This is a genomic window from Anaeromyxobacter oryzisoli, assembly GCF_022690765.1.
Lineage (GTDB): Bacteria > Myxococcota > Myxococcia > Myxococcales > Anaeromyxobacteraceae > Anaeromyxobacter > Anaeromyxobacter oryzisoli.
In genome coordinates this window covers 57,342-143,046 of sequence record NZ_JALCZA010000006.1, presented here as the reverse complement: position 1 = coordinate 143,046, position 85,705 = coordinate 57,342, and the positions used below count along the sequence as shown (strand labels likewise).

Annotated in this window: 75 protein-coding genes and 2 tRNA genes; 45 read left to right on the top strand and 32 right to left on the bottom strand. The window is 72.3% G+C overall.

The annotated features are described in order from the left end of the window. The first annotated feature begins 46 nt into the window (after nt 1-46). Nucleotides 47-1,018, top strand: coding sequence for a 4-hydroxythreonine-4-phosphate dehydrogenase PdxA (gene pdxA, locus MNZ27_RS03790; protein ID WP_242392702.1), 972 nt, complete (start codon nt 47-49; stop codon nt 1,016-1,018). Between the two features lie 327 nt (nt 1,019-1,345). After that, entirely contained in the window at nt 1,346-2,824 is a 1,479-nt protein-coding gene (locus tag MNZ27_RS03785) for a M48 family metallopeptidase (protein WP_242392699.1), read from the top strand. Nucleotides 2,825-2,841: 17 nt separating this feature from the next. Here MNZ27_RS03785 and MNZ27_RS03780 read toward each other — a convergent pair whose 3' ends face one another. From MNZ27_RS03780 to MNZ27_RS03755, 6 genes are all read right to left on the bottom strand, one after another. Continuing rightward, on the bottom strand, nt 2,842-3,834 hold the full coding sequence (locus MNZ27_RS03780; protein ID WP_242392698.1) for an MBL fold metallo-hydrolase: 993 nt from the start codon (nt 3,832-3,834) through the stop codon (nt 2,842-2,844). Nucleotides 3,835-4,058: 224 nt separating this feature from the next. Further along, the gene (mltA, locus tag MNZ27_RS03775) at nt 4,059-5,348 is read right to left on the bottom strand and encodes a murein transglycosylase A (RefSeq protein WP_242392697.1); all 1,290 of its coding nucleotides are present in this window, start codon (nt 5,346-5,348) and stop codon (nt 4,059-4,061) included. Nucleotides 5,349-5,418: 70 nt separating this feature from the next. Continuing rightward, the gene (locus MNZ27_RS03770; RefSeq protein ID WP_242392696.1) at nt 5,419-6,195 is read right to left on the bottom strand and encodes a TerC family protein; all 777 of its coding nucleotides are present in this window, start codon (nt 6,193-6,195) and stop codon (nt 5,419-5,421) included. A gap of 43 nt (nt 6,196-6,238) precedes the next feature. Continuing rightward, a complete protein-coding gene (locus MNZ27_RS03765; RefSeq protein WP_242392695.1) occupies nt 6,239-7,240 on the bottom strand; it encodes an MBL fold metallo-hydrolase in 1,002 nt (333 codons plus the stop codon). Between the two features lie 35 nt (nt 7,241-7,275). Next, entirely contained in the window at nt 7,276-8,241 is a 966-nt protein-coding gene (locus MNZ27_RS03760) for an electron transfer flavoprotein subunit alpha/FixB family protein (RefSeq protein WP_242392694.1), read from the bottom strand. 41 nt (nt 8,242-8,282) lie between these two features. Continuing rightward, entirely contained in the window at nt 8,283-9,086 is an 804-nt protein-coding gene (locus tag MNZ27_RS03755) for an electron transfer flavoprotein subunit beta/FixA family protein (RefSeq protein WP_242392693.1), read from the bottom strand. A 243-nt stretch (nt 9,087-9,329) separates the two neighbouring features. Between MNZ27_RS03755 and MNZ27_RS03750 the strand changes: the two genes are divergently transcribed. From MNZ27_RS03750 to MNZ27_RS03715, 8 genes are all read left to right on the top strand, one after another. Next, nucleotides 9,330-9,833, top strand: coding sequence for a DUF3015 family protein (locus MNZ27_RS03750; RefSeq protein ID WP_242392692.1), 504 nt, complete (start codon nt 9,330-9,332; stop codon nt 9,831-9,833). A gap of 260 nt (nt 9,834-10,093) precedes the next feature. After that, nucleotides 10,094-12,115 carry an Lnb N-terminal periplasmic domain-containing protein gene (locus MNZ27_RS03745; RefSeq protein ID WP_242392691.1) on the top strand — a complete coding sequence of 674 codons (2,022 nt, stop codon included), beginning with the start codon at nt 10,094-10,096 and terminating at the stop codon, nt 12,113-12,115. A gap of 75 nt (nt 12,116-12,190) precedes the next feature. Then, nucleotides 12,191-12,781 (top strand): DedA family protein, encoded by a 591-nt coding sequence (locus MNZ27_RS03740; RefSeq protein WP_242392690.1) that lies wholly within the window; start codon nt 12,191-12,193, stop codon nt 12,779-12,781. Nucleotides 12,782-13,003: 222 nt separating this feature from the next. Further along, complete coding sequence (locus MNZ27_RS03735; RefSeq protein ID WP_242392689.1) at nt 13,004-14,620, top strand: thiamine pyrophosphate-dependent enzyme; 1,617 nt, start codon at nt 13,004-13,006, stop codon at nt 14,618-14,620. Next, complete coding sequence (locus MNZ27_RS03730) at nt 14,613-15,107, top strand: indolepyruvate oxidoreductase subunit beta (protein WP_242392688.1); 495 nt, start codon at nt 14,613-14,615, stop codon at nt 15,105-15,107. Before MNZ27_RS03735 ends, MNZ27_RS03730 begins: the two co-directional genes overlap by 8 nt. A gap of 27 nt (nt 15,108-15,134) precedes the next feature. Continuing rightward, nucleotides 15,135-16,475: a phenylacetate--CoA ligase family protein gene (locus tag MNZ27_RS03725; RefSeq protein ID WP_242392687.1), complete on the top strand. Its 1,341-nt coding sequence runs from the start codon at nt 15,135-15,137 to the stop codon at nt 16,473-16,475. Nucleotides 16,476-16,490: 15 nt separating this feature from the next. After that, a complete protein-coding gene (locus tag MNZ27_RS03720) occupies nt 16,491-16,931 on the top strand; it encodes an amino acid-binding protein (protein WP_242392686.1) in 441 nt (146 codons plus the stop codon). Between the two features lie 3 nt (nt 16,932-16,934). Continuing rightward, entirely contained in the window at nt 16,935-18,290 is a 1,356-nt protein-coding gene (locus MNZ27_RS03715; protein WP_242392685.1) for a phenylacetate--CoA ligase family protein, read from the top strand. Nucleotides 18,291-18,325: 35 nt separating this feature from the next. Here MNZ27_RS03715 and MNZ27_RS03710 read toward each other — a convergent pair whose 3' ends face one another. Continuing rightward, nucleotides 18,326-19,624 carry a hypothetical protein gene (locus MNZ27_RS03710; protein ID WP_242392684.1) on the bottom strand — a complete coding sequence of 433 codons (1,299 nt, stop codon included), beginning with the start codon at nt 19,622-19,624 and terminating at the stop codon, nt 18,326-18,328. A gap of 296 nt (nt 19,625-19,920) precedes the next feature. On the opposite strand from MNZ27_RS03710, the gene MNZ27_RS03705 reads away from it, so the two are divergent. Next, nucleotides 19,921-22,956, top strand: a complete 3,036-nt coding sequence (locus MNZ27_RS03705; protein WP_242392683.1) for an Ig-like domain-containing protein — start codon at nt 19,921-19,923, stop codon at nt 22,954-22,956. Nucleotides 22,957-22,968: 12 nt separating this feature from the next. After that, the gene (locus MNZ27_RS03700; RefSeq protein ID WP_242392682.1) at nt 22,969-24,240 is read left to right on the top strand and encodes an OmpP1/FadL family transporter; all 1,272 of its coding nucleotides are present in this window, start codon (nt 22,969-22,971) and stop codon (nt 24,238-24,240) included. 114 nt (nt 24,241-24,354) lie between these two features. Here the strand turns inward: MNZ27_RS03700 and MNZ27_RS03695 are convergent, their stop codons facing one another. From MNZ27_RS03695 to MNZ27_RS03685, 3 genes are all read right to left on the bottom strand, one after another. Beyond that, nucleotides 24,355-25,371: an SDR family NAD(P)-dependent oxidoreductase gene (locus MNZ27_RS03695; RefSeq protein ID WP_242392681.1), complete on the bottom strand. Its 1,017-nt coding sequence runs from the start codon at nt 25,369-25,371 to the stop codon at nt 24,355-24,357. 450 nt (nt 25,372-25,821) lie between these two features. Next, nucleotides 25,822-27,165: a TolC family protein gene (locus MNZ27_RS03690; RefSeq protein WP_242392680.1), complete on the bottom strand. Its 1,344-nt coding sequence runs from the start codon at nt 27,163-27,165 to the stop codon at nt 25,822-25,824. Between the two features lie 178 nt (nt 27,166-27,343). Further along, nucleotides 27,344-28,078 (bottom strand): BON domain-containing protein, encoded by a 735-nt coding sequence (locus tag MNZ27_RS03685; protein WP_242392679.1) that lies wholly within the window; start codon nt 28,076-28,078, stop codon nt 27,344-27,346. 316 nt (nt 28,079-28,394) lie between these two features. Between MNZ27_RS03685 and MNZ27_RS03680 the strand changes: the two genes are divergently transcribed. The 3 genes from MNZ27_RS03680 (at nt 28,395) to MNZ27_RS03670 (ending at nt 31,535) form a co-directional block, all read left to right on the top strand. Continuing rightward, complete coding sequence (locus tag MNZ27_RS03680) at nt 28,395-29,807, top strand: glycosyltransferase (protein WP_242392678.1); 1,413 nt, start codon at nt 28,395-28,397, stop codon at nt 29,805-29,807. Between the two features lie 259 nt (nt 29,808-30,066). After that, nucleotides 30,067-30,567, top strand: coding sequence for a cupin domain-containing protein (locus MNZ27_RS03675; protein WP_242392677.1), 501 nt, complete (start codon nt 30,067-30,069; stop codon nt 30,565-30,567). Between the two features lie 212 nt (nt 30,568-30,779). Next, entirely contained in the window at nt 30,780-31,535 is a 756-nt protein-coding gene (locus tag MNZ27_RS03670) for a hypothetical protein (protein ID WP_242392676.1), read from the top strand. 57 nt (nt 31,536-31,592) lie between these two features. On the opposite strand, the gene MNZ27_RS03665 is transcribed toward MNZ27_RS03670, so the two are convergent. The 3 genes from MNZ27_RS03665 to MNZ27_RS03655 form a co-directional block, all read right to left on the bottom strand. Next, nucleotides 31,593-32,372: a slipin family protein gene (locus tag MNZ27_RS03665; RefSeq protein WP_242392675.1), complete on the bottom strand. Its 780-nt coding sequence runs from the start codon at nt 32,370-32,372 to the stop codon at nt 31,593-31,595. Nucleotides 32,373-32,612: 240 nt separating this feature from the next. Next, nucleotides 32,613-33,644, bottom strand: coding sequence for an RNA 3'-terminal phosphate cyclase (rtcA, locus tag MNZ27_RS03660; protein ID WP_308197904.1), 1,032 nt, complete (start codon nt 33,642-33,644; stop codon nt 32,613-32,615). Nucleotides 33,645-33,647: 3 nt separating this feature from the next. Next, the gene (locus MNZ27_RS03655) at nt 33,648-34,886 is read right to left on the bottom strand and encodes an RtcB family protein (protein ID WP_242392674.1); all 1,239 of its coding nucleotides are present in this window, start codon (nt 34,884-34,886) and stop codon (nt 33,648-33,650) included. Nucleotides 34,887-35,024: 138 nt separating this feature from the next. Between MNZ27_RS03655 and rtcR the strand changes: the two genes are divergently transcribed. After that, the gene (rtcR, locus tag MNZ27_RS03650) at nt 35,025-36,629 is read left to right on the top strand and encodes an RNA repair transcriptional activator RtcR (protein ID WP_242392673.1); all 1,605 of its coding nucleotides are present in this window, start codon (nt 35,025-35,027) and stop codon (nt 36,627-36,629) included. Nucleotides 36,630-36,751: 122 nt separating this feature from the next. Here the strand turns inward: rtcR and MNZ27_RS03645 are convergent, their stop codons facing one another. Beyond that, the gene (locus MNZ27_RS03645) at nt 36,752-39,040 is read right to left on the bottom strand and encodes an SEC-C metal-binding domain-containing protein (RefSeq protein WP_242392672.1); all 2,289 of its coding nucleotides are present in this window, start codon (nt 39,038-39,040) and stop codon (nt 36,752-36,754) included. Nucleotides 39,041-39,183: 143 nt separating this feature from the next. On the opposite strand from MNZ27_RS03645, the gene MNZ27_RS23885 reads away from it, so the two are divergent. After that, nucleotides 39,184-39,606, top strand: a complete 423-nt coding sequence (locus MNZ27_RS23885) for an MbcA/ParS/Xre antitoxin family protein (RefSeq protein ID WP_308197903.1) — start codon at nt 39,184-39,186, stop codon at nt 39,604-39,606. Further along, nucleotides 39,566-40,327 (top strand): RES family NAD+ phosphorylase, encoded by a 762-nt coding sequence (locus MNZ27_RS03635; protein WP_242392670.1) that lies wholly within the window; start codon nt 39,566-39,568, stop codon nt 40,325-40,327. The genes MNZ27_RS23885 and MNZ27_RS03635 overlap by 41 nt, the downstream gene beginning before the upstream one ends. A 22-nt stretch (nt 40,328-40,349) precedes the next feature. On the opposite strand, the gene MNZ27_RS03630 is transcribed toward MNZ27_RS03635, so the two are convergent. Further along, on the bottom strand, nt 40,350-41,201 hold the full coding sequence (locus tag MNZ27_RS03630) for an SDR family oxidoreductase (protein WP_242392669.1): 852 nt from the start codon (nt 41,199-41,201) through the stop codon (nt 40,350-40,352). A 360-nt stretch (nt 41,202-41,561) separates the two neighbouring features. Between MNZ27_RS03630 and MNZ27_RS03625 the strand changes: the two genes are divergently transcribed. Further along, nucleotides 41,562-42,023, top strand: a complete 462-nt coding sequence (locus MNZ27_RS03625) for a TolB-like translocation protein (RefSeq protein ID WP_242392668.1) — start codon at nt 41,562-41,564, stop codon at nt 42,021-42,023. Nucleotides 42,024-42,097: 74 nt separating this feature from the next. Here MNZ27_RS03625 and MNZ27_RS03620 read toward each other — a convergent pair whose 3' ends face one another. The 8 genes from MNZ27_RS03620 to MNZ27_RS03585 form a co-directional block, all read right to left on the bottom strand. Further along, the gene (locus MNZ27_RS03620) at nt 42,098-42,259 is read right to left on the bottom strand and encodes a DUF5615 family PIN-like protein (RefSeq protein WP_242392667.1); all 162 of its coding nucleotides are present in this window, start codon (nt 42,257-42,259) and stop codon (nt 42,098-42,100) included. Beyond that, nucleotides 42,256-42,693: a DUF433 domain-containing protein gene (locus tag MNZ27_RS03615; RefSeq protein ID WP_242392666.1), complete on the bottom strand. Its 438-nt coding sequence runs from the start codon at nt 42,691-42,693 to the stop codon at nt 42,256-42,258. Before MNZ27_RS03615 ends, MNZ27_RS03620 begins: the two co-directional genes overlap by 4 nt. Nucleotides 42,694-43,349: 656 nt before the next feature. Further along, nucleotides 43,350-43,422 (bottom strand) — tRNA-Phe (locus MNZ27_RS03610). Nucleotides 43,423-43,564: 142 nt separating this feature from the next. After that, nucleotides 43,565-44,020 (bottom strand): hypothetical protein, encoded by a 456-nt coding sequence (locus MNZ27_RS03605; RefSeq protein ID WP_242392665.1) that lies wholly within the window; start codon nt 44,018-44,020, stop codon nt 43,565-43,567. Between the two features lie 486 nt (nt 44,021-44,506). Then, complete coding sequence (locus tag MNZ27_RS03600) at nt 44,507-45,271, bottom strand: MXAN_5187 C-terminal domain-containing protein (protein ID WP_242392664.1); 765 nt, start codon at nt 45,269-45,271, stop codon at nt 44,507-44,509. Between the two features lie 73 nt (nt 45,272-45,344). Then, nucleotides 45,345-46,424 (bottom strand): prolipoprotein diacylglyceryl transferase, encoded by a 1,080-nt coding sequence (gene lgt / locus MNZ27_RS03595; RefSeq protein ID WP_242392663.1) that lies wholly within the window; start codon nt 46,422-46,424, stop codon nt 45,345-45,347. A gap of 18 nt (nt 46,425-46,442) precedes the next feature. After that, nucleotides 46,443-47,060 (bottom strand): signal peptidase II, encoded by a 618-nt coding sequence (lspA, locus tag MNZ27_RS03590; protein ID WP_408629675.1) that lies wholly within the window; start codon nt 47,058-47,060, stop codon nt 46,443-46,445. After that, entirely contained in the window at nt 47,057-49,897 is a 2,841-nt protein-coding gene (locus MNZ27_RS03585) for an isoleucine--tRNA ligase (protein ID WP_242392661.1), read from the bottom strand. Before MNZ27_RS03585 ends, lspA begins: the two co-directional genes overlap by 4 nt. Before the next feature lie 121 nt (nt 49,898-50,018). Here MNZ27_RS03585 and MNZ27_RS03580 point away from each other — a divergent pair, with 121 nt between their 5' ends. The 4 genes from MNZ27_RS03580 (at nt 50,019) to MNZ27_RS03565 (ending at nt 55,934) form a co-directional block, all read left to right on the top strand. After that, entirely contained in the window at nt 50,019-51,011 is a 993-nt protein-coding gene (locus MNZ27_RS03580; RefSeq protein ID WP_242392660.1) for a RimK family alpha-L-glutamate ligase, read from the top strand. 121 nt (nt 51,012-51,132) lie between these two features. Next, nucleotides 51,133-51,798: a DsbA family oxidoreductase gene (locus MNZ27_RS03575; RefSeq protein WP_242392659.1), complete on the top strand. Its 666-nt coding sequence runs from the start codon at nt 51,133-51,135 to the stop codon at nt 51,796-51,798. A gap of 297 nt (nt 51,799-52,095) precedes the next feature. Further along, nucleotides 52,096-53,625: a hypothetical protein gene (locus tag MNZ27_RS03570; protein WP_242392703.1), complete on the top strand. Its 1,530-nt coding sequence runs from the start codon at nt 52,096-52,098 to the stop codon at nt 53,623-53,625. A 173-nt stretch (nt 53,626-53,798) separates the two neighbouring features. Beyond that, complete coding sequence (locus tag MNZ27_RS03565) at nt 53,799-55,934, top strand: (Fe-S)-binding protein (RefSeq protein ID WP_242392658.1); 2,136 nt, start codon at nt 53,799-53,801, stop codon at nt 55,932-55,934. Nucleotides 55,935-56,022: 88 nt separating this feature from the next. Here the strand turns inward: MNZ27_RS03565 and MNZ27_RS03560 are convergent, their stop codons facing one another. The 8 genes from MNZ27_RS03560 to dnaA form a co-directional block, all read right to left on the bottom strand. Further along, entirely contained in the window at nt 56,023-56,823 is an 801-nt protein-coding gene (locus MNZ27_RS03560; RefSeq protein ID WP_242392657.1) for a hypothetical protein, read from the bottom strand. A 60-nt stretch (nt 56,824-56,883) separates the two neighbouring features. Then, nucleotides 56,884-57,414: a peptidase M54 gene (locus tag MNZ27_RS03555; RefSeq protein WP_242392656.1), complete on the bottom strand. Its 531-nt coding sequence runs from the start codon at nt 57,412-57,414 to the stop codon at nt 56,884-56,886. A gap of 41 nt (nt 57,415-57,455) precedes the next feature. Continuing rightward, nucleotides 57,456-57,529: transfer RNA gene (locus tag MNZ27_RS03550), tRNA-Gln, on the bottom strand. A gap of 111 nt (nt 57,530-57,640) precedes the next feature. Then, on the bottom strand, nt 57,641-58,636 hold the full coding sequence (locus MNZ27_RS03545; RefSeq protein WP_242392655.1) for a 3-oxoacyl-ACP synthase III family protein: 996 nt from the start codon (nt 58,634-58,636) through the stop codon (nt 57,641-57,643). Nucleotides 58,637-58,685: 49 nt separating this feature from the next. Continuing rightward, nucleotides 58,686-61,127, bottom strand: coding sequence for a DNA topoisomerase (ATP-hydrolyzing) subunit B (gene gyrB, locus MNZ27_RS03540; protein WP_308197905.1), 2,442 nt, complete (start codon nt 61,125-61,127; stop codon nt 58,686-58,688). A 146-nt stretch (nt 61,128-61,273) separates the two neighbouring features. Beyond that, on the bottom strand, nt 61,274-62,389 hold the full coding sequence (gene recF / locus MNZ27_RS03535) for a DNA replication/repair protein RecF (RefSeq protein WP_242392653.1): 1,116 nt from the start codon (nt 62,387-62,389) through the stop codon (nt 61,274-61,276). 10 nt (nt 62,390-62,399) lie between these two features. Next, on the bottom strand, nt 62,400-63,527 hold the full coding sequence (gene dnaN / locus MNZ27_RS03530) for a DNA polymerase III subunit beta (RefSeq protein ID WP_242392652.1): 1,128 nt from the start codon (nt 63,525-63,527) through the stop codon (nt 62,400-62,402). 403 nt (nt 63,528-63,930) lie between these two features. Further along, the gene (dnaA, locus tag MNZ27_RS03525; protein WP_242392651.1) at nt 63,931-65,307 is read right to left on the bottom strand and encodes a chromosomal replication initiator protein DnaA; all 1,377 of its coding nucleotides are present in this window, start codon (nt 65,305-65,307) and stop codon (nt 63,931-63,933) included. Nucleotides 65,308-65,595: 288 nt separating this feature from the next. On the opposite strand from dnaA, the gene rpmH reads away from it, so the two are divergent. The 10 genes from rpmH to MNZ27_RS03475 all read left to right on the top strand — a co-directional run bounded on the left by rpmH (nt 65,596) and on the right by MNZ27_RS03475 (nt 72,631). Next, nucleotides 65,596-65,745 (top strand): 50S ribosomal protein L34, encoded by a 150-nt coding sequence (rpmH, locus tag MNZ27_RS03520; protein ID WP_242392650.1) that lies wholly within the window; start codon nt 65,596-65,598, stop codon nt 65,743-65,745. A 9-nt stretch (nt 65,746-65,754) separates the two neighbouring features. Further along, complete coding sequence (gene rnpA, locus MNZ27_RS03515) at nt 65,755-66,102, top strand: ribonuclease P protein component (RefSeq protein WP_242392649.1); 348 nt, start codon at nt 65,755-65,757, stop codon at nt 66,100-66,102. Continuing rightward, nucleotides 66,099-66,329: a membrane protein insertion efficiency factor YidD gene (gene yidD, locus MNZ27_RS03510; protein ID WP_242392648.1), complete on the top strand. Its 231-nt coding sequence runs from the start codon at nt 66,099-66,101 to the stop codon at nt 66,327-66,329. The genes rnpA and yidD overlap by 4 nt, the downstream gene beginning before the upstream one ends. A 3-nt stretch (nt 66,330-66,332) precedes the next feature. Further along, nucleotides 66,333-67,961, top strand: a complete 1,629-nt coding sequence (gene yidC / locus MNZ27_RS03505) for a membrane protein insertase YidC (RefSeq protein WP_242392647.1) — start codon at nt 66,333-66,335, stop codon at nt 67,959-67,961. Between the two features lie 10 nt (nt 67,962-67,971). Continuing rightward, the gene (locus MNZ27_RS03500; RefSeq protein WP_242392646.1) at nt 67,972-68,475 is read left to right on the top strand and encodes a Jag family protein; all 504 of its coding nucleotides are present in this window, start codon (nt 67,972-67,974) and stop codon (nt 68,473-68,475) included. Between the two features lie 4 nt (nt 68,476-68,479). Then, nucleotides 68,480-68,692: a hypothetical protein gene (locus MNZ27_RS03495; RefSeq protein WP_242392645.1), complete on the top strand. Its 213-nt coding sequence runs from the start codon at nt 68,480-68,482 to the stop codon at nt 68,690-68,692. A gap of 12 nt (nt 68,693-68,704) precedes the next feature. Next, entirely contained in the window at nt 68,705-69,352 is a 648-nt protein-coding gene (gene rsmG, locus MNZ27_RS03490) for a 16S rRNA (guanine(527)-N(7))-methyltransferase RsmG (RefSeq protein ID WP_242392644.1), read from the top strand. 993 nt (nt 69,353-70,345) lie between these two features. Further along, complete coding sequence (locus MNZ27_RS03485) at nt 70,346-71,125, top strand: ParA family protein (protein ID WP_242392643.1); 780 nt, start codon at nt 70,346-70,348, stop codon at nt 71,123-71,125. Continuing rightward, the gene (locus MNZ27_RS03480; RefSeq protein WP_242392642.1) at nt 71,122-72,018 is read left to right on the top strand and encodes a ParB/RepB/Spo0J family partition protein; all 897 of its coding nucleotides are present in this window, start codon (nt 71,122-71,124) and stop codon (nt 72,016-72,018) included. Before MNZ27_RS03485 ends, MNZ27_RS03480 begins: the two co-directional genes overlap by 4 nt. Nucleotides 72,019-72,199: 181 nt before the next feature. After that, nucleotides 72,200-72,631: a bactofilin family protein gene (locus tag MNZ27_RS03475; protein ID WP_242392641.1), complete on the top strand. Its 432-nt coding sequence runs from the start codon at nt 72,200-72,202 to the stop codon at nt 72,629-72,631. Between the two features lie 119 nt (nt 72,632-72,750). Here MNZ27_RS03475 and MNZ27_RS03470 read toward each other — a convergent pair whose 3' ends face one another. After that, complete coding sequence (locus MNZ27_RS03470; RefSeq protein WP_242392640.1) at nt 72,751-73,119, bottom strand: Hsp20/alpha crystallin family protein; 369 nt, start codon at nt 73,117-73,119, stop codon at nt 72,751-72,753. A gap of 212 nt (nt 73,120-73,331) precedes the next feature. Here MNZ27_RS03470 and atpH point away from each other — a divergent pair, with 212 nt between their 5' ends. The 12 genes from atpH (at nt 73,332) to atpE (ending at nt 85,684) form a co-directional block, all read left to right on the top strand. Continuing rightward, nucleotides 73,332-73,871 (top strand): ATP synthase F1 subunit delta, encoded by a 540-nt coding sequence (gene atpH / locus MNZ27_RS03465; RefSeq protein ID WP_242392639.1) that lies wholly within the window; start codon nt 73,332-73,334, stop codon nt 73,869-73,871. 46 nt (nt 73,872-73,917) lie between these two features. Next, nucleotides 73,918-75,450: a F0F1 ATP synthase subunit alpha gene (gene atpA / locus MNZ27_RS03460; protein WP_242392638.1), complete on the top strand. Its 1,533-nt coding sequence runs from the start codon at nt 73,918-73,920 to the stop codon at nt 75,448-75,450. 24 nt (nt 75,451-75,474) lie between these two features. After that, nucleotides 75,475-76,350: an ATP synthase F1 subunit gamma gene (gene atpG / locus MNZ27_RS03455; protein ID WP_242392637.1), complete on the top strand. Its 876-nt coding sequence runs from the start codon at nt 75,475-75,477 to the stop codon at nt 76,348-76,350. Nucleotides 76,351-76,370: 20 nt separating this feature from the next. Beyond that, on the top strand, nt 76,371-77,819 hold the full coding sequence (atpD, locus tag MNZ27_RS03450; RefSeq protein WP_242392636.1) for a F0F1 ATP synthase subunit beta: 1,449 nt from the start codon (nt 76,371-76,373) through the stop codon (nt 77,817-77,819). Between the two features lie 3 nt (nt 77,820-77,822). Further along, nucleotides 77,823-78,221, top strand: a complete 399-nt coding sequence (locus MNZ27_RS03445; protein WP_242392635.1) for a F0F1 ATP synthase subunit epsilon — start codon at nt 77,823-77,825, stop codon at nt 78,219-78,221. Between the two features lie 350 nt (nt 78,222-78,571). Continuing rightward, complete coding sequence (gene gyrA / locus MNZ27_RS03440; protein WP_277957526.1) at nt 78,572-81,286, top strand: DNA gyrase subunit A; 2,715 nt, start codon at nt 78,572-78,574, stop codon at nt 81,284-81,286. Continuing rightward, on the top strand, nt 81,283-82,131 hold the full coding sequence (locus MNZ27_RS03435) for a tetratricopeptide repeat protein (protein WP_242392634.1): 849 nt from the start codon (nt 81,283-81,285) through the stop codon (nt 82,129-82,131). The genes gyrA and MNZ27_RS03435 overlap by 4 nt, the downstream gene beginning before the upstream one ends. Nucleotides 82,132-82,151: 20 nt before the next feature. Continuing rightward, a complete protein-coding gene (gene hemL / locus MNZ27_RS03430) occupies nt 82,152-83,444 on the top strand; it encodes a glutamate-1-semialdehyde 2,1-aminomutase (protein WP_242392633.1) in 1,293 nt (430 codons plus the stop codon). Between the two features lie 187 nt (nt 83,445-83,631). Further along, on the top strand, nt 83,632-83,895 hold the full coding sequence (locus MNZ27_RS03425) for an AtpZ/AtpI family protein (RefSeq protein WP_242392632.1): 264 nt from the start codon (nt 83,632-83,634) through the stop codon (nt 83,893-83,895). Then, entirely contained in the window at nt 83,892-84,260 is a 369-nt protein-coding gene (locus MNZ27_RS03420) for a hypothetical protein (RefSeq protein ID WP_242392631.1), read from the top strand. Before MNZ27_RS03425 ends, MNZ27_RS03420 begins: the two co-directional genes overlap by 4 nt. After that, entirely contained in the window at nt 84,257-85,360 is a 1,104-nt protein-coding gene (locus tag MNZ27_RS03415; protein WP_242392630.1) for a F0F1 ATP synthase subunit A, read from the top strand. The genes MNZ27_RS03420 and MNZ27_RS03415 overlap by 4 nt, the downstream gene beginning before the upstream one ends. A gap of 90 nt (nt 85,361-85,450) precedes the next feature. Continuing rightward, nucleotides 85,451-85,684: an ATP synthase F0 subunit C gene (atpE, locus tag MNZ27_RS03410; protein WP_242392629.1), complete on the top strand. Its 234-nt coding sequence runs from the start codon at nt 85,451-85,453 to the stop codon at nt 85,682-85,684. Nucleotides 85,685-85,705 lie beyond the last annotated feature (21 nt).

Genomic DNA, 85,705 nt, shown 5'->3' with positions numbered 1-85,705 from the left:
GGGCCGGCGCCGCCGGGGCGCCGCCGGGGCGCCGCCGCGCGTCGCGATCTCGCTCGGCGATCCGTCCGGCATCGGCCCGGAGGTCACCGCGAAGGCGCTCGCGGCGCTCCGCGGGGAGCTCACGCCGCTCGTCTTCGGCGACGCGCGCGTGCTCGAGCGCGACCTCGGCGATCTCGGCCTCCCGCTCGTCGCGCCGGGCGACGCGCTCCCGCCGGGCGGCGCGCGGATCGCGGTGACGCGCCTCCCCCGCGGCGCGATCCGGCCGGGGCGGCCGGTGCCGGAGGCCGGCGCCGCCCAGCTCGCCTACTTCGAGGCCGCGTTCGAGTGCGTCCGCGCCGGCGCCGCCGGCGCCCTGTGCACCGCGCCGGTCTCGAAGGCGCAGGTCGCCCGGGCGCTCCCCGGGTTCGTCGGGCACACGGAGTGGCTCGAGGCGCACTGCGGCGTCCGGCGCTCGGTGATGATGCTCGCGGGCGAGCGGCTCAAGATCGCCCTGGTCACGAACCACGTGGCGTTCGCGCGCCTCCGCCGCATCCTCACCGTCGAGCGGATCGTCGAGACGCTCGCGATCACGCACCGCGCGCTGCGCGACGACCTCGGCCTCCGGCGCCCCCGCGTCGCCCTCGCAGCCCTGAACCCGCACGCCGGGGAGGAGGGCCGGTTCGGCGACGAGGAGGACCGGCTCCTCCGCCCCGCCCTGGCGCGGGCGGCCCGGGCGGGCGCCCCCGCCGCCGGCCCGTTCCCCGCCGACTCCGTGTTCTTCCGCGCCGCGCTCGGCGAGTTCGACGCGGTGGTCGCGCTCTACCACGACCAGGGGCTCATCCCGGTGAAGCTCCTCGACGCGGTGGGCGGCGATCCGGCGGTGAACGTGACCCTCGGGCTCCCCATCGTCCGCACGAGCCCCGATCACGGCGTCGCCTACGACATCGCCGGGAAGGGCGCCGCCAGCGCGGCGTCGATGATCGCGGCGCTGAAGCTCGCGACGCGGATCGCGGGCGTGCGCGCGGCGCACCGGCGATAGCGCGCGGCCCGGAGCACGCGCGCGCCCCGAGGAGCAGATCCCGGGGATCCCCCGGATGCGCGGATGTCCGGAATCCTGCTCCACCGTCTCGCCGCGCGATTGCGCTGGCGAGGCGCAGCCCGACCCCGCATGATACGGTCAGTCAACGCCGCGGCGCGACCGCCGGGGGGGAACACTGATGGCGACACCCACTCGCATCGAGCTGCTGCCGCGCACGCTGCCTGCCTGCGCGGGGCAGACTCCTCCCTGCGCTGCTCGCTCGTCGTGTGCCCCCGCTCGGCGACGGCATCGTGTGCCTCACGACGTTCGACGCAAGCGGGTGGCGCGATGAGACAGCTCCGGAACCTGCTCCTCATGGTGGTCGGGATCCCGCTCCTCGCCGGCGCGGTGGGCGACGGGCTCCTCTGGAAGTTCGAGCGGACCTGGCAGTCCGAGCTGGCGCGCGCCTATCCCGAGGTGGACGGCGCGCGGCGCGCGGCGTTCACCCTCTCGAAGGCGTGCCGGACCCCGGAGCTCGCCGGTCCGCTCCACGACCTGTGCGGCGCCTTTCGCGAGCAGCGGCTCATGATCGCCGGCGCGGTGGGCGCCGCCGCCCTGGGGCTCGCGATGCTGTTCGCGATCTGGGTGATCGGCCGCGTCGCCGCGCGGCGGCGGCGGCTGCTGCTGTACACCTTCGTGCCCGGCCTCCACGTCACCAACCTCGCCGTCATCGTGCTCATCGCGGTGAACGCGTGCCTCGCCGTGGCCGCGATCTACTTCGCGGAGACGGCCCTCTTCCAGGCGATCCACCCGATGCTCCTCGCCGGCGTCGGCCTCGGCGGGATCCTGGGCGTGGTCGCCGTCGCCAGGGCCTCGTTCGGCCTCGTGAAGCCGGTGGAGACGGCGGCGCGCGGCGCGCCGGTGTCGCGGGAGCGGTGCCCGACGCTCTGGGGCGAGGTGGAGGGGGCCTGCCGCGCGCTGGGGACCGCCGCGCCGGATCACGTCGTGGTGGGGCTCGAGCCGAACTTCTTCGTCACCGAGGTGCCGGTCCGGACCTTCGACGAGCGCGTGACGGGCCGGACGCTCTACGTCTCGCTCACCCTCGCGCGCATCCTCACCGTGGAGGAGCTCCGGTCGGTCCTCGGACACGAGCTCGGGCACTTCGTCGGCGAGGACACGCAGTTCAGCCGCAAGTTCTACCCGGTCTACCGGGGGACGACCCTCGCCCTCGACGGCCTCGGGCACGCGGGCAGCACCACGACGTCCGCCGCGGTCGCGGTCATCCCCGCGATCGCGGTCCTCGGCTTCTTCCACGAGGCGTTCGCGAGGGCCGAGAGCGCGGTCAGCCGTGACCGCGAGCTCGCCGCGGACCGGGTCGGCGCGCGGCTCTCGGGGCAGGCCGCGGCGGCGGCCGCGCTGGTCAAGGTGCACGCCTTCGCCGACGAGTGGGGGACGGTCTGCGACCGGGTGCTGGACGTCGTCCAGGAAGACCGGGCGTTCCGGAACCTCGCCGCGGAGTTCGGCGACCTCGTCCTCCGGAACGTCGCGCCGTCGCGGCTGGTGCAGCTCGACGACCGGCGCCTGCCGCACCCGACCGACTCGCACCCGCCGCTCGCGGCCCGGCTCGAGAACCTCGGCGAGAGCGTGGCCTCGGTGGAGCAGCGGGCGCTCGACGTCGCCCCCGGGGACCCGGCCGTCGGCCTCGTGGACGACCACCTGCGCCTCGAGGAGGAGCTCAGCGCCGCCGAGCAGGCGCTGATCGCGCGCGAGCACGGCCTCGAGCTCTCCGGCGACGCGCCCGAGCCGGAGCGGGCGACGGGGACGTAGGCCGGCGCGGGACGCCGTCAGATCAGCTCGAGCTGCATCTCCTCCCGGAGCGGCTGCGCCCGGATCCCCTCCTTGCGGAGCGCGGCGGCGAGCTCGTCCTCGTGGCCGTGGACGGTGAACACGCGCTTGGCGCCGGTCGCCTTCGCGTACCGGAGGAGCGAGGGGAAGTCGGCGTGATCCGAGAGCGGGAACGCGGCGTCCACCCCGCGGAAGGAGCGGCTCCCGTCGATCGCCCAGCCGGTGAGGATCGCGGTGCGGCGCCGCCGGACACCGCGCATCGCGGGGCTCCACGCGAGGTGCGGGGGGCAGACCACCACCTCGCCGGCGAGGGCCCCCTCCGGCCCGAGCGGCTTCACGTTGGGGAACGCGACGCCGTGGGCCTCGTAGACCTTGTTCACGGCGTGCACGACCGGGTGCACGCGGCACGGGTAGCCGGCGTCGGAGAGGTACTTCAGGATCTCCTGCGCCTTCCCGAGCGCGTAGCCGAGGAGCACCGGCGTGGTGCCGTCGGAGAGCGCGTCGTCCACGAACTTCCTCACCGCGAGGAGCGTCTCCTCCTTGGGCGGGAAGACGTAGCGCGGGTGGCCGAAGGTGGACTCGACCACGAGCACGTCGCAGCCCATCACCTCGGCCGGCTCGGCGGCGTGCGTCGGCTCGGTGCAGAAGTCGCCGGTGTAGCCGAGGGCGATCCCGCCGCGGGTGACCCGGAGCTGCGCCGAGCCGAGGACGTGGCCGGCGGGGAAGAGCTCGAGCGTCAGCTCGCCGAGGCCGAAGGGCGCGCGGAACGACGCCGGGAGGCGCTCCGTCGGGCGACGCTTCGGCTCGCCGAGGCGGTGCTGCATGAGGGCGAGGGTGGCGGCGGTGGCGATGGTGCGGTCGTGCCGCCCGATGTGGTCGCCGTGCGCGTGCGAGACGAACGCGCACTCGACCCGGCGCCTCGCGTCCAGGTGGAGGAGCGAGCCGGTGACCCTCAGCTCGCCATGGTGGAGCTCGATCGGTGGCCGCCTCATCGGACGGCCGTTCTACACCTCGCGACCGACAGCGCCCAAAGCGCGGGCCCCGCGTCGGGCCCGGCCGGCTCAGGACGGGGACTTCGTTCGAGGCGCAACCGTCCCGGGGCCGCGTGACCGCGCCGCCGCGCGGGCGGTCGGGCCACCGGCCCGGGTGACGCAAGGCGGCCGGGCGCGCCTGCCGGCCGGCCCCGGTGAACCGCCCGGCGACCTCGCCCGCGGCGCTATCTGTGGAGCGGCGAGGCCGACCGGGCCGGGGCCGCCGCGGGGACGACGCTCCGCCGCCCCGCGAGCGTCGGCGCGCCCGGCGCCGGCTCGCGGAGCAGCAGGTAATAGAGCCGACCCGGCTGCCGCATCCGCCCGGCGGCGTTCTCGGCGTAGGTGCCGCTGCCCAGGTACACGTCGATCCGGGCGCTCGTCCGGATCGCGCCCCCCGCGTCCTGGTCGAGGACGAACCGGGAGAAGGGGCGCATCACCGCGCTCGCCGCGTCCACCGGGCGCTCCGACTCGAGGAAGGCGAGCGCGGTCTTCGGGAACACCCGCGCGTCCGCGGCGACGGTCCGGTCCGGGGTGACCGGGACGCCGAGCGCGCCGGTCGCGGCGTCGGCGAAGCGGAAGAAGACGTAGGACGGGTTCGTGGCGAGGACCTCGTCGCGCGCGGCGGGGTTCGCGGCGAGCCAGGCGCGGATCGCCTGCATCGAGAGGTCCTCGCGGCGGAGCGCGCCGCGCCGGACGAGCTCCGCGCCGACCGCCTCGTAGCGGTGGCCGTTCTTCCCGGCGTAGGTGACGACGCGGGCGGTCCCATCGGGGAGGCGGACGACCCCGCTCCCCTGGATCTCCGCGAAGAAGGCGTCCACCTCCGAGTCCACGAAGCAGAGCTCGGCGCGCTTCCCGTCGAGGGCGCCCCGCGCGATCTCCGCCCGCGTCCGGTAGGGCACGAGCCGCCCCCCCTCGACGCGCCCCACGAGGTCCTCGGAGAGCTGCGGGAAGTCCTTCGCCCGGGCCAGGACGAGATCGTCCGGGGCGCGGTGGAGCGGGACCTGGTACGGACCCTCGCGGACGAGCGAGCCGCGGAGCTCCGGGAGGTAATAGCCGGTGAAGAGCACCGTCCCGGTCCCGTCGCCGGTGGAGCGGAAGACGCGGAACTCGCGGCGGAGCGCCGCGGTGAGCGCCGCGGGCGTGGGGCGGGCGAGGACGAGCTCGCGGAAGCGGACGAGGGTCGCCTGGACCTGCCGGAGGGGGACGCGCTCCCTGCCGAAGGCGAAGGTGCGCCCGGGATCGGCCTGGGCGAGCCGCGCGAGGGCGACGAGCGAGCGATCGAGCGCCTCGTCCAGGCCGGCGTAGTCGAGGTCGTCCGAGAAGGCGGGGAAGGCCTCCGGGGCGAGCTCCTCGAGCGCCTTCTCCGGGGTCCGCGCCGGCGCGGGCGCAGGGGACGGCGGGATCGCGCGGCACCCGGCGAAGAGGAACGCCGCGAGCGCGGCGGACGCGGCGAGGAGAGCGGAAGGGCGGCGCATGCCGGGGACGGTAGCGCGCCCCCGGCGCGCTGTCGAAGCGCCGGTGCGGGGGCTTTCGGATGCGGCGCGCTCAGGCCGCGGGCGTGCCCCTGCTCGCCTCGTCCTCCTCGAAGCGATGGTGGAGCGCGACCGGCTGCGCCGCCTTGCGCACCCGCATGTTGAGGAGCTCCACCGCGAGGGAGAAGGCCATCGCGAAGTAGACGTAGCCCTTCTCGACGTGCCGACCGAGCCCCTCGGCGACCAGCATCACGCCGATGAGGATGAGGAAGGAGAGGGCCAGCATCTTCACCGTGGGGTGACGCTCGACGAAGTTCCCCACCACGTCCGCGAACACGATCATGACCGCGACGGCGAGGATCATCGCCGCGACCATCACCGGGAGGTGCTGCGCCATCCCCACCGCGGTGATCACCGAGTCGAGCGAGAACACCACGTCGAGCACCGCGATCTGCGCGATCACCGCCCAGAACGCGCCCGGGCCCCGCCGCGGCGCCGCCTCCGCCGCGTGCTCCACCTCGAGCTTGTCGTGGATCTCGAACGTCGCCTTGCCGATGAGGAAGAGGCCCCCGACGAGGAGGATCAGGTCGCGCCCGGAGATTCCGCGCCCGAGCACGTCGAAGAGCTCGCGGGTGAGCCCCATCACCCAGCTGATCGCGAAGAGGAGGCCGAGCCGCGTCACGAGCGCGAAGGCGAGCCCGACCCGGCGCGCCCGCGGCTGCTCGGCGACCGGGAGTCGTCCGGCGAGGATCGTGAGGAAGACGACGTTGTCGATCCCGAGGACGATCTCCATCGCCGACAGGGTGGCGAGCGCGATCCAGGTCTCGGGCCGGGTGAAGAGGTCGAGCATGCCTCCTCATTAGCCGTGCGTGCGGGGGCTTGTCGAGCGGGGGCTAGCCGGCGAGCCGGTGGCGGAAGATCCCCGCGGCCTCCTCGCGCACCACGTCGCCCCGTGCCTCGAGCACCTCGAGGTTGCCGATGGTCTCGGAGACGACGAGGAACCCGTCGCCGGGCCGCGCCACCGGGAACAGGGCGCGGGAGACCTCGTACGCCGTGTGCGGGCCGTCCCGGAGGACGTCGCGGATGCGCGCCTGCCGCTTCTCGACGAACCCGAGCAGCGCGTCGATCACCGCGCGGTGACCGCCGAACGGCCGGCCGTGGCCGGGGAGCACGAGGTCGACGTCGAGCGCGCGCGTCCGCCGGAGGCTGTCGAGGTACGCGAGGAGCGGGCGGAAGTACCCGTCGCGCCCGTCCGGCCCGAGCTCGATGAGCGGGTTCGGGGAGATCCGCTCGAGGAGGTGATCGCCGGAGAAGAGGAGCCGCCGCGCGCGGTCGTACAGGCAGACGAGGCCCGGGGTGTGGCCGGGCATGTGGAGCACCTCGAGCCGGAGCGCCCGCGTCTCGACGACGGTCCCGGGCTCGAGGGGCCGGACCTCGGCGACCCGGCGGGCGAGCCCGAAGCCCCGCTCGCCCTCGCGCGTCTGCGCCGCGATCGCGTCCGCGGGGACGCCCAGCCGCGCGAGGTGCGCGACGAAGAGCGGCACCTGCTCGCGCCAGCGCCAGCCGGACTCGGCCACCTTCGCGACGTCGGCCGGGTGCGCGTACACCGGGGCCCCGCTGCCACGCTCCTGGACGAACCGCGCGGCGCCGTAGTGGTCGATGTGCCCGTGGGTGAGGAGGATCCGGCTCACCTCGTCGAGGCGGCGGCCGAGCCGCGCGAAGCCCGCCTCGAGCGCGGCGTGGGCCTCCGGCGTGTCGAGCCCCGCGTCCACGAGGAGGACGCGGCCGTCCCGCTCCTCGACGAGGTACGCGTTCACCGCCCCGCCCGCCTGCGGGAACGGCACGGGCATCGGGATCCTGTGGACCCCGAGCTCGGCCAGGTCTGCCTCGGTCACGCCCGCCTCCACCCCACCCACGGCCACGCCCGCGCTCACTTCTCGGCCTTCACCTTCGCCGTGAGCGCGGGCAGCGCCTGGAACAGGTCCGCCACGAGCCCGTAGTCCGCGAACTGGAAGATCGGCGCGTCGGGGTCCTTGTTCACCGCCACGATCACCTTCGAGCCCTTCATGCCGGCGAGGTGCTGGATCGCGCCGCTGATCCCCGCCGCCACGTACAGCTCGGGGGCGACCACCTTGCCGGTCTGCCCCACCTGCCAGTCGTTCGGCACCCAGCCCGCGTCCACCGCCGCGCGGCTCGCGCCCACCGCGGCCCCGAGCGCGTCGGCGAGCGCCTCGATCGGCGCGAAGTCGCCCTTCGTGCCGCGCCCGCCCGCGACCACGACGCGCGCCTCGGTGAGCTCCGGCCGCTCGCTCTTCACCTCGCGGAAGCCGGCGTGCCTCGTCCGGAGCGCGGCGGGGTCGATCGAGACCGCCACCGCGTGCACCGCGCCGGGAGCCGCCGCCCGCTGCGCCGGGGCGAACTCGGTGGTCCGCACCGTGAAGACCTTCACCGCCGTCGCGATCTCCACCTCGGCGAGGACGTTCCCGGCCCACATCGGCCGGCGGAAGGTCACGTTCGCCCCGTCGCCGCCGAACCCGAGCACCTCCGTCGCCATCCCCGCCTCGAGCCGGGCGGCGACCCGGGGGAGCACGTCCTTCCCAAACGCGGTCGCGGCGGCGCCGACGTGGGTGGCGCCGATCGCCTTCGCGAGGTCGGCGAGGACCGGCGCGAACGCCTCGGCGAGGGGGCGCTCGAGCACGGGGGCGTCGGCGACGTGCACCTCGACGCCGTACGCGGCGAGGTCGGCGGCGAGCGGGCCGAGCCCCTTCCCGAGGAGGGCCGCGTGCACCTGCCCGCCGGTCCGCCGCGCGATCTCCTGCCCGGCGGCGAGCGCGTGGAGGGTCGCCTTCCGGATCGCACCCGCGCCGTGCTCCGCGACGATGAGGACGTTCGACATGGCGTTCTCCCTGATTCGAGGATTCGAGCTCGCGAGAGCGGCTAGAGGGCCTTCGCCTCTTCGTGGAGCTTCTTCCAGAGCTCCTCGACGTCGGCCACCTTCACGCCGCCCTTGCGCGCCGGCGGCTCCGACAGCCGCTTCACCACCACCTTCGGCGCGAGGTCCACCCCGAGCGCCGCGGCGGCGAGCTCCTGGAGCGGCTTCTTCTTGGCCTTCATGATCCCGGGGAGCGACGCGAAGCGCGGCTTGTTGAGGCGCAGGTCGGTCGTCACCACCGCCGGCAGCGCGAGGACGAGCGTCTCGACGCCCCCGTCCACCTCGCGGACGACCGTGAGGGACCGGCCGTCCGCGCCGAGGACGACGCCAGGGTCCTTCTTCTGCTCCGCCTCGCTCTCGAGGCTCGCCTCCTTCGAGGCGAAGGTCGCCTGCGGCCAGCGGAGCCGCTCCGCGAGGTACTGCCCGGCCTGGTTCTGGTCGTCGTCGATGGACTGCTTGCCCATCAGGACCAGGTCCGGCTTCTCCGCCTCGACGATCTTCTGCAGCATCGCGGAGACCACCGCCGGATCGAGCGGCCCGTCGTGGCGGACCAGGATGGCGCGGTCGGCCCCCATCGCCAGCGCGGCGCGGAGCTCGGTCTGCGACTTGTCCACCCCGATCGAGACCACCACCACCTCGCCGCCGTGCCGCTCCTTCAGCCGGAGCGCCTCCTCGACGGCGATCTCGTCGAAGGGGTTCAGCTTGTAGTTCACACCCTCCGTCACGATCCCCGCGCCATCCGGGCGCACGCGGATCTTCGACTCGGGGTCTTCCACGCGCTTCGCCGTCACCAGGATCTTGAGGGCCATTTGGGGATCCCCTGATTTGCGAGTCGGCCGTGATTCGAGCGCCTCGACTCTTGCGCAGCGCGCCACGGTCCTGCAACCGAAAACCTGGCCGCCTGGGCCGCACCCCCTCCGGGACGCCTGCCCGCTTCCACTTCGCACGAGAGCGCGGTAGGTAGGTAGCCAGCTCCCCGCTCATCCGGGCGGGGGATCGTTTTCCCGCTCGATCGTTCTCGCTCAGTGGATACCGAACCCAGGAGAGAAAGCATGCGCATTTCGCTCGCAGTCGCGATCGCCGCCGTCCTCTTCGCCGTGCCTGCCGCTGCCGCGGATTCGACGCAGGCCGCCATCCGGGGGACCGGCCGCTACGGGGCCGCCGGCTGCGGCCTCGGCTCGATGGCGTTCGGCGACACGCCGGGCGCGGTCCAGATCCTCGCCGCGACCACCAACGGCACGGTCGGGAGCCAGACCTTCGGCATCACCACCGGCACCTCGAACTGCGGCGCCGGGCTCTTCGCCGCCGGCACGCAGAACTTCGTCGAGGCGAACCGCGAGGCGCTCGCGAAGGACATCTCCCGCGGCCAGGGTGAGTCCATCGGCGCCCTCACCGTGATCAACGCCTGCCAGGACTCCGCCGCGGTGGGCGCCGCCCTCCAGAAGAACTTCAAGACGATCTTCGCGAGCGACGCGACCTCGAACGAGGACGTGACCAAGGCGATCCTCCAGACGCTCGAGACCGAGAAGAGCGCCGGCTGCTTCCAGCGGAGCTAAACGGCCGAGCGCCAGCCGAGGTAGCCGGAAATCCGCGCGCAGGGTGGGGGGACCCCGCCGCAGGCGGGGGGAGGGGCGCCGCCCCTCCGCGCGGGGACCGCGAGCGATCCCCCGCGAAGCGGGGGCCGCGAGCGGTCACGGGCCCCGCGCAGCAGGAGTGGGGCCCCGACGGCTCTGCCGGCGGGGCGAGGGCGCAGCCCTCGTTACATCTTCGGGGAGCCTTCTAGCGAGGGCTCCCCTTCGTTTACCCTCTCCGGCCGATGCGCCGCCCTGCCCTCGCCCTCCTCCCGCTCCTCGTCGCCGCCCCGCTCGTCCCGCTCCGCGCCGGGGCGCAGCCGCCCTCGCCCGCCGTGGAGGGCGCCAGCGCGCCCGGGAGCTCGTCGGCGAAGGCACCGGCGAGCGCGGCCGCCGGCGCGGCGGCTCCGGACCGCTCCTACCTCCCCGAGCTGATCGCGCGGGCCCGCGCCCTCGGGCTCGCCAAGGATCCGGGTTGGCTCCGGCTCGGCCACTGGCGGGGGCGCTACCTCGGCGGCTGGAAGAGCGAGGTGGACTCGCCGGCGTTCTACCGCGCGCGCAACGGACAGTACGATCCCGCCGCCGAGCTCGAGGCGACCCTCGCCGGGTTCTTCGACGCCACCTCGCCGAAGGACGAGCTCGACGACGCGCAGTGCCGGTTCCCGGGGCGCTTCCTCTACCTCGACGCGAAGCTCGGCCTCGATCCGGTCCGCCTGCCGCGGCGCCCCTGCCCCCGGCGCGACGACTTCCTCCGGCGCGTCGAGCCGGAGGGCGCGACCCTCGTCTTCTCGTCCTTCTACCTGAACAACCCCTCCTCGGCGTTCGGCCACACCCTGCTCCGGCTCGACAAGGCGCCGGAGGCCCGCTCCGGGAAGCACGAGGAGCTGCTCGACTACGGCGTGGACTACGCCGCCACCGTGGACACCCAGAACGCGGTCCTCTACGCGTTCAAGGGGCTCTTCGGCCTCTTCAAGGGCGAGTTCAAGTACTACGCCTACTACTACAAGGTCCGGCAGTACGGTGAGTACGAGTCGCGCGATCTCTGGGAGTACGACCTCGACCTCTCGCCCGAGGAGGTCCGGCTCCTCACCGCGCACATCTGGGAGCTCGGCGGCGCGTTCTTCCAGTACTGGTACCTCGACGAGAACTGCGCCTACCACGTGCTCGGCGCCCTCGAGGCGGCGGTCCCCCGGCTGCACCTGCTCGACCACGTCGGTCGGTACGTGGTCCTGCCCTCCGACACGGTGAAGGCCCTGTTCCGCAACCCGGGCCTGGTCCGGAAGATCCACTACCGACCGTCGATCCGCACCCAGTTCCAGGCCCGGACGAAGGAGCTCGATGGCCGCGCGCTCGAGGCGGTCGAGGCCCTCGCCCGCGACGCGGGCGCTCCCCTCCCGGCGGTCACGTCGGGCGAGCAGGCGGCGATCCTCGACGCGGCGGCGGACCTCGTGGACCTCCGCCACTTCCGCGCCCTGCTCGAGGGCACCGACCCCGAGGCCGCCCGCCTCCGCCAGGCGCTCCTCGAGCGACGCGCCGCCCTCCGGAGGCCGAGCGCGCCCCTCGTGATCCCCACGCCGGAGCGGCTCCGGCCCGACCGCGGGCACGGTTCGTTCCGGCTCGGCGCGGGCGGCGGCGGCAGCCGCGAGGAGGGCGGGACGGTGGCCTTCGACCTCCGCCTCGCCCTGCACGACCTCGGCGATCCGCCCGAGGGCGAGCCGCCCTTCGCCTCGATCGAGTTCGGGCCGACCCGGCTCGTCTGGGCGCCGCGCGAGCGGCGGCTCGAGCTGGACGACGCCTCGCTCGTCCGGGTGATCTCGCTGAACCCGGTGAACCGCTTCGACACCCGCCCCTCATGGAAGATGCGCCTGGGCGCGACGACCGTGCGCGACGCGGGCTGCGATCGCTGCCTCGCCGGCGCCGCGGAGTTCGGCGGCGGGCTCACCCTCGGCGATCTCGGCGGAGCCCTCGACCTCCTCGCCACCGCGGACACCGAGCTCCTCGTCTCGCCGCGGCTCTCCGGCGCGGGCGGCTCGTGGGCCCGCCCCGGCGTCGGACCCTCGGTCCTCGCCCGGCTCCGGCTCGGGGACGCCGCGGCGCTCCTCGGGGACGCCCGCTGGCGGTACCTGCCAGGCGCCGAGCCGCGGACCACCTGGTCCTTCTCCGCCGCGCTGCGGGTCCACCTCGCGCGGGATCTCTCCCTCGCCGTGGAGGGGCGCCACACGCCCCGGGACACCGACGTGACCGGGCTCGTGCTGGCTTACTTCTAGTGGCGCGCGTCCGCTGACCGGTCATGATGATTCGCCTCGAGCTCCGTGCGGAGCGGCACTAGGCGCGCGGCCCGCATGCTCACCGCGCTCCTCGAACACTTCGGCTACCTCGCCATCTTCGCCCTGCTCGTCGCGGGCGGGCTCGCGGTGCCCATCCCGGAGGAGGCGGTCCAGCTCGTCGCCGGCGTCCTCGCCCACGAGGGCTACCTCCGCCTCCGGATCGCGATCCCGGTGGCGTGGGCTGGGATCGTGACCGGCGACCTGCTCTGGTTCACCCTCGCGCGGCGGCACGGCCCGGCGCTCCTCTCCCGGGCCTCGGTGGCCCGCGTGCTCACCCCCTCGCGCCGCGCCTGGCTCGATACCCACTTCGCCCGGCACCCCATGATCACGGTGGCGCTGTCGCGCCACCTCTCCGGCCTCCGCCTCCCGGCCTACGCCCTCGCCGCGACCCATGGCGTCCGTCCCGCGATCTTCGCCCTGGCCGACGGGCTCTCCGCCCTCGTCTCCGTCCCGCTCGTCGTCACGGTGGGCTACGTCTCCTGGGACCACCTCGCCGCGGCCAAGGCGGACGTCCGGCGGGTGGAGCTCGGGATCCTCCTCGCCGTCGCGGTCGTGGCCGCGATCGTCGTGCTGGTCCGCCGCAGGCGGCGAAGCCGCGGGCGGTGAGGCGCGGCAGGAGGCAAAGGGGGCTCGACTGGCGACCCGCCGCGCCCTCGCCCGCGCGCCAGCCCGCCGTGCGCCCAGGACTGGGAATCCCCGCCCCATCGGGTATCATGCCGCTTCCTCGGCTCCTCGCGCTGCGAGCGCCGGCTCCGACCGCCTGGTCGAGCCGGGTCCCCTGCACGCCGCGGCGGCCGGGTTCGACCACGAGAGGAGAGTTCCCCAGCGATGGAACGGCGGCTTCTTTCCGGCGACGAGGCGGTCGCCGCAGCGGCGAAGGACGGCGGGGTCCACCTCGGCACCGGCTACCCCGGCACCCCGTCCACCGAGATCCTCGAGACCTTCTCGACGCTGGGGGGACGGGCGCAGTGGGCGCCCAACGAGAAGGTCGCGCTCGAGGTCGCCCTCGGCGCCGCGTTCGGCGGCGCCCGCGCGCTCGTCACGATGAAGCACGTCGGCCTGAACGTGGCCGCCGACCCGCTCTTCACCTCGGCCTACACCGGCGTGCAGGGGGGGCTCGTGATCGTCTCGGCCGACGATCCGGGGATGGCCTCCTCCCAGAACGAGCAGGACAACCGGCACTACGCCGAGGCCGCCGGCCTCCCGATGCTGGAGCCCTCCGACTCGCAGGAGGCCTACGATCTGGCCCTGGCCGCGTTCGAGCTCTCCGAGCGCTGGCAGCTCCCGGTGATCCTCCGGATGACCACCCGCGTCTGCCACTCGAAGTCCATCGTGGCGCGCCGGGCCGGGCTCCCCGCCCCGAAGGCGCCGGCGTTCGTCCGCGACATCAAGGCGCGCGTGATGATCCCCGCCTACGCGCGCCCGGCGCACCGCGCGCTCCGCAAGAAGCTCGAGGGGCTCCGCATCTACAACGAGTCCTCCCCGCTCAACGTGTGGCGCGAGGGCTCGAAGGCGCTCGGCGTGATCACCTCCGGCGTCACCGCGCGGCACGTCCGCGAGGCGGCGCCCGAGGCGAGCCTGCTCGAGCTCAAGACCGTCTACCCGCTGCCCATCGACAAGCTCCGGGCCTTCGCCGGGAGCGTCGAGCGCTGCGTCGTGGTCGAGGAGGGCGACCCGATCCTCGAGGTGGCGATCCGCGCCGCCGGGATCCCCGTCGAGGGGAAGCCCGCCGCGTTCCGCTTCGGCGAGCTCTCGGTCGAGCGGGTCCGGCGGATCCTCGCGCGCGACCCCCGGCCCGAGCCGGAGCCGCCCAAGGGGAAGGCGCCGGCGCTCTGCCCGGCCTGCCCGTACCACCCCGTCTACGCGGCGCTCCACAAGCTCGACTGCATCGTCGCGGGCGACATCGGCTGCTACACGCTCGGCGTCCTCCCGCCGTACCAGGGGATCGACGCCTGCGTCGCGATGGGCGCGTCCGTCGGCATGGGGCTCGGGCTCCGGCACGTCCTGCCGGAGCAGGAGGCGCGCCGGGTCGTCTCCATCATCGGCGACTCGACCTTCGTCCACTCCGGCCTGAGCGGCCTCGTCGAGATGGTCTACAACCCGCCCCCCACCGGCCACGTCCTGATCGTCCTGGACAACGGCACGACGGCGATGACGGGGCAGCAGGAGCACCCGGGCACCGGGCGCACCCTCGCGCACGAGCCGACGACCAAGGTCTCGATCGAGGGGCTCGCCCGCGCGGTCGGGGTCCGCAGCGTGGACGTGGTGGACCCGGTCGCCGATCCGGCCGCGTTCGAGAAGCTCCTCGCGGAGCGGCTCGCCGCGCCGGTCCTCTCCGTGATCGTCGCCCGCCGGCCGTGCATCCTCGCGGCGCCGAACATCCGCCGGTACGAGCAGGCCGCCGAGGCGAAGCGCGCGGCGGGCGTGGAGGCCGGAAATGTCTAGCCGCATCGTGAACGTGGTGCTCGCCGGCGTCGGCGGCCAGGGCGTCATCAAGGCCTCGGACATCCTCGCCGACGCCGCCTTCCGGGCGGGCCGCGACGTGAAGAAGGCCGAGATCCACGGGATGAGCCAGCGAGGCGGGTCGGTCACCACCGACGTCCGCTTCGGCGACGAGGTTCTCTCGCCGATGATCACGCCGGGCGAGGCGGACTTCCTGGTGGTCCTCGACCCCTCCGAGATCGCCGTGACGCGCTCCCTGCTCCGCGCGGGCGGCCTCCTCGTCCCGCCGGACGCGATCGAGGAGGCCCGGCTCCCGAACAAGAAGAGCCTCAACGTGGCGCTCCTCGGGATCCTCGCCCGCGCGCTCGACCTCCCCGAGGAGGCCTGGCGCGCGGCGATCCACGCGGCCCTCCCGGAGCGGCTCCACGCGCTCAACGAGGCCGCCTTCCGGCTCGGGCGCGAGACGGCGCTCCCGCGGCCGAACCCCTAGCGCCGAGTCCTCACCCGCAGCGAACACGTGACGAGGTCCCAGGTGAACACCCAGCGGAGCGACGCCGGCGTCGCGTTCCACCCGGCGAGCGCGCCGGACTTCCTCCCGCGCCGCGAGCTCGCGAAGCTCCAGCTCGAGCGGCTCCAGAAGGTGGTCCGGCGCGCGTACGAGAAGGTCCCCCTCTTCCGGCAGCGGATGGAGGCGCGCGGCCTCCGGCCCGACGCGGTGAAGGGGCTCCCCGACCTCGCGCGGCTCCCCTTCACGGTGAAGGCCGACCTCCGGGACACCTACCCCTTCGGCCTCTTCGCCTCCTCGATGGACGAGGTGGTCCGGCTGCACGCCTCCTCGGGGACGACCGGCAAGCCCATCGTCGTCGCGTACACCGCCGCCGACCTGCAGGTCTGGACCAGCGTGATGGTCCGCGCCCTCGCCGCCGCCGGCCTCGGCAAGGGCGACGTCCTCCAGAACGCCTACGGCTACGGCCTCTTCACGGGCGGGCTCGGCGCCCACTACGGCGGCGAGGCGCTCGGGGCGACGGTGATCCCGATCTCGGGCGGGAACACCGAGCGGCAGCTCATGGTGCTGCAGGACTTCGGCGTCACGGCGATCTGCTGCACGCCCTCGTACATGATCCACCTCATCGAGCGGGCCCGCGACGCGAAGATCGGCTTCGGGAAGCTCCGGGTGGGCGTGTTCGGCGCCGAGCCCTGGTCGGACGGCATGCGCGAGTACATCCAGGCGGAGGCCGGCATCCGCGCGCACGACATCTACGGGCTCTCGGAGATCATCGGCCCGGGCGTCGGCGTCGAGTGCGTCCACCGCGACGGCCTGCACGTCTTCGAGGACCACTTCTACCCGGAGATCGTGGACCCGGAGACGGGCGAGGTCCTCCCGGACGGCGTCGAGGGCGAGCTCGTCCTCACCACGCTCTCCAAGGAGGCGATGCCGATGATCCGCTACCGGACGCGCGACATCACCGCGCTCCAGGCGGAGCCCTGCCCCTGCGGCCGCACCCTCCGCCGCATCCGCCGGATCGGCCGCCGCTCCGACGACATGTTCATCATCCGCGGCGTGAACGTGTTCCCGTCGCAGGTGGAGACCGCGCTCCTCCAGGTCGAGGGGACGCTCCCGCACTACCAGATCGTCCTCACCCGCGAGAAGGGGCTCGACGAGATGGAGGTGCAGGTGGAGGTCACCGCCGGGTTCTTCTCCGACGAGATCCGCGGCCTCCAGGCCCTGCAGCACGAGCTCGAGACCGCCGTCGATCACGTGATCGGCCTGCGGGTGAAGGTGACCCTCGTCGCGCCGAAGACCCTGGCGCGGAGCGAGGGCAAGGCGAAGCGGGTCGTGGACCAGCGGAACATCTGAGGCGGGAGGCGCCGAATGCAGATCCGTCAGCTGTCGCTCTTCCTGGAGAACAAGCCCGGCCAGCTCCGCATCCCGGCCAAGGTCCTCGGGGACGCCGGCATCGACATCCTCACCATGTCGCTCGCGGACACCCACCAGTTCGGGATCCTGCGCCTGGTGGTGAAGGACACCGACCGCGCCCGCGCGGTCCTCGAGGACGCGGGCGTGGTGGTGAACGTGACGGACGTCCTCGCGGTGGACGTTCCCGACCGGCCGGGCGGCCTCGCCTCGGTGCTCGAGGCCTTCGAGAACGCGGGGCTCGGGATCGAGTACATGTACCCGTTCGCCACGCGCGAGCGCGGCCGGTACGCGACCCTCCTCTTCCGGCTCGAGGACCCCGCCAAGGCCGCGAGCCTCCTCCAGCAGCACGGCGTCCGGCTCGTCTCGCCCGCCGAGCTCTTCGCGCGGGCGGGCTAGACCATGGCCTCTTCATCGATCGTCGCCCGGGGGGCGCTCCCCCCGGGGTTCGAGAACCGGCTCTACGATCCCGCCGAGGCGCTCCCGCGCGACGAGCTCTCCGCCCTGCAGCTCCGCCGCCTCCAGGAGACCGTCGAGCGCGCCGCCCGCGTGCCGTCCTACCGCGAGGCCCTGGGCCGGGCGGGGGTGTCCGCCGCGGACATCCGATCGCTCGACGACCTGCGGCGCCTCCCGTTCACGGTGAAGGACGACCTCCGCCGCAACTACCCCCTCGGCCTCCTCGCGGTGCCGCGCGAGCAGGTCGTCCGGATCCACGGCTCGTCGGGGACCACCGGCCGGCCGACCTTCGTCGCCTACACGCGGAGGGACCTCGACACCTGGACCGGCCTCGTCGCCCGCTTCCTGGTGGCCGGCGGGCTCCGCCCCGAGCACACCGTCCACGTCGCGTTCGGCTACGGGCTCTTCACCGGCGGGTTCGGCCTGCACTACGGGATCGAGCGGGTCGGCGCCGCGGTGGTGCCCGCCGGCGGCGGGAACACCCCGCGTCACGTGCGGCTCATCCAGGACCTCGGCGCCCAGGTCCTCATCTGCACGCCCTCCTACGCCCTGCACATCGGCGAGGTGGCGGCGGCGGAGGGGCTCCGGCCCGACGACCTCGCGCTCCGCTTCGGCCACTTCGGCGGGGAGCCGTGGACCGAGGAGCTCCGCCAGGAGATCGAGCGGTCCCTGGGGATCCTCGCGTTCAACAACTACGGCCTCTCCGAGGTGATCGGCCCGGGCGTCGCGGGCGAGTGCGGCGTGCGCGAGGGGATGCACGTCCAGGAGGATCACTTCATCGTCGAGTGCCTCGACCCGAAGACGCTCGAGCCGGTGCCCGAGGGCGAGGTGGGCGAGCTGGTCATCACCTCGCTCACCAAGGAGGCGACCCCGGTCCTCCGCTACCGGACGCGCGACCTCGCCGCCCTCGACCGCCGCCCCTGCCCCTGCGGCCGGACCGGCGTGCGGATGGGGCGCGTGGTGGGCCGGTCCGACGACATGCTCATCATCCGCGGCGTGAACGTCTTCCCGTCGCAGGTGGAGGAGGCGCTGCTGCGGGTGGACGGGACCGCGCCGCAGTACCTCATCGAGGTCTCGCGCCCCGGCGCGCTCGACGAGGTGAAGGTGAAGGTCGAGCTCCGCCCCGGCGACCTCCGCGACGAGATGCGCCAGATGATCGAGCTGAAGGACCGGATCGACCGCGAGATCCATGCGGTGACCGGGATCCGGATGTCGATCGAGCTCGTCGCGCCCGGCGCCCTCGAGCGCTCCCCGGGGAAGGCCCGGCGGGTGATCGACCACCGGAAGGCCGCGGTCGCGTAGAAGCGGGAGGCCCGCAGCCCTCTCCGGGCCTCCCGTCAGAAGGCGTACAGCGACCCGAGCTCCACCTGCGTCGAGTTCCGCCGGAACCAGTCCTGGGTGTTGGTGAGGTACCAGGTCACCTCGGTGGACACCCGCCAGCGGCTGGTGAGCGACAGGATCGCGCCGCCCGAGACCTGCTGGTTGCGGTTCACCACCGTCGCGGTGGCGGGCAGGTCCGCCTCGCGCGGCTCCTCGATGCCGTAGCCGACGAACCCCTGCAGGACCGGGATCGGCGTGACCACCCCCTGCACCCAGAGCCCCATGCTCCGCACCGCCGAGACCGCGAGGCTCTTCGGGGTGGCGGGCGCGACCGCGCCGTCGGTGGTGAACCTCACCTCCGGCGCGACGCTCTGGTAGGCGCCGAGCGCGGTGCCGATGAAGCCCGCGCCCATCACGGTGAGGTGCGGGACCTCCACCCGGGCGTCCACCGAGGCGCCCCAGCCCTCGACGGTCTCGTCCCGGCCCGCGCCGTCCAGGAAGTAGACCTCGCGCCCGTAGCGGCCGGAGGCCCCGACCTCGAGGAGCGGCTTCCCGCCGGGCCGGACGGCGACGGCGACGCGCCCCTCGACGTCCGGGAAGCCGGAGCGCTCGCCGACGAGGACCCCCGCGGACTTCGGCCGGTCGTAGGGGGCGAGCGCGGCGACCTGCGCGGAGAGGACGACCGGGCCGGAGGTCTCGGCGCCGAGCCGGAGCTGCGGCGCGCGGCGATACAGGTACCCCGCCCCCGCGAAGCGCGGGACGGCGACGTGGGCGAGCGAGAGGGCGACGTTCGGGCCCCCGAAGAGCGACCAGGTCTGTCCCGCGGTGAAGGTGAGGTTCGCGAGCTCCTTCCACGTGACGGCCATCCAGGCGTGGCGGAGGCGCACCGCCGGGAGCGACGCGTCGTCCGAGGCGACCGGGCCCATGAAGTCCACCTCCACCAGCCCCTTCGCGCTCGCGCCGCGGAGCAGCCCGTCGGTGGGGAGGCCCACCGCGGCGCGGATCCGGCTCTGCCGCACCGAGACGCCCGCCGTGTCGCGCCCCTGCACCGCGAACAGCGGCAGGTCGGTGCTCCCGGTTCCGTTCGCGTTCACGCCCCCGAACGTCCGCCACGCGTGCGTCTGGAACCAGCCTCCCCACTCGAAGGTCACGCCCGGGCTCCGCGGGGGGGCGGCCGCTGCGGCCGGCTCCGCCGCCGGCGCGCCGGACGCGGCGGGCGGCTGGGCGGCGGGCGCCGCGGGCTCGGGCGAGGGCGAGGTCTGGGCGGCCGCGGCGAGGGGAAGGGCGAGGCAGAGCGCGGCGAGGCGTCGGATCATGGGATCTCCCGTGAGTCGAACGAGCGGCGCCACCCCCCGGCGTCCGGCGGAGCTCGCGCGGCCGCCGATGGTAGCCGGACCCGGGCGGGTCGCCAATCCGGGTGGCGCGCGTGGTGCGTCCGCGTACCACCCGCCGCGCCGCCGGCGCGAGCACGCGTCGCGTCAAAGCGAGGCCGAGCGCCGGTGACTCTGGGTCGGGGGTGCCCTCCTTGACTTCACCCCGCGGCGGGAAGATGAAGGACGGGGCTCCCCCCATACAGCTTGCTTCACCTTTGGTGCTTCACCTCGGAGGCCGCATGGCGCTTCGCACCAAGACATCCCTGACCCTCGCGCTCGTCCTCCTCGTCACGGCTTGCCGCAACGTGGAGCAGGATCCGCCGAACCAGGTGGTCATCGCGACCTTCTCGTCGCCGGACATCCCGACCCCGAACGACCTCGCGCTCCAGGCGGTCCCCACGCTCCCGGACGGGACGCAGAAGGAGCTGCTCCGGTCCTTCGTCGAGCGCGGCGGCTTCCCGAGCGACCAGGAGGTCGCGATCACCGTCCCGATCAAGGCGCTCGCGTTCGACGCGGCGACCAACACCTACCGCGCCGTCGCGCCCGCGCCGACCGTGAACGTCGCGACCATCACCCCGCAGACCGCGGCGGTGCTCAGGATCGACGGCGGCACGGCCGTGGTGGTGGACACCGAGGCCGGCCCCGCCGCGCCCGGCACGATCGTGATCCGGAAGAAGGCCGACGCGAGCGGGAGCCGGCGCTGGGCGCCGGGCCGCTACGTGTTCGCCCTCCGGGGCGGCGCGCAGGGGGTGAAGACCACGGACGGGATCGCCGTCGCGCCCGACACCGCCCTCGCCCTCACCATCCCGAACAAGGATCTCAGCAAGGTCGAGAACCAGCCCACGGGCGCCACCCCGGATCTCGTCGCACAGCTCGAGGCCCTCCGCGCGGCGCTGTGGAGCCCGCTCGACTGGGCGCCCACCGGCACTGTCGGCGCGCAGACCTGGGCGCCGTGCGAGGCCATGAACATCGGCTGCCTGACCGGCCGGATCCCGCCCGCGTTCGCCGCGGTGGACGCCGCCTTCCCGCACGCCGAGACCGCCAGCATCGCCACGTTCGGGATCGCGCCGGCGCTCGCCGTGACGCCCCTCACCGACGCCGGCTCCGGGCAGATCCCGCTCCCCTCGAACCTGCTCCTCGACGGCACGCGCCCGGTTCCGGGGACGACCAACCGCTTCTTCGTGAGGAACGTCCCGGCGTTCGGGCCGGCCGCCGCCGGGCTCGCCACGCTCGACGGGTTCTCCACCACCGGGATGGTCCTCTCGCCGCTCTCGGGCCCGGTGGACGCGGCCACCATCACGAACCAGACGGTCTTCCTCTTCGAGCTCCCCGATGACCCGGCGACCGGCTCCCCGCGCATGCTCCGCGACGTGGCGACCGCCGTCGCGGCCGGGGCGCCGGGCACCGCCGAGATCCTCATCCAGCCGCCGGACCTGAACCAGGCGGTCACCGTGGGCGGGGCGACCCGGCAGGCCACCACTGCCATCGGCCTCCAGCCCGGCGTGCCGGTGCCCGTCTCGCCGACGGTCACCGCGATGGTCCCGCCGCTGAAGGAGAAGAAGAACTACGCCGTCGTCGTCACGCGCGGCGTGAAGGACCTCGCGGGCAACCCGCTCGTGCGGAGCACGCTCGCGAACCTCGTCTTCACCTTCACGACCCCGCTCGTGGACGCGAGCGGGAGGTCGCAGATCCCCAACGTCTCCGACGCCGACGCGGCCGGGCTGGCCGCGATGCGGGCCGGGTTGATGCCGCTCGTCACGAACGTCGGCGCGCTCACCGGCTCGAGCCTCACCGCGGACGACGTGGTGATGGCGTACACGGTCCAGACCCAGACCGTCACCGACGCGAGCGTGAAGCTCTCGGCCTTCCCCTACGACCCGAACGGCGACGGCAACCCGGCGGACAGCGCGTTCTTCACCACCACGAACGCGGCGGCGTTCGACCCGACCGCGGCGCTCGGCCTCCCGGCGTCCTTCTTCCCCGACGTCTCGTTCCTCACCGCGACCCTGACCACCTTCGACGCGATCGACCCGGCCACCGGCGCCTTCGGAGTCGACGCCTCCGGGAACCTCGTCGGGACGCCCACCGGGATCCCCGTCCTCGTCGCCCTGCCCAGCGGCTGCGCCGCGAGCGCGCCCTGCAGCGCTCCACTCGTCGTCTGGCACCACGCCCTGAACGGCAGCCGCCTCCAGATGCTCGCCGTCGCCGAGTCGCTCGCGAGGCGTGGCTTCGTGGTCGCGGCGATCGACGCGCCCTACCACGGCGAGCGCGCGTTCTGCGCGCAGAACTCCGACTGCACCACGGACGGCACCGCCGACGGCGTGTGCACGCCGGATCAGGCCAAGGCAGGCCAGGGAGACGCGATCCCGCCCGGCACCTGCACCGTCGGCCACCTCCGCGAGGCGAACCTCAGCACCGTCGCCTCGGGCAACTACTTCCTCACGGCGAACTTCTTCCGGATCCGGGACGGCTTCCGCCAGATGCTCGTCGACGAGGCGGCCCTGATCCTCGCCCTCGCCCGACCGCCCGCGGCGTCCGGCTTCCCGCAGCCCGCGGCGAACGCCGTCGTCGAGGCGCTCGCGGCGAAGGGCGTCACGGTCGATCCGACCGCCGTCTACTTCCAGGGGCTCTCCCTGGGCGGCATCAGCGGCGGCCCGCTCCTCGCCACCAACCCGCGCTTCGCCCGCGGCGTCCTCGACGCGCCGGGCGGTCCGCTCGTCGACGTGTTCACCACCGCGCCCGCCTTCGCGCAGGACGTGGACGCGCTCTTCCTCGGCCTCGGCATCGATCGCTCGAAGATCGCCACCGACCCGAACGTCGCGGCCCGCTACCTCCAGACCCTGATCCTCGCGAAGTGGATCATCGACCCCGCCGAGCCGGTGAACTACGCCGCCCACGTCCGGTCGAAGCTCCCGAGCCCGCTGCTCGTCGCGGCGCCGAGCGGGTTCGGCGGCACGGGGATGGTCCACCCGACGGCGGAGGTCTTCGGCCAGCTCGCGAACTGCGATCAGGTGGTGCCCAACCTGACGACCGTCGTGAACGGGCGCCCGCTGCCCTACGGCGACCTGCTCGTGGACCTCGCCGGCCTGGCGACGACGACGACGCTCTACACGAAGGCCGACGGCGCCGGGGGTACGACCGGGTTCTGCGTCCCGCACGGCACCGCCATCGACACGTTCCTGTCGAGCGCGATCGGCGGCCCGATGCGCGAGGACGCGGCCGCGTTCCTCTTCAGTCCACCCACGACCATTCCACCGCAGGTCACGCTGCAGTGACGAGGTGACGCCATGCGCAAGACGACTCTCCTCGCGATCCTCGCCCTCGCGTTCCCGGCGGCCTCCCGCGCGAACGGCTACGACGTCCCGAACGTGAACCCGCGCGACCTCTCGATGGCGGGCTCGCTCGTCGCCGCCCAGCAGGACGCGGCGGCGGCCTACCAGAACCCCGCGGCGCTCTCGAAGCTCGACGGGCTCGAGCTGACGGTCGCCGGGTCGCTGCTCGACATCGGCACCCGGTGGAAGGCGCCGGCGAGCTCGGACCTGGCGGGCTCCACTGCGAGGACCCGGTTCCGCCCGGCGCCGCCGGTGTCGCTCTTCGCCGCCTACGGCACGAAGCTCGCCGACCGCGGCGCGGGCATCGGCTTGGGGATGAACATCCCCGCCGGCGGGAACGTGTTCTGGCGCGACGACTGGGCCGGCCGGGGCCGCATCATCACGGTGGACCGCAAGCTCTACGGCTTCTACCTGACCGGCGGCTACGAGGTCGTCCCGCGGTTCGTCCGCCTCGGCGGCGGCGTGAACTACATCTACGCGCGCGAGTACCTGAAGCAGGGCATCCAGCCGGACCCGAGCGCCTACGGCGAGCTCGACGCGAGCGGCGGCGGCTTCGGCTACGACGTCTCCGCCGAGATCACGCCGTTGCCCAGCGTCCCGCTGACCATCGGCGTGGACTACAAGCACAAGGTCACGATGCACCTCACCGGCGACGCGCACTTCTACGTCCCCGACGCGCTCCTCCAGCCGAACCCGACGGATCCCAGCGCCGCCGCGCCGGTGGACCAGGGCGTGAAGCACGCCCTCACCTATCCGAACATCCTCGCCGTCGGCGCGGCCTACCGGCCGACGGAGCCGCTCCTCGTCACGTTCGGCTACACGTTCAACCGGTACGTCGTGTACGGCCAGGACGTCTTCCAGGGCGATCGCGGGACGACCATCGCGGTGCCCCGGCACTACGGCAACGGCTCCACGTTCCGCGTGGGCGGCGAGTACCGCGTCAGTCCGCGGATGGACCTCCGCGCCGGCGTCCTCCGCGACCGCTCCGGGTTCGACGAGAGCCGGTACTCGCCGACGCTCCCGGACTCGGACTCGTGGGCGGGCGCGCTCGGCGCCGGGTGGCGGCTCCGCGAAGGCCTGGCGGTGAACGCCGCCGTCTTCTACGTCTGGTTCGACCGGGTGCGCCAGACCAGCGATGTCGAGCTCCAGGGGATCTACGACACCCGCGCCTGGATCGCCTCGCTCGGCCTCGACTGGCGGACCGACCTCGCGGGCGGCGCGCGGTAGCCGGGCTCCTCCCGACGCGGAGCACCGATCGAGAGGCCCCCCGCCGCGAGGCGCGGGGGCCTCGTCGTCCCCGGGCACCCGCTCGCCCGAGCGCAGGAGCCGGAGCAGGTCCGGCTACGCGGGCTCCTCGTTGTAACGCCGCGCGGCGCGCTCCCCGAGGGCGGTCAGGATCGAGCGCGCGACGCCGCGGCGATAGAGCTCCGCCGGCAGCGCCATCCCCTCCCCCGCCTCCGCGGTCGGCCCGGGGAGGAGGCGGTTCACCGCCCCGAGGAGGCGGATGACCGCCCCCGGAGCGAGCGCGTGGACCAGCCTGGCGAGCTTCGCGGGGGAGCCGATCACCACGAAGCGATCGCCCCGCTCGACGGCGAGGACGATCCGGCGCGCGGCCCGCTCGGCGCTGACCGTGACGAGCGGCAGGGACGCGAGGAGCGAGAACATCGTCGCCTCGGCGTACCGCTTCCCCTTCACGAGGGCGTGGCCGAAGGACCCGGTGCGCATCAGCCCGGGGACGACGGTGATCACCGTCACCCCGTGCTTGGCCGACTCCGCGCCGAGGGCCTCGGACCACCCGCGCATCGCGAACTTCGCCGCGTCGTACGGCGCGAGGTGCGGGACCGCGATGTCGGCGCCGATGGAGGTGACGTTCACGATCGTGCCGCGGCGACGCGCGCGCATCCCGGGGAGCACCGCCTCGGCCGCGTGGACCGCGCCGTAGAACATCGTGTCCATCGCGCGCCGGTAGTCCTCGAGCGACATGGCCTCCACGGGGCCGACCTGGATGATCCCCGCGTTGTTCACGAGCAGGTCCACCGGCCCGAGGTGCTCCTCCACGTCGGCGACGAGCGTCCGCATCGCCTCGTCGTCGCGCACGTCGCCGGGGAGGGCCGTCGCGTCGATCCCCTCTGCCTCGAGTCCCCCGCGGGCCCGCTCGAGCTCCTCCTCGTCGCGCGCGCAGATCACCACCCGCATGCCGCGCAGGCCGAGCCGGCGAGCGAGGGCCAGGCCGAGCCCGCGCGAGCCGCCCGTGATCAGCGCGACGCCCGCGAGCGGCTTGCGCACCAGGCGGCGCGCGAGCGCGTACCCCGCGCCCCCGAACAGGGCCATCCAGGCGAGCATGCCGACGCGTCGCATCGGGAGAACCTCCCGCGCAACGATGCACACGCGCGCGCCTGGACGCCCGCCGAAGTCGCCAGCCGACCGGGCGCTCGAGGCCCGTCGAACAATCGACGCGCCTTGACCATCAGGAGGGGCGGGCCGTCGCCCGCCCCTCGCGCCCGAAGTGAATTCGGGCGCTTCACCCCACCCGCCGCCCCGCTCACGCGGGTCGGCTGATGGCGACACCCACTCGCTTTGAGCTGCTGCGGCGCACGCTGCCTGCCTGCGCGGAGCAGACTCCTCCCTGCGCTGCTCGACGTGCCAACAGGCACGCCTGCGCTGCTCGGTCGTCGTGTGCCCCGCTCGGCGACGGCATCGTGTGCCTCGCGACGCTCAACGCAAGCGGGTGGCGCCCCGAGAGCTCGTCGAATTCTTCGACGAGCTCTCAGCGCGGGCCACGCCGCACCGCGGGCGGCCCGCCCAGCTTCACGGGAAGCGGCCGGTCGCCGCGAGCAGATCGAGCCGCGATTGCCGGGCGGCGTCCTCCGCGATCACGGCGGCGAGGTCCGCGTCGCGGGCCCCCCGCTCGGCGTCCACCACGTCGAGGCTCGTCGTCGCTCCCGCGCGGTAGGCCTCCACGACGAGCGCGAGCGCGGCGTGGGACCGCTCGGCGCCGCGGCGCGCCTGCCCGAGGGCCGCCTCGGCGTGGCGCAGGGTGACGAGGGCGCTGCGCACCTCGGCGCGCGCCTGGAGCGAGAGGCCGTCGAGCTGGGTCCGGGCCTCCGCGTCGAGGGCGTCGCGCTCCCGCCGCTGCCCCACCCGGAGCCCGCCCTCGAGCAGCGGGAACGAGAAGACCAGCCCCACCTGCCACCCGGTGCGCGGGTTCACGGCGGTGGGCGGCTCCAGCACGAACGTCTCCGCGGTGGCGAAGAGCGTCGGCAGCCAGTCGGCCCAGCTGTCCCGCGCGATGCGGTGGGCGGCGTACGACCGCGCGCGCGCGGCGCGGAGGTCGGCGCGGGCCTCCTCCGCCGCGCGGATCGCCTCCTCCGGGCCCGTCACGCCGACGGCGAGCCGGGGATCACCCCGCGCGTCGAGCGGACCGTCCGCCCCGGTCGCGACCCCGAGGGCCTCCTGGGCGCGCGCCACGCCGGCGAGGGCGTTCTCGAGCTGCACCTCCGCCGTCGCGAGCTGCTGGTCGGCCCGCTCCTCGTCGAGGAGGTTGCCGACGCCGGCCGCGCGGCGCTGGCGCGCGAACTCGAGGTGCGCCCGCGCCGTGTCCACGGCGCTCCGGGAGACCTCGACGGCGCGGCGCCCGGCCAGGATCGCGAGGTAGGCGCGCCCGGCGGTGAGCGCGACGATGCGCCGGACGTCCGCCTCGCTCGCGCGCGCCACGTCCGCGGCGTCGCGCGCGTGCGACCACTGGTACCAGCGTGACGGCGCGAAGAGGGGGAGCTCGAGGGCGAGGGTGCCGTTCACCTGATCCTGCGGCGAGGTGACGTTGGCGCCGAGCCGGCGGGTGGCGTCGAGGTGCGTGTACGTCGCATTTGCGGAGAGCGACGGCAGGGCCGGCGCGCGCGCCTGGACGAGGAGCGCCTCCGCCCGGCGCACCTCCTCCGCGGCGATCACGGCGGGCGTGGCCTGGCTCGTCGCGCGCCGGATCGCCTCGTCGAAGTCCACCGCGGGGAGCGCCGGCGACGCGAGCGACGCCTGCCCCCCGGGGACGGGCGACACCGCGGGCGCCTCGGCCCGGGCGGACGCGGCGCCCGCGAGGGCGACGACGACGAGCGCCATGGTGGACACGAAGCGGAGGATCGTCGCGACGGTCGTCATCCGGCGCCGACGCAGCCGGGGCTGCCCCGCACGGACCGTGGGTCCCTCCCCCAGCGAGGCGTGAAGCGCGCGTCGCCTGGCGCGCCCGCCGCCACTGGGGGACGCAGCGTTCACGTCGCTACGAGCGCGTGCCGGGCGGCAGCGCTCACGGCGCAGCACCCGCTTGCTCCAGGCGTCATCAGAGTGGCCGTACCGCGAGCCGGTTCACCACGCGGTCCACCGCGAAGACACACCAAGCGTCGATCTCCGCCATCTCCCGCTGAGCCGGTGACGGCACGGCACCGATCAGGGTCACGACGCCGCCGCGGACGATCACGCCGACGTCGGCCGCGTCCACCAGCGGGTCCTTCTCCAGGACGATCCGGACCGCGTCGGTGATGTCCTCGTCCGAATCCTCCTCCGGCGGCACCACCTCGAGCCCGTTCACGACGTCCGTCGTCCCCGGGATCCACCACGCGAGCACCCCCGCCAGTCGCTTGTGGACGAGGCTGGGGACCTCCCCGACGAGGGTGACGACCCCTCCGCGCACGCCGACCTCGATGCCGGCACCCGGGCCGGCGCCGCCGGACCCACGTTCCGGGCGCGTCGGGGGCACCATGCCCGGGCTCGCGCTCACGGAGCAGCCCTGGAACACGGGCTCCGCCTCGAGCGCTGCTCGAAGGTGCTCGAGGACCTCGGCGTCGCTCATCTGCCGCGCGGGGGACGCGCGGAGCCGGTCCACGATGTGATGCACCCCGGCGGTCGCGGCGATGGAGGCGAGCGCGAGCTTCTTCGCCCCGACGTCCGGCACCACGCCTTCGACGGTCACGACCCCGTCGTCGAAGGCGAGGGCGATCGCTCGATGAGCGAGGTCGATCCGAGGCTCGTTCGCGAGGGCTGCCCGTGCGGAGCGGAGGATCGGCGACGTCTCCATGCTCGAATGGTAGGTGCCATCGCGAAGGCCCCACCCGGAACACACGGGTCGTCGCGCGGCCAGAAGGGTGGACGAACGCGCCTCGAGCCGCTCGGCGGCGCGGTCCTCCGAGCGGCGCTCATGCTGCCGCTCGCCGACCCGGCTTCGCTCCCGACGCGGCGGAGCGCCGAGGCAGGCGCGTGGAGGTCCTCCGGCGCGCGCGCCGCGACGAGAGCCACCCGCTGGCCGGAGCCCCCGGTGAGCGCTCCGACCACGCCGCGATGGGGAGCAGCTTCGGGGCCTGCGTCCGACCCCGGCAGCCGGTTACGAGGATCGCATGCTCGACTTCGTGGACGTCGGCCGCCGGACGCTGGAGTCGTACCGGGGGGTCGCTCCCGATCCGCTCCTCGACGCGGTCCGGTCCGCCGCCGAGCCGCTGCGCGGCGCTCGCGTCCTTCACCTGAACGCCACGCCTTACGGCGGCGGGGTGTCCGAGCTGCTCCGCTCGGAGGTCCCGCTCCTCGACGATCTCGGGATCGTCGCGGACTGGCACATCATCCGGGGAGACGAGCGGTTCTTCCAGGTCACGAAGGCGATCCACAACGGGCTGCAGGGAGCGGCCGTCGAGCTCGGCGCGGAGCAGCGATCGGTCTACCTGTCGAACGCGCGCACGAACGCCGCGGCGTTCACCGAGGAGTACGACTTCGTCTTCGTGCACGACCCGCAGCCGGCCGCGATCCTGGGGATCCGCGGCCGCGGGAGCTCGCAGTGGATCTGGCGGTGCCACATCGACACCTCCGCCCCGAGCCCAGAGGTGTGGGAGTTCGTCCGGCCCTTCGTCGCCGAGTACGACGCCGCCATCTTCACCATGGAGGAGTTCGTGCCGCCCGGCTTCCCCGTGAAGCGCGTCGAGATCATCCCCCCCGCGATCGACCCGTTGAGCCCGAAGAACCTCCGCCTGCCCGAGACGGTCGCCGCCCAGGTGCTGGAATGGATCGGGATCCGGGTCGACCGCCCCCTGGTCACGCAGGTCTCCCGGTTCGACCCGTGGAAGGACCCGCTCGGCGTGATCGCCGCGTACCGCCTGGCGCGCCGGGAGATCCCGAACCTGCAGCTCGCGCTCGTGGGCTCGCTGGCGCTCGACGACCCCGAGGGTTGGGACGTCTACCGCCGCATCCGCGCCGAGGCCGGCGACGACCCGCTCATCCACGTCTTCACGAACGTCGTCGGCGTCGGGAACATCGAGGTCAACGCGTTCCAGCGCCTCTCGGACGTCACCGTGCAGAAGTCGCTCCGCGAGGGGTTCGGGCTGGTCGTGTCCGAGTCGCTCTGGAAGGGCACGCCCGTCGTCGCGGGGCGCGTCGGGGGCATCCCCCTCCAGATGGCCGACGGGGTCGGGGGCATCCTCGTGGACACCGTCGAGGAGTGCGGGGCCGCGATCGTGGCGCTCCTCGAGGATCCGCAGCGCGCCGCCTCGCTCGGCGAGCGCGGCCGGGATCGCGTGCGGGAGCACTTCCTCGTGCCGCGCCTGTTGCTGAACGAGCTGGCGCTGCTGCGCGAGCTCGGCGCGGGCCGCCCGTTCGTTCGCGCCGAGGGCTGGAGCCGCGACCGGGATCCGGTGTGCGGGATGGTCATCGAGGGAGGCGCCGGCGTCTCCTGGACCCTGGGCGAGGCGCGGCACCGGTTCTGCTCCGAGCGTTGCCGCGCGCTGTTCAGCGAGGACCCCGCTCGGTACCTGATCCGGCGCTGACGCCGCAGGCGGCCGCTCACGGATCGCCGCTCACAGGGTGGGCGCCCGGTCGTGGCGCCGGCGCGCGGTCCGCCGATCCCTGCCCGAGCGCTCGCTCCTTCACGGCGATCGCGAGCGCCCCGGATGTCCGCCGCTGCCGACCTGGCCGGGAGGGACGATCGTACGCGGCGCGCGCGAGCCGCCTCCGGTCGCGCCGATGACGCACCAGGGCCGCTGGACGACTCGGGCCAGGCGAGAGGCGCCGAGGGGGGTGCGGGTCATGTCCGAGGAGCGCATTCGAAGGCCGCGCGATCTGGTGGTCAGGGCCGCCGAGCGCGAGCAGCTCGTCGAGGAGTCGCTACGCCATCCGCTCGATCCCGACGCGGAGATGCACGCCTACGCGCTCGGCCGCCACGTCGGGCTCGCGCGCACCGGCGTGAACCTCATCCGCGTCCCGCCGGGGCGGAGCTCGTATCCGCTCCACTCGCACGCAGCCGAGGAGGAGTGGCTCTTCGTCCTGCACGGTGCGGGGACCGTCGGCGTCGGCAGCGACCGCTTCGAGATCGCGGCCGGGGACTTCGTCGGATTCCCCGCCGGCTCGTACGCGCACAACGTCCACAACTCGGGCGACGAGGATCTCGTCTATCTCTGCGGCGGCGAGATCGCGCCCGTCGACGTGATCGACTTCCCGCGTGCCGGGCGACGCGCCACGCGGGTGTGTCGAGAGTTCACGGTGTTCCACACGAGCGCCGGCGAGCCCCTCTTCCCGGCGCCTCGCTGAAGGCCCATCGCCGCGACGGCGATGATGGTGCGATCCGTTTGCGCGCGAGCTCCGGGCCGTGCTGCGCGTTGTGGGCGGCCCTCGACGAACGCGGGACGCGGAATTACCGTCGCCGCAGGCCGCCCGTCCGTACGCGCGCTGCGCACCACTCGGGGTTCCGGGGGGCCCGGGGGGGACAGATGGAATCGCGCCGTCCTTGGATCGAGATCCGGGTGGGCGCCGTCGTGGCCACCCTCCTCGCGATCTCCGGCCTGCTCGCCATCGTGAGCTTCACGGGGCGGGCGCTCGACTTCCCCGATCGCTGCGTCGCGGCGACCGTGCGTTGCCTCCTCGTCCGCGAGTTCGACGTCGACCGCGAGCAGAACGTCCCGACCTGGTGGTCGAGCATGCTCCTGATGGTCGGCGCGCTCCTCGCCGCGATCTCCGCCGCCGAGTCGCGGCAGCGCCGCAGCCGCGCGGCGCCCCGCTGGGTCCTGCTGTCCCTCGTCTTGGCGCTCGCCTCGATGGACGAGTTCCTCGCCCTCCACGAGATGATGAGCTCACCCATGCGAGCCCACTTCGCCGCGATCTCGAAGGTGGTTCGCCACGCCTGGGTGGTCCCTGGCTTCCTGATCGCCACCGCCGCGGCGTTCGGCTTGCTGCCGCTGCTGCGGGACGTGTCGCCTCGCGTGCGCGCGTGGATGATCTGCGCCGCGGTCGTCTACTGCTCCGGCGCGCTCGGGATGGAGCTCGTCGACGGCGTCTCGAGGCCCGACCGGGCCGAGACCTCGCTCGTGCACCTCGCGTTCCCCACGACCGAGGAGTTCCTCGAGTTCGCGGGGGCCTCCCTCTTGATCGGGACGTTGCTCATCCACCTCCGCGAGCGCGTCGAGGGCGTCCGCGTCGCCGGGGGCACGGCCGCGTGCGATGCGGAGGGAGGCTCCATCGCCACCCCACCTCGCGCCGTGGCGGCGCCGCGGCGGCCGTGAGCCGGCGTCCAGCCAGGACAGAGAAGCCCCGCGGACTCTTTCGGGCTCGTCCCGCCTCTACGGCGCACCGTCGCGGCCCCCCTTCGCCTTCACGGACACGATCCCCTGCGGAACGCCGAGCACCACCGTCCCGCCGCTCGCGGCCGCCCCGCCGACCGACTGCAGCACACGAAGGTTCATGAGCGCCGGGCTCTCCTCGATGAGTCGCGCGGCGTTCGCGAGGCTTCGCAGCGCCGCCGTCTCGCCGCGCGCTCGCTCGAGCGCGGCCTGCCCCTCCTTCTGGGCTCGGACGACCTCGGCGAAGATCTTCTTCAGCTCGCCGGGGAACATGACGTCCTTCACCTCGACGAGATGCAGCCTGAGGCCGAGCGCCTCGGCCTGCGGCCCGACCGCGTCCGCGAGCCGCTTCCCGATCTCGATGCGCTGCGCGAGCAGATCGTCGATCTTCGCCGCGCCGACCGCGGCACGGAGCCCGAGCTGCACCGCGACGTGCAGCGCCTCCTCGTAGCTCTGCGCCTCGTGTACCGCTCGCACCGGATCCGCGATCTCGTACGTTGCGGCGACGCTCACCTTGAGCCCCACGTTGTCCGCGGAGAGCACCTCCTGCCCGGGAATGGTCGCGATCCGCCTGCGGAGGTCCACGACGACCACGTCCTCCCAGACCGGGAGCACGATCCGGGCGCCCGGTCCGAGGCGACGAGCGAACCGCCCGCCTCGGTAGAGCAGGCCCGCCTCGTACTCACGGACGAGCACGAACCGCACGAGCCGGCGCGCGACCACCCCGACCGCGATGGCCGCTCCGATGACGACGAGCGCTGCTGCGATGACTCGCTCCATGACCATCTCTCCTCCAGGAATCGACCCGTCCCGGGGAACCCCGCTCGCCCGGCGGGGGCTCTCCGCCCGCAAGGCCGGGTGACCGTCGCGCTCGCGCGCTGGTCCCCCGGGACGAGCCATGACAGGGAGTCGAACCCAGAGGTCCAGGGCGGAAGGCCCATGCGCAGGACGGAGGCCGACCGATGTCGGCGACCGCTGCTGGCATCTCCCACTGCGTCGAAGCTTCGGTGCCGCCTCGGCTCAGCGCCGGGAAGGCACCTCGATCTCCCAGGCGCGCTCACCCGCCGCGCGCACCTGGATGTCCGTGCCCAGGAACGTCCGGAGCAGCTCCGCGTGCGTCCGGGTGTGGCCGGTGGGCTCGAGCGTCCGGAAGACGCCGCCCTGGCCCAGCGCCATCGGCAGGAGGAGCTGATCCGCGAGGTGGCGACCGACGGGGACTCCGGCCGCGAGGTAGTCCGCCGCCTCGTCGGCCACCCTGGCCCCCACCCGCTCCGCCGAGACGCCGCGTTCCCCGAACCCGGTGAAGAGCTCGGTCACGTGTTCGCTCTCGATCTCGACGGTCACCACGTTCCCAGGCCCGACCGCCCTCCCGATCGACTCGATCCGGAGCGCCGACTCGTCCCAGCTCAGCTTCTCGCGGACCTGCTTCAGCTCCCGCTCCGCGATCGCGCGCGGCAGCATCACCACCACCGCCGTCGCACGGCGCCCCTTGATCTCGCCGCGCTCGCGCAGGTGGAGCCGCCCGAAGGTGCTCGCCGGCTCGATCGTCACGTGGAACCGTCCGCCCCCGGCAGGGAAGAAGCCGGGGCGCTCCAGGACGGCCTCGCACCGAGGCCCCATGCGCGCGACGAGCGGCAGGAAGACCCGCGCGAGGAAGTCGAAGGGCGGCGCCATGGGGTTGTGGGTCCCCCCTTCCACCGTCACCGTCGAGCGGCCGCCCGCGAGGGCGAGGGCGGGGAAGACCGTCTGGAGCACCAGCGTCGCGCTCCCCGCGGTCCCGACCGAGAAGCGGTAATCGCCCGCCCGGATCGCCTTCGGCTCGAAGGTGAGCTCGCGCGAGCCGACGTCCGCGCCGGCGACGCGCGCCTGCCCGACCTCGGCCGCCGCCTGGACGGCCGTGAGGTGCTGGCGCATGAGCCCCGGCCGCCTCCGGGCGGCGCGGATGTTCACGATCCGGAACGCCGTCCCGGTGACGAGCGAGAGGGCGAGCGACGATCGCAGGATCTGGCCGCCGCCCTCGCCCCGTGCACCGTCGATCTCGAGCATCGCCATGGCCTACCCCTTCACGCAGACGACCTGCCGCAGCGTGTGGAGCACCTCGACGAGGTCCCGCTGCGCGTGCATCACCGCGTCGATCGACTTGTAAGCCCCCGGCGTCTCGTCGAGCACGTCCGCGTCCTTGCGGCACTCGATCTCCGCCGTCGCGCGGGCGTGGTCCTCGAGCGTGAACGCCCTCTTCGCGGCCGTGCGGGACATCGCCCGGCCGGCGCCGTGGCTGCAGCTCGCGAACGCCTCCGGGTTCCCGAGCCCGCGGGTGATGTACGAGCGCGCGCCCATCGAGCCCGGGATGATCCCGAGGTCGCCGACCCGCGCCCGCACCGCGCCCTTCCGCGTCACGAGGACGTTCTTCCCGTAGTGCTCCTCCCGCGCGACGTAGTTGTGATGGCAGTCGATCCGCTCCCCCTCCAGCTGGAACGCCGGGAGGTGGCCGCAGCGCCCGAGGGCCTCCACGATCGCGTCCATCATGAGCTCGCGGTTCGCCGCCGCGAACTCCTGCGCCCACGTCACGGCGTGGAGGTAGTCCTCGAAGAGCGCCGTCCCGTCGGGGAAGTAGGCGAGGTCGGGATCGGGCAGGTCGAGGAACCAGCGCTTCGCCTCGCGCTTCGCCAGCTCGACGAAGTCCGTGCCGATGCGGTTCCCGACCCCGCGCGAGCCGGAGTGCAGCATGAGCCACACCTGCTCGGCCTCGTCGACGTTCACCTCGATGAAGTGGTTCCCGGTCCCGAGCGTACCGAGGTGCTCGAGCGTCGCGCCGCGATCGAGCTTGCGGTGCCGCGCCACGATCTCCTGGTAGCCGGGCTCGAGGCGCGACCACGCCGACGTCACCTGCGGCGGCGGGTTTCCCCACGCGCCCTTGTCGCCGCGGCCGCCGTGGTTCGTGCGGCCGTGCGGCACGGCGCGCTCGATGGCCTCGCGGAGCGGCTTCCGGTCCGCGGGCAGATCCGAGGCGCGCAACGTGGTGCGAACCGCCGTCATCCCGCAGCCGATGTCGACGCCGACCGCGGAGGGCATCACCGCGCCCGCGGTCGCGATGACCGAGCCGATCGTCGCGCCGAGCCCGGCGTGCACGTCCGGCATCACCGCGACCCACTTGAAGACGAAGGGGAGCGAGGCGACGCGCAGGACCTGCTCCCGCGCCTGCTCCTCGAACGGCACGCCGATCGTCCAGGACCGGATCGGCACGCCGCCGGGGACGTCCTGGATCTCGTGGGTGCGCTCGCTCTGCTCGGTCATGTCCGCCTCCATTCCCATCCTGCAGAGCAGGCGGCGTGCCAGCCGGGCGCGCGGAATTCCACGAGAGCTTTCGCGGGGCGCAGCCCGGTGTTTCTGGAATCCTTTATCTCAATGGATACGACTGCTAGAGCACTCGATATGACCCGTCGGAACACCGTCGTGGTGGGCCTGCTCGGCGCGACCCTCGACCTCGGGAAGCAGGCGAACCGGTGGGACCGGTGGCGGCCCACCGTCTCGCTCTGCCAGCACGAGGACCTCCTGGTCGACCGACTGGAGCTGCTCTCCCAGCGCCGGAACACGGCGCTCGCGAAGACCGTCGCCGAGGACATCGCCCGCGTGTCGCCGGAGACCGAGGTGGTCCACCGGAACATCGAGTTCGAGGACGCCTGGGAGCTCGAGGAGGTGTACGGAGCCCTCCTCGACTTCGCCCGCGCGTACCCGTGGGCGCCCGAGAGGGAGGACTACCTCGTCCACATCACGACGGGGACCCACATCGCCCAGATCTGCATGTTCCTCCTCGCCGAGGCGCACCACATCCCCGCGAGGCTCATCCAGACGTCTCCGCCGGCGCGATCGCAGGGTGGGCCCGAGGGCTCGTACACCATCATCGACCTCGACCTCTCGAAGTACGACCGCATCGCAGCGCGGTTCCGACGCGAGCAGAAGGAGGGCCTCTCGTTGCTGAAGTCGGGGATCGACACCCGCAACGCGGCGTTCAACCGGCTCGTCGAGCGGATCGAGCAGGTGGCGATCCGTTCCAGGGACCCGCTCCTCCTCATGGGGCCGACCGGCGCCGGGAAGTCGCAGCTCGCGCGGCGCATCTTCGAGCTCGAGAAGGCGCGCAGGCAGGTCGCCGGCGAGTTCGTCGAGGTGAACTGCGCGACGATCCGCGGCGACGGGGCGATGAGCGCGCTCTTCGGCCACGTGAAGGGCGCCTTCACCGGCGCTGTCGCGGATCGGCCCGGGCTCCTCCGCAAGGCGGACGGCGGGATCCTCTTCCTCGACGAGATCGGCGAGCTGGGCTCCGACGAGCAGTCGATGCTCCTGCGCGCGATCGAGGAGAAGGCGTTCTTCCCCGTGGGCTCCGACCGGGAGGTCCGGAGCGACTTCCAGCTCCTCGCCGGGACGAACCGCGACCTGCGCCGCGACGTCGAGCGCGGGCGGTTCCGGGAGGACCTCCTCGCCCGCATCGACCTCTGGGCGTTCCGGCTGCCGGGGTTGCGCGATCGTCCCGAGGACCTGGCGCCGAACCTCGATTACGAGCTCGATCGCTGGGCGCATCAGACCGGCGAGGCGGTCTCGTTCAGCCGCGAGGCGAAGGAGCGCTTCCTCGCGTTCGCGACGGGTTCGGGCGCGCTCTGGACCCGGAACTTCCGAGACTTCAACGCGGCGATCCGGCGGATGTCGACGCTCGCCTCCGGCGGGCGCATCACGCGCGAGCTCGTCGACGAGGAGGTGGAGCGGCTCCGCGACGCGTGGCGGCGCGACGGCGCCACGGGGTCGGACCTCGTCGACGAGGTCCTCGGCCGGCGCGCGGCGGAGCTCGACCCGTTCGACCGCGTCCAGCTCGAGGAGGTGATCCGCGTGTGCCGCGGCGCGCGCTCGCTCTCGGACGCCGGGCGCACCCTGTTCGCGGTGTCCCGCACGCGCAAGTCATCCTCGAACGACGCCGACCGGCTGCGGAAGTTCCTCGCCCGTCACGGGCTCGCCTGGAACGACGTCACGGCGCGAGCGGGGGGGTGATGGCGACGGTCGCGTGGATGAGCGGCGGCGAGCGGCTCCCGGAGACTATGCGGGCGTGAGCCCGCCGCAGGCGACGGAGCCCGCCACAGGGGTTCGAACCGCGACATGTCGGTTGATCCCGACTACTGGACCTCGAGCGCGCGTCGCAGGACGGAGACATCGAACCGCTGCTCCTCCGGCCGCCCCGCCTCGGCGTGCTCGATCTCCGCCAGCAGCAGCTCGAGGCTCTTCCTTGGCGCGCCCTTGCGCTTCGCCGCCTCGCGGGGCGTCAGCCCGCCGAGAGCCGGGATCTCCTCGTCGAGCCAGCGCTGGTAGTGCTCCGTCTGCATCCGCTTCACGACCTCGAGCACCTCCGGCGGCATGAACTCGGACGGCGCGGACCGAGCCCCGGGCTTCGCCCCTTCGGCGAGGTGGGCCACGGGATCGGCGTGCTCCCGGATCCGGAAGGACACGAGGGCACCGAGCCGCTCCGTGACGAGGCGACGCAGCCGGTCGGCCCGCTCGATCGAGTTGGTCTCGAGACGGAGGACGCCGCCTTCGAGGAGGGCGCGACCGATGAGCGTCGTCGGCAGCACGCCCTTGGCGTTCCCCTCCCGGACGAACGAGATGGTGACGACCCCGTCGTCCTCTCCCTCGTCTCGCCGCGCGTCGGGAAGGGCCACGAGCCCGCCGACCACCTCGTCGGCCTTCCCCGCCGCGACGTCGAGGCGATCGACGGTGAGCACGAGATCCTCGCCGTCGGTGTTCTGCAGCGTGGGCGGCGGGCGGGCATCCGACGCGTCCACGATCTCCTGCCAGACGCGGAAGAGCGTCCCGTCGGCGGTCGCCTCGCGAAGCTTCGCCGCCGGCACCTTCGCGGCGCGGACCCGGAGCGCCGAGCGGAGACGACGCCGCGCCTCGTCGCCCTCTCGCGGAGGGACGGATCGCAGGTGGCAGCCGGCGAGGATCGCGCGGCTCCCGAGCTCCAGGACGCGCGCGAGGAGCACGTCGCGCGGTCGCACCATGCGCGACGCGCTCTTCTCCTCGACCGTCCGCTCTCCGCCTGCGAGCACGTCGCGCAGCGTGATCGACCGTCCCGGCTCCGCGGAGACGACCTCGTGGTAGCTGAACCAGGCCGCGCGCTGTGCCTCGACGAGCGCCCGACCCTCCGCGTCGAGGGCGCCGCCGCGCTCCTCGAGGTAGAGGTCGAGCGCGGTCCTGCCGTCGAGGCCGCGATGGTGTCCGGACGACCAGCCGAGGAGCGACTGGGTGCACTCGAAGTCGAGGCCGAGCCGCGCCAGCGCTCCGTCGGGATCGAACGCGCGGCCCCAGCGCCGCCGCGCGAGCGCGAGCGCGTCCGCGGTGATCCGCTCGTCGAGCGCGTGGATGGGGTCGCGTTCGGCGAGCCGCCGAGCGCGGGCGCGGGCTTCCTCCACCTCGCGACCCGTGCCTCGTGCAGCCGCCTCGCGCTCCTCGTCCTCAGCGAGGTGGCACTTCTTGTACTTCCTGCCCGACCCGCACGGGCAGGGAGCGTTGCGCGGCGTCTTCGCCCGACCGGTGGCCGGGATCGGCTCCGGCACGAGCATCGGCTCGGCGAGCTCCTCGAGAAGCTCGTCGCCGTCGTCGTCTGGGAGGGACACACGCACGGTGATCGTTCGGCCGCCCGCCTCCGCGGTGATCTCGGCCTGGTCGGCGTCGTTGGGGCTACAGAGCTCGGCCACCGCCTCCAGGAGCGCCGCCGCGTCGAGCAGCTCCGGCGTCGTCGCCGGCCCACCCTGGCCCTTCCGGACCCGAATCGGCACCGGCAGGCGCGGCAGGCCGAACTCGTCGTCGAGCGCCGCCGCGGCCCACGCCGGCTCCTCGTCGAACGTGACCGCGAGCGCGGAAACGTTCCGCGTCTCCTTCATCCGTCCCTCGGACACGAGCGTGGCGACGCGATGGATCGACCCGGGCTCGTCGTAGAGCGCGATCCCGAATTCCTGGCCGCCGGCGCCCATGACCGAGGCCTCGGCGCGGCGCGTGCGGCCGCTCTCGGTGAGCGTGACCACGATCGGCTCCTCTGACTCCATGAGCTCCCACGGGCACGCGTTCCAGAACATGGCGCACGCGCCCAGGAACCGGACGAGGACGTCCATCTCCGGCCTGCCGGCCATCGGCCCGAGCGCGAGCCCGTACGCGAGCGTCGCCCGCGGGAGGAACACCGGCTCGGGGAGCGGAGCCGGCTCGAAGCCGAACGGCCGCGCCGCCTCCGCGAGGTCGGGCTCGCACCGAAGGCGCTGCCCGGCGTAGCGCTTCGCGATCGCGCCGAGCCCCTTCGCATCCGTGTGCGCGAGCTCCGGCGCGATCGGTCGGCCATTGGACTCGAGGCCGCCATAGGCATAGGACTTCCGGCCGCCTACTTCGAACGGCCCCAGGCGGAAGACGTGGACCATCCGCTGCATCTAGCAGGATGGGCAAACCGAGGCGAGGGCGCTGCCGCGGGCCCGGTTCCTCGCTTCCTCCGATCGAGCCTGTCCACTTTTCTGGGTACTTCCGGTTCCCGTAGGGGCTTACAGACGGTCTGCCGAGCTTGCAGATGAAAGATGATACGCCTATCCTTTCATGCGAAAGAGAGCCGACGATGCCCAGCTCCTCCGCCGCCATCAGTCCCCGCGCTGGTCCCATCCTCGCCAAGGCCCTGCTCCGAGCCGCTGAGCTACTCTCGGTGAACGATGCCGTCCTCGCGCAGATCATCGGCGTCAGCCCTGCCAGCGTCTCCCGGCTCCGCACCGCGACGCGCTCCATCGACCCGCAGACGAAGGAAGGAGAGCTCGCAGTCCTCTTCCTGCGGATGTATCGAAGCCTCGACGGCCTCATGAGCGGCAACCAGGACGCCGCGAACGCCTGGTTCAACGCAGAGAATCGGCACCTGCACGGCGTCCCGCGCGAGCTCGTGCGCACGGTTCAGGGTCTCACGCATGTCATCGAGTATCTGGACGCGATGCGGGCGAAGACTTAGCCCGCTCGTCGCCGAGCCCTGGCGAGCGGTCGAGTCCCAGCACATCATCTCGACGAGGAAGCTCGTCGACTCGACCGAAGAGCACGAGCTCCTCGAAGAGCTCATCGACGGCGCCAAGCCGCCTCCGCCGCGCGAGGCGGCTTTCGCAGCGCTTCACTACCTGCTCTTCACGCCGTTCCGTTATCCGCCCCTCCCGAACGGCTCCCGCTTCGGGACTCGCAGCGAGCGCGGCATCTGGTACGGCTCCGACACCATCGAGACCGCCCTCGCGGAGCGCGCGTACTACAAGCTCCTCGTTCACTCCGGGACCACCGCCCGGCTCCCGAGTCCCTTCACCGGACAGATCACCCTCTTCCAGGCGAAGGTGAACACGGAGCGCGGCGTCGATCTCTCGACTGGCCCCTTTGCTCCGCACCGCGCCCTCATCTCCTCGTCGACCGATTACAGCGTCAGCCAGCGGCTCGGCCACGAGATGCGCGACGACGACGTCCACGCGTTCCGCTACGTCTCGGCCCGAGATCCCGCCGTCGGAACCAACGTCGGCGTCTTCGACGCCGCCGCCTTCGCGCGCGCAGAGCCCACCGCCCAACAGGAGTGGTTCTTCACGCTCGGGCCCGACGCCGTCGAGTACGAGAAGAGGGACCTCATCGCCCCTGTCACGAAGACGTTCCCGAAGACCAGCTTCCTCGTGGATGGGGGATTACCGGAACCCGCGTTCTAGAGCCGCCCGGTCGCGGGGCCCGTCAAGCCGGCGCAACCTTCTTCTGCTCGGCGAGCCACTCGCCGAACCGGATCCTGCCCCGGGTGCATTCGGCTCGAGGCGTGTTCCAGCCGGCCCGGTAGCCCTCGAGGACGGCGCGAGCCCACGGGGCCGGCGAGGGGATGGCGGGGTCGCCGGAACCGAGCGCGTCGACGGAGACCGGGACGAGCGTCGCGGGGCGACCGGTCACGGACAGCCAGGTGGCCGCGAGCTCTCCCAGCGTCGCGACCTCGGGCCCCGCGATCTCCGGCGCGTCGCCGAGCAGCGCCCCGAGCGCGATCTCGACGAGGCGCTCGGCCACCTCGCGCTCGTCCACCGGCTGGAACCGGAGATCCGCGACGATGGGCGTCGGCACCGGCAGCGCGGCCGCCGCGCGCACCAGCCGATCGACCAACGAGTGGAACTGGGCCACGCGGACGATCGACCAGGGCACGCCGGAAGCTCGCACCGCGGCCTCGATCCGCACCTTCGAGCCGTAGAACGGGAGCGGGATCCGGTCGCACCCGATGATCGAGACGAACACGAGGTGGCGGACGCCGGCGTCGATGGCCGCGGCGAGCAGCCGGCGGGCTGCGCCGACGTCCGGGTCGCCTGCGCCCTTCGCGCTCGCGAGGTGGAGGACGGCGTGGATGTCCCGGAGCGCGGGCTCGAGCGCGTCGCTCAGCAGGTCCGCGCGCGACCATTCCACCGGCGTCGGCAGGTCTGGCGGGCGTTCGCGCCGGCTGAGGACGCGCAGCGCGGCGCCACCTCGCCGAGCGAGCGTAGTGACGACGTGCCGGCCGAGCGTCCCGGTCCCGCCGGTGACGAGGACGCGGCGCGCGGGCGTGTCGGGCACGGTTCCCCTCCTGTGTCGCGCCCGAGACGAGGCGACGACGGCCGCCGGCGCGGAGCGCAACCGCCACGGAGGACGTGTCCGCCGGACCGCGGCTTCGCCACGTCTTCGCCGGCTTCCCGAGCGCCACCTCGATCGGCGGGTGTGCCTCGCGTGATGCTCGGATGCTGGCCCTGCTCACCGGGATCCCCACGAATCACGATGCTCCCGGCTGGTTCACAGTGCGTCGAAGGTTCGGGTTGTCCATCCCGAGAGAGGGTGCGATTCTCGGCGGTCATGGGATCGTTAGCGCAGTTGCTCGCTGCGGGCCTCCTCGCTGCGACGCCCGTTGGCGGACTCCGACAGGAGCTGAGGCGCCTCGACGTGGACACGGCGCTCGTCTTGCCCACCTCCGCGCTCGACGACTATCCGATCTGGTCGCCGGACTCTCGTTACGTCGCCGGCAACGTGATGGGCACGTGGACCAAGGTCGACCTTCAACGGATCTCGCTCAGGGCCGCGACGTGGCGCGGAGGTGAACGCCTCGGTGTGATCGAGAACCGCGCAGCCGTTACGCCACTCGATCCGACTCTCGTGAAACAGTGGACGCCTCCAATCGAGCCGAGCCCGGATGTCGCCGAACGCGGCCCGATTCGGGTCGAATTCAGCCGCAAGGGACTGAGCACGGTGCTGGTCGTCACTCGCGACGGGAAGCCTCCACGGTTCGTCTCGAGCTCCGACTTTGAGACGTGCGGTGCGCCACGCATATCGCCGGACGGCCACATGGTTGCCTTCATCTGCGAGACCAACGGCCTCCTGGTGATGGCTCTAGATTCGGTTCGGTAGGTCAGGCTGGCACCGCGCAGGACGACGAGGGTACAGCTCGACCCCGCCGGCGAGGTGGAGGAAGTCCTCCGCGTTCATCGACGACGATCTGGTCGTGCTCCGTAGGCGTACGTCCAGACCTCGGGGTCCGTCGCGCCAGGCATCCCGATGTGCGCGACGTGGACGGCCGCGACGCCCTTCGCGGCGAGGCGCTGCACCAAAGACGGGGTGAGGTTCTCGTCGACGAGGACGTTCACCCGTCACCACGGACGAACTTCGGCCGCTTCTTCGGACGTCCCGGCGGGCGGCCGAGGGCGACGTACATCTTCGCGAACTCGACGTCCTCGGCCCGGAGCGCTGGATAGTCTTCGAGCAGATCGGCTATCGGCTCGCCCTTCCTGGCCCGATCCCCGACGAAGCGCACCGCGATGCGGGTGCCCTCGAAGACGGGCTCGCCGCCGAGGATCTCCGGACGCGAGACCACCCGGCTCCGGCCGCGGAGGAACGTGCCGACCCGCTCCTCCACCCGCCGCTCTACCTCGTCGGTGGGGAGGACGACCGGGACGTGGCCTTCCAGGACGAGGCGGTGGGCCTCGCGGCGCCAGTGGCCCGCGCGCTCCTTGTTCGTGGCGAGGAGGTCGAACAGCTCCTTCCGCAGCCGCTTGTCGAGCCCGACCGGCAGCTCGTGCACGATGACGAAGTAGACAACCTCCCTCGGGCCGAACCGCCGCCGCCCGCGCGAGCGCCCGCGCGCACGATCCGGGCGCCGAGCTCGTGGCGAATGGCCTTCTCCGGCGCGCCGGAGAGGACGGACGTCTCCTTGAGGGTGAGGGCGGCGGTGAGGCTTTCGGAAACCATGACCACGCTCCGGTCATGGTTCTATGGATGCGCGGGATGCCCCGGCAAGGCGTCCCGAGGTCGGCCCGCCCGCCGGGTGCATGCGCGGTCGGGCCGCCCTTCCGGCGTGGACGGCGACGGGACGCGCCGGACTCGGAACCAGCTCCGGATGGCAAGGTTTGCCGCCGGCTCGTTCGTCCACCGGAAGGCGCATCTCCTCTGCGACCACCACGGGGTCGAACGTGCTTCACGAGCAACCGGACGAGGACCTCCTCCGCCGTGACCGGGGGCGCTGCTCGCGTTGACCAGGGCCGGCGATGCTGAAGTCCTCCATTCCGCGGCGTCTCCGATTGTGAATCGGTAGCAGAGCCGGCGCGAACCGAGGTGAACGAGGAGAGTCGGGGGGACAGGCGTTCGCCTCGACGGACATCGACGAGTCGTCGTCCGGAAACAGTGAAGCCCCGCGGACTGCTCGGTCCACGGGGCTCCAGATGAACGGGCTAGGAAGTGTGCCTGGGGGCGGAATCGAACCACCGACACGGGGATTTTCAGTCCCCTGCTCTACCGACTGAGCTACCCAGGCGTCCTGCGTCACCACCGCGCCGCCGGAGCGGCGCGGGGTGCCCTTTTACGATCGCTCGGGCCCGAACGCAAATCGAAAACGCCCGCCGGGCGGCGGCTCGCCCCGGCGAACGCACGGCGCGACGCGGCAGCCGCGCAGCGGCTCACGGGGCGAGGGCGGACGCGGCGGAGGGCGCACGCGCGGACGCGGGGCCGTCGGGGCGCGGCGCTGGCATCGACGCGGGCACCGGCGCGGCGGTCGCCGGCTCGGCCGGTGCCAGGCTGGCGCTCGCGACGCGGGCGCGCTCGACCGAGCGCCGGCGCGCGGCGAGCTCCCGCCCGTCGCCGGGCCGGACGCGGAGGCGCGCCATCTCGGCGGCGTGCTCCTCGAGCGACGTGCAGGCGATCGCGGTGACGCTCTCGTGCCGCTCCCGCATCTCCCGCCAGAAGCGGACGCGGGCCTGGTCCACGAGGAGCCGCTCCTCGAGCGCGTCGAGCGTGGCCTCGAGGCTCCGCCGCTCCGCCGCCATCCGTGCTCGCCGGATCTCCGCGTCGCGCGGCGCGCACGCGACGACGAGGACGGAGGCGGCGAGCGCCGCGATGACGGCCTTCGGGTGCACGGCTGCGGGACCCCCGCTCCGGATCGCTCAGCGGAGGCACGTTGCGCACTCGCGTCCTTGCGGGACACCTCCTCGCATGAGTCGCCACCGCGCGGGTGAGGCCGCGCGCGCGACCAGGCTGGAGCGCCGCCGGGACCGTTCGAGGTGCGCTCGGCCGGCCTTCGACCCTGCGGCCGGGGCGCGACCTCTGCGCTCGGGCCGAACGGGGGAAACGCGCCGGAGGGTTGAAGCACCCGGTTGCAGCCAGCGTCGCACGCCACGCGCGGAGGGCGGCACCGAAAGCGCGTGCGGCTCCTGCACGTCCCCGAGGACCACGCGTCGCGCTCGGGCGCATCCGCGCGGCGTCAATCCGGCGCGCCACGGTGAACTCCGGCGAGAGCTCGAGGATGGTGGCGGCCGCCGCTTCGACGCTCAGTCGGACCGAGCGGCCCGAGCCTGCGCGACGCGCAGGAGAAAGGGCGAGCGCCGCGCGGAGGCCGCGAAGCGTCACACCTTCGGGATGGCCTTCAGCACGGCCTTCCCGTTCTTCACCTCGACCTTGAAGTCCACCGAGCGCGCCTTGTACTTCGCCATCAGCTCCGGCACCTGCTTCGAGACAGTGCGCGCCACGGCCTCGTAGGTGAGCCGCGACACGTCCTCGTTACAGCTCTTCTTCGCGGCGACGTACGCGTCGTACAGCGCCCTGAGCTGCGCCTCGCCGCCCGACGAGCCGGCCGCCGCGGGGCGTGCCGCTGCGGGCGCGCCGGGCTTCGGCCCGGATCCGCTCGGCGCCGTCGGCAATGTGGCGGCGGGCGCAGGGGTTGGCGCGCCCGCCGTCCCGGCGGCCGTCGCCGGCGCGGGCGCCTCCTCCCCGGGGCGCCGCCGCGCCTTGACGACATCGCGCCGGTACGTCCCCTCCTCCTTCTCCCGCGCGTGCCGCAGCCAGAGCCGCTCGTACGAGAGGTAGCGCGCGTGCAGCGACTGGATCTTGAACCGGAGGCCGGCGTTCCGGGTGAAGGCGCCCTTGAGGCGGAGGATCTTCTTCTTCACGTCCTCGCGCCACTTCACCGGCTCGCGCCGCTCGACGCCGAGGAAGTACTGCTCGTAGCGGGCCTTCAGCCCCTCGAGCTCCTCCTCGAGGGCCTGGGCTTCCTCGGCGAGCTGGTCGTTCTGGTGGCGGCGGTCCTGGGCCGGATCCGGGGCGGCGAGCGACGACCCGGGGCGACCGGGCGCGCCGGGCCGGCCGGGCGGCATCTGCGGAGGGAGCGGCACGGCGCGGAGTGTATCGGCGCCGACGGCCGGCGATCAACGCTCGGCGACCGCGCGCGCCCGGCGCGCGCCGCGCCTACATCGCCCCAGCCGCGCGCGCCACCGCCGGGCGCCGGCGCGCCAAGGCCCAGAGCGCCGCGCCCACCCCGAAGATCACGAGCGAGGTCCACTGGCCCGCGCCGAGCCCGAGGTACACCCCGCGCTCCACGTCGCCGCGGAACACCTCCACCGTCCAGCGCAGCACCGCGTAGAGGAGGAGCCAGCTCGCGAGGACCTGGCCGTGGAACCGCTTCCGGGGGCGCACCACGAAGGCGAGGAGGAGGAAGAGGCCGAGCTCGCCGAGCGACTCGTAGAGCTGGGTAGGGTGGAGCGGCAGCGTGGTCGCGCCGTCGGCGGCGAGGAACGCGCCGGGGTTCGCGCGGGCGGCGAACGTCTGGTACGCGAGCGACTGGGGCGGGAAACGCGCCGCCCACGGGAGGTGCTCGGACGCGACGCCGCCCCAGCAGCAGCCCGCGCAGAAGCAGCCGAGCCGCCCGAAGAAGTGACCGATCGCGACCGACGGGATGATCGTGTCGGCGTAGGCGAGGAACGGCATGCCGTGGCGCCGCATGTAGAGCCAGGCGGTGAGGGCGGCCCCGATGAAGCCGCCGTAGAACACGAGCCCGCCCTCCCAGATGGCGAGGACCCGGGGGATCCGGCCGAGCGCGGTGTCGGCGAGGAAGCCGGGGCCGAAGTAGTCGCCCCAGTTCACCAGGATGAAGTAGACGCGGCTCCCCACCAGCGCGGAGACGAGGATCCAGAAGGCGAGGTCGCCGATCCGCTCCGCGTCCTGGCCGCGCCGCCGCGCCTCGCGCTGCGCGAGCCAGACCCCGGCGAGGAACCCGGTGGCGATGAGGAGGCCGTAGGAGTGGACCGGCAGGACCAGCTCGCCCGCGAGGACGCCGGACCGCCGGAGGGCGGCGACGATCGCGGCCAGCACCGCGGCGAAGAGGAGCTCGCCCTTGATCGCCCGGACGGCCGGGAGCCGCTCGCCCTCGCGGGCGGCCGCGCGGACCGCGGCGACGAGGCGGACGACGACGATCGCGAGGGCAGCGAGGATCGCGACCGGGGTCCCCCAGCCCGCGGGGATCACGACACGGAACAGGACGGGCAGCATGGCGGACGGCCCCCGCGGTCAGGCCCGGGAGGGCGCGCGCCCCTCGCCCGCGACGGGGAGCGGCTCCTTCTTCGCGCCGGGGTGGAGCACGAGCATCGCGACGCCCACCACGATGAGCGAGTCGGCGATGTTGAAGGTGGGCCAGCGGATGTCGGTCCGGTTCCACCAGTACCACTCGATGAAGTCGATCACGTACCGGCGGGCGAGCCGGTCCACGAAGTTCCCCACCGCGCCGGCGAGGACGAACGCGAGCGCGACCTGGAGGAAGCGCTGATCCTGCCGGAGCCGCCGGTAGTAGTAGAGGATGAACCCGACGGCCCCGAGGGAGACGAGCGTGAAGAAGCCGTTCCGGATCTCCGGCGGCAGGGTGCGGAACATCCCCCACGCGGCGCCGGGGTTCTCGACGTAGTTCATCCGCCACAGCGGCCGGACCACGTAGTACGGCTCGGTCGCGAGCGGCTCGAGGTGCCGGTACGCGTAGAACCCGCGGACCTTCTCGAGGAGCCCATGGTCGCCGCCGCGGTCGAACACGACCGTGAGCCGCTCGACCGCCAGGAACTTGGTCCACTGGTCGGCGACGAGGCAGAGCGCGAACAGGAGGCCGAGGAGCCTCCACTTCGAGAGCGGCTTCATCATGAGAGGGCGTCCGCGCACTTCGCGCAGATGGTCGGGTGGCGCGGGTCCTGGCCGACGTCGTCCCGGTAGATCCAGCAGCGCTCGCACTTCACGCCGCCCGCCGGCACGACCTCCACGGCGAGCGGCCCGTCGGCGAGGGTCACCTTCGAGACGATGAAGAGCGAGGGCAGCTCCGCCCGCGCCTCCTCGAGGAGCCGCCGCTGCTCGCCCTCCGCGTGCACGGTGACCGCCGCCTCGAGCGGCGCGCCGATGAGCTTCGCCCGGCGGGCCTCCTCGAGCTTCCCCTGCACGACCGCCCGCACCTCGAAGAGCTTCCCGTAGCGCTCCTCGAGCGTCGCGGCGTCCGCGGGCTTCTCGCGCCGCGGGAGGCCGGCGAGGAAGACGCTCTCGGCGGAGCGGCCGGGGAGGAAGCCCCAGGCCTCGCTCGAGGTGAAGGAGAGGATCGGCGCGAGGAGGCGGACGAGGTCCTCGGCGATCGCGTGCAGGACGGTCTGGGCGGAGCGGCGGGCCTTCCCGCTCTCCTTCCAGGTGTACAGCCGGTCCTTGATCACGTCGAAGTAGAGGGCCGAGAGCTCGACCGCGCAGAACTCCATGGTCGCGTGGTAGGCGACGTGGAACTCGTAGTCCTCGTACGCCTTCGTCACCTTCTCGTCCCAGGCGACGAGCCGCGCGAGGGCCCACCGGTCGATGGGGAGGAGCTCGTCCACCGGCACCGCGTCCTTCGCCGGGTCGAAGCCGTCGAGCGCGCCGAGCGCCCAGCGGATGGTGTTGCGGATCTTGCGGTAGCCCTCGGCGAGGCCGGCGAGGATCTCGTCGCCGATCCGCACGTCGTCGCGGTAGTCCACCGCCGACACCCACAGCCGGAGGATGTCCGCGCCGTACTTCTTGATGACCTCCTCAGGCGCGACGGTGTTCCCGATGCTCTTCGACATCGCCCGGCCCTGCCCGTCGAGGACGAAGCCGTGGGTGAGCACCGCCCGGTAGGGCGCGCCGCCGCGGAGGGTGACCGAGGTGAGGAGCGACGAGTGGAACCAGCCGCGGTGCTGGTCGGAGCCCTCGAGGTAGAGGTCCACCGGGACCCCGAGCCCCTCCTTCTCGACGACCGCCGCCCAGGACACGCCCGAGTCAAACCACACGTCGAGGATGTCCTGCTCCCGGCGGAACGTGGTCCCGCCGCAGGCGCACTTCTCGTCCTTGATGAACTCCTTCGGCTCCCGCCGGTACCAGGCCTCGATCCCCTCCGCCTCGAAGGCGGAGGCGACCCGGTCCATCACCGCCTGCGAGAGGAGCGGCTCGTTGCACTGCTCGCAGTAGAAGACCGGGATCGGGACCCCCCAGGTCCGCTGGCGCGAGAGGCACCAGTCCGGGCGGTTCTCGATCATGTTGTGGATGCGCTCGCGGCCCCAGTGCGGGATCCACCGGACCCGGTCGATCTCGGCGAGGGTGGTCTTCCGCAGGTCGGCGTGGTCGAGGGAGAGGAACCACTGGTCCGTCGCCCGGAACACCACCGGGTTGTGGCAGCGCCAGCAGTGCGGGTAGCTGTGCCGGAGGGTCGCCTTCGGATCCGAGAGGAGGTGCCCGGACGCGTGGAGGTCCTTCACGATCTCGGGGTTCGCCTCGAAGATCTTCCGCCCCACGTACTTGCCGGCCTCGGCGGTGAACCGCCCGGCGCCGTCCACCGGGTTCACGATGGGGAGGTGGTAGCGGAGGCCGACCGCGTAGTCCTCCTGCCCGTGCCCGGTCGCGGTGTGGACGAGGCCGGTGCCGGCCTCGAGCGTCACGTGCTCGCCGAGGATGACCGGCCCCTCGCGATCCATGAACGGGTGGCGGTAGCGGAGCCCCTCGAGCGCCTTCCCCTCGAACGACGCGAGCACCCGCTCCGGGTGGGCGAGCCGCTCGGCGAGGACGGTGCCGCCGCCGCCGGTCGCCGCCTCGTGCGCCTCGGGCGAGTGCGCCGCGGGGACGTCGCCCACCGCGAGCTCGCCCGGCGCGACCTCGGCGAGGAACGGGACGAGCAGGTCCTTCGCGACCACGAGGACGGTGCCGGCGAGGTCGTAGGCGACGTAGGTGAAGTCCGGGTGCGCCGCGATGGCGAGGTTCGCGGGGAGGGTCCAGGGCGTCGTCGTCCAGATGACGAGGCGCGCCTTGCGGCCCGCGAGCTTCGGCGAGGGGAGCGGCGAGACGAGGTCGAACGCGACGAGGATCGAGGGCGAGGTGTGGTCCTCGTACTCGACCTCGGCCTCGGCGAGCGCGGTCCGGTCGGTGATGCACCAGTAGACCGGCTTCTTCCCGCGGTAGAGGAAGCCCTTCTCCGCCGCCCGCGCGAAGCACCGGACGATCTCGGCCTCGTAGCCGCGGGACATCGTCTCGTAGGGCGTCGCCCACCGGCCGAAGACGCCGAGCCGCACGAAGGACGTGCGCTGCTTGTCGATCCAGCGCTGCGCGTACTTCCGGCACGCCTCGATGATCGCCGGCCGGTCCATCTCCCGCTTCTTCGGCCCGAGCTCCTTGTCGACCTTCAGCTCGATGGGGAGGCCGTGGCAGTCCCAGCCCGGGATGTAGTCCGCGACCTCGCCGGCGAGGTTGCGGTACTTCACGATGATGTCCTTCAGGACCTTGTTGAGGGCGTGGCCGATGTGGATGTCGCCGTTGGCGTACGGCGGGCCGTCGTGGAGCACGAAGCGCCGCGCGCCGGGGCGGCCGGCGTTCAGGGCGACGAGCCGCTGGAAGATCGCTTGCTCTTCCCACTGACGCAGGATCTCGGGCTCGCGCTGCGGGAGGTTCGCCTTCATGGCGAACCCGGTCTTCGGGAGGTGAACGGTGCTTTTGTAGTCCACGGGTCTTTTGCCTCGGAAAGACAAGGGTTCTAGCAGCCGGGGGGCCCCCGATCAACGAACCCTTGCGGCCGGCGCGCCCGCGTTGCGGCCCAGGCGAGGGGCCGCTAACCTTCGCCACCCCATGCCGCCCGGCAAGAAGAGCCCCGCTCGCACCCGCCGCGCATCGGCCCACGCGCCCGCCGCGCAGGAGGGGCTCGGCGTCATCATCCTCTCCCGCAACGAGAAGCTCTACTCGACCCGGCGGCTCGTCGAGGCGGCGTGGGCGCTCGGCCACGCGCCGCGCGTGCTCGACACCCTCCGCTGCAACATGGTCCTCGGCCGGGATCGCCCCCGGCTCCTCTACCGCGGCGGGGAGATCCTCGCGACCGACGTCCACGTCGCCATCCCGCGCATCGGCGCGTCGATCACCGGGTACGGCCTGTCGGTGGTGAACCAGCTCGACCTCATGGGCGTGCCGGTCCTGAACAACGCGATCCCCATCGCCCGCTCGCGCGACAAGCTCCGCGCCCTCCAGTTCCTCTCCCGCTTCGGCATCGACATCCCGCGGACCGTGATGTGCCGCTACCGCGAGGAGGTGCCGGAGGCGGTGGAGCTGGTGGGGGGCCTCCCCTGCATCATCAAGCTGCTCCAGGGCACCCAGGGGGTCGGCGTGATGATCGCGAACACGCGCAAGGAGGTCGAGGGGCTGCTCGACACGCTGTGGACCCTCGGGCAGGAGATCCTCCTCCAGGAGCTCGTCGCCGAGTCGCGCGGGAAGGACGTGCGGGCGCTGGTGGTCGGTGACCGCGTGGTGGCCGCCATGCGGCGCACCGCACGCGCCGGGGAGTTCCGCTCGAACATCCACCGCGGCGGCGTCGCCGAGCCGCTCGACCTCGACCGGGAGTACTCCGAGACCGCCGTCAAGGCGGCGCGGGTGATGGGGCTCGAGGTCGCCGGCGTGGACATGCTCGAGGCGCGCACCGGGCCGATGATCATGGAGGTGAACTCCTCCCCGGGGTTCGAGGGGCTCGAGGCCGCGACCGGGAAGGACATCGCCACCGCCTACGTGCAGCACGCGGTGGAGTACGCACACGCCCGCCACTCCGGCTACGCCGGCGGCCACCTGGTGCGCTGACGGCGCCGGTCGTCCCCACGGACCGCCCGCTCGCACCATGAGTGACCTGCGCGCCTGACGAGCAGGCGTCCGTCCGCCGCTTCTCCCGATCGGGTGCCGCAAGTAGAATCCGCGGCCGACCGTGCCCCGGACCCGCCACACCGAGCCCATCCCGCTCGTCCTCTACGAGGATCCGCTCTCGCCCTGGTGCCTCGTCGCCGAGCGGCGGGTCCGCGCCGCGATGGACGATCTCGCCGGCGGCTTCGCCTTGACGCTCGCGTCATTCCCGACGCGGGTGGACGACGACCGCGCCATGTCGCGGGGCGAGCTGCGGGAGCTCGCCCGGTCCGCGCGCAAGGCCGCCAAGGAGCCGGAGGCGGCCGGCACGGTCCCGGATCTCTGGCTCTCGCGCGATCCGCCGCTCACCTCGCTCCCGGCGCTCAACGCCCTCGCGGCCGCCCGCCTCCAGGGGAAGAGCCACGAGGCCGCCCTCCGCGCCGCGATCCGCGAGGCCGCCCTCTTCCGCGGCCTCAACGTCTCGCGGACCGACGTCCTCCTCGAGCTCGCCGAGCGCGCCGGCCTCGACCTCGCCCACTTCAGCGGCGCGCTCGTCGCGCCGGCGACGGCGCGCAGGGTTCGCGAGTCCGTGGACGAGGCGATCGACCGCGGGATCCGCGGCGCGCCCGCCCTCGTCATCGCCGACGAGTGGCTCGTCGCCGGCGCACGCCCGGCGGACGAGTACCGGACGATCCTCCGCCGCTACACCAGGTCGCGGCTCGGCCTCGCACCCCGCCGTACGTTGCACTAGTACTGCTCCGCACGACTCATGAGCCAGTCGCCTCGGTGTGCTCCGCAAGCACACCCGCATACCGCGCGTGCGGCTCGGGCTCCCGACGACGCGCGGTACGAGCTCCCCGCCGGCTCGCGCCCATTTGCGCGGTGCTCCGTGCCATGGCGGCACACCGTCACCGTGACGCGCGGCGGCAACCCATTGGATTTCCGCTGGGTGGAACGCGGCACGCCCGCTGCTAACATGCCCGCGCTGAATCCCGCGCGCGGCCGCTCCGTCTCCTCGCGTGCGTCCCCATCTCGAAGGAGCCACCGCATGAAGCGACTCGTCCTGCTCGCCCCGACCCTGCTGGTCGCGACGGGCTGCGTGGTCGTGCCCGCCCGCTACGAGGCGACGAGCACGAGCTACGTCCCACCGGCGCCGGAGGCCGCGCCGGTGGAGATCTGGTACGCCGGCCCGCACTTCATCCCCGACGGCCGCGGCGGCGGCTGGTGCTACGAGCAAGGCGGGCACCAGCACGACTACTACCCGGACCAGCCGCAGCTCTACGTGCAGGAGGACGGCTACTACTCGTACCGTGGCCCGTGGCAGTTCACCTACTACGCGGGGCATCCGCTCCCTCGCGGCGGGTGGTGCTACCTCCGCGGCCCGCACGTCCACGACTACTACCCGCCGGCCGGGCGGGAGTGGACCTGGCGCCGTGGCGAGGGCTACGTCTACCAGGGCCCGTACCGGGCGAACCGTCCACCTCCGGTGAGCTACTGGCCCGCGCCTGCCCCGCGCCCCGCGCCCGTGCGCCTGCCGCCGCGGCCCGCGCCGCGGCCTGCGCCGTATCCGGTCGCTTCCCCTCGGCCCATCCCGCAGCCCTCCCCGCGACCCTCTCCGGTGGTGACGCCGGCGCCCGCTCCGGCCCCGTACCCGAGCTATCCGCCGGCGCGCGACGAGCGCGGTCGCTGGGTCGACGCGCCCGGCCACGGGAGCGTCCCGCCGGGTCACGGTGGCGTGCCCCCCGGTCAGCTCGGCCGCGACGATCGCGGTCGCTACGATGATCGACGTCCAGGCTGGGATCGCCAGGACGATCGGGCACGCTTCGACGACCGTCGCCCCGGGCAGGAGCGCCAGGACGACCGCGTTCGCTTCGACGACCGTCGCGCCGGGCAGGATCGCCAGGACGACCGCGCTCGCTTCGACGATCGTCGCCCCGGGCAGGATCGCCAGGACGACCGCGTTCGCTTCGACGATCGTCGCCCCGGGCAGGACCGCCAGGACGACCGCGCACGCTTCGACGACCGTCGCGCCGGGCAGGACCGCCAGAACGACCGAGCTCGCTTCGACGATCGTCGCCCCGGGCAGGATCGCCAGGACGACCGCGCCCGCTTCGACGACCGCCGCCCGAACCAGGGGCAGGATCGCCAGGACGACCGCGCTCGCTTCGACGACCGCCGCCCTGGGCAGGAGCGTCAGGACGACCGCGCTCGCTTCGACGACCGCCGCCCGAACCAGGGGCAGGATCGCCAGGACGACCGCGCCCGTTTCGACGATCGCCGCCCGAACCAGGGGCGTCAGGATGATCGCGGGCGGGTGCCCGCCGCGACGCCGGTTCGCGACGACCGCTCCGCCCGGCCGGGCGACTTCCCAGGCAGAGCGGCGGCGTCCCAGCCGGCTCCGGTCTCGCAGCCGGGTCCGGCCCAGCCGTCACCGGTTCACGCCGCGACGCCCGTGACGGGCCCGGCGCCCGGCAACGGCCGCGGGAACGGCCGCGCCGAGCGGCCGGGGCAGCGGAGCGAGCCGCAGCAGGGCCGGGGCAACGGCAACGGACGTGGAAACGGCCGCGCCGACCGCTAGCGCTCCAGGTCAGCACCGCATCATCGAGGGCCGCCTCCGGGCGGCCCTTTTCTTTTGGTGCGGGTGCGGCCGCCCTTCGCTCGCCGCCGCAAGCGCCGGGCCGGCGTTCGTTCGCCTGCCCCCCATGGGGATGAACTTGCTGTCTTAGCAAGGACGAGGCTAGCGTCGTCGGTATGAGCCCTGCCCTCACCGCCGGCATGCTCCTGGTCGCTGCGCTCGTCTTCGCCTTCACGATGACCCGCCGCATCGCCCCGCTCCTCGCGCTCCGCCGCGAGGACCGGCTCGACCGCGCCGGAGAGCGGCTCCGCGCCTTGCTCCGCTTCGGCCTCGGCCAGCGGCGCCTCGTCGATCCGGAGGAGCGCGGCCCCGGCCTGCTCCACGTCCTCATCTTCGTGGCGTTCCTCGTCCTGGCGCTCCGGACCATCACGCTCTTCGGGATGGGGTTCTCGGCGGGCTTCCACCTCCCGCTCCTCGCGCCCGAGTCGGCGCTCGGCCGCGCCTACCTGTTCGCGAAGGACCTGGTGGTGCTCGGCGCGCTGGTCGGCGTCGCCGGCTTCCTGTGGCGGCGGCTCGTGACCAGGCCGGACCGGCTGACGCGCTCGCCCGAGGGGGTGGTGATCCTCCTCTTCATCGCGGGCCTGATGGTCACCGACATGGCCTGGGACGCGTCCGGCATCGTGTTCCACGACACGCTCCGTGCCCAGATTGCGACGGGGCGCGCCGACTTCGTCCGGCCCGTCCTCGAGTGGAGCGCGCCGGCCGGCTCCCTCGCCGCCTACGCCTTCTACGCCGCCGGCTTCTCCCCCGGCGCCGTCTTCGCGATCGGCGCGGCCGCCTTCTGGCTGCACCTCGCCCTGATCCTCGTCTTCGGGAACGTCCTCCCCTACGGGAAGCACTTCCACATCATCACCGCCCTCCCGAACGTCTTCTTCACGCGGCTCCCGCCCACCGGCGCGCTCCAGAAGCTCGAGCTCGAGGCCGAGGACGCGCGCTTCGGCACCGCCACCGTGAAGGACCTCTCCTGGAAGGAGGCCTGGGACGTCTACAGCTGCACCGAGTGCGGCCGCTGCCAGACCCACTGCCCGACCTATGTCACCGGGAAGCCGCTCAGCCACAAGGAGGTGAACCGCGCGATCCGCCACCACCTCGCCGAGGTGGCGACCCCGCTCACCGCCCTGGCGCGCGCGAAGGACCCGGCGGCGCGGGACGCCGCCCTCGCGGCGCTCCCGCCGATCGCGTCGGTGGTCCCGCCGGAGACCTTCTGGGCCTGCACCACGTGCGGCTGGTGCGAGACCGGCTGCCCGGTGCTCATCGAGAACATCCCGCGCCTCGTGGACATGCGCCGCCAGGCGGTCCAGGTGGACGCGACCTTCCCCGACGAGGCGCAGCGCGTGTTCCGGGGGATCGAGACCCAGGGCAACCCGTGGGGCATCGGCTCGAACAAGCGCGCCGAGTGGTGCGAGGACCTGGACGTCCCGCGCGCCGCCTCGGGCGAGCCGTTCGAGTGGCTCTTCTTCGTGGGCTGCGCCGGGGCCTTCGACGACCGGCAGCGGAAGGTCTCGCGCGCCATCGTCTCGATCCTGCGCGAGGCGAAGGTCTCGTTCGCGATCCTCGGCGAGGAGGAGACCTGCACCGGCGACGCCGCGCGCCGGCTCGGGAACGAGTACCTCTTCCAGATGCAGGCGACCGCCCTCGTCGAGACGCTGAACGGCCACGGCGTGAAGAAGATCCTGGTCCAGTGCCCGCACTGCCTGAACACCCTCGCCAACGAGCTCCCCCAGTTCGGCGGCCGCTACGAGGTCGTCCACCACGCCGAGCTCATCGCGCGCCTCGTGCGCGAGGGCCGGCTCCGCCCGACCGCGGCGGCCGGGCTCGGCGAGGTGACCTTCCACGATCCGTGTTACCTCGCCCGCTGGAACGGGATCACCGAGGCGCCGCGCGAGGCGCTCGCCGCCGCGGGCGTGTCGGTGCGCGAGATGCCGCGGAACCGCCGCCAGGGCTTCTGCTGCGGCGCCGGGGGCGGCCGGTTCTGGCTGGAGGAGAAGCTCGGCTCGCGCGTGAACCAGGCGCGCGTCGCCGAGGCGGCCGCCACCCTCGGCGACGCGGGCGGCGTGGTGGCGACGGGGTGCCCCTTCTGCCTGACGATGATGAAGGACGCCGTGAACGAGACCGGGCGCGAGGAGAAGCTCCGGGTCCTCGACGTGGCCGAGATCGTCGCGCGGGGGCTCTCCGATCACTCCGCGCGCGCCGGCGCCGACCAGGCCTCCGCGGTCCCGGCGGTCCCCGCCGCCCCTCGCCGCGAGCCGTAGCGTTCGCGGTCGTCGTCGGCGCCCCTCCCGGCCGCCGCGCGGTGCGCCCCGCCCCAGGCGTTCGCCCCGACGAAAGCCAGCGGCGCCGTCACCGCCGCGTCGTCCCGCCGGTCGGGAAGGCGCGCGCGCACGCGTCGAGCCGCTCCCGAACCTCGGACTCGAGCGTGTCGAGGTCGTTCCCCGAGCGCGGATCCGCGCCCACGCAGGTGAGGATCTCGTCGTGCGGCGAGGCCGGGCGCCCGAGCGCGTCGTAGTCGATCCGCCGCGGCACCGGCTCGCCGTCCCGCCCCGGCCGGAACGCGCCGAAGAGCCCGTCGGAGCCGGGCGCGAGCTCCTCCTTGAGCGCGAGGAGGCGCTCCAGCGCGGCGCGGAACGGCGGGTGCGCGAGGTGCCGGAGGAGCACGCGCGCGCCGGTGCGCGCCGCCACGCCATCCAGGGCGGCGCGCAGGAACGGGACGTCGGTGATCACGAGGCCGTAGAGGTGGAAGTCGCCGGTCGCCGTCGCGGCGATCTCCGCCTCCTCCTCGGTGAGCCAGGCGTGGCTCGGGCAGAGGAACGCGTCGCAGGTCAGGACGTCGTAGGCGCCGCAGTCGCGCAGATCGGCGCCCCCGGTCGCCTTCGGGTGCCCGAGGCACCCCACCCGCTCGCCGCCCGCGTCGAGGAACCCGAGGAGCGGGCAGATCCGGACCGACGGGAAGAGCGGCGCCGGTCCGTCGGCGGCGAGGGTGCGCGCCGCCACCCGGAACGCCTCGGGCGTGCGCGGCACGCGGGCCAGCGCGAGCGTCCGCCGCTCGAGCTCGGCCCGGACGCTCTCGCGAGAGAGGTCCTCGCGGTTGTAGAGCCCGCAGCACGCGCCGCAGCTCGTCTGCCGTCGCTGGCACAGGTTCATGGCGTCCCCCCACGGCGCGGGCCTCCCGCGCGCCGGCGCGTCACCCGCCAGGCGCGCGCCTCAGGGCAACCCGAGCGCCGCCCGGCACGACCCGCACAGCCCCGGTCCCTTGCGATCGCAATCGACCGCCTCCTCGGCGAGGTACATGGCGCAGCGGTGGTCGCCGCAATGCGAGAGCCCGAGGAGCTGCCCCGCCGCGTGGATCGCCTCGACCCGGGCGCGACGGCCGAGCGCCTCCGGGTCCGCGGCGGCGAGGCGGCAGATCGAGATCACCGCGGCCCCCGCGTCGCGGTCGGCGTCGCCGAGCACGTAGCGCGTCTCGGGGAGGAAGAGGTCCACCGCGGTGATCCCGACGACGGGCGCGCCGCCCGCGCCCGCCCGGAGCGACGCGAGCCGCCGGAGGATGGCCGGCGTGTGGTACTGCCCCCGCGCCGCGTTGTACGCGTAGAGCGGCCGATCGAGCGCCGGCCCTCCGCGCGCCGCCACGCCGAGCGCCTCCGCGATGGCGTGCCTCATCCCGGCGAGGACGCCCGGCGGGAGGTCCCCGAGGCCGACCACCGCCACCTGCGCCGGCCGCTGCAGGATCTTCACCGCCGCGCGATGACTCGCCGCCCGCGGCGGCGGCGTGGGGGTGGCTGAGGCGGAAGGATTCGAACCTTCATGAGCGGATCCAAAGTCCGCGGTCCTGCCATTAGACGACGCCTCAGTAGCGTTGCGAGACACGGGGCGACCTGCCTTCGGAAAGAAAAAGGCGTGCGCTCCCCCCGGCGCGTTGCGACACGAGCGGGCCCCTCGCCCGCTGATTGAGATCAAGCGATTACCAGCGTACCAGGGCGCTCGCCCAAGTAAAGCCGGCCCCGAAAGCGGCGAGCCCCACCAGGTCCCCGCGCTGGACGCCGCGCGCCTCGATCGCCTCCTCGAGCGCGAGCGGGATCGAGGCGGCGGTGGTGTTGCCGTACTTCTGGATGTTGTTGAAGACCTGGTCGTCCCGCAGCCCGAGGGCGCGCTGGACCATCTGGCTGATCCGGAGGTTGGCCTGGTGCGGGACGAGCAGCTTCAGGTCCTTCGCCTCGAGGCCGTTCTTCGCGAGCGCCTCCCGGATCACCTCGGGCATCCGGACGATGGCGTGCTTGAACACCTTCTGGCCCTCCATGTGCGGGTAGATGCTCCCGTCCTCGAGCATCCGGGGCTGCACCCGCGGGTGGTACTTCGAGCCCGGCGCGTCGGTGGAGAGGTCCTTCACGAACCGGCCGTCGGCATGAAGGTGGCAGGAGAGGACGCCGCGCCCGGGCTCCTCCGTCGCCTCGAGGAGCGCCGCCCCCGCGCCGTCGCCGAAGATGACCGCCACGTCGCGGCCGCGCGTCGAGACGTCGAGGCCGGTGGAGTGGATCTCCGAGCCGACGAGCAGCACCCGCCGGTACATCCCGGTCCGGATCCAGGCGTCGGCCACGGCGAGGCCGTAGAGGAAGCCCGAGCACTGGTTGCGGACGTCGAGGGCGGGGACGCCCGGGATCCCGAGCTTCGCGTTGAGGGCGCAGCCGTCGCCCGGGAACATGTGATCCGACGAGAGGGACGCGTAGACGATCGCCTCGACGTCCTTCGGCTCCCACCCGGCCTTCGCGAGCGCCCGTCGCGACGCCTCGAGCGCGAGATCCGAGTTCTCCGTCCCCTCGCGGACCCAGCGCCGCTCGCGGATCCCGGTGCGCTCCTGGATCCAGGCGTCCGAGGTGTCCATCACCTTCGTGAGGTCCTCGTTCGTCACCACGCGATCGGGGACGTACGTGCCGAGGGCGGCGAAGACGGTGCGGGGCATGGGGTCCTCTCCTGGTGCGTGCGCTGCCGGCCGGGCGAAGCCCGCCGGGTCAGATGTCCAGGTTCTGGACGTCGAGGGCGTTCTTCTCGATGAACTCGCGCCGCGGCTCGACCGCGTCGCCCATCAGGATCGAGAAGACCTCGTTCGCCCCCGCGGTGTCGTCCACCCGGACCTGGAGCATGGTCCGGCGGGCGGGATCCATCGTGGTCTCCCAGAGCTGCTCGGGGTTCATCTCGCCGAGCCCCTTGTAGCGCTGGATGGTCTGGCCCTGGGCGGCGGCCTTCTTGATCGCCTCCACCGCCGCGAACACGTCCGGGATCTCCTCGGTCCCCTCGGGCGCCTCGAACTGGTACGGCCCCGGGCCGATGTCGGCGAGCGCCGCGTGGATGGCGGCGAGCTCGCCCCACTCCGCGCCGGAGAGGTAGTCGAAGTCGAGGCGCGTCTCCCGCGGCGCGCCCGAGACCGTGGTCTGGAAGACGAGCGCGTCGCAGGCGTGCTCCTCGTCGCGCTCGATCTTGGCGAGGCGGACCTCGAGCTCGGGATGGAGCTTCTGCGCCCGCTCGAAGATCTTCTGCACCTGCGCCTTCACCTTCTCGTGATCCTTCAGGAGCTCGAGGTCGAGGTCGCCGAGCCGCACCGCCGCGTCCACGATCCTGCCGTCGCGGCGCCGGTCGGCCCGGGCGACGAGGGCGCGGTAGGCGATGGCGTCGCGGGCGAGGCGGGCGAGGTCCTTCCCCGCGATGACGACGTCGCCGCTCACGAGCTTCGCGTGCTCGGTGCCGAGGCCGAGGAGGTACTCATCGAGCGCCGCCTCGTCCTTCATGTAGCTCTCCTTCTTCCCCTTCGCGACGCGGTAGAGCGGCGGCTGCGCGATGTAGAGGTAGCCCTTCTCCACCACCTCGGGCATCTGCCGGAAGAAGAAGGTGAGGAGCAGCGTGCGGATGTGGCTCCCGTCCACGTCCGCGTCCGTCATGATCACGATCTTGTGGTAGCGGATCTTCGCGATGTCGTACTCCTCGGGCCCGATCCCGGTCCCGAAGGCGGTGATCATCGTCGCGATCTCCGCCGACGACAGCATCTTGTCGAAGCGCGCCTTCTCGACGTTCAGGATCTTGCCGCGGAGCGGGAGGATCGCCTGGATGCGCCGGTCGCGCCCCTGCTTCGCCGAGCCGCCGGCGGAGTCGCCCTCCACCAGGTAGATCTCCGACTCCGCCGGGTCGCGCGACTGGCAGTCGGCGAGCTTGCCGGGGAGCGAGGCGCTGTCGAGGGCGCCCTTGCGGCGGACGGTCTCGCGCGCCTTCCGGGCCGCGATCCGCGCCCGCGCCGCCTCCGACACCTTCGCGCAGATCCGCTTGGCGGCGTTCGGGTTCTCCTCGAGGTACGAGCCGAGCCGCTCGTTGAGCATGGTCTCGACCATGCTCTTCGCCTCGGTGTTCGAGAGCCTCGTCTTGGTCTGCCCCTCGAAGCTCGCGCCCGGCAGGCGGATCGAGATCACCGCGGCGAGCCCCTCGCGCATGTCCTCGCCGGAGGGGAGCTCGTCCTTCAGGTCCTTGAAGAGGTTGTTCTTCTGCCCGTACGCGTTGATCGTGCGGGTGAGCGCCGCCTTGAAGCCGATGAGGTGGGTGCCGCCCTCGTGGTTGTGGATGTTGTTCGCGAAGGCGAAGACCTTCTCGTCGTAGCCGTCGTTCCACTGGAGGGCGATCTCGACGAGCGCCGTCCCGCGCTCCGTCTCCACCTCCTGGCGCAGCGCGACGGGCGGCTCGTAGAGCGCCGTCCGGCCCTTGTTCAGGTACGAGACGAACTCCCGGATCCCGTCCTTGAACAGGAACTCCTGCTTCTTCCCCGAGCGCTCGTCCTCGATGGTGATCCGCAGGCCGGCGTTCAGGAAGGCGAGCTCGCGGAGCCGGCCGGAGAGGGTCTCGAAGGAGAAGTCCGTCGTCTCGAAGATCGTCGCGTCGGGCTTGAAGGTGATCTTGGTGCCGCGCCGCTGGGTCTCGCCGATGGCGCTGACCTTGCCCATCGGGTTGCCGCGCTCGTACCGCTGCGCCCAGACCTTCCCCTCGCGGTAGACCTCGACCTTGAGCCACTCCGAGAGGGCGTTCACGCAGGTCACGCCGACGCCGTGCAAGCCGCCCGAGACCTTGTACGCGTTCGACTCGAACTTGCCGCCGGCGTGGAGCTTCGTGAGCACCACGTCGAGCGTGTCCATCCCCTTCACCGTCGGGTGAGGGCCGACCGGGATCCCGGAGCCGTTGTCCACGACGGTGACCGAGTTGTCGGCGCGGATGACGACGTTGATCTCGCTCGCCCGCCCGGCCATCGCCTCGTCGACCGAGTTGTCGACGACCTCGTAGACCAGGTGGTGCAGCCCGCGCGCCCCGACGTCGCCGATGTACATGTGCGGGCGCTTGCGGACGGCCTCGAGCCCCTCGAGCACCTTGATGGTGTCGGTCCCGTACTCCGCGTCGCCGGTGGCGTTCGGGTTCGGGATGTTCTCGGCGGTGGTATCCAGGGGGGCCTCGCTCAGGTTTCTCCGAAGGGTTCTCGGAGGTTAGTAATCGGGGAACACTTCGATATATCAGGAGGGAGCGTCCGCGGCAACGATCTCCCTAACAGCGAAGCCGCCGTTTTCATTCACTAAACGAGCGCGGAGACCACCCCGTTCTCCACCTTGTAGAAGGCGGTGTCGGGCCCCGCCGCCGGGTCGAGCAGGCGCCGGTCGGTCGTGGTGAGGAAGGCCTGGGCGGAGAGCCCTCCGAGGTAGGCGAGCAGGTAGCGGTTCTTCGCCGGATCGAGCTCGGAGGACACGTCGTCGAGGAGGAGGAGCGGCGGCCGACCGAGCGCGGCGCGCAGGTTCTCGATCTCGGCGATCTTCAGCGCGAGGACGAGCGCCCGCTGCTGGCCCTGGCTCCCGAAGAGCTTGGCGCCCTTCCCGTCGAGGGCGAGGGTGAGCTCGTCGGCGTGCGGTCCGGCGGTGGTGAACCCCTTCTCGCGATCGCGCTCGAGGCGCGCGGCGAGGAGCTCGGAGAGCGCCGCCGCGAGCGCCGCCTCGTCGCCGTCGAGCCGCAGACCGTGGGCGGGCCGGTAGGCGAAGCGCACCTCGGGAGCGCCCGGGCCGGAGATCTCCGCGAAGGCCGCCTGCACCCGCGGCGCGAGCTCCGCCACCAGCGCCATCCGACGCACCAGGAGCCGCGCTCCGGCGCGGACCAGCGGACCCCGGAAGCTCTCCTCGACCTCGCCCATCCCGGCGCGGAGGGCCGCGTTCCGGGCCCGCAGCGCCCGGACGTACTCGCGGGCCTCACCGAGCACCGCCGGCCAGCGGTTGAACGCGGCGCGGTCCACGAAGCGACGGCGCCCGTCCGGTCCGGCCTTCACGAGGAGGAGGTCGTCCGGGGAGAAGCAGACGCAGGCGAGCCCCTCGAAGTAGTCGTCGAGCCGCCCGCTCGACCCGAGGGGCTTGCCGTCGAGGAGCGCGGTCCGTCCCCCCTCGCCGACCTGGACCGCCACGCGCCGGACGCCGCCCGGCCCGTCGAAGTCGCCTGCCACCTCCGCGGCGGCGGCGCCGAAGCGGACCAGCTCCTGGAGGCGCGAGGCGCGGAGCGGCTTGAGGGTGGTGAGGAGGTAGACCGCCTCGAGGAGGTTGGTCTTCCCCTGGCCGTTGTCGCCGACCAATATCGTCGCCCGCGGCGACGGCAGGAGCTCCACCGCGGCGAGGTTCCGGAAGTCCCGGACGTGGAGCGAGAGGAGCCTCACCGGCGGGACGTCAGATGCGCATCGGCATCACGACCGCCGTGAAGCCCTGGTCCTCCTCCCCCGCGCCCTTCAGGACGCCGGGGGAGAGGTCGTCCGCGAGCTCGAGGACGACGTCCTGGGACTTCACCACCGCGAGCACCTCCATGAGGTACCGCGCGTTGAAGCCGATCTTGAGCGGCTCGCCGGCGTAGTCCACCGGGACCTCCTCCTTGCCCTCGCCGAGGTCCGGGTTCTGCGACTGCACGCGGAGGACGCCCTTGCCGAGCTCGAGCTTCACGGCGTGGGCCTTGTCCGAGGAGAGGAGCGAGATGCGCCGGAGGGTCTCGAGCAGGCGCCCGCGGCCGATCTTCACGACCTTCTCGCCGGCCTTGGGGATCACCTGCTTGTAGTCCGGGAACAGCCCCTCGATGAGCCGCATCACCAGGACCACCCCGGGCCGGCGGAAGATCGCGCTGTTCTCCACGAACCCGAGCTTCGCCTCCGGCTTCTCCTCGCCGGACTCGACCGCCTCGGAGAGGAGCTTGCGGAGCTCCTGGAGCCCCTTCTTCGGGAGGATCACGCCGCGCTTCAGGCCGAAGGTCGCGTCGAGCGCCTTCTCGGCGAGGGAGAGCCGGTGGCCGTCGGTCGCGACCAGCCGGAGCGAGCCGGCGCTCGGCTCGAAGTAGACGCCGTTCAGGTTGTAGCGGGTCTCGTCGGTCGAGACCGCGAAGGCGGTCCGCTCGACCATGTCGAGGAGGACGGGCGCCTCGACGTCGGCGAAGGGGACCTTGTCGAACTTCGGGAGCGCCGGGAAGTCCTCAGCCGGCAGCCCCACCATCTTGAACTCGGCGGGACCGCTGCGGACCTCGAGGTAGTTGTTCGAGGCCTTCTTCAGGGTGACGGTCTGCTCGGGCAGCGCCTTCACGATGTCGTAGAGGTGCCGGGCCGAGACCGCCACGGCGCCGGGCGTCATCACCTCGCAGTGGTGCTCGGACGAGACCGCGAGGTCGAGGTCGGTCGAGGAGACGATGAGGTCCGTTCCGTTCTTCGCCTCGAGGAGGACGTGGGAGAGGATCGGCATCGTGCTCTTCTTCTCGACGATGCCCTGCGAACGGCCGAGCGCGCGCGACAGCTCGGAGACGCCGATCTTCAGTTCCATGGGAGATCCTCTTTCTTCTCTGATCCGTCGCCGAAGCAGGGGGCGGGACGCTGTGGAAAAGAGGCCTTCTCCACCGGATCGACTGCCCTTTTCACCCTGGACAACACGGGGGATCCGCGCGGGTCGAGTTTGTGTAGCGCGCCGCGCGAAAGAGTGTCAACAGCCACCCACATCGTATCCCCAGCCGGTGCGACATGCGATCCACGCGCGATCCACACGGACCCTGGGACGCAGCAGCGGCGTGAAGTCGTCGCGAGCGCGCGACGGCGAGGCGCCCTGGCGCAGACGCCGGGCGAAGCGGAACGATGGATGGGGGTCGATGCGAGGCCGCGAACGGTCGCGAGCGCGTCCACGCTCGGCCGGGCGGGCCCGCGGCTGCTCTGCGCGTCGGCGGGGAGCGCCATCAAGGGGCGAGCTTGCTCGTCAGCGTGCGGACGGCGGTCTTCACGCCCTCGTCCACCGCGAGCAGCGACCGGACGCGCTCCACGGCCGAGATGACCGTCGTGTGGTCCTTCTTGTTGAACTTCTCCGCGATGAGCTGGAGCGTCTCCTTCGCGAGCTCGCGGCAGAGCCACATCGCGATCTGGCGCGGCAGCGCGATCTTCTGCTCGCGCGAGGAGCTCGTGAGCTTCGCGACGGTGAGGCCGAAGTACCCGGCGACCTCCTCCTGGATCCGCTCGATCGACGGCCGGTAGCCCTCCGGCGGGATGACGTCCGAGAGGACGTCGCGGGCGAGGGGGATGGTGATGGGCTCGCTCTTCAAGGAGGCGAAGGCGGCGAGGCGCATGAGGGCGCCCTCGAGCTCGCGGACGTTCGAGCGGATGTGCTGGGCGAGGAGCTGGGTCACCTCGTCGGGGAGGTCGATGCTCTCGAGGTCGGCCTTCTTCTTGAGGATGGCGGCGCGCGTCTCGAACTCCGGCGCCTCGATCTGGACCCGCATCCCCCACTCGAAGCGGGAGCAGAGCCGCTCGTCGAGTCCCTTCAGCTCCTTCGGCGAGCGATCGCTCGAGAGGACGATCTGGACGTGGTGATCGTGGAGCTCGTTGAACGTGTGGAAGAACTCCTCCGCGGTCTTGTCCTTGCCGGCGAGGAACTGGACGTCGTCCACGAGGAGCGCCGCGCACTCGCGGTACTTGCGCCGGAAGTCGTCCATCGTGCCCTTGGAGAGGGCGGCCACGAAGTCGTTCGTGTAGCGCTCGGACGAGACGATCGCGACGCGGCCGCCGCTCTTCTCGACGATGGAGTGGGCGACGGCGTGGAGGAGGTGGGTCTTCCCTAGCCCGGAGTCGCCGTGGAGGAAGAGCGGGTTCCAGGTGCGCCCGGGGTTCGCGGCGACCGCCTGGGCCGCGGCGAAGGCGAAGTGGTTCGACGCGCCGACCACGAAGGTGTCGAAGGTGTAGCGCGTGTTCGGGCGGGAGTCGCGGGGGTCGATCAGCGGGTCGGCGTGGCGCGGGGCGGGCGCGGCGATCGGGGCGGTGACCTCCGCCGCCGGCGGCGGGCGCGGGGAGTCGTCCACCGCGAAGACGATCCGGATCCGCTCGCCGGCGAGGGCGGGTACGCACTCCTCGAACAGCGAGCGGTAGTGGTCCTCGACGAAGTCCCGGTGGAACCGATCGGGCGCGCCGATCTGGAGCCGCCCGTCGCCGAGCGCGATCGGCCGAAGGGGCGCGAACCAGCGCTCATAGAGGTCGGGGCGGAGGCGCGCGCGGAGGGAGGAGTCGATCCGCGACCAGAGGTCGTCGAGCGGCGTGAGCATCTGAGCGCTCGCGGAAACGTCCATCCCTAGTCCCCCCTCTCAAAGACAAAATGGCCACCCGGCCGCGCTCCCCCTTCGAGAGCGCGGCGGCGATCGCTGCTCGCAGTCGCGAGGAGCGGGTCGGGCCCGTGGTGCGTGGCGCGGAAGGTAGCCAAGGTCGGCTTGGAGGATCAAGGCCGAGTTGGATCACTCGCGAAAGGACGGAGGTTTCCGGTGCTGCCTTCGGGGCGGTTCGGGGGAGGGATCGGGCGTGAGCCCCGAAGTGTGCGGAAACCTTGACATCCGTGGTGTGATCGGGGAGGTTGCCGCGCCATGAAGCGGACTTATCAACCGAAGAAGGTGAAGAAGAATCGCACGCACGGCTTCCGAAAGCGTCAGCGGACGCCGGGCGGGCGCAACGTCATCAAGGCGCGCCGGGCGAAGGGGCGCAAGCGCCTCACCGCGAAGGCGCCGACGAAGTAGCTGAAAGAAGTGAAGCTTTCGAAGGCGGCGCGGCTGCGGCGCCGGCATGATTTTCTCCAGGTCCAGCAGCGCGGAAGACGGCTCTATTCCGGGGACGTGCTCGTGGTCGGGCGCGACTCCGGAGGGCCCCGTCCGCGGATCGGGATCACGGTGTCGTCGAAGGTCGGAAACGCGGTCGAGCGCAACCGGGTCAAGCGCTGGGTCCGAGAGGCCTGGCGTTCCCTGGACGGCGATCTTCCCGCGATCGACCTGGCCGTGATCGCTCGCCCGTCCGCTCGCACCATGGGGCTCGAGGGAGCGCGCAAGGCGCTCCTCGCGGCGCGCGATGCGCTCAACCGGCCCGGAGGGCGCGGGTGATCGCCCGGGCGCTCGTCCTCCTCGTGCGCCTGTACCAGCGGCTGATCTCGCCGCTCCTCCCACCGGCCTGTCGCTTCTACCCGAGCTGCTCGGCGTACGCGGTCACCGCGCTCCAGCGGCACGGCGCGCTGCGCGGGTCCTGGCTCACGATCCGGCGCCTCAGCCGGTGCCATCCATTCCATCCGGGCGGGATCGATCCCGTGCCGGAGCTCACTCCAAAGAGGTAGACCTTGGGCGCTGAAACCCGCCGCTTGATCGTCGCGATGGTCCTCATGACGGGGCTCGTCGCCGTGTGGTCGTATCTGCAGCCGAAGTCGAAGTCGCAGCCCCGGCCGGCCTCGACCGCCAAGACCGAGCCGAAGCAGGAGGCGGCCGCACCGATCGCCCCCGCCGCGCCGGTCGCCGCCGCTCCCGCCCCCGAGACGCCGGAGGAGACGGTCGTCCTCGCCGGCGAGGGCTTCCGGGCGACGCTCACCTCGCACGGCGGCGCGCTCAAGAGCCTGGTCCTCGAGGCGAGCAAGTACCGGCGCGAGGAGAAGGGCAAGACCGAGCAGATCGACCTCGTCCACGTCGCCGCCGGGCAGCCCTACCCGCTCGCGGTGGTGGCCTCGCCCGAGCTCGGCGGTGCGCAGGACGCCGCGAGCGACCCGGCGGCGCGCGCGCCGATGCGGGTCGTCTCCCGGGACGCGAAGTCCGTCGTGTTCGAGGGTCGCGCCGGAGCCCTCGCCGTCCGCAAGACCTTCCGCCTCACCGGCAAGCCCTACGAGCTCGCCTTCGACGTCGAGGTGAGCGGTGCGCAGGCGCCCGGCTCGTTCGCCATCCTGTACCCGGCCTACATGCCGCCGAACACCAAGTCGGGAGGCCTCCTCTCCGGCCCGGCGCTCGACTTCGTCCGGCCGGTCTGCCGCGGCGGGAAGGACACGGAGCGCTTCGATCTCGCGAGCGAGAAGGCTCCGGCGAAGGTCGAGGGGCAGGTCGCCTGGGCGGGCCTGGACGAGCACTACTTCGTCGCGGCGGTGCTGCCGTCCGAGCCGGTCGGGACCTGCGTCTTCGCCCACGGCCCCGTGGCCGGCGCCGGCTTCACCGCGGTGAACGTGCCGATCGAGGGCGGCGCCCGCCGGCTCCAGAGCGTCGTGTACGCCGGTCCGAAGGAGCTCGACACCCTCCGGGCGTACGGCCGCTCGTTCGACAGCGCGATCGACTACGGCGCGATGGCGCGGCCGTTCGCGCTCTTCGCCCGCGGTCTGCTCTACGTGATGCGCTGGCTCGAGGCGCTCGTCCGCAACTGGGGCGTCGCCATCATCCTGCTCACGCTGCTCGTCCGCCTGGTCCTCTTCCCGCTCACGTTCAAGTCGATGCAGTCGATGAACGAGATGCGGAAGCTCCAGCCCGAGGTGGAGAAGCTCAAGGCCAAGTTCGGCAACGATCGCGAGAAGCTGAACATGGCGACGATGCAGCTCTACCAGCAGCACCACGTGAACCCGCTCGGCGGGTGCCTCCCGATGCTGCTCCAGATGCCGATCTGGTTCGCGCTGTACGCCGCGCTCCAGACGTCGGTCGAGCTGTACCGGGAGCAGTTCCTGTGGATCCACGATCTGACGCTCAAGGATCCGATCTACGTGCTGCCGATCCTGATGGGCGTCTCGAGCTTCCTCACGCAGAAGCTCTCGCCGCAGCCGGCGGACAGCTCGCAGGCGAAGATGATGCTCTACTTCTTCCCGGCGTTCTTCACGATTCTGATGCTGAACGTGCCGGCGGGGCTCACGCTGTACATCTTCGTGAACAACCTCGTCTCGATCGTGCAGCAGCAGGTGATGATGCGCCACCAGGCGGCGCCCGTCGCCGCCGCGACGAAGTAGCGGAGGGGCCATGGACGAAGGCAGCGAGAAGACGGGCGCGCCGCCGCCGCGCGAGGCGCCCGAGAAGGTCGAGCGGGCGCGAGCGTTCTGCGTGGAGCTGTTCCGCCGGCTCGGGGCGGACGTCCAGGTCGAGGTGAAGGAGACGCCGGAGGCGATCGGCATCTCCCTCACCCCGGCGTCGGGGAGCGGCGTCGAGCTCCCGTCGCCCCTGGTCGAGGCGATCCAGTACCTCGTGAACCGGGTCGTGAACCCCCGCGCCGAGGGGCGGAAGTGGGTGAACCTCGACGTGGGTGGCTTCCGCGAGGAGGGCGACCCGGCCGTGAAGGCGATGGCGGAGCGGCTCGCCGCGGCGGCCCGGCGGATGGGGAAGGTGCTCGCGGTCGCCCCCATCAGCGCCCGGGAGCGGCGGCAGATCCACCTCGCCCTGCTGGACGCCGAGGGCGTCACCACCCACAGCGAGGGCGAGGGGCTGTTCCGGCAGCTCTTGATCGTTCCGTCGCGGCGCGAGGGGTAGTCGGTTGGCGAAGGCGAAGACGAAGGCGGAGCGGCTCTTCTCCGCGGCGGTGCTCCGGCGCTCGTTCGAGCTGCAGGAGCCGCAGTACCAGCAGGGCTTCCGGTTCGTCTACGAGGGCGTCCTGCGAGACCTCGAGCTGACCGACGAGGAGGTGGCGGAGTACCTCGCCGCCCACGTCGCCGAGGTCGAGGCGGCGATCGGTCGGAAGCGCCTCTAGGTCGGGACCGCGATGGAGCGCGCCTTCCACGAGGCTCTCGCCGCTGGCCTCGAGTCCCTGAATCTTCCGGTGGACGCCGTGGGCCGCGCGCTGCTCGAGCGCTACGCGGATCGGCTCCTCGTCTGGAACCGGAAGGTGAACCTCACCGCCATCACGGATCCCGCGGCCGTCGCCGAGAAGCACCTCGTGGACAGCCTCGCCCTGCTCCCCGCCCTCGGGGACGCGCGGACGCTGCTCGACGTGGGGAGCGGCGCGGGAATCCCCGGCATCCCGCTCGCCTGCGCCCGGCGGGACCTTGCCGTCACCTGCTGCGATTCGGTGGCGAAGAAGATCGCCTTCGTGAAGGCCGTCGCGGTCGAGCTCGGGGTGGACGTCCGCGGGGTGGTGGCGCGGGCGGAGGGTCGCCCGGAGGCCGAGGGGCTTCCTCGGGCCGAGGCGGTCGTCTCCCGCGCCCTGGCGGACCCGGAGCGCTGGGTGCCGCTCGGCGCGTCTTACGTCGCGGAGGGCGGCGTCCTCCTCGCGATGCTGGGGCGAGAAGCCGACCGGGACGCCCTCCGCGCCCTCGGGGTCGCTCACGGTCTCGAGCTCGAGGGGCTGGAGCGGTTCGAGCTTCCCCTTTCGCACGGGACTCGGGCCATCGCCCGCTGGCGCCGGCGGTAGCCTGCGGCGCGTAGCGCGCCCTCGGGCGCGCTTCGGTACATCCTCGTCCCGCGCGGCGAAGAGCGCGGATCCCGCCGAAGGCCCCTGGTTGCACGTGGCATCTCTCCCGCCCCGCGCGAGGTGTGGGGCTCACGTTCCACGTGGAACACGAGCCCCAGGTGCCGCAGCGGTACCGGTGAGGCCGAGGAGTCCGTCCGAGTCCTCGTGGCTCGCGCCTCTCGCCACACGCTCGCAGGCGCTGAGCATCACGAGACGTACCGGAACTGGAGCGCAGGCTGGCGACGTCCGGCGGCTGGTCGCGAGAGCGGTGGATTAGGCCCCTCTTGCGTTGTGCGTCGCGAGGCACACGACGCCGTCGCCGAGCGTGGGCACACGACGACCGAGCAGCGCAGGCGCTTCGAAGTTCCGTTCGCCCTGAGCCCTTCGACTCCGCTGCCTGCGGCAGCTCCGCTCAGGACAGGCTCCGGCGCGCGCTGCGCGCCGGAATCGAAGGGCGAGCAGCGCAGGGAGGAGTCTGGCGGCGCAGGCAGGCAGCATGCGCTGCAGCAGCTCGAGGCGAGTGGGTGTCGCCATCAGGTACGCGTAACGCCGCACGTAGCGGAGCCGTCTCCGTCTCGCCAGAAGCCAGGCACTGGCCCGCGCGAGCCGAGCCCGTGGCCGTCACCGGCGTCTCATGGCCTGGCAGCCGGCCGGGAGCGATTGCCGTAGGCCGTATCCCCGTCGTTCGAGAGGCGGACGGATCATTGGGGCGTTCCGGGAGACGGGAGGCGGGCGGGGCGCGGGTCGCGGCCTGGAAAACCGAACGATGTTCCACGTGGAACGTCGTCCCCTCTCCGCTCGACGCCGCTTCGAGACGTTCCACGTGGAACGTCTGTCAGAGGGATCGGGCATCCTCCTCCCGTCGCGGCCCTCCAGGCCGCCCGTCACGGGAATGGGGTCACAACGGTGCACGACACGTCGCCGGGGGATCAGCCCCCCATGGAAATGGGTCCGATGAGCCGGATCATCACGATCGCCAACCAGAAGGGCGGGGTCGGCAAGACCACCACCGCGGTGAACCTCGCCGCCTCGCTCGCGGCAGCGGAGCGCCGGACGCTTCTCATCGACGTCGATCCGCAGGGCAACGCGGGGAGCGCGCTCGGCGTGCGCCGCGACGAGTCCGAGAAGTCGATCTACGAGGTGCTGGTGGACGAGCTCCCCATCGCCGATGCGGTGCGGAAGACGGAGCTCAAGTTCCTCGACCTGGTGCCCGCTTCCCGGCACCTCGTCGGCGCAGAGCTCGAGCTCGCGGAGCTCGAGCACCGCGAGTACCGGCTGAAGCGGGCGGTGGACGTCCTCGCTCCGTCCTACGAATTCGTGGTCATCGACTGCCCGCCGTCGCTGGGCCTGCTCACGCTGAACGGCCTGGTCGCCGCGAAGGGGGTGGTGATCCCGCTCCAGTGCGAGTACTACGCACTGGAAGGGCTCGCGGACGTCCTCAAGACGATCGAGCTGGTCCGCGCGAGCGCCAACCCGGATCTCATCGTGGACGGCATCGTCCTCACCATGTTCTCGCCGAACAACCTCTCGAACCAGGTGGCGGAGGAGATCCGGCGCACGTTCGAGAACCAGGTCTTCAAGACCGTCATCCCCCGGAACGTGCGGCTCTCGGAGGCCCCCAGCCACGGCAAGCCCATCCTGCTCTACGACGTCACGTCGAAGGGCTGTCAGAGCTACCTCGAGCTCGCCCGCGAGGTGACGGACCGCTTCGGCGTGCACGGAGGTGTTGCGTGACGATGGCCGAGAAGCGCCGCCCTGCCCTCGGCCGAGGGATGGCGGCCCTGCTCTCGAACGCGCCGCCGCCGGCGAGCGTGGCGATGGTCCAGCCGCCAGCGGTCCCGGGGCGCACCCTCCTCACGCTTCCCATCGAGGCGGTGGAGCGGAACCCCGAGCAGCCGCGCAAGCGGTTCGAGGAGGCGAAGCTCGAGGAGCTCGCCGCGTCCATCCGGGAGCACGGCGTGGTGGAGCCGATCCTGGTCCGCAAGGCCGGCGGCAAGTACCGGATCCTCGCCGGCGAGCGCCGCTGGAGGGCGGCGCAGCGCGCCGGTCTGAAGGAGGTCCCCGCGATCCTCCGCGAGGCGACCGACCGCGAGGCGTTCGAGCTCGCCCTCGTCGAGAACATCCAGCGCGCCGACCTGAACGCGATCGAGGAGGCGGAGGCCTACGACGTCCTGGTCTCGGACCACGGGCTCACCCAGGACGAGATCGCGAAGCGCGTCGGCAAGGAGCGCTCCACCGTCGCGAACGCGCTCCGGCTCCTCAAGCTCCCCGAGGAGGTCCGGGAGGCGGTGCGTGGCGGCCAGCTCGACATGGGGCACGCCCGCGCCCTCCTCGGGCTGGACGACGTGGAAGCGATCCGGAAGACGGCCCAGCGGGCCATCCGCGAGGGTCTCTCCGTGCGAGCGACCGAGGCCCTGGTCCGGGGCCTGACCCAGAAGCCGGCGAAGAAGGGGGCGGCCGCCGTCGCCACGGACTCGCCCGCGATCAAGGACCTTTCCCAGCGCCTGCAGCGGAGGCTCGGTGCGAAGTGCCGCGTCCTCCCCAAGTCCGCGGTCGCCGGAAGGCTCGAGATTGAGTACACCTCCCTGGACGAGCTCGACGGAATACTCGCCAAGATCGGAGCGTAACAGTAGGGTTCGCCGTCCCCGATTCCGGGGACACATCGCACTGGGGAGATCACCCAGTCACCACCAGCGAGGAAGGATGTCTTTCTGGAGCAAGCTGCGGGATGAGGCGCCGGTCCCCGGCGCGGACGCACCGGCAGCGCCCACGCCCCCGAAGCCATCTCGGAACGAGGAGCCCATTTCCATGGCCATGCTGAAGCGTGAAGAGCTGACGTCCGTCCCCACCGTCTCGGGCGATCTGAATGCCCTCCTCGGCCGCGGGTCGGAGTTCGAAGGCAAGCTGACGTTCGAGGGGACCGTCCGGATCGACGGCAAGTTCACCGGCACGATCGTCACGAACGACGTCCTCGTCGTCGGCGAGGGCGCGAAGATCTCCGCGGAGATCACCTGCGGGACCGTCATCGTCCACGGGGAGATCACGGGGAACGTTCGCGCGAAGAACGCGGTCGAGCTTCACCACCCCGCCAAGATGCGCGGGAACATCGAGACCCCTTCGCTCATGATCGAGAAGGGCGTCACGTTCGAGGGTCAGTGCAAGATGGAAGGGACCGAGAAGGGCTCAGGCTCGTCGAAGCCTGCTCCGCTTCCGGCGCCCGTCGCGGCGGTCAAGTCCTGACGCGGCGCGGCGTCCGTTTGACGTAAAAAAGAGCGGGCGCCCGGTGTGGGCGGCCCGCTCTTTCCGTATCCGAGGGCAGAGCCCGGTCCGCTCGTCGGGAGCGGAGCCGCTCAGAGCCGTCAGGACACCTTCACCTGGATGGCGCGGGGCTTGGCCTCGGCCTTCTTCGGCAGGGCGACGGTGAGGATGCCGTTCTTCGACTCGGCCCGGATCTTCTCGGCGTCCACGGTGCTCGGCAGCGTGAAGGAGCGCGTGAAGGTCCCGTAGGACATCTCGACGCGGTGATAGTTCTCGCGCTTCTCCTCCCGCTCGAGCTTCCGCTCCCCGCGCAGGGTCAGGACGCCGTTCTCGAACCGCACGTCCACGTCCTTCGGCTCCACTCCGGCGAGGTCGAACCGAAGGGTAACGCCCTCCTCGTCCTCGTAAATGTCGCAGGCGGGCGTCCAGCCGACCGATTCCCCGGCCCGGTACAGCCGATCGTCGAACATGCGAGACATCTCGTCCTGAAGCCGAGCGAGGTCACGGAAGGGTTCAAGCCTTGTGAGCATCGCCATGATTTTCATCCTCCTTTTTGGTTCGGCGAACGTAAGGGCGGTGGGCGGGCTGTCAAACGGGATCGCGGAGCGCCCAAGTCCACGTAAGTTCTGGGCGAAGAGCCCTTGACCGCTACACCCACACCGTGCTACGGAGCGCCTCCCTTATGATCATGGGTTCAATTGCCCGGCGGTACGCCAAGGCGCTGTTCGCCCTCGCCGTTGAGACGGGTCGAGTCGAGCCGTGGAGCGATGCGCTCCTCGCGCTGGAGCAGGCCGTCGCGGCGTCGCCCGACCTTCGCGATGTCCTGTCCAACCCCGTCTATTCTCGAGAGCAGCGGCGGGCGATCGTGGAGCAGCTCGCGTCCGCCCTTCGGCTCGATCCCGAGCCGACCAACCTCCTCTTCCTCCTCGGCGACCGGAACCGGCTCACGTATCTGAGCGGCGTCGTCGATGCCTTCCGCGAGCTCGCCGACCAGAAGCTCGGCCGCGTCCGCGCGAAGATCACCTCGGCGGTTCCGCTCGACGTGGCGGCCGCCCAGGCGATCGCCGACAAGCTCTCGCAGGCGACCCGGGCGAAGGTGCTGCTCGACCGCGCCGTGGATCCCGCCCTCCTCGGCGGCGTGGTCGCCCAGGTTGGCAGCCTCGTCTACGACGGCTCGGTCCGCACGCAGCTCGAGGACCTCCGCAAGACCTTGAAGCAGTAGTCACCCTCTTCAGCAATCGTCTAACGAAGCAGTTCCGGAGACATCGATGGAAATCCGCGCCGACGAGATCAGCCGCATCATCCGCGAGCAGATCAAGGATTACGGGAAGAAGCTCGACGTCGCCGAGACCGGCACCGTCCTCAGCCAGGCCGACGGCGTGGCTCGCGTCTACGGGTTGGCCGGCGCTGCGGCCGGCGAGCTGCTCGAGTTCCCGGGCGGCACGCGCGGCCTCGTGCTGAACCTCGAGGAGGACAACGTCGGCGCCGCGATCATGGGCGAGTTCTCGCACATCCGCGAGGGCGACCCCGTCAAGCGGACCGGGAAGATCGCCGAGGTGCCGGTGGGCGAGGAGCTGCTCGGCCGCGTGGTGGACGGCCTCGGCAACCCCATCGACGGCCGCGGCGCGATCAACGCGAAGCACACCCGCAAGATCGAGATCAAGGCCCCCGGCATCGTGAAGCGCAAGTCGGTGCACGAGCCGATGCAGACCGGCCTCAAGGCGATCGACGCCCTCGTGCCGATCGGCCGCGGGCAGCGCGAGCTCGTCCTCGGCGACCGCCAGACCGGCAAGACCGCCCTCGCGATCGACGCGATCATCAACAACAAGGGGAACAACCTCTACTGCTTCTACGTCGCCATCGGGCAGAAGCAGTCCACGGTCGCCCGCGTGGTGGACACGCTGAAGAAGTACGGCGCGATGGAGTACACCACGGTCATCGCGGCCAACGCGTCCGACGCCGCCCCGATGCAGTACCTCGCGCCGTACACCGGCGTCACGATGGCGGAGTACTTCCGCGACACCGGGCGGCACGCCCTCATCATCTACGACGACCTCTCGAAGCAGGCCGTGGCGTACCGGCAGCTCTCGCTGCTCCTCCGCCGGCCGCCTGGGCGTGAGGCGTACCCGGGCGACGTGTTCTACCTCCACAGCCGCCTCCTCGAGCGCGCCGCGAAGCTCTCCGACAAGGAGGGCGCCGGGTCGCTCACCGCGCTCCCCATCATCGAGACGCAGGCCGGCGACGTGTCGGCGTACATCCCGACGAACGTCATCTCGATCACGGACGGCCAGATCTTCCTCGAGACGAACCTCTTCTATCAGGGCGTCCGGCCGGCCATTAACGTCGGCATCTCGGTGTCCCGCGTCGGCGGGTCCGCGCAGATCAAGGCGATGAAGCAGGTCGCCGGGTCGCTGAAGCTCGACCTCGCCCAGTACCGCGAGCTCGCCGCCTTCGCGCAGTTCGGCTCCGACCTCGACAAGGCCACCCAGGAGACGCTGGCCCGCGGCGAGCGGCTCGTCGAGGTGCTGAAGCAGGCGCAGTACCAGCCGATGCCCGTCGAGAAGCAGGTCATCCAGATCTACGCCGCGACGATGAAGGACGCGGACGGCCACGGCTGGATCCGTCCGGTCCCGACCGCGCAGGTGGGGCGCTACATGAAGGAGCTCGTCGAGTTCCTCGACGCGCGCCACCCGGGCATCGCGAAGACGATCGCCGAGAAGAAGGCGCTCGACGACTCCATCAAGGGCGAGCTCAACGCTGCGCTCACGGAGTTCGCCGGCGTCTTCCAGATCGAGGGCTAGTCAAGCGGTTCCGAGGAGTCTCGAGTGCCTTCCCTTCGCGACATTCGCAACCGCATCGGCTCGGTCAAGTCGACGCGGCAGATCACCAAGGCGATGAAGATGGTGTCCGCGGCGAAGCTCCGCCGCGCCCAGGACGCCATCCTCAAGACCCGTCCCTACGCGATGCTGCTCGAGCAGACGCTCGGCCGCGTCGCGGCGCGGGCGGCGCAGGCCGAGGCCACGGCGCACCCGCTCCTCGCGGCGCGGGCCGAGCGGCGGGCCGAGGTGGTCGTCATCACGAGCGACCGCGGCCTCGCCGGCGGCTTCAACTCGAACATCTGCCGGCGCGTGCAGCGGTTCCTGGTCGAGAGCGCCGAGCGGTTCGAGCAGGTCGCGGTGTCCACCGTCGGCAAGAAGGGGCGCGAATACTTCCGCGCCCGCAAGATCGAGGTCCGCAAGGACTTCACCGGCGTCCAGACCCACCTCACGTTCGAGAAGGCCGAGGCGCTCTCCCGCGAGTACCAGGAGCGCTACCTCGCTGGCGAGGTGGACGCGGTCTTCCTCGCCTACAACGAGTTCAAGAGCGCCATCTCGCAGAAGCCGGTGGTGGTCCAGCTCCTCCCCATCCAGACCGCCGCCGAGGCCGACGCGTCCGGCGCGTCGATCGACTTCAAGTACGAGCCGTCGCGCGACGCGCTCCTCGCCGACCTCCTCCCCCGGCACGTCTCCATGCAGGTGTGGCGCGCCCTCCTCGAGTCCGCCGCGTCGGAGCACGGCGCCCGGATGAGCTCGATGGAGTCCGCGACCAAGAACGCCGAGGAGATGATCACGTCGCTCAGCCTCCAGTACAACCGCGCCCGCCAGGCTTTCGTGACGAAGGAGCTCATGGAGATCGTGAGCGGCGCCGAGGCCCTCAAGTAACGGTCGTTTGAAAGGAAGACATGTCCACCGCTACGAACGTTCAGAACGGCAGGATCACGCAGGTCATCGGCCCCGTCATCGACGTGGAGTTTCCGGCCGGCGCGCTCCCGGACATCTACACCGCCCTCGCGGTGACGAACCCGGGCATCGACGAGCGGCCTGACAACCTCGTCATCGAGGTCTCCCAGCACCTCGGCGAGAACACCGCGCGCTGCATCGCGATGGACTCGACCGACGGCCTCGTCCGCGGCATGCCCGTGAAGAACACCGGGGCGCCGATCTCCGTGCCCGTCGGCAAGGCGGTGCTCGGCCGCATCCTCAACGTCGTCGGCGATCCCGTCGACGAGCGCGGCCCGGTCGCGGCGACGCAGCGGCTCCCGATCCACCGCGCGGCGCCGACCCTGGTCGAGCAGAACGTCAAGATCGAGGCGTTCGAGACCGGCATCAAGGTGCTCGACCTCCTCGCCCCGTACCTCCGCGGCGGCAAGATCGGCCTCTTCGGCGGCGCCGGCGTCGGCAAGACCGTGCTCCTCATGGAGCTCGTGAACAACGTCGCGAAGAAGCGCGGCGGCTTCTCGGTGTTCGGCGGCGTCGGCGAGCGCACCCGCGAGGGGAACGACCTCTACAACGAGATGATCGAGTCGGGGGTCATCAACAAGGACGATCTCTCGAAGAGCCAGTGCGTGCTCGTGTACGGCCAGATGAACGAGCCGCCGGGCGCCCGCGCCCGCGTCGCCCTCTCGGCGCTCACCGTCGCCGAGTACTTCCGCGACGTCGAGAACCGCGACATGCTGCTCTTCGTCGACAACATCTTCCGGTTCACGCAGGCTGGCTCCGAGGTGTCCGCCCTCCTCGGCCGCATCCCGTCGGCCGTCGGTTACCAGCCGACGCTCTCCACGGAGATGGGCGAGCTGCAGGAGCGCATCACCTCCACGCAGAAGGGCGCCATCACGTCGGTGCAGGCGATCTACGTCCCCGCCGACGACCTCACCGACCCGGCCCCGGCGACCGCGTTCGCGCACCTCGACGCGACCACGGTGCTCTCCCGCAAGCTGACCGAGATCGGCATCTACCCGGCCGTGGACCCGCTCGACTCGACGTCGCGCATCCTCGACCCGCTCGTCGTCGGCGTCGAGCACTACACGGTCGCCCGCAAGGTCCAGGAGACCCTGCAGCGCTACAAGGATCTCCAGGACATCATCGCCATCCTCGGCATGGACGAGCTCTCCGAGGACGACAAGCTCACCGTCGCGCGCGCGCGCAAGATCCAGCGCTTCCTCTCGCAACCCTTCACCGTCGCCCAGCAGTTCACCGGCAACCCCGGCAAGTACGTCGAGCTCAAGGACACCGTCCGCGGCTTCAAGGAGATCGTGGAAGGCAAGCACGACGACCTGCCGGAGCAGGCGTTCTACATGGTCGGCGGCATCGAAGAGGCGGTCGAGAAGGCGAAGAAGCTGGCCGCGGGGTAACCGATGGCGCTCACCCTCGACATCGTCACGCCGGAGCGGCGCGTCCTCTCGGTCACCGTGGACGAGGTGCGCGCGCCCGGCGTGCTGGGCGGGTTCGGCATCCGCCTGAACCACGAGCCCTTCATGACGGCCCTCGAGCCGGGTCGGCTCACCTACCTCGAGGGCGGGCGCGAGCACCACTACGCCGTCGGCGGCGGGTTCCTCCAGGTCGCCGACAACAAGGTGATCGTGCTCGCCGACACGGCCGAGGCCGCCGCGGACATCGACGTCGCCCGGGCTCGGAAGACCTTCGAGGAGGCGCAGGACCGGCTCCTCGCGCTCACCGAGCAGGACGAGGGCTACGGCGCCGAGTCCGCCCGGGTGAAGCGCGCCGCCGCCCGCCTCCGCGTGGCCGGTAGCTAGGCGTCACGCTCCAGCGACGCTCCCGATCGCGGGGAGGGTGCCCAGGCGCCCTCCCCGCGCTGCTTTTCGGCTCTCTCGCGGTCTCTTCGGCTGCGCGGAGCGCTGGCCAGGGCGATCGCCGCGCGTGACCCCTTCGCCCCCCAGCGTGGCGGTGGCGGGCGGCCGCTCGCCGGCGTCCGCGCGCGACGCGTGGCGGACCCGGGCGCGGGGCGCGCCGGGAGCCCCGTCCCAAGGGGGCGTGATATGCAAACGCATTGAAACCAAAGGGAGAATCGGCTACAAACATAGTTTCGCGCCAGGGCCAGCCGCAGCGGCCCGCCCACCGCGAGACCCCCCCACCCGAGCTCCCGATGGCCGAAGAGACCCAGCCCCCGCAGCCACCCAGCGCGACGCCCCCGCAGCCGCCGGGGGACGGGCACCGCGCGCAGGTCAACATCGAGCAGGAGATGCGCAAGTCGTATCTCGACTACTCGATGTCGGTCATCATCGGCCGCGCGCTCCCCGACGTGCGCGACGGCATGAAGCCGGTGCACCGGCGCGTGATGTACGCGATGCACACGGAGGGGCTGCACTACAACAAGCGCTACTCCAAGTGCGCCGGCGTCGTCGGCGAGGTCCTGAAGAAGTACCACCCGCACGGCGACTCCTCCGTCTACGACGCGCTGGTCCGGCTCGCCCAGGACTGGAACCTCCGTTACCCGCTCGTCGACGGCCAGGGCAACTTCGGCTCGGTGGACGGCGACCCGGCCGCCGCGTACCGGTACACCGAGTGCCGCCTCGAGCGGCTCGCCGACTTCCTCCTCGCCGACATCGACAAGGACACGGTCGACTGGTCCCCGAACTTCGACGACTCGATCCTCGAGCCGAAGGTCCTCCCCACCCGCTTCCCCAACCTGCTCGTCAACGGCTCGGCCGGCATCGCGGTCGGCATGGCGACGAACATCCCGCCGCACAACATGGGCGAGGTGATCGACGCGGCGATCCACCTGATCGGGAACCCGAAGGCGACCGTCGCCGAGCTGATGCGCTTCGTCCCGGGGCCGGACTTCCCGACGGCGGGCATCATCCTCGGGCGGGACGGCATCCGCGCGGCGTACGAGAAGGGGCGCGGGACGATCCAGGTCCGCGCCCGCGCGTCGGTCGAGGTGCACCCGAAGACCGAGCGCGAGGCGATCGTCGTCACCGAGATCCCCTACCAGGTCAACAAGGCGAAGCTCGTCGAGCACATCGCGGAGCTCGTCCGCGAGAAGAGGCTCGAGGGGATCAGCGACCTCCGCGACGAGTCCTCGCGCGAGGGGATGCGCATCGTCATCGAGCTGAAGCGCGATGCGGTCGCGCAGGTCGTGCTGAACAACCTGTACACGCACACGCAGATGCAGACGGGCTTCGGCGTGATCATGCTCGCCATCGACGGCGGGCAGCCGCGGGTCCTCACGCTGAAGGAGCTGCTCGAGCGGTTCGTCGCGCACCGGCGCGACGTGGTGACGCGGCGGACCCGCTACGAGCTCCGCAAGGCGCGCGAGCGCGAGCACATCCTGCTCGGCCTCCAGATCGCGCTCGACCACATCGACGAGATCATCGAGCTCATCAAGAAGGCCAAGGATCGCGACTCGGCCCGCGACGGGCTCATCGAGCGGTTCGGCCTCTCCGAGCTCCAGGCGAAGGCGATCCTGGAGATGCAGCTCCAGCGCCTCACCGGCCTCGAGCGCCAGAAGATCCTGGACGAGCTCGCCGAGGTGCAGCGGCTCATCGCGCGCCTGAAGGAGATCCTTGCCTCCGAGAAGGTGATGATGGACGTCATCGTCGGCGAGCTGAAGGAGGTGCGGGAGCTCTTCGCCGACGAGCGCCGGACGGAGATCCAGGGCGAGGTGAACGACCTCTCCACCGAGGACCTCATCGCCGAGGAGGAGATGGTCGTCACCGTCTCGCACCTCGGCTACGTGAAGCGGAACCCGGTGACCCTCTACCGCGCGCAGAAGCGCGGCGGCCGCGGGCGGACCGGCGCCGCGACGCGGGACGAGGACTTCCTCGAGAGCCTCTTCGTCGCCTCGACGCACAGCTACCTGCTCGTCTTCACCGACAAGGGGAAGGTGTACTGGCTCAAGGTGCACGAGATCCCGCAGGCGGGCCCCACCGCCAAGGGGAAGCCGATCGTGAACCTCGTCCAGCTAGCGCCGGGCGAGAAGGTCGCGGCGATCCTGCCGGTGCGGCGGCTGCCGGAGCCGCCCTCCGCGGGCGGCGAGGAGCCGGCCGAGGTCGAGGCGCCCGGCGGGGCCGAGGAGAAGGCGGAGGCCGGCCCGGCCACGGGCGAGTTCGTGTTCATGGTGACGCGCAAGGGCGTCATCAAGCGGACCCGGCTCGACCAGTTCGCCCGGCCGCGGGCGGCGGGCATCATCGGGCTCGGGATCGAGGAGGGCGACGAGCTCATCGCGGCGCGGATCACGGATGGGACGAGCCACGTGCTCCTCTCCACCGCGCACGGGATGGCGATCCGGTTCGAGGAGTCGGACGTGCGCGTGATGGGCCGGACCGCGTACGGCGTGAAGGGCGTCACCCTCGAGCCGGACGACGCGGTCGTCGCCGGTGAGGCGATCGCCGTCCCGAAGGAAGGCGAGCCGTCGCCGACGATCCTCACCGTCACGCAGAACGGCTACGGGAAGCGGACCGAGCTCGCCGAGTACCGGGTGCAGACCCGGGGCGGCAAGGGCACCATCACCATCAAGACCACCGAGCGAAACGGTCCGGTGGTGGCCGCGGCGCGGGTCACCGACGCCGAGGAGGTGATGCTCATCACCAACGGGGGCATGCTCATCCGCATGCCGGCGAAGGGGATCAGCGTCATCGGCCGGAACACCCAGGGCGTGCGCCTCATCACCCTGGAGTCGAAGGACGAGCAGGTCGTCGGGGTCGCCCGCGTGGCCGAGACCAGCGCCGAGGCCGAGGCCGCCGGGGTCCGCGAGGAGCCGGAGGGCGCCGCGCCCGTCGAGACGGCGCCCCAAGAAGCGGGCGACGACGCGGGCGGTGACGCGGGCGAGGGCGGAGAGGGGCCGGAGGAGCAGGGGTGATCTCCGCGTCCCGCGGGCGCGGGGTCGGCAGGGCCCTGGCCTTCGCGCTCGTCCTCGCCGCGTCCGGCTGCGGCTCGAGCGAGGGGCGGCTCGAGGCGGCGAACGCGCTGCGCCACAAGGGCGACCAGAAGGGCGCGCTCGAGGGCTACAAGGTCCTCCTCGCCGACCTCGGCGAGGGACCGCTCGGCGACGCGGACTCGGTCATCCGGCGGAAGGCGCTGCGCTTCGCCGCCGACGTCTCCTACCTGGAGCTCGGGGACTACAGCGCGGCGATCGCCTACTACCGGCGCGTCGTGTCGCTCTACCCGGGGTCGAAGGAGGCGCTCGAGGCGCGCGCGATCACCGGCGAGATCCTGCGCGACCGCTTCGACGACCGGCTCGGCGCCATCGCCCAGTGGGCGGACGTCGCCCAGTCGCAGGCGCCCGAGGCGCCGAAGTACCAGCTCGAGATCGCGCGGGCGTACCTCGAGCTGAAGCGCTACGAGCAGGCGCGCGCCGAGGCGCGGAAGCTCCAGGAGCGCTGGCCCGACCACGAGCTCGCCGACGAGGCGCAGCTCCTCACCGGCCAGGCGTGGGCCCTCGAGCGGCAGGACGCCCGGGCGCTCGGTGCGTTCGAGGCGCTCCTCCAGCGGGGCCCGCGCCCGGACATGGCCGCGCGCGTGCTCGAGGCCGAGGCCCACATCCAGTCGCAGCAGGGGAAGTTCGACCGCGCGCTCGAGCTGTACGCCCGGGCGCTCCCGGCGCATCCGAACCCGGACTCGGTGCGGACCGCGATCTCGCTGGTGCGCGAGCGCCGCGATCGGGCGAAGATCGCCCTGCCCGGCCGCACCGACGCCTTCAAGTGAACCGAGCACGGAGAGATGACATGAAGACCGAGCTGTCCGAGAAGCTGTTCGCGAAGGCGAAGGACCTGTTCCCCGGCGGCGTGAACAGCCCGGTGCGGGCGTTCCGGGGCGTCGGCGGCACGCCGCGCTTCATCGCCCGCGGCAAGGGCAGCCACCTCGTGGACGTGGACGGCAACGACTACGTCGACTACGTGCTCTCCTGGGGGCCGCTCATCGTCGGGCACTGCCACCCGGAGGTGATGCGCGAGGTGCAGGACGCGATGAAGGACGGCTCGTCCTTCGGCGCCTGCTCGCCGCGCGAGATCCAGCTCGCCGAGCTGGTCCGCGCGCGGATGCCGTGGGTCGAGAAGATGCGGTTCTGCTCGTCCGGCACCGAGGCGACCACCGCGGCGATCCGGGTGGCGCGCGGCTTCACCGGGCGCGACGACATCGTGAAGTGCGACGGCTGCTATCACGGTGCGGGCGATCCGCTCCTCGTGAAGGCGGGCTCCGGCGTCGAGACCCTCGGGCTCCCCGACTCCCCCGGCGTGCCGGCCGACTACGCGAAGCACACGCTCACGGTCCCCTACAACGACCTGGCCGCGATGGAGAAGCTCTTCGCGGAGCGGGGCGCGCGGATCGCCGCGGTCATCGTGGAGCCGATCGTCGGGAACATGGGCGTCCTCGTCCCCCGCCCCGGCTACCTCGAGGGACTGCTCGCGATCTGCCGCAAGCACGGGGCGCTCCTCATCATCGACGAGGTGATGACCGGCTTCCGGGTCTCCTCGGGCGGCGCGTGCGGCCTGTACGGGATCCGGCCGGACCTCGTGACGTTCGGGAAGGTGATCGGCGCCGGGCTGCCGGTCGGCGCCTTCGGCGGGCGCGCCGACGTGATGGATCGGGTGGCGCCGGCCGGGCCGATCTACCAGGCCGGGACGCTCTCCGGGAACCCGATGGCGATGGCGGCCGGGTTCTCGACGCTCCGGCTCATGACCCCCGCCGCGTACGAGAAGCTGGAGCAGCTCGGGGCGGCGCTCGCCGACGGGCTCGTGAAGGCCGCCGCGGCGGAGAAGGTGCCGGTGCAGGTGAACCGGGTCGGCTCGATGTTCACCGTGTTCTTCTCGGAGAAGCCGGTGTTCGACGCCGCGAGCGCCCGCGCGGCGAGCACGCGGCGGTTCGGCGCGTTCTTCCACGCGATGCTCGAGAACGGCGTCTACCTGCCGCCCTCCCAGTTCGAGGCCTGCTTCCTCTCGATCGCGCACACCGAGGCCGATCTCGACCGCACCGTGGCCGCCGCGCGGCTCGGGTTCGCCGCGGCCGCCCAGGTCGAGTAGCCGCCGGCCGCCTCGCCCGCCGCCCGGATCGTGGTCCGGGCGGCGGGCCTCGGACGGGGATGTAGGTCATTGACGTCCGGGGCCGCGCCTGCTATACGGGCGTGCCTTTCCTCTTGCCTCGAGCACCGAAAACCCGGAGCGAATCCGGCGAGGTACCGGCGGCAGGCGGGCGAGTCGGAGGTGGCTGATGGGTCCGAGCGATCGAGAGCGCCGGGCGCCGGAAGAGCAGGGTCTCTCGAACCTTGCGCTCGCACACCGCAAGGCGGCGCCGTACATCGGGGCGGGCTGGTCGCTGGTCGCCTCGATCGTCGTCTTCGCCGGCGCCGGGTACTGGCTGGACGGGAAGATGGGCAACCGGACCCCCTGGTTCACGCTGGTGGGCTCGGTGCTCGGCATCACCGGTGGCTTGATCAGCTTCCTGAGGTTGGCGCTCAGGACGGGGAAAAAGTGAAGCACCAGACGGTCGCCGCGCTCACCGCAGTCGCCTTCATCGGAGCCGCCCTCCTCACGGGCGCGCACCGGCGCGGCGCGGTCGTCGGCGCGACGGTCTCGGGGCTCACCGGGGTCGGGTCGATCTTCGCGATGGGCCGGTTCGCGCGCGGCGGCGGCAAGGTCGTGCAGCGCGCCCTCGCGGTGATGGCCGTCGCCTTCCTCGTCCGGATCGTCCTCGTGGCGCTCGGGACCTTCGCGATCGTCCGCGCGGGCGAGAGCGTCGTGGCCTTCGTCGCCGCCTTCTTCATCCCTTACTTCGTCTTCAGCGCCATCGAGGGCGCCTTCCTCAACACCCTCAACCGGGGAACGGGTCCGATCGCATGACCGCCGCAACGCTCGTCACGCTCGCCTTGAGCCTCACCCTCGCGCAGCACGAGGGCAACGCCGCCGCTCCGGCGGCCGCGCCCGTCGTGGAGCAGGCCGCTCCCTCGGCCGGGGCGCCGCAGCCCGGCGCCCCCGCGGTCCCGGCGGAGCACGGCGCCGCCGCGGCTGAGGAGCACGGCGAGGGGCACGCGGCCGCCGGCGAGCACGGCGCGGCCGGCGGGCACGCCCCGGACATCGGCTCCGTGATGCTCCACCACGTCTCCGACAACTACGTCCTCGAGTACCCGGGCCACTGCGAAGGCTCCTGGCAGTGGAACTGCGAGGCCGACATGCGCGAGATCTTCGGGAGCTCGCTCAAGTTCGGCCGCCTGGACATGACCCCGACGAAGCACGTCGTGATGATGTGGATCGCCTCGGTGCTCCTCCTCCTGGTGGTTCTCGGCTCGGTCCGGAAGAAGAGCGTCGTCCCGCACGGCCTCTACAACTTCATCGAGGTCCTGGTCGCGTTCGTCCGCAACGAGATCGCCGTGAAGAACATCGGCGAGAAGGACGCGGACCGGTTCACGCCGTACCTGGTGACGGCCTTCTTCTTCATCCTCTTCCTGAACCTCTTCGGCCTGGTGCCGTTCGCCGCCACCGCCACCGCGAACATCTCGGTGACGATGATGCTGGCGACGTTCACCTGGATCATCACCCAGTACGCGCAGATCAAGGCCGTGGGGATCCGCGGCTACCTCTCGCACCTGACCGGCGGCGTCCCGGGGTCGCTCTGGCCGCTCTGGTTCATCATGGTGCCGGTCGAGTTCCTCGGCCTCTTCACCAAGCCCTTCGCCCTCACGGTCCGACTCTTCGCGAACATGGTGGCGGGGCACTTCGTCATCCTCGCCCTCCTCGGCCTCATCTTCGTGATCTCGCCGTGGGTGATGTTCGGCGCGGTGCCGATGGCGCTCTCGATCTTCATGCTCGAGCTCTTCGTCGCCTTCGTGCAGGCGTACATCTTCACGATGCTCTCGTCGCTCTTCATCGGGTCGGTGGTGGTGAGCCACGACCACGGCGAGCACGAGGAGCACGGCGCCCAGGGTTCTCACGTGGCGGGGTAGTCCCCGACCATGGGTAGTAGAGCGCAGTACGCGCCACGGGAAGTCGCGGCCCGGTAATCCCGCGCCTCGCAGCACCCAGGAGAAGCAGACATGACCTCGACCGCTCTCGCCTTCCTGTCCGCCGGCTTCGGCGCCGGCCTCGCCGTCCTCGGCGCCGGCCTCGGCATCGGCAAGCTCGCCGCCGCCGCGATGGAGGGCTCCGCCCGCCAGCCGACCGCCGCCGGCGACATCCGCACCTCGATGATCATCGCCGCCGCCCTCATCGAGGGCGCGACGCTCTTCGCGATCGTCGTGTGCCTCCTCCTCGGCCTCAAGGTTGCGTAGTAGTCAGCCACCTCCCGCCTC

Coding starts and splice junctions, on each gene's coding strand:
- MNZ27_RS03735 (WP_242392689.1), top strand. CDS start 13,004: ATGGAACGGCGGCTTCTTTCCGGCGACGAGGCGGTCGCCGCAGCGGCG.
- MNZ27_RS03655 (WP_242392674.1), bottom strand. CDS start 34,886: ATGACCGAGCAGAGCGAGCGCACCCACGAGATCCAGGACGTCCCCGGC.
- gyrA (WP_277957526.1), top strand. CDS start 78,572: ATGGCCGAAGAGACCCAGCCCCCGCAGCCACCCAGCGCGACGCCCCCG.
- lgt (WP_242392663.1), bottom strand. CDS start 46,424: ATGCTGCCCGTCCTGTTCCGTGTCGTGATCCCCGCGGGCTGGGGGACC.
- MNZ27_RS03485 (WP_242392643.1), top strand. CDS start 70,346: ATGAGCCGGATCATCACGATCGCCAACCAGAAGGGCGGGGTCGGCAAG.
- MNZ27_RS03570 (WP_242392703.1), top strand. CDS start 52,096: ATGAAGCGACTCGTCCTGCTCGCCCCGACCCTGCTGGTCGCGACGGGC.
- MNZ27_RS03635 (WP_242392670.1), top strand. CDS start 39,566: ATGTCATCGAGTATCTGGACGCGATGCGGGCGAAGACTTAGCCCGCTC.
- MNZ27_RS03475 (WP_242392641.1), top strand. CDS start 72,200: ATGGCCATGCTGAAGCGTGAAGAGCTGACGTCCGTCCCCACCGTCTCG.
- MNZ27_RS03445 (WP_242392635.1), top strand. CDS start 77,823: ATGGCGCTCACCCTCGACATCGTCACGCCGGAGCGGCGCGTCCTCTCG.
- rtcA (WP_308197904.1), bottom strand. CDS start 33,644: ATGGCGATGCTCGAGATCGACGGTGCACGGGGCGAGGGCGGCGGCCAG.
- MNZ27_RS03415 (WP_242392630.1), top strand. CDS start 84,257: ATGACCGCCGCAACGCTCGTCACGCTCGCCTTGAGCCTCACCCTCGCG.
- MNZ27_RS03780 (WP_242392698.1), bottom strand. CDS start 3,834: ATGAGGCGGCCACCGATCGAGCTCCACCATGGCGAGCTGAGGGTCACC.
- atpH (WP_242392639.1), top strand. CDS start 73,332: ATGATCATGGGTTCAATTGCCCGGCGGTACGCCAAGGCGCTGTTCGCC.
- MNZ27_RS03755 (WP_242392693.1), bottom strand. CDS start 9,086: ATGGCCCTCAAGATCCTGGTGACGGCGAAGCGCGTGGAAGACCCCGAG.
- lspA (WP_408629675.1), bottom strand. CDS start 47,060: ATGATGAAGCCGCTCTCGAAGTGGAGGCTCCTCGGCCTCCTGTTCGCG.
- dnaA (WP_242392651.1), bottom strand. CDS start 65,307: ATGGACGTTTCCGCGAGCGCTCAGATGCTCACGCCGCTCGACGACCTC.
- atpD (WP_242392636.1), top strand. CDS start 76,371: ATGTCCACCGCTACGAACGTTCAGAACGGCAGGATCACGCAGGTCATC.
- MNZ27_RS03760 (WP_242392694.1), bottom strand. CDS start 8,241: ATGTCGAACGTCCTCATCGTCGCGGAGCACGGCGCGGGTGCGATCCGG.
- rpmH (WP_242392650.1), top strand. CDS start 65,596: ATGAAGCGGACTTATCAACCGAAGAAGGTGAAGAAGAATCGCACGCAC.
- atpA (WP_242392638.1), top strand. CDS start 73,918: ATGGAAATCCGCGCCGACGAGATCAGCCGCATCATCCGCGAGCAGATC.
- MNZ27_RS03690 (WP_242392680.1), bottom strand. CDS start 27,165: ATGACGACCGTCGCGACGATCCTCCGCTTCGTGTCCACCATGGCGCTC.
- MNZ27_RS03700 (WP_242392682.1), top strand. CDS start 22,969: ATGCGCAAGACGACTCTCCTCGCGATCCTCGCCCTCGCGTTCCCGGCG.
- dnaN (WP_242392652.1), bottom strand. CDS start 63,527: ATGGAACTGAAGATCGGCGTCTCCGAGCTGTCGCGCGCGCTCGGCCGT.
- MNZ27_RS03710 (WP_242392684.1), bottom strand. CDS start 19,624: ATGATCCGACGCCTCGCCGCGCTCTGCCTCGCCCTTCCCCTCGCCGCG.
- MNZ27_RS03745 (WP_242392691.1), top strand. CDS start 10,094: ATGCGCCGCCCTGCCCTCGCCCTCCTCCCGCTCCTCGTCGCCGCCCCG.
- MNZ27_RS03565 (WP_242392658.1), top strand. CDS start 53,799: ATGAGCCCTGCCCTCACCGCCGGCATGCTCCTGGTCGCTGCGCTCGTC.
- MNZ27_RS03545 (WP_242392655.1), bottom strand. CDS start 58,636: ATGCCCCGCACCGTCTTCGCCGCCCTCGGCACGTACGTCCCCGATCGC.
- rtcR (WP_242392673.1), top strand. CDS start 35,025: ATGACCCGTCGGAACACCGTCGTGGTGGGCCTGCTCGGCGCGACCCTC.
- MNZ27_RS23885 (WP_308197903.1), top strand. CDS start 39,184: ATGAAAGATGATACGCCTATCCTTTCATGCGAAAGAGAGCCGACGATG.
- MNZ27_RS03560 (WP_242392657.1), bottom strand. CDS start 56,823: ATGAACCTGTGCCAGCGACGGCAGACGAGCTGCGGCGCGTGCTGCGGG.
- mltA (WP_242392697.1), bottom strand. CDS start 5,348: ATGCGCCGCCCTTCCGCTCTCCTCGCCGCGTCCGCCGCGCTCGCGGCG.
- MNZ27_RS03695 (WP_242392681.1), bottom strand. CDS start 25,371: ATGCGACGCGTCGGCATGCTCGCCTGGATGGCCCTGTTCGGGGGCGCG.
- MNZ27_RS03470 (WP_242392640.1), bottom strand. CDS start 73,119: ATGTTCGACGATCGGCTGTACCGGGCCGGGGAATCGGTCGGCTGGACG.
- MNZ27_RS03500 (WP_242392646.1), top strand. CDS start 67,972: ATGGACGAAGGCAGCGAGAAGACGGGCGCGCCGCCGCCGCGCGAGGCG.
- MNZ27_RS03685 (WP_242392679.1), bottom strand. CDS start 28,078: ATGGAGACGTCGCCGATCCTCCGCTCCGCACGGGCAGCCCTCGCGAAC.
- MNZ27_RS03680 (WP_242392678.1), top strand. CDS start 28,395: ATGCTCGACTTCGTGGACGTCGGCCGCCGGACGCTGGAGTCGTACCGG.
- MNZ27_RS03740 (WP_242392690.1), top strand. CDS start 12,191: ATGCTCACCGCGCTCCTCGAACACTTCGGCTACCTCGCCATCTTCGCC.
- MNZ27_RS03770 (WP_242392696.1), bottom strand. CDS start 6,195: ATGCTCGACCTCTTCACCCGGCCCGAGACCTGGATCGCGCTCGCCACC.
- hemL (WP_242392633.1), top strand. CDS start 82,152: ATGAAGACCGAGCTGTCCGAGAAGCTGTTCGCGAAGGCGAAGGACCTG.
- MNZ27_RS03580 (WP_242392660.1), top strand. CDS start 50,019: ATGCCGCCCGGCAAGAAGAGCCCCGCTCGCACCCGCCGCGCATCGGCC.
- MNZ27_RS03675 (WP_242392677.1), top strand. CDS start 30,067: ATGTCCGAGGAGCGCATTCGAAGGCCGCGCGATCTGGTGGTCAGGGCC.
- MNZ27_RS03750 (WP_242392692.1), top strand. CDS start 9,330: ATGCGCATTTCGCTCGCAGTCGCGATCGCCGCCGTCCTCTTCGCCGTG.
- MNZ27_RS03715 (WP_242392685.1), top strand. CDS start 16,935: ATGGCCTCTTCATCGATCGTCGCCCGGGGGGCGCTCCCCCCGGGGTTC.
- rsmG (WP_242392644.1), top strand. CDS start 68,705: ATGGAGCGCGCCTTCCACGAGGCTCTCGCCGCTGGCCTCGAGTCCCTG.
- MNZ27_RS03645 (WP_242392672.1), bottom strand. CDS start 39,040: ATGGTCCACGTCTTCCGCCTGGGGCCGTTCGAAGTAGGCGGCCGGAAG.
- MNZ27_RS03785 (WP_242392699.1), top strand. CDS start 1,346: ATGAGACAGCTCCGGAACCTGCTCCTCATGGTGGTCGGGATCCCGCTC.
- MNZ27_RS03720 (WP_242392686.1), top strand. CDS start 16,491: ATGCAGATCCGTCAGCTGTCGCTCTTCCTGGAGAACAAGCCCGGCCAG.
- MNZ27_RS03730 (WP_242392688.1), top strand. CDS start 14,613: ATGTCTAGCCGCATCGTGAACGTGGTGCTCGCCGGCGTCGGCGGCCAG.
- MNZ27_RS03425 (WP_242392632.1), top strand. CDS start 83,632: ATGGGTCCGAGCGATCGAGAGCGCCGGGCGCCGGAAGAGCAGGGTCTC.
- MNZ27_RS03705 (WP_242392683.1), top strand. CDS start 19,921: ATGGCGCTTCGCACCAAGACATCCCTGACCCTCGCGCTCGTCCTCCTC.
- atpE (WP_242392629.1), top strand. CDS start 85,451: ATGACCTCGACCGCTCTCGCCTTCCTGTCCGCCGGCTTCGGCGCCGGC.
- MNZ27_RS03665 (WP_242392675.1), bottom strand. CDS start 32,372: ATGGAGCGAGTCATCGCAGCAGCGCTCGTCGTCATCGGAGCGGCCATC.